At 72.7% G+C, this 95,998-nt stretch carries 72 protein-coding genes and 1 pseudogene (1 of these 73 cut by a window edge); 34 read left to right on the forward strand and 39 right to left on the reverse strand.

The window, feature by feature from the left end:
• The 7 genes in view from LN042_RS12360 to LN042_RS12390 are tightly spaced (at most 31 nt apart) and all read left to right on the forward strand, a layout consistent with a single transcriptional unit that may run on beyond the window.
• On the forward strand, window positions 1-1,669 hold the 3' portion of the coding sequence (locus tag LN042_RS12360) for a molybdopterin oxidoreductase family protein (RefSeq protein ID WP_230051199.1). The gene continues 437 nt to the left of window position 1, outside the view; only the last 1,669 of its 2,106 coding nucleotides appear in the window; its start codon lies beyond the left edge, outside the window; its stop codon occupies window positions 1,667-1,669.
• A complete protein-coding gene (locus LN042_RS12365) occupies window positions 1,666-2,877 on the forward strand; it encodes an NAD(P)/FAD-dependent oxidoreductase (RefSeq protein ID WP_230051200.1) in 1,212 nt (403 codons plus the stop codon). Before LN042_RS12360 ends, LN042_RS12365 begins: the two co-directional genes overlap by 4 nt.
• Window positions 2,874-5,471 (forward strand): nitrite reductase large subunit NirB, encoded by a 2,598-nt coding sequence (gene nirB, locus LN042_RS12370; RefSeq protein WP_230051201.1) that lies wholly within the window; start codon window positions 2,874-2,876, stop codon window positions 5,469-5,471. The genes LN042_RS12365 and nirB overlap by 4 nt, the downstream gene beginning before the upstream one ends.
• Complete coding sequence (nirD, locus tag LN042_RS12375; protein ID WP_230051202.1) at window positions 5,468-5,854, forward strand: nitrite reductase small subunit NirD; 387 nt, start codon at window positions 5,468-5,470, stop codon at window positions 5,852-5,854. Before nirB ends, nirD begins: the two co-directional genes overlap by 4 nt.
• Window positions 5,851-7,209, forward strand: coding sequence for a nitrate/nitrite transporter (locus LN042_RS12380; RefSeq protein WP_230051203.1), 1,359 nt, complete (start codon window positions 5,851-5,853; stop codon window positions 7,207-7,209). Before nirD ends, LN042_RS12380 begins: the two co-directional genes overlap by 4 nt.
• 31 nt (window positions 7,210-7,240) lie before the next feature.
• Window positions 7,241-9,571 carry a molybdopterin cofactor-binding domain-containing protein gene (locus LN042_RS12385; protein WP_230051204.1) on the forward strand — a complete coding sequence of 777 codons (2,331 nt, stop codon included), beginning with the start codon at window positions 7,241-7,243 and terminating at the stop codon, window positions 9,569-9,571.
• Between the two features lie 12 nt (window positions 9,572-9,583).
• A complete protein-coding gene (locus tag LN042_RS12390) occupies window positions 9,584-10,060 on the forward strand; it encodes a (2Fe-2S)-binding protein (protein WP_230051205.1) in 477 nt (158 codons plus the stop codon).
• Window positions 10,061-10,103: 43 nt separating this feature from the next.
• Here LN042_RS12390 and LN042_RS12395 read toward each other — a convergent pair whose 3' ends face one another.
• On the reverse strand, window positions 10,104-10,265 hold the full coding sequence (locus LN042_RS12395) for a hypothetical protein (protein WP_230051206.1): 162 nt from the start codon (window positions 10,263-10,265) through the stop codon (window positions 10,104-10,106).
• 377 nt (window positions 10,266-10,642) lie between these two features.
• Between LN042_RS12395 and LN042_RS12400 the strand changes: the two genes are divergently transcribed.
• Both LN042_RS12400 and LN042_RS12405 read left to right on the forward strand, forming a co-directional pair.
• The gene (locus tag LN042_RS12400) at window positions 10,643-11,287 is read left to right on the forward strand and encodes a cyclase (RefSeq protein ID WP_230051207.1); all 645 of its coding nucleotides are present in this window, start codon (window positions 10,643-10,645) and stop codon (window positions 11,285-11,287) included.
• Window positions 11,288-11,653: 366 nt separating this feature from the next.
• Window positions 11,654-12,040, forward strand: coding sequence for a nuclear transport factor 2 family protein (locus tag LN042_RS12405; protein ID WP_230051267.1), 387 nt, complete (start codon window positions 11,654-11,656; stop codon window positions 12,038-12,040).
• 125 nt (window positions 12,041-12,165) lie between these two features.
• Here the strand turns inward: LN042_RS12405 and LN042_RS12410 are convergent, their stop codons facing one another.
• Window positions 12,166-13,515 carry an SDR family NAD(P)-dependent oxidoreductase gene (locus LN042_RS12410; protein WP_230051208.1) on the reverse strand — a complete coding sequence of 450 codons (1,350 nt, stop codon included), beginning with the start codon at window positions 13,513-13,515 and terminating at the stop codon, window positions 12,166-12,168.
• A 334-nt stretch (window positions 13,516-13,849) separates the two neighbouring features.
• A complete protein-coding gene (locus LN042_RS12415) occupies window positions 13,850-14,797 on the reverse strand; it encodes a LysR family transcriptional regulator (RefSeq protein ID WP_230051209.1) in 948 nt (315 codons plus the stop codon).
• Between the two features lie 70 nt (window positions 14,798-14,867).
• On the opposite strand from LN042_RS12415, the gene LN042_RS12420 reads away from it, so the two are divergent.
• From LN042_RS12420 to LN042_RS12440, 4 genes are all read left to right on the forward strand, one after another.
• Complete coding sequence (locus tag LN042_RS12420) at window positions 14,868-15,602, forward strand: SDR family oxidoreductase (protein ID WP_230051210.1); 735 nt, start codon at window positions 14,868-14,870, stop codon at window positions 15,600-15,602.
• Between the two features lie 229 nt (window positions 15,603-15,831).
• The gene (locus LN042_RS12425; protein WP_230051211.1) at window positions 15,832-16,569 is read left to right on the forward strand and encodes an alpha/beta fold hydrolase; all 738 of its coding nucleotides are present in this window, start codon (window positions 15,832-15,834) and stop codon (window positions 16,567-16,569) included.
• 938 nt (window positions 16,570-17,507) lie between these two features.
• The gene (locus LN042_RS12435; protein WP_230051212.1) at window positions 17,508-18,149 is read left to right on the forward strand and encodes a hypothetical protein; all 642 of its coding nucleotides are present in this window, start codon (window positions 17,508-17,510) and stop codon (window positions 18,147-18,149) included.
• 146 nt (window positions 18,150-18,295) lie between these two features.
• The gene (locus LN042_RS12440; RefSeq protein ID WP_308191798.1) at window positions 18,296-19,177 is read left to right on the forward strand and encodes an SAM-dependent methyltransferase; all 882 of its coding nucleotides are present in this window, start codon (window positions 18,296-18,298) and stop codon (window positions 19,175-19,177) included.
• Between the two features lie 534 nt (window positions 19,178-19,711).
• On the opposite strand, the gene LN042_RS12445 is transcribed toward LN042_RS12440, so the two are convergent.
• A complete protein-coding gene (locus LN042_RS12445; protein ID WP_230051213.1) occupies window positions 19,712-20,566 on the reverse strand; it encodes a neprosin family prolyl endopeptidase in 855 nt (284 codons plus the stop codon).
• A 165-nt stretch (window positions 20,567-20,731) separates the two neighbouring features.
• Here LN042_RS12445 and LN042_RS12450 point away from each other — a divergent pair, with 165 nt between their 5' ends.
• A complete protein-coding gene (locus tag LN042_RS12450) occupies window positions 20,732-22,075 on the forward strand; it encodes a tetratricopeptide repeat protein (RefSeq protein WP_230051214.1) in 1,344 nt (447 codons plus the stop codon).
• Window positions 22,076-22,077: 2 nt separating this feature from the next.
• Here LN042_RS12450 and LN042_RS12455 read toward each other — a convergent pair whose 3' ends face one another.
• Complete coding sequence (locus tag LN042_RS12455; RefSeq protein WP_230051215.1) at window positions 22,078-22,707, reverse strand: condensation domain-containing protein; 630 nt, start codon at window positions 22,705-22,707, stop codon at window positions 22,078-22,080.
• A 14-nt stretch (window positions 22,708-22,721) separates the two neighbouring features.
• On the opposite strand from LN042_RS12455, the gene LN042_RS12460 reads away from it, so the two are divergent.
• Window positions 22,722-23,198: a cupin domain-containing protein gene (locus tag LN042_RS12460; RefSeq protein WP_230051216.1), complete on the forward strand. Its 477-nt coding sequence runs from the start codon at window positions 22,722-22,724 to the stop codon at window positions 23,196-23,198.
• A gap of 123 nt (window positions 23,199-23,321) precedes the next feature.
• Here the strand turns inward: LN042_RS12460 and LN042_RS12465 are convergent, their stop codons facing one another.
• The 8 genes from LN042_RS12465 to LN042_RS12500 all read right to left on the reverse strand — a co-directional run bounded on the left by LN042_RS12465 (window position 23,322) and on the right by LN042_RS12500 (window position 41,923).
• Window positions 23,322-24,383 carry a class I SAM-dependent methyltransferase gene (locus LN042_RS12465; RefSeq protein ID WP_230051217.1) on the reverse strand — a complete coding sequence of 354 codons (1,062 nt, stop codon included), beginning with the start codon at window positions 24,381-24,383 and terminating at the stop codon, window positions 23,322-23,324.
• The gene (locus tag LN042_RS12470) at window positions 24,380-25,561 is read right to left on the reverse strand and encodes a glycosyltransferase (RefSeq protein WP_230051218.1); all 1,182 of its coding nucleotides are present in this window, start codon (window positions 25,559-25,561) and stop codon (window positions 24,380-24,382) included. The genes LN042_RS12465 and LN042_RS12470 overlap by 4 nt, the downstream gene beginning before the upstream one ends.
• Entirely contained in the window at window positions 25,558-26,391 is an 834-nt protein-coding gene (locus LN042_RS12475; protein ID WP_230051219.1) for an alpha/beta fold hydrolase, read from the reverse strand. Before LN042_RS12475 ends, LN042_RS12470 begins: the two co-directional genes overlap by 4 nt.
• A gap of 3 nt (window positions 26,392-26,394) precedes the next feature.
• Window positions 26,395-26,706: an acyl carrier protein gene (locus LN042_RS12480; RefSeq protein ID WP_230051269.1), complete on the reverse strand. Its 312-nt coding sequence runs from the start codon at window positions 26,704-26,706 to the stop codon at window positions 26,395-26,397.
• A gap of 17 nt (window positions 26,707-26,723) precedes the next feature.
• Window positions 26,724-31,349: a type I polyketide synthase gene (locus tag LN042_RS12485; RefSeq protein ID WP_230051270.1), complete on the reverse strand. Its 4,626-nt coding sequence runs from the start codon at window positions 31,347-31,349 to the stop codon at window positions 26,724-26,726.
• Window positions 31,350-31,398: 49 nt separating this feature from the next.
• Window positions 31,399-38,415, reverse strand: a complete 7,017-nt coding sequence (locus LN042_RS12490; protein ID WP_230051220.1) for a type I polyketide synthase — start codon at window positions 38,413-38,415, stop codon at window positions 31,399-31,401.
• Between the two features lie 567 nt (window positions 38,416-38,982).
• Entirely contained in the window at window positions 38,983-40,953 is a 1,971-nt protein-coding gene (locus LN042_RS12495; RefSeq protein ID WP_308191800.1) for a glycoside hydrolase family 5 protein, read from the reverse strand.
• Window positions 40,954-41,173: 220 nt separating this feature from the next.
• Entirely contained in the window at window positions 41,174-41,923 is a 750-nt protein-coding gene (locus LN042_RS12500; protein ID WP_230051221.1) for a serine hydrolase, read from the reverse strand.
• Window positions 41,924-42,198: 275 nt separating this feature from the next.
• On the opposite strand from LN042_RS12500, the gene LN042_RS12505 reads away from it, so the two are divergent.
• Entirely contained in the window at window positions 42,199-42,990 is a 792-nt protein-coding gene (locus LN042_RS12505; RefSeq protein WP_230051222.1) for a hypothetical protein, read from the forward strand.
• Window positions 42,991-42,995: 5 nt separating this feature from the next.
• On the opposite strand, the gene LN042_RS12510 is transcribed toward LN042_RS12505, so the two are convergent.
• The 3 genes from LN042_RS12510 to LN042_RS12520 all read right to left on the reverse strand — a co-directional run bounded on the left by LN042_RS12510 (window position 42,996) and on the right by LN042_RS12520 (window position 45,399).
• Window positions 42,996-44,183, reverse strand: a complete 1,188-nt coding sequence (locus LN042_RS12510; protein ID WP_230051223.1) for a GDSL-type esterase/lipase family protein — start codon at window positions 44,181-44,183, stop codon at window positions 42,996-42,998.
• Window positions 44,184-44,227: 44 nt separating this feature from the next.
• On the reverse strand, window positions 44,228-44,797 hold the full coding sequence (locus LN042_RS12515) for a TetR/AcrR family transcriptional regulator (RefSeq protein WP_230051224.1): 570 nt from the start codon (window positions 44,795-44,797) through the stop codon (window positions 44,228-44,230).
• Between the two features lie 176 nt (window positions 44,798-44,973).
• Window positions 44,974-45,399: an Hsp20/alpha crystallin family protein gene (locus tag LN042_RS12520; RefSeq protein ID WP_230051225.1), complete on the reverse strand. Its 426-nt coding sequence runs from the start codon at window positions 45,397-45,399 to the stop codon at window positions 44,974-44,976.
• Between the two features lie 261 nt (window positions 45,400-45,660).
• Here LN042_RS12520 and LN042_RS12525 point away from each other — a divergent pair, with 261 nt between their 5' ends.
• The gene (locus tag LN042_RS12525; protein ID WP_230051226.1) at window positions 45,661-46,533 is read left to right on the forward strand and encodes a SigB/SigF/SigG family RNA polymerase sigma factor; all 873 of its coding nucleotides are present in this window, start codon (window positions 45,661-45,663) and stop codon (window positions 46,531-46,533) included.
• Window positions 46,534-46,734: 201 nt separating this feature from the next.
• On the opposite strand, the gene LN042_RS12530 is transcribed toward LN042_RS12525, so the two are convergent.
• A complete protein-coding gene (locus LN042_RS12530) occupies window positions 46,735-47,253 on the reverse strand; it encodes a DUF6328 family protein (protein WP_230051227.1) in 519 nt (172 codons plus the stop codon).
• Between the two features lie 65 nt (window positions 47,254-47,318).
• Here LN042_RS12530 and LN042_RS12535 point away from each other — a divergent pair, with 65 nt between their 5' ends.
• From LN042_RS12535 to LN042_RS12550, 4 genes are all read left to right on the forward strand, one after another.
• Complete coding sequence (locus LN042_RS12535; protein ID WP_230051228.1) at window positions 47,319-47,726, forward strand: STAS domain-containing protein; 408 nt, start codon at window positions 47,319-47,321, stop codon at window positions 47,724-47,726.
• A gap of 68 nt (window positions 47,727-47,794) precedes the next feature.
• The gene (locus LN042_RS12540; RefSeq protein ID WP_230051229.1) at window positions 47,795-50,977 is read left to right on the forward strand and encodes a HAMP domain-containing protein; all 3,183 of its coding nucleotides are present in this window, start codon (window positions 47,795-47,797) and stop codon (window positions 50,975-50,977) included.
• A 16-nt stretch (window positions 50,978-50,993) separates the two neighbouring features.
• On the forward strand, window positions 50,994-51,365 hold the full coding sequence (locus tag LN042_RS12545; protein ID WP_230051230.1) for an STAS domain-containing protein: 372 nt from the start codon (window positions 50,994-50,996) through the stop codon (window positions 51,363-51,365).
• A gap of 15 nt (window positions 51,366-51,380) precedes the next feature.
• On the forward strand, window positions 51,381-51,785 hold the full coding sequence (locus LN042_RS12550) for an ATP-binding protein (protein ID WP_230051231.1): 405 nt from the start codon (window positions 51,381-51,383) through the stop codon (window positions 51,783-51,785).
• 8 nt (window positions 51,786-51,793) lie between these two features.
• Here LN042_RS12550 and LN042_RS12555 read toward each other — a convergent pair whose 3' ends face one another.
• The 5 genes from LN042_RS12555 to LN042_RS12575 all read right to left on the reverse strand — a co-directional run bounded on the left by LN042_RS12555 (window position 51,794) and on the right by LN042_RS12575 (window position 57,343).
• Window positions 51,794-54,079: a PP2C family protein-serine/threonine phosphatase gene (locus LN042_RS12555; protein WP_230051232.1), complete on the reverse strand. Its 2,286-nt coding sequence runs from the start codon at window positions 54,077-54,079 to the stop codon at window positions 51,794-51,796.
• Window positions 54,080-54,301: 222 nt separating this feature from the next.
• On the reverse strand, window positions 54,302-54,787 hold the full coding sequence (locus LN042_RS12560) for a hypothetical protein (RefSeq protein ID WP_230051233.1): 486 nt from the start codon (window positions 54,785-54,787) through the stop codon (window positions 54,302-54,304).
• A gap of 253 nt (window positions 54,788-55,040) precedes the next feature.
• Entirely contained in the window at window positions 55,041-55,364 is a 324-nt protein-coding gene (locus tag LN042_RS12565) for a plasmid stabilization protein (RefSeq protein ID WP_230051234.1), read from the reverse strand.
• A gap of 113 nt (window positions 55,365-55,477) precedes the next feature.
• Window positions 55,478-56,317, reverse strand: a complete 840-nt coding sequence (locus tag LN042_RS12570) for an alpha/beta fold hydrolase (protein ID WP_230051235.1) — start codon at window positions 56,315-56,317, stop codon at window positions 55,478-55,480.
• A gap of 36 nt (window positions 56,318-56,353) precedes the next feature.
• On the reverse strand, window positions 56,354-57,343 hold the full coding sequence (locus LN042_RS12575; protein WP_230051236.1) for an NAD-dependent epimerase/dehydratase family protein: 990 nt from the start codon (window positions 57,341-57,343) through the stop codon (window positions 56,354-56,356).
• 181 nt (window positions 57,344-57,524) lie between these two features.
• On the opposite strand from LN042_RS12575, the gene LN042_RS12580 reads away from it, so the two are divergent.
• The 3 genes from LN042_RS12580 to LN042_RS12590 are packed head-to-tail and all read left to right on the forward strand — an operon-like array spanning window position 57,525 to window position 59,312.
• On the forward strand, window positions 57,525-57,782 hold the full coding sequence (locus LN042_RS12580) for a hypothetical protein (protein WP_230051237.1): 258 nt from the start codon (window positions 57,525-57,527) through the stop codon (window positions 57,780-57,782).
• Window positions 57,769-58,281 (forward strand): Clp protease N-terminal domain-containing protein, encoded by a 513-nt coding sequence (locus LN042_RS12585; protein ID WP_230051238.1) that lies wholly within the window; start codon window positions 57,769-57,771, stop codon window positions 58,279-58,281. The genes LN042_RS12580 and LN042_RS12585 overlap by 14 nt, the downstream gene beginning before the upstream one ends.
• Window positions 58,278-59,312: a serine hydrolase domain-containing protein gene (locus tag LN042_RS12590; protein WP_230051239.1), complete on the forward strand. Its 1,035-nt coding sequence runs from the start codon at window positions 58,278-58,280 to the stop codon at window positions 59,310-59,312. The genes LN042_RS12585 and LN042_RS12590 overlap by 4 nt, the downstream gene beginning before the upstream one ends.
• A gap of 30 nt (window positions 59,313-59,342) precedes the next feature.
• Here LN042_RS12590 and LN042_RS37695 read toward each other — a convergent pair whose 3' ends face one another.
• Window positions 59,343-60,326: a glycosyltransferase gene (locus tag LN042_RS37695; RefSeq protein ID WP_230051240.1), complete on the reverse strand. Its 984-nt coding sequence runs from the start codon at window positions 60,324-60,326 to the stop codon at window positions 59,343-59,345.
• Window positions 60,327-60,976: 650 nt separating this feature from the next.
• Between LN042_RS37695 and LN042_RS12600 the strand changes: the two genes are divergently transcribed.
• Entirely contained in the window at window positions 60,977-63,400 is a 2,424-nt protein-coding gene (locus LN042_RS12600; protein ID WP_230051241.1) for a SpoIIE family protein phosphatase, read from the forward strand.
• 18 nt (window positions 63,401-63,418) lie between these two features.
• Here the strand turns inward: LN042_RS12600 and LN042_RS12605 are convergent, their stop codons facing one another.
• A complete protein-coding gene (locus LN042_RS12605) occupies window positions 63,419-64,630 on the reverse strand; it encodes an ROK family transcriptional regulator (RefSeq protein ID WP_230051242.1) in 1,212 nt (403 codons plus the stop codon).
• A gap of 43 nt (window positions 64,631-64,673) precedes the next feature.
• Between LN042_RS12605 and LN042_RS12610 the strand changes: the two genes are divergently transcribed.
• Window positions 64,674-65,759, forward strand: coding sequence for a Gfo/Idh/MocA family oxidoreductase (locus tag LN042_RS12610; RefSeq protein ID WP_230051243.1), 1,086 nt, complete (start codon window positions 64,674-64,676; stop codon window positions 65,757-65,759).
• A 124-nt stretch (window positions 65,760-65,883) separates the two neighbouring features.
• Here the strand turns inward: LN042_RS12610 and LN042_RS12615 are convergent, their stop codons facing one another.
• Genes LN042_RS12615 through LN042_RS12625 form a run of 3 tightly spaced genes read right to left on the reverse strand, consistent with a single transcriptional unit; the run spans window position 65,884 to window position 68,760 of the window.
• Complete coding sequence (locus LN042_RS12615) at window positions 65,884-66,873, reverse strand: ABC transporter substrate-binding protein (RefSeq protein WP_230051244.1); 990 nt, start codon at window positions 66,871-66,873, stop codon at window positions 65,884-65,886.
• A gap of 55 nt (window positions 66,874-66,928) precedes the next feature.
• Window positions 66,929-67,957, reverse strand: a complete 1,029-nt coding sequence (locus LN042_RS12620) for an ABC transporter permease (RefSeq protein WP_230051245.1) — start codon at window positions 67,955-67,957, stop codon at window positions 66,929-66,931.
• Window positions 67,954-68,760 (reverse strand): ATP-binding cassette domain-containing protein, encoded by an 807-nt coding sequence (locus LN042_RS12625; RefSeq protein ID WP_230051246.1) that lies wholly within the window; start codon window positions 68,758-68,760, stop codon window positions 67,954-67,956. Before LN042_RS12625 ends, LN042_RS12620 begins: the two co-directional genes overlap by 4 nt.
• A 530-nt stretch (window positions 68,761-69,290) precedes the next feature.
• On the opposite strand from LN042_RS12625, the pseudogene LN042_RS12630 reads away from it, so the two are divergent.
• The 4 genes and pseudogenes from LN042_RS12630 to LN042_RS12640 form a co-directional block, all read left to right on the forward strand.
• Window positions 69,291-69,710: pseudogene (locus LN042_RS12630) on the forward strand (alpha/beta hydrolase fold domain-containing protein); the annotation flags it as partial.
• A 322-nt stretch (window positions 69,711-70,032) separates the two neighbouring features.
• Window positions 70,033-70,200 (forward strand): DUF8730 family Cys-rich protein, encoded by a 168-nt coding sequence (locus LN042_RS38285; protein ID WP_504871025.1) that lies wholly within the window; start codon window positions 70,033-70,035, stop codon window positions 70,198-70,200.
• Window positions 70,201-70,575: 375 nt separating this feature from the next.
• The gene (locus tag LN042_RS12635; RefSeq protein ID WP_230051247.1) at window positions 70,576-70,965 is read left to right on the forward strand and encodes a hypothetical protein; all 390 of its coding nucleotides are present in this window, start codon (window positions 70,576-70,578) and stop codon (window positions 70,963-70,965) included.
• A 202-nt stretch (window positions 70,966-71,167) separates the two neighbouring features.
• A complete protein-coding gene (locus tag LN042_RS12640; protein ID WP_230051248.1) occupies window positions 71,168-71,926 on the forward strand; it encodes a tRNA-dependent cyclodipeptide synthase in 759 nt (252 codons plus the stop codon).
• A 17-nt stretch (window positions 71,927-71,943) separates the two neighbouring features.
• On the opposite strand, the gene LN042_RS12645 is transcribed toward LN042_RS12640, so the two are convergent.
• The 7 genes from LN042_RS12645 to LN042_RS12675 all read right to left on the reverse strand — a co-directional run bounded on the left by LN042_RS12645 (window position 71,944) and on the right by LN042_RS12675 (window position 81,669).
• Complete coding sequence (locus tag LN042_RS12645; RefSeq protein ID WP_230051249.1) at window positions 71,944-73,215, reverse strand: MFS transporter; 1,272 nt, start codon at window positions 73,213-73,215, stop codon at window positions 71,944-71,946.
• 105 nt (window positions 73,216-73,320) lie between these two features.
• Window positions 73,321-73,878: a cysteine hydrolase family protein gene (locus LN042_RS12650; RefSeq protein WP_230051250.1), complete on the reverse strand. Its 558-nt coding sequence runs from the start codon at window positions 73,876-73,878 to the stop codon at window positions 73,321-73,323.
• A 64-nt stretch (window positions 73,879-73,942) separates the two neighbouring features.
• Window positions 73,943-74,809: an NAD-dependent protein deacetylase gene (locus LN042_RS12655; RefSeq protein WP_230051251.1), complete on the reverse strand. Its 867-nt coding sequence runs from the start codon at window positions 74,807-74,809 to the stop codon at window positions 73,943-73,945.
• Between the two features lie 218 nt (window positions 74,810-75,027).
• Window positions 75,028-75,306 carry a hypothetical protein gene (locus LN042_RS12660; RefSeq protein ID WP_230051252.1) on the reverse strand — a complete coding sequence of 93 codons (279 nt, stop codon included), beginning with the start codon at window positions 75,304-75,306 and terminating at the stop codon, window positions 75,028-75,030.
• 87 nt (window positions 75,307-75,393) lie between these two features.
• Window positions 75,394-77,058 (reverse strand): RICIN domain-containing protein, encoded by a 1,665-nt coding sequence (locus LN042_RS12665; protein WP_230051253.1) that lies wholly within the window; start codon window positions 77,056-77,058, stop codon window positions 75,394-75,396.
• Between the two features lie 176 nt (window positions 77,059-77,234).
• Window positions 77,235-77,702 (reverse strand): luciferase domain-containing protein, encoded by a 468-nt coding sequence (locus LN042_RS12670; RefSeq protein WP_230051254.1) that lies wholly within the window; start codon window positions 77,700-77,702, stop codon window positions 77,235-77,237.
• A gap of 121 nt (window positions 77,703-77,823) precedes the next feature.
• Window positions 77,824-81,669, reverse strand: a complete 3,846-nt coding sequence (locus LN042_RS12675) for an amino acid adenylation domain-containing protein (protein ID WP_372495722.1) — start codon at window positions 81,667-81,669, stop codon at window positions 77,824-77,826.
• 1,023 nt (window positions 81,670-82,692) lie between these two features.
• Between LN042_RS12675 and LN042_RS12680 the strand changes: the two genes are divergently transcribed.
• Window positions 82,693-84,198, forward strand: a complete 1,506-nt coding sequence (locus LN042_RS12680) for a UDP-N-acetylmuramoyl-L-alanyl-D-glutamate--2,6-diaminopimelate ligase (RefSeq protein ID WP_230051255.1) — start codon at window positions 82,693-82,695, stop codon at window positions 84,196-84,198.
• 132 nt (window positions 84,199-84,330) lie between these two features.
• Here the strand turns inward: LN042_RS12680 and LN042_RS12685 are convergent, their stop codons facing one another.
• From LN042_RS12685 to LN042_RS12695, 3 genes are all read right to left on the reverse strand, one after another.
• Window positions 84,331-85,797, reverse strand: coding sequence for a multicopper oxidase family protein (locus tag LN042_RS12685; protein WP_230051256.1), 1,467 nt, complete (start codon window positions 85,795-85,797; stop codon window positions 84,331-84,333).
• Between the two features lie 334 nt (window positions 85,798-86,131).
• Window positions 86,132-87,103 (reverse strand): serine hydrolase, encoded by a 972-nt coding sequence (locus LN042_RS12690; RefSeq protein WP_230051257.1) that lies wholly within the window; start codon window positions 87,101-87,103, stop codon window positions 86,132-86,134.
• A gap of 466 nt (window positions 87,104-87,569) precedes the next feature.
• Window positions 87,570-89,003, reverse strand: a complete 1,434-nt coding sequence (locus LN042_RS12695; RefSeq protein ID WP_230051258.1) for a N,N-dimethylformamidase beta subunit family domain-containing protein — start codon at window positions 89,001-89,003, stop codon at window positions 87,570-87,572.
• A 121-nt stretch (window positions 89,004-89,124) separates the two neighbouring features.
• Here LN042_RS12695 and LN042_RS12700 point away from each other — a divergent pair, with 121 nt between their 5' ends.
• Entirely contained in the window at window positions 89,125-89,583 is a 459-nt protein-coding gene (locus LN042_RS12700) for an SUKH-3 domain-containing protein (RefSeq protein WP_230051259.1), read from the forward strand.
• A gap of 9 nt (window positions 89,584-89,592) precedes the next feature.
• On the opposite strand, the gene LN042_RS12705 is transcribed toward LN042_RS12700, so the two are convergent.
• Complete coding sequence (locus LN042_RS12705) at window positions 89,593-93,057, reverse strand: DNA polymerase III subunit alpha (RefSeq protein ID WP_230051260.1); 3,465 nt, start codon at window positions 93,055-93,057, stop codon at window positions 89,593-89,595.
• Between the two features lie 176 nt (window positions 93,058-93,233).
• Here LN042_RS12705 and LN042_RS12710 point away from each other — a divergent pair, with 176 nt between their 5' ends.
• Window positions 93,234-93,668 carry an SRPBCC family protein gene (locus LN042_RS12710; RefSeq protein ID WP_230051261.1) on the forward strand — a complete coding sequence of 145 codons (435 nt, stop codon included), beginning with the start codon at window positions 93,234-93,236 and terminating at the stop codon, window positions 93,666-93,668.
• Entirely contained in the window at window positions 93,665-94,444 is a 780-nt protein-coding gene (locus tag LN042_RS12715; protein ID WP_308191801.1) for a hypothetical protein, read from the forward strand. The genes LN042_RS12710 and LN042_RS12715 overlap by 4 nt, the downstream gene beginning before the upstream one ends.
• A gap of 236 nt (window positions 94,445-94,680) precedes the next feature.
• Here LN042_RS12715 and LN042_RS12720 read toward each other — a convergent pair whose 3' ends face one another.
• Window positions 94,681-95,655 (reverse strand): CAP domain-containing protein, encoded by a 975-nt coding sequence (locus LN042_RS12720; protein WP_230051262.1) that lies wholly within the window; start codon window positions 95,653-95,655, stop codon window positions 94,681-94,683.
• Window positions 95,656-95,998: the final 343 nt, after the last annotated feature.

Below are 95,998 nucleotides of genomic sequence, written 5' to 3' on the forward strand. Positions count from 1 at the left end.
GGCCGCCGCCGCCGGACGGCTCGCCTTCGGCCTGGACCGGGGTCTGCCGTTCCCGCTCGCCGACATCCCGCACACCGACTGCCTGATCCTGGTCGGCGCCAACCCGGCCGAGACCATGCCGCCGGCGCTCCGCTACTTCCGCGAACTGCGCGAGAACGGCGGTACGTTGATCGTGGTGGACCCGCGCCGCACCCGGACCGCCGAGCAGGCCGATCTGCACCTGCAGCCGCTGCCCGGCACCGATCTGGCGCTGGCACTGGGCCTGCTGCACCTCCTGATCGCCGACGGGACGGTCGACACCGACTTCGTGGCGGAGCGCACCGCCGGCTTCGAACAGGCCCGGGCGGCCGCCATGGCGCACTGGCCCGAGCGGGTGGAGGCGCTCACCGGGGTTCCGATGCACCAACTACGAGAGGCGGCAAGGCAGTTCGGCCAGGCCCGGACGGGCATGGTGCTCACCGCCCGCGGCCCGGAGCAGCAGAGCAAGGGCACCGACACGGTGGGCGCCTGGATCAACCTGTGCCTGGCGGCGGGCAAGGCGGGACGGCCCTACTCCGGCTACGGCTGCCTCACCGGCCAGGGCAACGGCCAAGGCGGCCGCGAGCACGGCCAGAAGGCCGACCAACTGCCCGGCTACCGCTCCATCGAGGACCCCGTCGCCCGCGCCCACGTCGCCGCGGTGTGGGGCGTCGACCCGGACACCCTGCCGCGCAGCGGCCGATCCGCCTACGAGCTGCTGGACAGCCTCGGCCGGCCCGGCCCGGACGGCGTGCGCGCGCTCCTGGTGATGGGCTCCAACCCGGTGGTCTCGGCCCCGCGCGCGGCCCACATCACCGGGCGGCTGCGGAAGTTGGAGCTGCTGGTGGTCTGTGACGCGGTGCTCTCCGAGACCGCCCAGCTCGCGGACGTGGTGCTGCCCAGCACCCAGTGGGCGGAGGAGACCGGCACCATGACCAACCTGGAGGGCCGGGTGATCCTGCGCCAACAGGCCGTGGCGCCGCCGCCCGGAGTCCGCAGCGACCTGCGGATCCTGCGGGAGCTGGCCGAACGGCTGGACGCCCCGGCCGACTTCGACGACGACCCGGAAACCGTCTTCGCCGAGCTGCGCCGCGCCTCGGCCGGCGGACAGGCGGACTACGCCGGCCTCGACTACCGGCGGCTGCGCGCCGAGGACGGCGTCTTCTGGCCCTGCCCCACCGCCGACCACCCGGGCACCGCGCGGCTCTTCCTCGACCGCTTCGCCACCCCGGACGGCCGCGCCCGCTTCGCCCCCGTCACCCACCGCCCGGCGGCCGAGCAACCCGACCCGGAGTACCCGCTGTACCTGACCACGGGGCGGGTGCTCGCCCAGTACCAGAGCGGCGCCCAGACCCGCCGGGTCGCCGAGCTCACCGCCGCCGCGCCGGGCCCCTTCGTCGAGCTGCACCCGCGGCTCGCGGCCCGCCTCGCAGTCACCGACGGCGAACCGCTGGCGGTCGTCTCACGGCGCGGCCGCGCCCTCGCCCCGGCCAGGATCACCGACACGATCCGCCCGGACACCGTCTTCATGCCCTTCCACTGGTCAGGGCCGGGCCGGGCCAACACGCTGACCAACCCGGCACTGGACCCGACGTCGAAGATGCCCGAGTTCAAGGTCTGCGCCGTTCGTGTGGAGAAGGTCCTGACATGACACGAGACCGACGGATCGCCGTGATCGGCGCGGGCATGGCGGCCGCGAGGTTCGCCGAGCGCTACCACGCGCTCGGCGGCACCGCCCGGGTCACCCTCTATGGCGCGGAGCCGCGCGCCCCCTACAACCGGGTGCTGCTCGCCGACGTGCTCACCGGCCGCTACGACGCCGAGACCATCGCCCTGCCGTTCGGCCGCGCCGACCTGCGGCCGGGCGCCGAGGTGGTCGGCCTCGACCCCGCCGCCCGCCGGCTCACCCTCGCCGACGGCAGCACGGAGACGTGGGACCAGCTGGTGCTGGCCACCGGCGCCAACCCGGTGCTGCCCCCGATCCGCGGCCTGCGCCGCCCCGACGGAACCGGCCTGCGCGACGGCGTGCACGCACTGCGCACCCTCGCCGACTGCGCCCGGCTCAGCGAGGACGCCACCTCGGCCGAGCGCGCCGTCGTCATCGGCGGCGGAGTGCTCGGCGTCAGCACCGCCCGAGCCCTGGCCGCACTCGGCGTCGCCGTCGAAATCGTGCACCAGGGACCGCACCTGATCGAGCGCCAGCTGGACGAGGACGCCGCGCTGGCCCTGCGGGGCGCCCTGCGCACCCTCGGCGTCGAGACCTACCCCGGCAACCGGGTCAGGGCCGTCACCGCCGCCGGCGAAGTCGAACTGGCCAACGGCCACCGGCTCGACACCGACCTGATCGTGCTCGCCTGCGGAGTGCGCCCGCGCACCGCCCTCGCCCACGCGGCGGGCCTGGCGGTCGGCACCGGGATCGTCGTCGACGACACCCTCGCCACCGGTGCCCCGCACGTCCACGCGATCGGCGACTGCGCCCAGCACCGCGGCACCGTCCACGGACTGGCCGGACCCGCCTGGGAACAGGCCGACGTCCTCGCCGCCCGCCTCTGCGGGGCCGATCCCGAGGCCCGCTACACCGGCTCCCGGCCGCTGGCCCGGCTCACCGCCGGTCCGATCGAGTACGCGGCCTTCGGCGACGTCCAGCCCGACGAGCACCCCGAGTTGGACGTGCTGCGCCTGACCGACGCCACCCGCGGCAGCTACAAGAAGCTGGTGCTGCGCGGCGACCGCCTGGTCGGCGCGATCCTGCTCGGCGACCTGGCCACCGTCGGCGACCTCGCCCGGGCCCTGGAACGCGACGACCCCCTCCCGGACCATCCCCTGCACCTGCTCACCACCCTTGGAGCCGCCCGATGACGACTGAACACCGCCTGCGCGAGCTGGTCCTGGTCGGCCACGGCATGGTCGGCCAGCGCTTCCTGGAGGCCTTCACCGAGCAGCCGGGCGCGGCCGGCTGGCGGATCACCGTGCTCGCCGAGGAGCCCCGCGCCGCCTACGACCGGGTCCACCTCACCTCCTGGTTCTCCGGCACCAGCGCCGAGGAGCTGTCACTGACCCCGGTCGGCTTCCTCGCCGAGCACGGCATCGACCTGCGCCTGTCCGACCCGGCCGTGGCGATCGACCGCGCTGCCCGCACCGTAGCCTGCGCCTCCGGCACGGTGCTGCACTACGACGCGCTGGTGCTGGCCACCGGCTCCTACCCGTTCGTGCCCCCGGTCCCCGGCCACGACGCGACCGGCTGCCACGTCTACCGCACCATCGAGGACGTGGAGCGGATCCGCGCCGGAGCCGAGACCGACGGCACCAGGATCGGCGTGGTGGTCGGCGGCGGCCTGCTCGGCCTGGAAGCGGCCGGCGCCCTCACCGCGCTCGGCCTGGAGACCCACGTCGTGGAGTTCGCACCACGGCTGATGGCCATCCAGGTCGACGAGGGCGGCGGCCGGCTGCTGCGCCGCAAGATCGAGGACCTCGGCGTCAACGTCCACACCGGCGCGGGCACCCAGGCGATCCTCACCGACGAGCACGGCCGGGTCCGCGCGATGCGCCTGAGCGACGGCCGCGAACTCCCCGCTGACCTGGTGGTCTTCTCCGCCGGCGTGCGGCCCCGCGACCAACTCGCCCAGGAGAGCGGCCTGCCGGTCGGCGAGCGCGGCGGCATCGTGGTCGACGAGCGCTGCCGCACCCGCGACCCGCACGTCCACGCCATCGGCGAATGCGCCCTGGCCGTGGACGGCAAGGTCTACGGCCTGGTCGCCCCCGGTTACGCGATGGCCGAGACCGCCGCCCGCTCCATCGCCGGCGAACTGCTCGCCGAGCACCGCTTCACCGGCGCCGACACCTCCACCAAACTCAAGCTGCTCGGTGTCGAAGTCGCCAGCTTCGGCGACGCCCACGGCACCACCGAAGGCGCCGTCGACGTCCTCTACAGCGACAGCCGCTCCGGCGTCTACAAGAAGCTGGTCATCGGCGGCGACGGGCAGCTGCTCGGCGGTGTGCTGGTCGGTGACACCGAGTCCTACGGCCTGCTGCGGCCCCTCGCCATCGGCGGCAAGCCGCTCACCACCGCGCCCGAACAGCTGGTGCTGCCGGCCGGACCGGCCCCGGCGAGCGGGCCGGTCGCGCTGCCGGACGAGGCGATCGTCTGCTCCTGCCACAACGTCAGCAAGGGCGAGATCCGCGCCGCCGTCGCCGACCAGGGCTGCGCCACCGTGCCCGAGGTGAAGAAGTGCACCAAGGCCGGTACCGGATGCGGAAGTTGCGTCAAACTGCTGGGCAGCATCGTCGCCGAGGAGCTGGCGGCCGGCGGCGTCACCGTCGACAAGGGCCTGTGCGAGCACTTCGGGCAGACCCGCAGCGAGCTCTACGAGGTCGTCCAGGTGGCCGGCATCACCAGCTTCTCCGAGCTGCTGGACCGCTACGGACGCGGCGGCGAAGGCTGCGAGCTGTGCAAACCCGCCGTCGCCTCGATCCTCGCCGGTCTCACCGGGGGCCACATCCTGGACGGCGAGCAGGGTGCGTTGCAGGACACCAACGACCACTTCCTGGCCAACCTGCAGCGCAACGGCTCCTACTCGGTGGTGCCCAGGATCCCCGGCGGCGAGATCACCCCGCAGGGACTGATCACCATCGGCGAGATCGCCCGCGACCACGGCCTCTACACGAAGATCACCGGCGGCCAGCGGATCGACCTGTTCGGCGCCACCGTCGACCAACTGCCGCACATCTGGCGGCGCCTGGTGGACGCCGGCTTCGAGTCCGGCCACGCCTACGGCAAGTCACTGCGCACCGTGAAGTCCTGCGTGGGCCAGACCTGGTGCCGCTACGGCGTGCAGGACTCGGTCGGCCTCGCCATCGAACTGGAGCTGCGCTACCGGGGATTGCGTTCCCCGCACAAGATCAAGGCCGCCGTCTCCGGCTGCGCCCGCGAGTGCGCCGAGGCACAGGGCAAGGACTTCGGCGTCATCGCCACCTCGGCCGGCTGGAACCTCTACGTCGGCGGGAACGGCGGCATGACGCCCCGGCACGCCGACCTGCTGGCCGCCGACCTGGACAAGGAGACCCTGCTGCGCACCATCGACCGGTTCCTGATGTTCTACATCCGCACCGCCGAGCGGCTGGAGCGCACCTCCGTCTGGCTGGACCGGATCGAGGGCGGCCTGGAGCACCTCCGGCAGGTGGTGCTGGAGGACTCGCTCGGCATCTGCGCCGAGCTCGACGCCCTGATGGCCCGTCACATCGCCCGCTACCAGGACGAGTGGGCCGCCGTGCTGGCCGACCCGGACCGGCTGCGCCGCTTCACCTCGTTCGTCAACGCCCCCGGCGCGCCCGACCCGACGGTGACCTTCGTCCCGGAGCGCGACCAGATCCGCCCCGCCCGCCCCGACGAGGACGGGCGCATCCTCGCCCCGGCGCTGGTCGCCGGCCCCCACCTGGAGGTGCGCAGCGCATGACCGACACGACGACCTTGACCGAGACCGGTGCGGTCGAGATCCTGGACGGCCGCGGATGGACCCGGATCTGCGACTACGCGCAACTCACCCCCGGCCGCGGCGTCGCCGCCCTGAGCGCCGAGGGCCGGCAGGTCGCGGTCTTCCGGGACCGTTCGGGCGCGGTGTACGCAGTGGACAACCGCGACCCGTTCAGCGGTGCCTACGTGCTCTCGCGCGGCATCCTCGGCAGCCGCGCCGGCGTGCCGACCATCTCCTCCCCGATGTACCAGCAGGTCTTCGACCTGCGGGACGGCCGCTGCCTGGACGAGGAGACCGCGCCCGACGGACGGCCCGCGGTGCTGCGGGTCTGGCCCGTGCGGATCGCCCCGGTGACCCCGCGATGAGCACGGCGACCAAGAGCGCCGGCCGCAGCCCGTCGATCACCGAATGGCGGCCGGAGGACGACGACTTCTGGTCCGAGGTCGGGGCCCGGGTGGCCCGGCGCAACCTGGTCTTCTCGGTGCTGTCCGAGCACATCGGCTTCTCGGTGTGGAGCCTCTGGTCGGTGCTGGTGCTCTTCCTGGGACCGGCCTACCACATCGATCCGGCCGGCAAGTTCACCCTGACCGCCCTGCCCACCGCGCTCGGCGCGCTGCTGCGGCTGCCCTACGGCTACGCCGTGGCCCGGTTCGGCGGCCGCAACTGGACCGTTGCGAGCGCCCTGCTGCTGGTGGTACCGACCGCGCTGGCCGGCCTGGTGCTGCGGCCCGGCGTCTCCTACGGCACCTTGCTCGCGGTCGCCTGCGTGGCGGGCGCCGGCGGCGGCAACTTCGCCTCCTCGATGGCCAACATCAACGCCTTCTACCCGCAGCGGCTCAAGGGCTGGGCCCTCGGCATCAACGCCGGCGGCGGCAACCTCGGTGTTCCCGTCGTGCAACTGGTCGGCCTGGTCGTGCTCGCCACGGCCGGCGCCGCCCACCCAGGGCTGGTCCCGCTGGTCTACCTCCCGCTGATCGTGCTGGCGGCGCTCGGCGCGGCCCTCAGGATGGACAACAATCCCGCGCTGACGAACGACCGGCGCGCGCTGCCCGAGGTGCTGCGGGAGCCGCACAGCTGGGTGCTGTCGCTGCTCTACCTCGGCACCTTCGGCAGCTTCATCGGATTCAGCTTCGCCTTCGGGCAGGTGCTCCAGGTGCAGTTCCACCACACCTTCGACACCCCGGTGAAGGCCGCCTACCTGACCTTCCTCGGCCCGCTGCTGGGATCGCTCTGCCGGCCGGTCGGCGGACGGCTGGCCGACCGCCGCGGGGGCGCCAGGACCGCCCTGGCCGCCTTCCTGCTGATGGCCGCCGGCACGGGCGTGGTGCTCGCCGCCTCCCGGGCCGACTCGCTGCCGCTCTTCCTGACCGGCTTCACCGCCCTGTTCGTGCTCAGCGGCATCGGCAACGGCGCCACCTACAAGATGATCCCGGCCGTCTTCCAGGCCCGGGCCCGCGCGGCGGTCGGGGCCGGTGCCGACCCGACCGCCGCCGAGCACGACTCCCGCCGCCGCGCCACCGCGCTGATCGGACTCGCCGGCGCGATCGGTGCCTGTGGCGGGGTGCTGGTCAACATCGCCTTCCGCCAGTCCTTCCTGACGGGCGGAAGCGGCGACGCCGCCTATCTGGCCTTCCTGGCCGCCTACGCCCTCTGCTCGGTGCTGACCTGGGCGGTCTACCTGCGGCCGGGCGCCGGAAAGATCCGAGCCGGTACCATCTGACGGCCCGTTCGGTTCGTCGAGAGGTCAGTGGATGGTTACCCAGAGCCCGCAGCAGCCTTTCCGGCCCGAGGGGGAGGGGTTCGGGCGGCGGCGGTTCCTCGGCTTCGTCCTGGCGGCCTCCACGCTGACCGTGGCCGCCCAACTGGGCGAGGGCGCGGCGGCGCCGAAGGCCGCCGCCGCAGTGCCGGGCCTGCCGGAGCCGGCCGAACTCTACGACCTGAACGACATGTTGACCGACGCCACGCTGCTGACGGCCAACCTGATCACCATCACCATGAACCCGGACGGCACCGCGTCCTTCGCCCTGCCGCGCGCCGAGGTGGGGCAGGGGGTGACCACCTCCACCGCCATGCTGATCGCCGAGGAGCTGGACCTGCCGCTGGACAAGGTGCGGGTCACCCTGGCCGACGCCCGACCGGAGTTGGTCTTCAACCAGCTCACCGGCGGCTCCAACACCACGATCTCCACCTACACACCGGTCCGGGTCGCCGCCGCGACGGCCAAGCAGCGGCTCCTGGAGGCGGCCGCCGCGGAGTTGGGCGCGCCGCTCTCCGCGCTCTCCGCCCTCCAGGGCGTGATCACCGCTCCCGACGGCCGCTCCCTCGGCTACGCCGAACTCGCCGTCAAGGCGGCCAGCCTGACCAACCTGCGGGTAGCGGTGACCCTGAAGGCCGCATCCGCGTTCCAGGTCATCGGCACCCCGCAGAACCGGATCGACGCGCTGGACGCGGTGACCGGCCGCAAGCAGTTCGCCATGGACGTCAAGGTGGCGGGCGCGATGCCGGCGATGATCTGCCGCCCGCCGACGATCAACGGCACGGTGGTCTCCGTGCAGAACCTGGCGGCGGTGCAGGCGATGCCGGGAATCACCGACGTCGCCGTGGTCTCCACCGGCGTGGCCGTGCGCGGGCGCACCTTCGGGCAGTGCATCGACGCCGTAAGGGCGCTGCAGGTCACCTGGGGGCCGGGCAGCGAGGACCACGCCACCGACGCCACCGTGCTGGCCGAACTCCGCGCGGCCGAGAACCCGCTGGTCACCCCGCCGCTGCCGCTGCTCACCGAGGCGATCGACGCCCGCTTCACCTTCCACTTCGCCAGCAACAGCCCGCTGGAGACCAACTGCGCCGTCGCCGACGTCCGTTCGGACAGCGCCGAGATCTGGGCCTCGGTCAAGGCGCCCATCACGGCGCAGGAGGAGATCGCCGCCAAGCTGGGACTGCCGGTGACCGCCGTGACCGTCCACTGCGTGCAGGGCGGCGGCTCCTTCGGCCGGAAGCTGTTCCACGACGCCGCGTTGGAGGCCGCCGAGGTCTCCCAGAAGATGGGCAAGCCGGTGCGGCTGATGTGGCACCGGACCGACGACTTCCGCCACGGCCGGGTCCACCCGATGTCCACCTCCCGGGTGCGGGCCACCTACTCGCTCGGCCAGGTGCTCACCATGGACCAGCGGCACACCTCCGTGGCCACCGAGTTCGGGCACGGCCTGGGTGAGATCATCACCTCGCTGGCCGCCAAGCTGCCGGTCGGCGGGCTCGCCTTCTCCGAGACCATCTTCACCCTCACCCAGCAGACACCGTACAACTTCGGGGTCACCAGCCAGCTGCTGACCGAGGTCGACAACGGGTTCCACACCGGCAGCATGCGCAACATCTACTCGCCCAACGTGCGCTGCGCGCAGGAGCTGGTCGTCGACCGGCTGGCGGCCGCGATGGGCCGGGACCCGTACGAGTTCCGCCGCGAGTTCCTGAAGGACCGGCGGGCCGTCGCGGTCCTCGACAAGGTCGCCCAAGTCGGCAACTGGGGACGCGCGATGGCGCCGGGCACGGCGCAGGGCATCGCGATCCACCCCGAGTACCACGGGTTCGTCGCCGTGCTCGCCGAGATCGACTGCACTGCGGCCACCGTCAACCGGCAGATCCCCGACGCCGTCACCGGCCCGCGGGTCACCAAGGTGGTGTGCGCGGTCGACGTCGGCCTGGCCGTCAACCCCAAGGGCCTGGAGGCCCAGATGATGGGCGGCATCATGGACGGCATCGCGATCACCCTCACCTCCAGCCTGCACCTGCACAACGGAGTTTTCCAGGAAGGCAGTTGGGACAACTACTTCTACACCCGGCAGTGGAACACCCCGACCGAGCTGGACATCATCGTGATGCCGCCGACCACCGGAACCCCTGGTGGCGCCGGGGAGTTGGCGGTCGCCGGTGCGATGGCGGCAGTGGCCTGCGCCTACGGTCGGGCGACCGGGACCATGCCGACCACCTTCCCGATCAACCATGACGCGCCGCTCGCCTTCACGCCGCTGCCGACCGTCCCGCCGATCCCGCAGTCGCCCACCGACGGCCTGAGCCGCGCGTACTAGGAGTCCATCCCCTTGCCTCAGCACACCTTCATCCTCAACGGGCAGCAGGTCACCGTGGACGTCGAGGACGACGTCCGGCTGCTCTGGGTCCTGCGCGACGTCCTCGGCGTGACCGGCCCCAAGTACGGCTGCGGGCTGGGCGTCTGCCAGGCCTGCACCAGCCACATCAACGGCAAGGCGTTCAACCCGTGCTCGGTGCCGGTGGGTGACCTCCAGCCCACCGACCGGGTCACCACCATCGAGGGCCTGCCCGCCACGGTCGGCAGGGACCTGCACCCGATGCAGGAAGCCTGGCTGCAGTTCGACGTCCCGCAGTGCGGCTACTGCCAGCCCGGACAGATCATGGCCGCCGTCGCCAAGGTGCTCCAAGCCCGGGCCGCCGGCAGGCAGCTCGGTGACACCGACTACGACGAGATCCGCAACATCTGCCGCTGCGGCACCTACTACCGGATCCGGGAGGCGATCGCGGCAGCCGAGAACCAGTTCTGAACGGCGTGGGGCGCCCCGGGCCGCCGGAGCGCCCATCGGCCGTTCAGACCACGGCACTTCGGTAGCGGTCGAGTGACACGAACTGGCGTCCTCCATCGGTCAGTTCGCCGAACCGCAGGTCCCGGCGGGTGGCCACGGCGGCGGCCTCCTCGCAGACGTCGGTCACCGTGTCATCGACCGTGCCCTCATCGCTCCACGGTTCCATTGGTCGGGCAAATGGTCGCTGCCCGCCTTCTGTACAGCCACCGGTGGATGTGGTGACATGTTTGCATCAGGAGCGTCCGCTGGAGAAGCGGGGACTTGGCTGCACCCGCGTCGGCCAACCCGGCTCCCCGTGCACCGAAACCCGCACCGGCAGAAGCATCCTGACGGCCACTCAGCACCTTCCCCCACCCCGCCCGGGACCGCGGCACTCCCCTCGGTCCCGGCCAGGTGCGAGCCCGACCGCGCCGGGTCCACCGGCCGACCAACGGATGAGCCGCCCCACCGGCGCATCCGTTCCGGGGTGAAGCATCGTCTCGCCGCCCGGACAGCCGGGCGGCCCTGCCACCCCGGCCGTCGCCGGGGTTCCGGAGGTACCAGATGAGAGCACTGCCCGCCGCACTGCGCGCCCCGCTCCTGTTCGCCGCCGCCGTCGCCCTCGCCGGCCTGGCGGCGGCCCCGGCCACCGCGCAGACCAGCGCGCTGCCCTTCCAGTGCCAGGCGACCCCGCCGGTAGGCTCGGCGCAGACGTTCACCCTGAGCGCCAGTGCCGACGCCACCGCACCCGCCACCGTGACGACCGGCCAGACTTTCAGCGTCACCATCGCCCCCGGCGCCCTCACCGTGCCGACCTCGGTGAGCGGCAACACCATCAACTCGATCAGTGGAATCACCCTGTCGATGCCGGTGCCGGCCAACGCCTCGCTCAGCGGCGTGAGCCTGTCCGGCGGCTCGGGCCTGGGCTCCGGAGCGCCGACCACCAGTGTCAGCGGCGGCACCATCAGCCTCAAGGTGCCCGGGCCCATCGCCGGCGGCAGCACCTTCACCCTGCCCACCATCACCCTCCGCCTGACGGCGGGCGCGGCCGGCGGCACGGTCAGCACCCAACTCGCCGGCAGCAACTACACCAGCCCCGGCCTTACCTTCACCGCGACCGTGCCGGTGCTCTTCTTCACCGTGTCGGTCCCCACCAGTTGCTACCCGTCACCCAGCCCGGTGCTCAGCACCACGAGCATCACCTCCTGAGCCGCGTCCGTCGGACGCACCGCGTCCCCTGCGCGGCGTCCGACGGCGGCAACCGCGCCCCCGCGCCAGGCCACCGGCACGGGGGCGCCCGGCCCGCCGGCGCGGGAGGCCCGGCCCGCCGTCTTCGACGTGGTCGGCCGGCACCGCGAGGCCGGCGACGTGCTGGTCCACGACGCCCGCTTCCCCGCCGCCCTGCGCCCGGGCGACCTGCTGGCGATCCCCGGCCGCGGGGAGACGGAAGGTGGGCGTGGGAATTGTGAGCCGGGGGACGCGAGACGGAAGTCGGGAGACTGCGAGCCGGAGCTGAGTATCGTGGTTGCGCGCAGCCCGCTGGCTTTGGCAACTCACCGGTCGAGAGGGGACACCGTGTCCAACTCCGCACAGATCGACGTCGTCCGCCGCTTCTACGGCGCGAAGGGCGACTTGGACGTCATCAGGTCGGTGGTGGCCGAGGACGCGCGCTGGGACATCGCCGAGGGCTTCCCCAACGGCGGCGTTCACCAGGGACTCGGTCGCATCATCAGCGAATTCTTCCCGTTCCTCGCCGACTTCGAGGAGTTCCGCTGCGTGGGCGACGCGTTCTTCGAGGACGGCGACCACGTCATCGTCCTCGGCCGCTACCTCGGGACCACCACCGGTGGCAACGCGGTGAGTTCGCGCTTCGCGCACGTGTTCACCGTGCGAGCGGGAAAGATCACCGAGCTGCGGCAGACCTCCGACACGCTCCCCATCGCCCGCGCGCTCGCAGGGTGAGCTCGACGAGTGCTCGACGGTTGAGCTCCTGTGCTCGGCGGGCGGGTCGGTGAGCCCGCGCGCTCGGCGTGTGGGTCCGTGAGCCCGCGCGCTCGGCCGGTGCGGCCGGGCGCGCGGGAGCAGTGTCACCAGGCGGCCTCCTGGTAGTCCTTCAGGAACACCCCCGCCAGCGGAGCGCCGGCCTCGCCGCGGACGATGGGGTGGTAGATCCGGGCGGCGCCGTCGACCACGTCCAGCGGGGTGCGGAAGCCGCGGGCGGCGATCCGGGCCTTCTTGGGCGCCGGGTTCTCGTCGGTGATCCAGCCGGTGTCCACCGCGCACATGTGGACGCCTCGGGTGGCGAGTTCGGCCGCGCTGGTGCGGGTGAGCATGTTGAGCGCGGCCTTGGCCATGTTGGTGTGCGGATGGCCGGGGGTCTTGTGGGTGACGGCGAACCGTCCCTCGACGGCGGTGACGTTGACGACGTAGCGGTTGCGGTGCGGAGAGGCCAGCAGCAACGGCAGCAGCCGGTCGCAGAGCAGCGCCGGGGCCACCGCGTTGACCAGCTGCACCTCCAGCAGCTCGGCCGGGTCCAGCTCACCGAGCCGGGCCGACCAGGAGTTGGCGGTCCGGGTGTCCGGGAGCAGGCCGGCCTCATCGGTGCGCGGGGCCGGCGAGGTGGCCACGGAGCCGCTCGGCAGCGCGGCGAGCGGAGCGAAACCCGGTGCGTACCAGATCTCGCGCCCGGGCCCGGCCGGCAGCTCCGGCGACTCGCCCGCCGCCAGCACCGCATATGCCTCGGGCGGCCGCCGGATGGTCTGCGCGGCATTGTTGACCAGGATGTCCAGCGGTCGGCCCTGCTCCCGCAGCCGCTCGCAGAGCGCGAGCACCTGGCGTGGGTCACGCAGGTCGACACCGACCACGGTGAGGCGCTCCAGCCACTGCTCGCTGCCCGGCGCTGCCCGGAACCGGCGCAGGGTGTCCTGCGGGAACCGGCTGGTGACGGTCAGTTCGGCGCCGTCGCGCAGCATCATCAGTGCCAGCTGGAAACCGATCTTCACCCGTCCGCCGGTGAGCAGCACCCGGCGGCCGCGCAGATCCGTGCTGATCGCCCGGTTGGCGCCGTTCTGCTCGGCGCAGCCCGGGCAGAGCATGTGGTAGAAGCCGTCCACCTGACGGTAGTCGACCTTGCAGACATAACAGCGACGCGGCCGCCGCAACTCACCGGGGCTGGCTGCGGCGGCGGGCGTGGCCAGCGGCGCGTCCTCGTGGCGGCCGGTTGCTCCGGTGGCGGTGGCGGCCAGCAGTGCGGCGTCGGCTGCTTCCTTCGCCGCGCGGGCGCCCTGGCGCCGCTCGCGGCGGCTCTCCCGGGCGAAGGTTCCGATCATCCGGCCGGCGTGCCGGCGGACCGGGTGGCCGAGGGGGAGTTGGCGCAATCGCCCGAGCGTGCGGGTGAACGCGGCCAACTCCTCCTCGGTGATGTCTATGTCGGACATGGTGCTTCTCCGCTTGCCACCTGATGGGCCTGCCCGGGCGGACCGGACAGCTGTGGCGCGATGGTAGGCGCTCGGTGAGCTGCGACGAAACCGGTTTCCGCCTCGCCCCGGTCCGGGAGTCCGGGCGCGGCGGTGCGACGGCATGCTCGGGATCCAGCCAAGATGAGCCCAGCATCCGCCATGGGATGATCTTGGTGGGATGGCGGTCGGGCCAGTGCTGACGCGGCATGCGCAGGACGGTGGCGGGTGAGGGGATGCTGGTCTTTCTTCGCGCTGGTGGTTGTCTGCAATCGGTCTTGCGGTGATCGTCACGCCGAGGGGTGAGTGCCCCCGGTCAGTAGGCCGGTGCGGTCATGTGGTGGGGGTGGTGGGCGGCGACGTCGTGGGCGGCTTGGACGAAGGCGGCGACGGCTGCGGATCGCGAGGCCTCCGACCAGGCGACCATGACCGCGCTGGGGCTGAGGCCGGTGACCGGCCGGTATGCGATGTCCGGTCGCTGGTGCCGCTTGGTGGTCGAGAGTGACAGGAACGCCACTGCCTGGCCCAGCGCGACCACCTCCAGGAGTTGCTCGACGCTGGCCACGAGCGGCCCTTCAGGAGTGTCGGCCGGCGCCGAGCCGGTGTGGTCATCGCCCGCTTCCGCTCCGTCGCATCCTGTGTAGTAGGCGGTGTTGGCGGGGTCGGCCCCTTTCCAGCGCGGGATCGGTTCGCCCTTGAGGTCGGCCAGCCGCAGTCGCCGGCGTCCGGCCAGGGGATGCCCGGCGGGGAGAACGGCCAGTCGCGGCTCGACCACGAGCGTCTGGGAATCCAGCCCTTGACCGTCGAACGGGCTGCGCAGCAGCGCTACATCGGCACGGCCGTCCCGCAGCATGGCGATCGGCTCTCCGCTGCCGGCGACGACGACTTCGGGCGGCGGCAGATGCGAACCCGTTCCCCGGTAGGCGGCGAGGACCTCCCGCAGCAGCCCGGCATCGCCTTCCGGCTTGACCGCCACGACGAGCTTGGGTGTCGGCTGACCGGCCCGGCGTGCTCGCCGGGCCGCCGCGTGCACCGCGTCGACCGCGATCCGGGCCTGGTCGAGCAGCACCTGACCGGCGGTGGTCAGCCTCACCTGCCGGGTGGTGCGCTCCAGCAGGCGTACGCCGACCCGGGACTCCATCTGAGCGATCGCCTTCGACAGCGGGGGCTGCGCCATCCCCAGGCGTTGCGCGGCCCGGCTGAAGTTCAGTTCCTCGGCGACCGCGATGAAGTACCTCAGCTCCCGCACCTCTAGCTCACTCATATCCGTGGACTATAGATCCAGAGTCTTCCGGTCTTTCCCTTCCGCCCGCGGGCGAGGGGAGGCTGGGGTCATGACGACTTCACAGAAGACTGCTCTGATCACCGGTGCGAACAAGGGCATCGGCAAGGAAACGGCGCGCAGGCTCGCAGCCCTGGGCATCACCGTGCTGATCGGCGCCCGCAACGCCGAACGTGGCGAGGCGACGGCCGAGGAGCTTCGCGCCGACGGCGCCGACGTACGGTTCGTACCGCTGGACGTCACCGACGAGACCTCTGTCCAGGCCGCCGCCAAGCACATTGACGCCACGTTCGGCCGCCTCGACATCCTCGTCAACAACGCCGGGATCGCCGCCGGACCGCAAGCACCAAGTGAAGCCTCCGCCGCCACCGTTCGGCAGGTCTACGAGACCAACGTGTTCGGCGTCATCGCGGTGACCCACGCCATGCTCCCCCTGCTCCGCCGCTCCGCCGCCGCGCGCATCGTCAACATGTCCAGCGAACTCGGCTCCCTCGCCCACATGGCCGACCCGGGCAGCCCGTGGTCCGCCTACACCTCGATCCTCCTCCCTTACTGCAGCTCGAAGAGCGCGCTGAACGCGATCACCGTGCTCTACGCCAACGAACTGCGTGCCGAAGGGATCCTGGTCAACGCGGTGAGTCCCGGCTACTGCGCGACCGACCTCAACCGCCACACCGGGATACGCACGGCGGAGGAGGGCGCGGCCGTCGCGGTCGACCTGGCGACCGCGGGCGAGGACGGCCCGACGGGCGCCTTCCTGGCCGAGGACGGGCCGATTCCCTGGTGAGACCATGCCGCCCGAAGCCTGCCGGGGTGCTTTTCACCGGCCTCTTGCGCGGCGCCCTCCCCACGGGCAGCGCCCTGATGAGCCGTCAGGCGGCTGGGCGCGGGGCTTACCCGGCGCGACAGGAAGACTCGCTGGCGACCATCGCTTCACGCGGCGGCTGCGCCGTCTCCTCAGCCACCCCAGTCACACCATTAGCGATCTACGGCTACCGTACTAAGGAGTCCAACCCATGAACGACACCGTCCAGCCGACCGAGTCGAGCGCGCCCGTGGTCGTCCTGGTGCACGGAGCCTTTGCCGACGCCTCCGGGTTCACGGGCGTGATCCGCGAGCTGACGGCCGTCGGGCACCGCGTCGTTGCGCCGCCGAACCCCTTGCGGGGTCTGGCCGGTGACGCGGCCGTGGTCCGCGCGGTCGTCGGTGGCATCGACGGCCCCGTCCTGCTGGTGGGGCACTCCTACGGCGGTGCCGTGATCACGCAGGCCTCCGCCGGCCTCGACAACGTGGCGGGTCTGGTCTACCTCGCCGCGTTCGGCCTCGACGAGGGCGAGAGCTGCGCCGGCCTCGGTGCCCCCTTCCCGCCCTCGATGCTGGCCGAGACCGTACGGCCGACCTCCTACGAGGCGTACGGCGCCGCGGGCGGCCCGGACCTGTACATCGACGCGGACGGCTTCCACGAGTCGTTCTGCGCCGACCTTCCCGCCGAGCTGGCCCTGGCCATGAGCCTCGCCCAACGGCCGATCGCGGCGGCGGCGTTCGCTGAGGAGGCCACCGGGGCCGGTTGGAAGACCATCCCGTCCTGGTACCAGATCGCCCGGCACGACAACGCCCTCTCCCCTCAGGCACAGCGCTTCATGGCCGAGCGGATGGGCGCGACCACTGAGGAGGTCGACGGCTCCCATGTGGCCTTCATAGCCCAGCCGCGCCGCACGGCGGACCTCATCAAGGCGGCGCTGAGCAAGCTCTGAACCGACCTGGCAGGGCAGAAAGGCCCTGGCGCAGGAGCCCCCTACGCGCCGGGCCTTCCGCGCCCAGCTACGCGATACGCCGGGCCGCTGGGAGTCGCCGTCCCCCCAGCGCCGGTTTTCGTTCCGATGTTCCCCCGAGGCCCACGCCAGCGCGGCTGCACCAGCCGGACGAGCCGCTCACCGCCGAGGACATCGAGCTGGCGAGCCGCTGGTCGCCCAGCGCGCCCATCTCACCGCCGCCGACCGCGAGGAGGTGCGACCGTGATCCCGGGGCCGCGTCGGGTCAAGGGCGGCGCGGGCCGGGGATCACCGGGAGCCGCCTTCGCTCTGGGCGGGGATCGCGGTGCGGCCGGCCTTGCGCAGCTCCCGCAGGTCGGGGATGTGGTTGTAGCGGGTGCCGGGGCTGACGCCGAGGAGCTTGGCGATCGAGGTGATCGACTGCTCGGGGTTGGGCAGCAGGGTGCGGGCGGCCTGGATGACCTCGGGAGTGGCGACGACGGGTCGGCCGCCGACGTTGCCGCGGGCGCGGGCGGCGGGCAGGCCCTCGCGGGTGCCGGAGACGATCAGCTCGCGGATGAACTCCGCCAGGGCGGCGGAAGACGTGGAAGATGAGCCGGCCGCCGGGGGTCGTGGTGTCCAGGCGCTCGTGCAGTGAGGTGAAGCCGATGCCGCGGCTCCTCAGTTCGCCGACCATACAGGGGAACGGGTCGGCGCGTGCGGCTCGCCTGGGTGTCGGCCCGCCTGTCGTCTGATAGGCACTGTTCCAGGTGGCGCCCTCTTGCTCCCAGAGCCGGCGGCCGAATGGCGTCTCCGCGTTCGAACCCCGCGCCGTGACGGCGCCTGACACGACAGTCGAGGGAGAGACCATGGGTTGGACACTCACGCGCCGGGCGACAGCGTCAGCGGCTCTCGCCGGAGCGATCGCCATCGTCTGCACGGTGCTGCCGGCGGCCCATGCCGGAACGCGGACGGGCGGTGAGCAGGCGTCCGCGACCGTGGCGGCGCAACGGTCCGGTTCGCCGACGCCGCGTCCCCCGTACCTCCCTCGGGACTTCCGCGGGAAAGGGAAGTGGGTTGTCCGGGACCTGGGCGTCACGGTCCCGTTCACGTGGGAGGGGAGGAACGGCGACAGCCAGATGATCGCCGGCGGCCCGCAGTACCCGATCTGGTTCACCAACCTGATCTACCACGGCACGCTCTACACGCTGACCTACAAGTGGCCCGGTCTGACCGAACATCCCTGCTCGCGGATCCCGGGCTTCGACCTCGACCAGTTGAACCAGGCATTCCAGGGCGCACGGTTCGTCGGGCGGGAGATCCTCCAGCGGAGCCCGAACCGGTACGTGAACCACTGGAGGGTCGGCGTCGTCCAGCCGAAGCTTCCTCCGGGGAATTTCCCTCGCTTCCCCCTCGGACTGGGCGACATCTACGTAGACCAGGACGATCGGAGTACGTTCTGGCAGGTGCTGCAATTCGGCGTCCAGAACCTCTACGACCCCGAGCTGGACGAGTGGCTCGTGATGGACACGTTCGAGCACGAGCCCGGTGCGGTCACGCTTCCCGAACGCTGCTCGTCGTGATCAAGCCGGCCGTGTCCCCGGCTCGCGTCACGAGCATGAGGGGGGACCCTGCACGGTCGCGGAGGATTCCTGGGCGGTGAACGCCATGGCGTGCCATGATGCGTGCTGCGTGCTGCGTACTGCGTGCTGTGAGGCGGGTGGCGCGCGTGATCGATGCGATGGCGGACCAGGGGTGGATGATGGCAGGCAGCGAGGACTGGATGCGTACCGGTGCGCCGGACGGGCGGCCGATACCGGCGCTGCGCTCGGACGTGGCGCACTCCGCACGCATCTACGACTTCTTCCTGGGCGGGAAGGACAACTTCCCGGCAGACCGGGAGGCCGCGGCGGAGATCGCCGAAGTGTGGCCGAGCCTGCCCGTCTCCATGCGTGCCAACCGGCAGTTCATGCGGCGTGTGGTCCACCACCTGGCCGCTGAGCACGACGTCCGCCAGTTCCTGGACCTCGGAACGGGCCTGCCCACCGAGCCGAACCTCCATCAGGTCGCACAGGCCGTGCACCCGGACGCCCGCGTGGTGTACGTGGACAACGACCCGCTGGTCCTCGTGCATGCCCGGGCGCTGCTCACCAGCACACCCGAGGGCCGTACCAGCTACGTCGACGCGGACCTGCACGACGCCCGGGCCATCGTCGCCTCGTCGCAGGTGCGTCAGATCCTCGACCTGGAACAGCCGGTGGCGGTCAGTCTCTTCGCCATCCTGCAGTTCGTCACCGACGAGGACGCCGCCCGGGCCATCATCCGGGAGCTGATGGCCCCCCTCGCCTCCGGGAGCCTCCTGGCGCTGTCCACCGTCACGGCGGACAGCAACCCGAAGGAGGTCACCGAGGGGCTGGCCGTCTATGCCGCGCGCGGGATCCCGGAGCGGGCCCGCAACCGGGCGGAGGTGGCGGCGCTCCTCACCTCCGCCGGGCTGGAAGTCCTCGACCCCGGGGTGCAGTTGGTGCACCGCTGGCACCCGGACGGGGAGTCCGCCGCGCTGCCCGACGAGCACGTACAGATGCACGGGGCTGTCGCGCGCAAACCGTAGCCGAGCCAGTCCGAATGCTCGCGGGCATCAGGGCGGTGGGCCGCCAGCTCCTCTGCCGCCCGTTCGACCTCCTCGAACCCGGCGGAGACGGCGTTCTCGTTCAGCAGTCCCAGGCCCAGGCCGAGCCGGATCTCACCACGGACCTCCTCCGGTAGCCGGCAGTCGTCGAGCAGTCGGCACAACAGCCGGGCGTGGGTGCGGAAGTCAAGGCTGAAGGTGGCGAGCCCGGCCAGCGCCAGGGCCGCCCTGGACCGCGCCTCGCCCTCCAACTCCGACCGGTCGAGCACTTGGTGCAGCAGGCGCGCGGCCGTGCCGCCGTCGCGGACCGCGATCGCCTGGTACGCGGCCTCCTGCGCCCGCAGCAGCCGGCCGGCCAGGTCGCCGGAGGCGAGGGTGTGGTGCGCGATCTGCACCAGCGGGACCGGAGCGCGGCCCTGGAGCACCTCGATCGCGCGCCGGTGCAGCCGGAGCCGGGGGCCGGGGACATGCTGGTAGGCGACCTGCTGGGCGAGCGCGGGGCTGGGCGAAGGCCGGTCAGCAGGGTCCGGCGCCGGGGCCGCCGAGGTGGAACGAGGTGGGGGTGACGCGGCCGGCGTCGTAGAGGGCGGGGCTGGTGGCGGTGACCGAGAGGTCGGAGCGGTCGGTGGCGCCGAGCAGGTGGTAGTCGGATATCCAGCCGGAGCCGCCGCTGGTGCCGAAGCGGCCGTCGCCCATCTGCTCGCAGGTGCTGTCGGCGGCGTGGGCCACCTCGCCGAAGGCGGTGACCACCTGGGCCCGCGTGTAGGTGCCGTTCCAGAGGGAGCCGGGGAAGTAGCCGACGGCTTGCTCGTCGTAGAACACCCACCAGTCGCCCGCCAGGTTCTGGATCGAGAACCTGGCGGCCGCGCCGGGCCGAAGCGCCATGCCGGCCTTGGCGGTGTGCGAGACCTGGACGAAGCCGCAGGCGTTGTAGCAGCTCTCCGCACCGCCCACCCAGTGGTAGACGAAGAGGTGCGGCAACAGATCGCCGTTGAGCCCGAGGTCGACGGTCCAGCCGATCTCCACGGTGGACTTCTGGTCGGCGGACTGCAGGGCCAGTTCCTGCAGCGAGTGCGAGTCGGTGTCGCCGGGCTTGATCGCCGGTGCTGCCTGCAGCATGCGGACCGTGGCGCCGGCGGTGTCGGTGGTCTGACGTCCGGACACGTAGTCGTAGCAGGCGCCGAACCAGCAGACCGGGCCGCTGCCGTTGACCAGCGGCGGTTGCCCGAGCGGGGCGGGTGCGGGCGCGGCGGTCCGTGCCGTGCCGGCGGAGCCGACGGCCGCGGCGGGGGCCGTGGCTGCGGTGGCGAGCACGCTGAGGGCGGCGGCGAGCGCGGTGGCGCCGCTGATCAGGGCCTGGCGGATGCGCATGGGGGTTCCGTTCCGGTGCATGAGTGGGGCACGGCTGGGGGAGCGGCGAATTAAGCACCGCTGTAATTCTGATTAAGTGCCAGAGTTACAACGGCGGTTAAGCTAGTGCCGCCGGCGCGGTCCGGCAATAGGTCCCGCGGAACAACCTCTACGGATGTGACACCAGTGAACGAGCCGACCGATCCGCCGGCCATCGGTCGCCGGGTGCTCCGGCTGCGCACCGAGCGCGGCCTGACCCAGCGCGCCCTGGCCGCGCCGGACTACACCGCCGCGTACATCTCCACGCTGGAGGCCGGCAAGGTGCGCCCCTCCGAAGCAGCGCTGCGTTACCTGGCCGACCGGCTCGAGGTGAGCTACGAGTTGCTGGCTACCGGCCGGCCCCCGCAACTGGCCGGCGAGCTGCGGCTGCGGCTGGCCGAGGCTCGCCAGCTGCTCTGTGCCGGCGAGCCGGCCCGGGCCGCGGAGGACTACCGGGAGCTCGCCGCCGAGGCCGAGCGGCACGGCCTGGCCGAGCAGCAGGCGGCCGCGCTGCTCGGGCTCGGTGACTGCGCCCTGGACCTCGGGGAGTTGGACCGGGCCATCGAATCCTTCCAGCGCTGCGAGGAACTGCTGCGGCAGGCGCCGCTGCCGCAACGGGTGCCGGCCCTGCGCGGCCGGGCGGTCGCCCACCTGCTGGCCGGCGACCTGCGCTACTGCTGCTACCTGCTGGAGAGCACGATCGACCAGCTCAACACCGGTGGCTTGGCCGACCCGCACGCCCTGCTGCTGCTCTACTCCGCGGTGATCGCCCCCTACATGGACCTCGGCGCGCACCGCCGCGCCGCCCAGGCCGCCGAACTCGCGCTGGCCCTGGCCCCCCGGGTCGACGACCCGGCCCTGGTGGCCCGGTTGCACCGCGGGGTGGCCCGCACCCTGCTGGCCGAGGGCCGGGTGTCCGAGGCGGAAGCCTCGCTGGCCAAGGCCGAGGAGCTCTACCGGCAGTTGCGGATCGGCACCGAACTCGCCCACTGCCACTGGATGCGCGGCTACCTGCGGGCCCAGGACGGCGACCTGCCGGCCGCCGAGCGCGAACTGGGGCTCGCCCGCGAGCTGCTGGCGCGCGGTCAGGCCACCCTCTACACCCAGCAGATCGACGTCGAACTGGCCGACGTGCTGCGCCGCGCGGGCCGACCGGATGAGGCCGCGGCGCTGCTCACCGATCTGCTCGACGCGCTGCACCCGGGCCGCGGTGCGGTGCACGCCGGTGCGGCGCACCGGCTGCTCGGTCGGATCGCGGAGCAGCGCGACGACCCGGCCGGGGCCGAAGCCCACTACCGGGCCGCCCTCGACCTGCTGGCCGATGCCGGCGCCGCGGCCGACCTGGCCGACCTGTGCCGGTTGCTCGGCGACCTGCTGCGCCGCACCGGGCGGTTGGAGGAGGCGCTGGACACCTACCGCAGCGGGCTGGGGCACCAGGCCGCGCCGGGCACCACCACCCTCGGCCCGGCCCCGGCCGCACCGCCGTTCTGAGGTCACGGGGCCGGCAAAGGCCGGTGGGCCCGGATGGTGATCCGGGCCCACCGGGGGCGTGCCGAGCTCGGCCGGCGCGGGACCGGGCCACGTCGCCGCGGTACCCGCTCGCCGATCCGCTCGGCGGTCTCGGCGTCGAACAGGTCCAGCGCATAGGTGAGGCTGCCCCACATGCCGACCGGCGTCTCACCGAAGATGAAGTTCAGATCGAACTTGGCCGGTGCCTGCCCGCCGGCCAGCGGCGCGGCGGTCAACCCCGGCAGCTCCAGCACCGGCTGTGCGTTGTTCTGCAGCGAGAGCATCACCTGGAAGAGCGGGTGCCGGGCCATCGAACGGGCCGGCGCCAAGTCCTCGACCAGGCGCTCGAACGGAACGTCCTGGTGGGCGAACGCCCCGAGGCCCGCCTGGCGCACCCGCCCGAGCAACTGGCGGAAGGTCGGGTTGCCGGACAGGTCGGTGCGCAGCACCAGGGTGTTGACGAAGAAGCCGACCAGGTCCTCCAGGGCCTCGTCCATCCGGCCGGCGACGGCGGTGCCGATCGGGGTGCCGAAGCCGGCGCCCAGGCGGGAGAGCAGTACGGCCACCGCGGCCTGCAGCACCATGAACACCGTGCCGTTCTCCGCCCGCGCCAACCCACCACACCGCGGTGCAGTTCGGCGGGCACGGTGAACTCGACGGTGCCGCCGCGGTGGCTGGCGACCGCGGGGCGCGGGCGCACGGCGGGCAGCGCCAGCTCCTCCGGCAGATCGACCAAAGTGGACCGCCGGTAGGCGAGTTGTTCGAAGAGCACGCTCTGCGGGTCGCTCTCCTCGCCGAGCAGCTCGCGCTGCCAGAGCGCGTAGTCGGCGTACTGGCCCGGCAGTTCCTCCCAGCCGAGAGCCGACTTGGCCAGCCGGGCGGCGTAGGCGGTGGACACGTCCCGGCTGGGAGCGTCACCCACCTGACGCCGCCCGGTGACTTCCACCTGGTGCGCAACGCCACCAGTGGCAAGGTCGTCTCACTGCACGTCTACGGCACCGACGTGAGCGCGCGCGGCACCAGCATCCGGCGCGCCTACGACCTGCCGATCCAGCCCCCGCCGACCGCCGACGAAGGACCGGTGCTCCCACCCGCGCCGTCCTGACCCGGCGGGCCGCTACTCCGGCAGGCGCCGGAGCCGAGCCTTCCACTCCCACCCGGACGGGAACCCACCCGGACGGGAGCCGGCCTCCACTCCCACCCGGACGGGAACCCACCCGGCCGACCGCTACTGCTCCTTCCGGGCAAGCAGCCGGTACGCGTTGGCGAAGCCGAACCGCCCCGCGCCGCGCGCCAGCAGCCGGTCCAGCACCGCGGCGCCCAGCAGGGCCGGCGCGCCCGCCAGGAAGACCGCGGTGCGCAGCAGGCGGCGTGCGCGGCCGGGCGGGTTGCCGGTCAGCCAGGGGGCGTTCTCGCGCGGGGCCAGTGCGTCCAGCGCCAGCCAGCCGGCGGCCAGCAGGTCGATCGGATCGTGCGGCTCGCGGTGCTGCTCCAGCACCACCGTGAAGCCCAACTCCCCGAGCCTGGCCCGCAGATTGGCCAGCGGCGCCAGGTGCAGATGCTGCGGTTGCAGCCAGGGCAGCCACCAGCGGCCGAGCAGCCTGGCGTAGCGGCTGCGCGGGTCGGGCACCTCGATCAGCAGCAGGCCGCCTGGGCGCAGCGCCTGCCGGGCGGCCGCCAGTTCGCGGGCCGGGTCGGTGCTGTGCTCCAGGTAGTGGAACATGCTCAGCACGTCGTAGCGCCCGGCCAGCCCCGCTGCCAGCTCGGGGAACGAGCCGCGGTAGCCGTGGGCCAACCTGCCCTCGCGCTCGGCCACTTCGACTCCCTCGCTGAGGTCGAGGCCGTCGAATTCGGTGCCGTTGAACAACTCCCGTGCGGTGGCGCAGAAGTGGCCGTGGCCGGTGCCGACGTCCAACCAGCGCCCCGGCTCGGCGATGAACGGCAGTACGCTGCGGGCCCGGCCCCGGTAGACCGACGTCCGGGTGCCGAACAGGCCGGCCAGCCGCTGCTCGCCGAGGCCGTCGTAGAAGTCGCGGTAGTAGAACGCCAGGCCGGTGTCGTTGAGCCGGGGGTTCTGGAAGACGTGCTCGCACTCCTGGCACTGCTCCAGCACGAACCTGCCCGGCTTGTGCTGGAGCAAGTCGGTGGTGCGCAGCCGCACCCGCAGCCGGGTGGCGCCGCACCACGGGCAGTCGGTGCGCCGCGGGTGGAAGAACCGGTCGGTGCCGTCGGCCAGTTCGGCCTGGTAGCGGGGGCGCAGGGCGGCGATCAGGGGTTCGGTGCTGGTCATGGGGCCTCCTGCCGGGCTGGGATGAGGAGCCGTTCGAGCTCGGTGGCGGCCGCCGCCGAGCCGCCGGCCGCCCGGAACGAGTCGCCGATCCGGCGGGCCGCCGTGCGGTAGGCGGGCTCGCCGAGCACCGTGTCCAGGGCCTGGCCGAGCCGCGCGGCGTCGGTGCGGCCGAACCGCACCCGCAGGCCGGCGCCGGCGGCGGTCACCTGGGCGGCCACCACCGGCTGGTCGTCCCGGATCGGCGCCACCACCAGCGGCACCCCGTGCCAGAGCGCCTCGCAGACCGTGTTGTGGCCGGCGTGGCAGACCACCAGCGCGGTGCGGGCCAGCAGCTCCAACTGCGGCACGGCGCGCGCCACCAGCACGTCACCGTCCGGCGCAGGATCGCCGAGCACCCCGCCCGGATCGACCAGCACGCCCTGCACGCGGTCCGCCCGGTCCCGCAGCGCCTGCCGAGCGGCCGCCAGGAACGCGGCGCCCGCGTCGGTGTTGGCCGTGCCCAGCGAGACCAGCACGGTGGCCCGGGCCGGATCCAGCCACGGCCAGGGGAACGGCGCGCCGGCGGCCCGCGCCGTGATCGACGGCCCGACGAACCGGACCGGCCCCGCGACCGGATCGCCGGCCAGCTCCCGGGTGGTGAAGGCGAGCACCTGGTGCGGCGAGAACCGCGGGTCGCCGGTGGCTCCCGGGTCGCCGAGGCGGTCGCGCAGTTCGGTCAGCCGGTCGCGGATCCAGGCCGCCACCAGCGGCATGCCGTCCAGCGCACCGGTGAACTCGGCGGAGGTGGTGGCCGAGGTGACCCACGGCAAGCCGAGCCGTTCGGCGACCAGCGCGCCCGCGAGCGCCTGCTGATCGACCACCAGCAGGTCGGGGGCGAACCGCTGGACGGCGGTCTCGATCCCGGGCGCCATCGCCTCGGCCAGCGGAACCAGGAAGCCCTCCCAGAGGAACTTCAGCGCCCCCGGGCCCCGCAGCTCCGGCGGCCGCACCGCCGCCTGCCCCTGCGGGCCGGCGGCGCAGCGGAAGACCTCGGCCGTCGGGCCGGCCAGCGGCCCGATCACCTCCGGCAGCCCGGCCCAGGCGATCCGGTGCCCGCGCGCTGCCAGCTCGGCCGCCACCCCGACAGCCGGATTCACGTGCCCGACCAGCGGCGGGACGACGAACAGGAACCTGCTCACCGTGCGCTCCGCTGCAGATCGCAGGCGGCGGCACCGCGCAGCACCACACCCTGCTCGCGCAGCCAGTCGAAGGTGAGCTCCAGCACCGCGTCCGGGGCCTCCACCAGCACCGAGTGCTCCTGGCCGGAGACGAAGGCGCTGCGGCAGCGCGGCAGCAGCCCGTCCAGCCAGGCCGCCTGCTCGACCAGGTCCGACTCCGTCCCGTAGACGGCGAGCACGGGGCAGGCGATCGCGGCCAGCCGCTCCTCACCGGGCAGCAGGCTCGCCGGGATGTCCCGGGCCAGCGAGGTGACCGCCAGCAGCCGGCCGGCCGAGCGGGCCAGCCGGGCCGTGTGGGCGCCGCGCTCGGCGGCCACCCAGGCCAGCGTGCTGGTCCTCACCAACTCGGTCTCGGCGCGCCGCAGAATGCCGTCCAGCTTGGCCGCCCAGGCCGGGGAGGCGGGCTCCGACTCGATCGCCAGGATGCTCGCCACCCGGTCGGGGCGCTGCTCGGCGAGGCCGAACGCCACCGTGCCGCCGAACGAGTTGCCCACCAGGTGGACCGGTCCGGCGGGGAACGAGTGGTCCAGCAGGGCGGCCAGGTCCGCGACGAAGCGCTCCAACCGGTAACCGGTGTGCGGGCGTCCGCTGCGGCCGTGGCCGCGCTGGTCGTACATGAACACCTCGGCTCCCGCGGCGGCGAGCGCGGGCGCCATGGTGAAGTAGAAGCTGGCCAGGCTGTCGGTGAGCAGCCCGTGCACCAGCACCAGGGTGGCGGCCGGCGGTCGGCCGTCCGCCGGGCTGAGCCGCTGCACGTGGAACGGCAGCCCGTCGATCTCCAACACGGCCACCGGTCAGCTCCGTTCGGCGGCTTCGGGCCGCAGTCGCGCGACCACGTACTCGACCAGCCGGCCCACCGTCAGGCCGATGATCTCGTCGAGCTCCATGCCCGCCAGGAACTCGGCGAAGTTGATCCGCTCGCCCCAGCGCTCCTGGAGCTGCGCGGCCAGCGTCACCAGGTCGATGCTCTCCAGTTCGAGGTCGTCGGTGAACCGGGAGTCCATGGTGACCTCGGACTCGTCCAGGCCGTACTCGTCGAGGACCGCGGCCAGCATCCTGGTGATCTCGGCCAACACCTCCTGCTCGCCGGGAGGTTGCCGGTCCATGGTCTGCGCAGTGCCGGTCACGTGCGGGGAGTCCTTTCGTCGAGGGGGGCGGCGGTCCCGGTCCAGGCCACCACGTAGTGGCGCGGCGGCAGGCCGGGCGGATTGTGCAGTTCGGCGCAGTGCACGGTGTAGCGGCGTGGGCCGTCCGGGCCGGGGGCCGCGACCAGCAGGGCGGCGGGTTCCGCGGCGATGACGGCGAAGTCGCGCGGGCGGCCCCGCAGTCCGGTGCCCTCGGCCTTGGCGACGGCCTCCTTGGCAGCCCAGAACCGGGTGAACCAGAGCTCCGCGGAATCCTCCGAGTCGAGTTGGCGTTCGGTCAGCAGTCGCGATTCGGATTCGCCCAACGCCACCTTCGACAACTCCGGTGTGCGCTCGGTGACTTCCTCCAGGTCAATGCCGACCGGGCCGGCCCCGGCCGGGCGGACCAGGGCCACGGCCGCCTCGCCCCGGTGCGCCAGCGAGACCGCCAGCGGTGGGAGCGCCCGCCCGTGCACACCGACCACCTGCGGCTGCCCCGCCGGGGAGTTGACGACTGCGATCTCGGCCGGGAACACCGGGCCCTCGCCCTGCGCCCAGAGCAGCCGGCGGACGGCGTCCTTGACCGCGATCCGGCCCAGCAGCCAGGCCCGCCGGCCACGCGGCGGCTGCTGCTCGTAGCGGGCGCGTTCGGCGGCGCCCAGGTGGTTGCGCATGATCAGGTCGCGCGAGGCCAGATCGGGCCAGCGTTCGTGCACCAGCACCCAGCCGCCCGGGCGCGGGCTGGAGAGGGTGTTGCGGTCGACGAACCGCTCCACCGGCCGGGTGTCGGGGTGGCTGTCGAAGCGGCGGTCCTGCCAGCCGCTCACCTCGGCCCAGACCCGGTCGCCGATCCGCAGCTGGACGTCCGCCTCCAGCACCGTGTCGGTGAGTGCGGTGATCCGGATGTGGCAGTGCAGCCGGGTGCCGGGTGGCGGTGGCGGGCCGAAGAAGGCGAGCTGCCGCATGCCGACCGGGAAGACCACGGTTCGATCGGTGCGCGTCGCCATGATCCAGTAGCCCAGCAACTGGCCGACGTTGTCCAGCAGCGCGCCGGGAGCGGCCGGCGCGGTGATCACGCCGCGCACCTGCCGCTCGCCGAGCGCGGTGAGCTCGGTCAGGCCCTGGAAGGCGGGGCCGTGGAACATCCACCGTTCCTGGTAGAGCCCGGCGGCGGTCAACTCGGGAGTCCGCTCGGTGGCGTCAGCCACCGGCCACGGTGCGGGCAGCTTACCACGGCGCTCCGCCAGCTCGACGGTGCCGCGCGCGAACCCGCCGAAATCGGCGGCCAGTTGCGCCGGGCCGATCGGGCGCAGCGTGATCGGCACCTCGAGCGGGGACGCGGCCGGGACCCACTGCTCGAACCGCAGATCCAGCAGCCGGGCCGCAAACCGGCCCGGCTGCACGCGCTCGGCGGCGTCCATCAGGTGCTGCACGATGGTGGTGGCGGGGACCACGGGCCAGCGGTCGACCAGGTCGGGCCAGCCCGGGCGCTGCCGGAAGAAGCAGTGGTCGAGCAGGTAGGGCATGGCCGTGGTGGAGACCACCAGCGTGGTGACCACGGGCGTCGCAGTCGGCGCGGGTGTCCGCCCCGCGCGGATCGTTTTGGCCGCCGTGCTTTCGCTGGCCGCGGGTGCGGCAGGCGGCGCGGGTGTCCGCCCCGCGCGGATCGTTTTGGCCGCCGTGCTTTCGCTGGCCGCGGGCGCGGCGGGTGACGCGGGTGTCCGCCCCGCGCGGAGCAGTTCGGCCGTCGTGCGTTCGGTGGCCACGGGCATGGCAGGCGGCGCGGGTGCCTGCCCCGCGCGGATCAGTTCGGCCGCCGTGCGTTCGGTTTCCCTCAGCAGCGCGTCGAGTTCGGCGGCGATCGGGAAGCCGGCCAGCGGGGACTCCGGCTGACGCGGCGCCAACTCGGCGCGCAGCCGGCCGAGAGCGGGCGGATCGAGTGACACCAGGGCGCCGCCCAGGTCCAGCCGCACCGCCGGATGGGCCCGCCCGGACGGCTCCGCCGTCGGCCGCCGGTCCAGCGCCGTCGTGTCCGGCTCGGCGCCGTCGACCCAGAGCGCCGCCGCAAGTCGGCGCAGCTGCGCCAGTCCGTCGCGCTGCGCGGAGTTGGCGGCGACCACCAGGTGCTCGCGGTCCCCGAGGGTGTCGTCCACCAGCGAGCCCAGCTGCCCGGGGCCCATCTGGACGAACGCCCGGAACCCGGCCCCGTACATGGCCTCGACCAGCGGGCGGAACCGCACCGGCTCCAGCAGGTGGCGCAGGAAGAGCGCGCGCACGTCGGCCTCGGTGTCCGGGAACGGCGCGGCGGTGGTGCCCGACCAGACCGGCACGCTCGGCCGGTGCAGCTCGAACCGCTCGGCCGCCGCCCGGATCGGCGCCAAGTACGGTGCCAGCATGGGGGTGTGGAAGCCGGACCGGAACGGCAGCAGCTGACCGAGCACCCCCTTGGCGCGGAACCAGTGGACCAGCTCGGTGACCGGCTGCTCGGGTCCGCAGACGATCGACTGCTGCGGCGCGTTGTCGTGCGACAGCACCACCTCGGCCATGCCCTCGACGGTGGCCAACACCTGCCGCACCCGCTCGGCGGACGCGCCGAGCGCGGCGAAGGCCAGCCCCGGCACCTGCAGCGAGTCCGGGTCGAAGGCCGCGAGGAAGGCGTCCACTGCGGCCCCGGCGTACAGCCCGCCGGCGATCATCGCGGTCCACTCGCCCACGCTGTGACCGGCCACCGCGTCCGGTCGCACGCCGATCCGGCGCAGCACCGTGTCCAGCAGCCGCCCCACCGCGACCACGCCGACGCCGTGCCGACCGACGTCCGCCACCGCGGCGCCCCGGGCCCCGCCGACCGGCCGGGCCAGGCCGAAGTGGTCGGCGACCTCGTCCACCCGAGGGGTGAACTCACCTTCCAGGCCGGGGAAGAGGAAGGCCAGTCGGCCGCCGGTCGCACCACCGAGCAGCGGACGCGGGGCGAACCACACGTCGCCCCGCCCACGCCAGGCCCGGCCGCGGGCGACGGCCCGGCGAGCCAGCGCCAAGCGCTTGGCGGTCGGGTCGGCGACCGCCAGCCTGCAGCGCGGCGCGGCGCCGTCCTGCGGAACCCCTGCGGCCAGTACCGCCGCATCGTCACCCGTCAGCAATCGGGCCAACTGCTCGGGGGTCTCGGCGGCCAACCGCAGCACCCGCTCCGGCTCGCCCACGGTCACGGCGTGCCGGCGCACGTGCGCGTTCGGCGTCTGCTCAACCACCATGTGCGCGTTCGGCGCCTGCTCAAGCACCACGTGCGCGTTGATCCCGCCGAACCCGAAGGCGTTGACCGCCGCCCGGCGCGGCACCCCCGGCGGCGTCTCCCAGGGGCTCGCCGCGCCGATGGTGCGGAACCGGGTGCCGGCGAGCGCCGGGTGCGGTTCGTCGCAGTGCAGCGTGGGCAGCAGCACGCCGTGGTGCACGGCCAGCGCAGCCTTGACCAGGCCCGCCACGCCGGCGGCCGGCATGGTGTGCCCGATCATCGACTTCACCGAGCCCAGCACGGCCCGCTCGGCACCCCCCACGGCTGGTCCGAACACCTCCGCCAGGGTGGCGAGTTCGGCCGCGTCACCAGCCGGGGTGGCGGTGCCGTGGGCCTCCAGCAGCCCGACTGAGCCGGGCGCCCTCGGGTCCAGCCCGGCCGCCCGCCAGGCCGCCCGCACCGCGCGGGCCTGGCCGCCCGGATCGGGGTTGGCCAGACCGGCCGTGCGACCGTCGCCGGCCACGCCGGTGCCCCGGATCACGGCGTACACCCGGTCCCCGTCCCGCTCGGCGTCGGCCAGCCGCTTGAGTACCACCACACCCGTGCCCTCACCGATCAGGATCCCGTCCGCGTCCCGGTGGAACGGGCGGATCCGCTCGCTCGGTGACAGCGCCCGCAGCTGGGCGAAGACGCTCCACAACGTCACGTCGTGGCAGTGGTGCACCCCGCCGGCCAGCACCACGTCGCAGCGCCCGGTGGCCAGTTCGCCCACCGCCTGGTCGACGGCGACCAGTGAGGAGGCGCAGGCGGCGTCGACGGTGTAGGCCGGGCCGCGCAGGTCCAGCCGGTTGGCCACCCGGGAGGCGGCCAAGTTGGGCACCAGCCCGATCGCCGACTCCGGGCGGTCCGGACCGAGCCGGTCGACGAACGCCTGGTGCACCCGCCCTAGTTGATCAGCCGTCAGATCGGGCAGCAATTCGCCCAACGTGCGGACCAACTGGCGTGCGCTGCGCACCCGTTGATCGAGCCGGACCAGGCCGGGGGTCAGGTAGCCGCCACGACCGAGCACCACACCGACCCGGTCGCGATCGGGCAACCGGTCCGGGCCGCCGGCATCCATGAGGGCCGCCGCGGCCACTTGGAGCGCGATCAGCTGGTCCGGCTCGGTGCCGGGCAGCGAACTCGGCATCAGCCCGAACCTGGTCGGTTGCACCTCGGCCAAGCCGTCCACGAAGCCGCCGCGCCGGCAGTACAGGCGATCGGGCGCGGAGGTGCCCATGGGGTCGTAGTACTCCGGATCCCAGCGTCCGGCCGGGACTTCGGTGATCGCGTCCACCCCGCCGACCAGGTTGTGCCAGTAGGCGGGCAGATCCGGCGCACCCGGGAACAGCACCGCCATGCCGACCACGGCCACGGCGGGTCGGTGGTCCGTAGCAGAAGTCACCGAGTCACCAACCCGATGCCGTGTAGACCACGGACCGCACCGACTCCTCGCCCCAGGCCAGCTCCCGCAGCAGCGCCAGGGTGCCCGCCACCGGGTCGATCAGCCGCACCCCGCGCCGCTGGTAGTCGCGCGCCAGCTCCGGCGAGACCATTCCGCCGTGCGCACCGGCAGGTGCCCACGGCCCCCAGTGCACGGTGAGCGCCCGCCGTCCGGTGCGCGCCGCCCAGCGGACGCCCAGCTCCTCCAGCGCGTCGTTGGCGGCCGCGTAGTCGGCCTGGCCGCGATTGCCGAGCGCGGCTGCGATGCTGCCGAACAGCACGGTGAACCGCGGCCCGGCACCCGGGAGTTCGGACAGCGCGTCGAGCAGGGTCCGGGCCCCCTCGGCCTTGGTGGCGAACACTCGCCGGAAGGACTGCGGATCCTTCTCGGCCAGTACCTTGTCCTCGATCACGCCCGCCGCGTAGACCACGCCGTCGAGTCGGCCGTGCGCCGCGTAGACCTCCTTGATCGCCTGGCGCAACGCGGCCGGATCGGCGGCGTCCACGGCCTGGTAGCGGGCCTGCGCGCCGAGCGAAGCCAACTCGCCCAGGGTCGCGGTGACCTCGCGGCCGGCCAGCAGCCGGGCGGCGGTCCGCTCCACCTCGGGCAGCGGCACACCTTGGCGAGCCAGTGCGGCCCGCAGCGCCGTGCGGTCCGGCGCGGCCGCCGTCGCCGGGTCCTCAGGGCCCTCCGGCAGCGCGGTGCGGCCGAGCAGCTCCAGTCGGCAGCGCGCCGCCGCGGCGAGGGTGGCCGCGAACCGCGCGGTGATCCCGCGGGCGCCACCGACGAGCAGTACCACGGCCTCGCCGTCCAGGCCCAGTGCGGCGGCCTCCGACACGCCGTCACCGGCCGGCCCGGCGCCGGTGCTGCCCAGCAGGCCGAGCGGTGCCGGGACCAGGGTGAGGGCCTGGCGGCCGGCCGGGGTGTGCAGCACGACCGGCTCGTGGTCGGGGGCGAGCAGCTCGCCGACCAGGGCCTGGGCCATCGCCCCGGGCTCCGCTGCCGGGTCGAGCTCGACGAGGCCGGCGGTGAGCTCGGGGTACTCGCGGGCCAGCGTGCGGAACAGGCCGCGCAAGCCGTCCGCCCGAGCGTGATCGCGCACCCCGGCGGCGCGGGCGGCGAGCAGTCGGCGCGGAGCACGGGCCAACGCGGCCTGCAGGACGGGCACCGAACCGGGCAGCACGGGGGCGCCGTGCTCGCTGAGCGGGTCCAGGAGCACCACCCCGTCGACCGCGCCGTCCGCGGCCGACAACAGGTGATCGCCGTCCAGCAGCAGCGGCTGCGCACCGGCGGCGACCAGGCGGGCCGCGAGCGCCTGCGCCACGCCGTCCGGTCCGGTGCCCAGCAGTGCGATCCGCCGCCCTGCCAGCGGAGCGGTCGCGAGATCCGGATCGGCGAGCGGCACCGGTTGGAACAGCAGGCGGACGGGCTCGTGGCCGGCGACGGCGGGCACGGGCGACTCCTCCGCCGTGGCGACGGGTGTGGTGGGTCGGGCGGTGCGGGTGGTGAGCCAGCTGGTGATGGCGGCTGCGGTGCGGGCGCGGGAGAGTTCTTCGAGCTCGTCGTCGGTGAGGGTGCTGAGTTCGGTGTCGTTGGTGAGGCGTTTGGCGAGTTGGCCGATGATCTCGGTGCGTTTGATGGAGTCGATGCTGAGGTCGGCTTCGAGGTCGAGGTCGGGTTCGATCATGTCGGCCGGGTAGCCGGTGCGTTCGCTGATCACCTCGACCACGGCGGCGAGCAGGTCCACGGCCCCCGAGACCGGAGGCAGGCCGGCGGCCACCCCCGGGCCGGCGGCGGCTGCCGGGGCAGTGGCCACCCCCGGGGCAGCGGCCACTGCCGGGGCGGCGGCCGGCGGGACGACGACCGGAGCCGGCAGCGCAACGGGCGCCACCGCGGGCACCGGCCGTGCCCCGCCGAAGTAGGCCAGCAGCACGTCCCGCTGCGCTTGGATCAACTCCCGGCTGCTGCGCAGGAAATCCGCGATCAGCTCATCGCCGGCGGACGGTCTCTCGCTCGCCTGCTGCGGTGCCATCAGGGCCTCCGGTACGGGTCGGGCCGGTGCCAGCGCACCGGGGAGGAAGTCGCCGTCGGCGGTGCGGACCAGCTGCCCGTCGACCGTCCAGCCGGGGCGGCGTGCGGACGTCACGCGCCCGGGGTCCACCACACCGCGGCCGCGCAGCAAGCGGCCGGTGCGCACGGGAACGCCGGCGACGGCCAGTTCGGCCAGCGCGTCCAGGAACCCGGGCAGGCCCTTGCGCCGCGCCTCGAGGGAGATCGCGCGGTGCGGCCGGTCACCCAGCACCGCCGTCACCAGCCGGGTCAGCACCGAGCCGGGTCCGGCCTCCACGAAGGTGCGGGCACCGGCCGCGTACATCGCCTCCACCTGGTCGGCGAACCGCACCTCGGCACCGATCTGCGCTGCCAACTCCGCCCGGACTCCTGCCGGATCCGCTGGGTACGGGCTCGCGGCACGGTTCCCGTAGACCGGGAACTCCGGCGCCCGCACCACCCGTTCGGCCAGCGAGCCGGCGAACCGCTCACCCGCGCCGGCCACCAGCGGGCTGTGGAACGCGCAGGCCACCGGCAACCGCTTCACCGAGCACCCGGCCCCGCGCAGCAGCTCCATCGCCGTGTCCAGCTCGGCCGTCGGCCCGGAGATCACCGTCTGGCTGGGCGAGTTGCGGTTGGCGGTCACCACCCGGCCCGCCAGCCCGCCCGCCGTGAGGACGCGTTGGACCTGCTCGGCCCCGGCCGTGACCGCCGCCATCGCGCCGGGGTCGGCTCCGGCGCCCACCGCGTCCAGGATGGCCCGCGCCCGCTCCGCGCTGAGCGCGGGCAGGTCCTGCGCGGCCAGCGCCCCGGCGGCGCAGAGCGCGACCAACTCCCCGTAGCTGTGCCCGCCGGCCAGGTCGGGCCGGACCCCGGCGAGCGCGAGCAACTCGTGCGCCGCGAGGCCCGTCATGCCCAGCACCGGTTGCGCCACCCGGGTGTCGGTGAGCGCGGCGCGCTGCCGCTCCCGGGCCTCGGCGGTGAACGCCGCCGGCGGGTAGAGCACCTCCGCGTACTCCTCGCCGTGTCCCAGGTAGCGCTGCAGGCCGGGGAAGGCGGCGAACAATTCGGCGAACATCCCTGGCCGTTGACTGCCCTGACCGGGAAAGAGGAAGGCCACCTGCCCGGCGGTGCTCCGGCCGTGAGCGTCCTGCCCGGCGGTGTCCCGGCCGTGAGCCACCTGCCCCGAGGTGTCCCGGCCGTGAGCCACCTGCCCCGAGGTGGCCCGTGCCTGGACGTCCGGCGCCGAGGTGTCTCGTGCCGCCCACCCCGGAGCGTCCCGTTCGGCCGCCTCCTCACCGGCCACGTGCAGCCGCGCCGCCGGGTCGCCCTCACCGGCCACATGCAGCCCCGCCGCCGGGTCGCTCTCACCGGCCGCCGCCCGCCGCAGCAGCCCGCACAACTCCTCGACCCCGCCGGCCACCACCGCCACCCGCACCGGTCCGTGCCCCGACTCAGCCAGCCGGGCGGCGGCCAGCGCCAAGTCACGCAGACGCGGCGGCGCGCCCGGCGCCTCGGCCAGCCGCAGCACCTCGGTCACCGCGCGGAGGGCACGCGCCTGGTCGGCCCCCCGGAAAAGGAAGAGCTCGGCCGGCCACTCCTGCAGGCCATGGGTCGGCGTCGGGCCCTGGTGGCCCCGCAGCACCGCGTGGAAGTTGGTGCCGCCGAAGCCGAACGCGCTGACCCCGGCCACCCGCCGGTCCGCCGGCCCAGCCCATGGCCGCGCCTCGGTGTGGAACCCGAACGGGCTCCGGTCCGCCTGCCACGCCGGGTTCGGCCGGCTCAGGTGCAGGGTGGGCGGCTTGACGCCGGTGTGCAGCGCCAGCGCGGCCTTGATCAGGCCGGCCACGCCGGCCGCGCACTTGGTGTGCCCGATCTGCGACTTCACCGAACCCAGCGCACAACTGCCCGGCGCTGCTCCCGCCTCGGTGAACACCTCGGTCAGGGTGGCCAGTTCGGTACGGTCGCCGACCACCGTCCCGGTCCCGTGCGCCTCCACCAGCCCGACCTCGGCCGGCCCGATCCCGGCCTGGCGGTAGGCGCGCTCCAGCGCGGCGCGCTGACCCTCGGGGCGCGGTGCGGTCAGGCCCAGTGAACGGCCGTCGCTCGCACTGCCGATGCCCTGGATCACCGCGTACACCCGGTCGCCGTCCCGCTGCGCGTCGGCCAGGCGCTTGAGCACCAGGCAGCCCACCCCCTCACCGAGGGCGATGCCGTCGGCGGAGGCGTCGAACGGCCGGGACCGCCCGGTCGGTGAGAGGGCGTGCACCGAGGCGAAGAGCAGGTAGTCGTTGATGCCGTTGTGCAGGTCGGCGCCGCCGCACAGCGCCAGGTCGGCGGTTCCGGCGACCAGTTCCTTGCAGGCCACGTCCAGTGCGGCGAGCGAGGAGGCGCAGGCCGCGTCCACGGTGAAGTTGCCGCCGCCGAGGTCGAGCCGGTTGGCGATCCGGCCGGAGATCACATTGGCCAGCATGCCGGGGAAGGAGTCCTCGGTGAGCTCGGGCAACTGCTCCGCGATCGCGGGCGGCACGGCACCGCCCAGGTACCCGGGAAGCACCGCGCCCAGCACACCCGCGTTCGACAGGTCGCTGCCCGCCTCGGCCCCGAACAGCACGCTGGTGCGGGCCCGGTCGAACGGCCGCCCACCGGCGCCGTCGCCGCCGTCGTACCCGGCGTCCGCCAGCGCCCGCCGGGCCGCCTCCAGTGCGAGCAACTGCACCGGCTCGATGCTGCCCAGCGCGGCCGGCGGGATGCCGTAGGCGAGCGGGTCGAACGGGATGCGCGGCAGGAATCCGCCCCATTTGGACGGGGTGGTGCCGGGCCCGCCGTCCGCCGAGTGGTAGAGCGCAGGGTCCCACCGCTCGGTCGGCACTTCGGTGATCGCGTCCACCCCTGCCAGGATGTTGGCCCAGAACGCGGGCAGGTCCGGCGCCTGCGGGAACATGCCCGCCATGCCGATCACAGCGATCTCCAGCGGCTCCGGGGCCGGCTCCTCGCCCTTGGCTTCGGCCATCGCCAACCGCCGCGCCCGGTCGGACAGGTGAGCGGCCGCACCGTTGCTGACGGCGGTGTGCAGCTCGGCCAGCGTGGTGGTCTCCGACCGCAGCACGGCCACCTGCCCGGCCATGAACATCCCTTGCGCCAGCTGCCCGGGCTCATCCACCGGCGCCAGTTCACCGTCGACCCGGTCCAGGCCCTTGCTGGCGATCCGCAGCCGGCCGACGTTCAGCCGCTCCAACTGCTCCCAAGCCTCGCGGTCCGGCACGCCCTGCTCACGCAACCGAGCGCTCCGGCGGGCGAACTCCTCGGTGAACGGGCTCGGCACGCACCGGGTGGCATGCCCGGGAGCGGTCTGCAGCAGCTCGGTGCCCCGGGCCTCGCAGACCTGGCGCTGGAACACCGGCCGCACCGCCCCGTACGCCACCGCCTCCTCGGTGAACAGGTACGCGGTGCCCATCAGCAGCCCGGCCGCCACTCCGTGTTCGGCCAGCGGCGCGGCGAGCGCCGCCACCATGGCCGCCGAGCGCTCGTCATGCACCCCGCCCGCGAAGAGCACCTCGATCGACTGCGGTTCCCTCGCCGCTGCCAGGAAGTCGGCCAGTACGGCCAGTTGCGCCTCCCAGAGCGGGAAGCCGTACCGCGGCCCGACATGACCGCCGCACTCCGACCCCTCGAAGACGAACCGGCGCGCGCCGTCCTCCAGGAACTGGCGCAGCAACCCGGGGGAGGGGACGTGCAGGAAGGTTCGTATCCCGGCCTGCTCCAACACCCGGGCCTGCGACGGGCGGCCACCCGCGATCACCGCATGGCTGGGCCGTGCGGCCAGCACCTCGGCCAGCTGGGCGCTGCGCACCTCCTCCGGCGCGAAACCCAGCACACCGACACCCCACGGGAGACCGCCGATCTCGGCGGCGGTCCGGGCGAGCAGATCACGGGTCTGCTCCGGGCCGGCCAACGCCAGCGCCACGAACGGCAGCGCCCCGGCCTTGGCCACCGCGGCCGCGAACCCGGGTTCGTCACTCACCCTGGTCATCGGCCCCTGGGCCACCGGCAGCCGCGTGCCGAGCGCCCGGCTGAGCGGCGACTGTGACCCCAACAGCGCATCGGAAGCGCCGGGTTCGGCGAGCGCACGCAGCACTCCGGTGACCGCCTCCCGCACCCCGCGCACCGCCCGCTCCACCGTGCCGTACCGCTCGGCGAACCGCGCGGCCAGGAAGCCGTCCTGGCCGACCATCCACTCCATCGCGCCACGGCGCAGCATCCGGACCCCGTCGACCAGGACGGTCTCCGAACCGTCCATGCCGCGAAGGGCGGCCGCCGCCTCATCGGGCGCAGCCGACTCGGCCAGCAGCGCGAGTTGGCTGTCCAGCACCACGCCCGCCGCGCCACCGGCCACGGCCGCCGCAGCGGTGTAGGTGCCGATGCCACCGCAGGCCCACACCGGTAGCCCGAGCAACGGCGCGGCCAGCAGCTCCTGGAGCAGCACGAAGGTGCTCAACTCGCCGACTCTGCCACCGCTTTCGCAACCGCGCGCGATCAGCCCGGCGGCGCCCGCGCGAGCGGCCGCCAGTGCCTGTGCCAGGTCGGTCACCTCCACCAGCAGCCGGTGGTCGGTGGCGAGTTCGGCGAGCTCCCAGTCGGGCAGCCCGACGGGCAGCACCAGGACCTCAGGCTGGTCGCCGCGGTTGCCGTCGCGCAACTCCGCGGGGGTGAGCCGGCATTGCGACCCGATCCGGATCCCGAACCGCCCGGGAGCGCGTTCCCGCAGGGCGGCGAGCTCCTCCCTGGCCCGGCGGTCGCCCCGGCCGAGGTCGAGCACACCGAGGCCGCCTGCGCGGCACACGGCCTCGGCCAGCCCGGCGTCGGGTTCATGGAACGGGGTGATCCCGACGACGACGTCGGGCAGCGTCAACGCGGGCCTCGTCGGCCTCATCAAGCTCTCTCCGATGCTGAGTCACGGCGCAGTTGGGGGCAGGTGCGACTCCCGGATACGGGCACGGCAAGAAACCCTCACAGATCGCGCGGAGGGTGCTCGCGGAATCCGATCCCCGGTTCGAATCCGACGCTACCCACTGGTAGCGCCAGCCAGGTTAAGCCAGGGTTGCACGGACATGTCAATGGCACGTGCGGAGACACCTGCTGCTCACATGTGGACTGACGTCCAGTCAGAACCCTTGGGCCGCCTGGGCAGATGAACGGCGGAGGATCGGAGCTTCGCAAGTCCTCGCAGGTTCTTGCACATTGTCCCGAGACGGGCTGCCGGGATCCGGGCCAGGCCAGGGCGGATCCGCAGGCCCGCGCCGTCCGGCACCGGCGCACCGGTCGAACGCCGACACGCAGCCCCGCCAGTGCACCGGTCGAACGCCGACGCGCCGACGCGCCGACGCGCCGACATGCCGACGTGCCGACGTGCCGGCGCGCCCGGCGAGCGTTCGGCCGCCCCGGCACTGTGGCAGAGCCGGCGAGGTGCGGGGGCGGCCTGAGCAAACGTCAGCTCAACTCAGCTCAGCGGACGACAGAGCAGCGCGTCCGGCACGCCGTACTGGAGCCACTTCCAGGTGTAGGCGACGCCGGCGACGTACTCGTTGTCGGCGCACTGGCCCTTGTAGTAGCCGGGCGCCCAGTCGCTGGCGTTCGAGCCGCCACTGGTGGGGCGGTTGTCGCCGTGGTCGAACCAGACGTCGTGCCCGGCGGTCGGCAGGGTGCGGGCGGACGGCGCGCAGAGCAGGGCGGCCATGGAGTTGCTGTTGACGCTGTAGCCGACAGCGTAGGTGTTGTCGGGGCACTGCAGCTTGTTGTAGCCGACCGCCCAGTCGCCTTCGGTGACGTAGCGCTCGTCGGTGACGGCGGTGAACGGCCCGCCCGTGGCGGCGGGTTCGCCGGCGTCGGTGCACAGGCCGCGGCTGTCGCTGCGGCCCAGGCCCACCAGGCGTTCGGTGTCCGGGCAGTCGCCCTTGCGGTTGCCGTAACTCCAGTCGCTCTGCGCCAGCATGGTGGCCGAGGCGTCCTGGTCGGCGTTGTCGAGGTCGAGCATGTTCCAGTGGTTCACCCGTGGCACCTGGCCGCTGTACGAGGGCGCGTTGATCAGCTTGTTCCAGTCGGGCGCCCGCCAGTCCCCGGGATCATTGAGGCTGAGCTGGTTGCCGCGGGTGTCGTAGTCGAGCAGCGCCCAGTTGTCCTGCGGGTTGCCGTTGGCGTCGGTCCAGCCGACCAGCGGCCACACGGCGAAGTCGGTGTCGTTCTTCACCAGGATGTCGGTGAAGTTGTCGAACCAGGCCTGCTCCTTGGTGTCCGTGGAGCCGCGACCGGCGGCACCGAACTCGCTCACCCACACGGGGGCGGTGAAGTGCTGGCCGGACTGGGTGACGAACAGGGCTTCCTGGTTGACCACCTGGGCGAGCTGGTCGGGAGTGAAGTCCTCGTAGCGCGGGTCGCTGGTGGCGCCCAATCCGCTGGTGGCACCGGTGTTGGCCGGGCCGGTGTAGGCGTAGAAGTGCGCGGAGTACACCAGCTTGCCGGAGTTGATCAGGGTGTTGGAGAGGTTGGCGACCGGGGTGAGCATCGGCCGCCCGTGCGGGGTGATGGCCGTCGGGATGCCCTGCCAGTTGATGCCCTCCATGATGATCAGCATGTCGGGGTCGGCCTGGAGGATCTTGTTGCCGGCCTCCTCGAAGGCGGCGTACTCGTCGTGGCTGTCACCCATGCCCCAGTTGGGGTCGTCCCAGGTGTCGCGGCGCACCTCGTTGCGCAGGTCGGCGCCGACCACGCGCTTGTTGTTCTTGTAGCGGTTCACCATGAACAGCCAGTCGTCCTCCCACTGCTGGGTGGTCTGGCCGCTGTTCCAGCGCTCGTTGCCGTCCAGGCCGCAGCAGAACCGGTAGCTGGTGGTGTGGTTGTTGAGGATCACCGCGAACCCGTCGCCGGTCAGCGCGGCCACCACGGCGTCATAGACCTGGAGCGGGGTCATGCCCTTCAGCTGCGGGTTCGCCGCCACGGCCGAGTCCGGCACGGTGCCGGTGTCGTGGATCAGCGCGTTGGCGAACGGCAGCCGGACGGCGTTGAGACCGAGGCTGTGGAAGCCCGCCAGGATCTCGCCGATCGGGGCGCGGTCCAGGCCGAGCGGGATGTTGTGGGACACCTGGCCGGCCTGGTTGTTCGCCGGGTCGTTGACGTCCCCGCTGCCTTCCCAAGTGCCCTGCGCGCCGGACCAGTTGCCGGCCTGCAGCTTGAACCGGTCGCCGTTCGCGTCGACGATGTACCGGCCGCGGGTGCTGAGCGGGCCGGTCCAGGACGCGGAGAGCTGGGCGCCGGTCAGCACCGGGGCGGCCGGCGCGCCGGCGACGGTGGTGGCGGAGGCGGGTGCGGCTGTGATGCCGGCGGGTACGCCGAGCAGGGCCACGGCCGTGGCGACCGCCAAGACCATGTGGCGGCGGAGGGCTCGGGGCGCGCGCGCCGGGCTGGTGAAAGTCACGGTGTCTCTCCAAGGGGCCGGAGTGGGAGGCAAGGTGATCGGGGGGAAGGCGCAGCGGGCCCCGGGAAGGGGGCAGGCCCGCGGTGCTCCGGCGACATGGTGGCTCAGCGGCGCGCCGAAAACCATAGCCGGCGGGGAAGTCGGGGCTGGCAACCCGGCCATGGCCCCCACGACGGGCAGCCCACTCCGGGCGCACCCGGTTGCCCAAGTCGACCCGTCGTCAGGGTGCGGCGGCGATGGCGTGCCGCCGCTGCCACACCCCGGCGGAGATGCGGGCCAGCAGGCGGGCGGCGGGATCGTGCACGTCCTCGCCGTTGGCCAGCGGGCCGGTGTAGCAGACGGCGAGCGCATAGGGCGGCGCGTCCGTCGGGCGGACCACCGCGGCGCTGTGCCGTGCCCCGGGGAGCCAGCCGTTCTTCCCGGCCAGGCGGGTGCCGGGCGGCAGACCTGCCGCCAGATCCACCCGGTGCGCGTTGTGCTCCAACATCGCCAGCACCTCGGGCTCCAGCGACTCCAGGAGGAGTACCAGATCGAGCGCGCTCACCCGGTTGTGCATCCCCGCCTGCCGGGCGGCGTGGTCCTCGATGCCCCGTGGTGTTCGGCCCACCGCCCCCGCTCGGTGCCACACCTGCGCGACCGCCGGCGCCCCGACCTGGCCCAGGCACAGGTTGGTCGCCAGGTTGGAGGAGTGGGTGACCATCCGTTCGGCCAGCCAGCGCAGCGGCACCCGCTCGCCCAGGTGCTGCCACGGCAGCGGATCGCTGTCCCAGTCCCTGGTGTTGGCGTACTCGCCACCGGCTGCCGACCGGAAGCTGTTGATCACGGGTACCGGCTGTTCCCAGTCGAGCCCGCCGCGGTACAGGGCCGCCAGCACGGCCATCTTCATGGTGCTGGCAGCTTCGTGCGGCACCCGCTCGTTGCGCAGCACCACCGGATCGCGCCGCCAGGGCGCCACCACCACCGATAGCACGGCCTCATCGTAGCCGTCGGGCGGGTCGGAAGACTCGGCCCGCGTCCGGTCCGAGCGGGTGATGAGCGACGGGGGACGCGGTGACATGCTCGCCCGCGGCGCATGCACCGGCTGAGCCGGCTGGGCGGCGGCCGCCACTGGTGCCGCCGCCGTGCTGCCCGTCGTCGCGAAAGCATGAACCCGCGACAGACGTATGCGAATTAACCAAACTCTCACAATTCCTCCCTCTTGCGCAGATCTGTGCCTGACGGCACGATGTCGCGGAGGTGATCGCCATGCCGCGTCGAAGATCGCGAAGACCGTTCCGACTCGCCAGCCTGCTGGCTGCTGCGGCGTTGGCCCTCTCCGTCGCGGGAGCGGCCGGAGTGGCGCTGACGCTGCTGCGGAGACCGACCCGGTCGGTGCTCCAACTCGCCGCTCCGCCACTGGCGCTTCCGGCCTTGCGGGTGACGCCCACCGCCACGCCGTCGGTGCCGGCGCCGCCACGCGACGGCGCGCTCCAGGACGCGGAGGACGCGCTCAGGGGCGACCCCGTCTACCTGCCGCAGGACAGCGACCCCGCCGATACGTCCGCCATGGAGTCCGTGGTCCAGGGCGCCGGCGGCGGACTCTACGTGGCCCAGCTACCCGCGACCTCGGCGCGGTTCGCCGGGGGCGGCCAGCAGCTGGTCGACCGGCTCTGCCATGACCTCGCCTTGACCGGATACGATCCCGACCCCAGCTGCGTCGTCCTCGCCGACCGGCAACTCTGGCTGTCTTCAGCCGTGTTGAGCAGGACTGAACTGGACGCGCTCCGGCGCCGGGCGACCGCCGGCGCCGCGACCGACCCCGACTCGGCACTCGGTGTCCTGGCCGCTTCGCTCGGCGCCGACCTCGGCAGCCTGCGTGCCTCCGAGGCCGACGCCGACGCCGACGCGCCGGCGACCCCCGAACCGCGCGCCCCCGGCAGTGGACTGCCGTACCCGCGGCTCGCCGAGCAGGGCGTGCTCAGCGCAACCCTGCTGCTCCTGCTCTGGCGGGTGGTCGCCGTGCGGAGCGGGCGGGTGCACGACGGGCGGCACTGCTGAGCCGTTCAGCCCGCCGAGCGCTGCCCGAAGGGGCCGGCGGCCCCGAAGACGAGCGCGGCGAACCGCTCGGCGATGTGGCGGTGGGTGGCGGCATCGGGGTGCAGGCCGTCGGGGAGCGGCAGTCGGGCGGCGTCGGCCTCGCCGTAGAGCTCGCGGCCGTCCAGGTGGTGCAGATTGGCGTCCTCGGCGGCGCGCTGCTCCACGATGCGGGCCAGTTCGGCGCGGATGACGCGCAGCGTGAGCTTCCCGGCCGCGGTCTCGGCGGGGTCGCCCGTCGCGCGGAAGCGCACCTCGCCGGCGCCGAGGGCCGTGAAGTCGAACCCGGTGGGGCCGGGAACCTCCTCGTGCATCGGGCACAGGATGGGGGAGACGACCAGGAGCGGCGTGGTCGGATGGCCCTCCCGGATGGTGTCGAGGAACCCGTGGACGGCCGGTGCGAACGCGCGCAGGCGCATCAGGTCGGCGTTGACCACGTTGATGCCCAGCTTGACGCTGATCAGGTCGGCCCGGGTGTCGCGCAGCGTACGGGCGGTGAACGGGTCGAGCAGGGCGCTGCCGCCCAGGCCCAGGTTGACCAGCTCCACCCGGCCGGCCGCCGCGGCCAGCGCCGGCCAGGTGGTGCTGGGGCTGGCGGCATCGGAGCCGTGGCTGATCGAACTGCCGTGGTGCAGCCACACGGTGCGGTCGCGGTCGGACAGCGGCGCGACCGGGCGGTCGGTGCGCAGGGCGGCGAGCTCGGTGGTCTCGTCGTGCGGCAGCCAGATCTCCACCTCCTTCTCGCCCTCCGGCAGGTCGGCGAAGCGAAGGGTGCCGACCGGGCCGGGCCGTGAGGCGGTGGTGCCGGTGCTCAAGTCGATGGTCAGGGTGTTGCCGTCGGTCAGGCTCGCCTGGTCGGCCAGGCGGCCGTCGATGCGCAGGTCGTAGACGCCGTCCGGTCGCGGCGGGGCACCCGGGTAGATCCGCTTGGTGGGCAGGGCGTCCAGCTCGATGACGGTGGCGTGGGTGCGGAAGGCCAGCCGCACGCCGGAGGGTTGGGACTCCGCCATGGCCAACTGCGGGTCCGGGCACTGCTCGCGAGCCCGGGCGGGCAGTCGGTGCGGGAGCACGCCGTGCTCGGTGTGCTCCAAGTCGAGGGCGCCACGGAGGAGTTCGGTGGTGATGGGGGTGGTGATCAGGTGGTTCGGGGTCTTCATCGGCCGATGCCTGTTCGGGGTCGGGGTGAGGTGTGGCAACTCGTTCAGGGAGTGGGCCAGTTGCGCAGCAGGGCGTCGAGGGCGTCCAGGATCCGCGTCCAGGTCTGCTCGGTGTCGGGGGCGCTGTGACTGAAGCCGCCGCCGAGTTCGAGGCTGACGTAGCCGTGGAAGGTGCTGCCCAGCAGTCGCACGGCGTGCGTCTGGTCCGGTTCGGAGAGGTGGTAGCCGCGCAGCACCGCGCGCGTCAGCTGTGCGTGTCGTACGCCCGCGCTGGCCGCCGCGGTCTGCGGGTTCAGCCGGAGCTGGGCGGCGGCGTAGCGACCGGGGTGCTCCCTGGCGTAGTCGCGGTAGACGTTGGCGAGGGCGGTCAGGGCGTCCTTGCCGGAGCGGCCGGCCAGTGCGGTGGCCGCCCGGTCGGCGAGTTCCTCGAGGGCGAGCAGGGCGATCCCGGTCTTGAGTTCCTGGGAGTTCCGCAGGTGCGAGTAGAGGCTCGCGACCTTGACGTCGAACCGGCGGGCCAGCGCCGAGACCGTCACCTGCTCGAAGCCGACCTCGTCGGCCAGTTCCGCGCCCGCCCGGATCAGACGATCCGCGCTCAATCCGGCCCGTGCCATAACCACTCTCCTATCTGCCGAAAGTGATTATGAGCCTGCCTAAACGGTTTAGGCAAGTGTGCGTCGGTCGACGGCCCACGCGCAAGCGGTCGGGACATCGATCCAGGCCCGGGCGGGCCGAGGCCGCGTCGCGTGCGCGACACGGCCTCATTCGCGGTTGCTCCGCAGGCTTCCGGCTACTGCTTGCCACTGATCTCGATCCGGCGGGCCGTCGGGCGGGTGATGTCCATCGGCACCGTCACGGTCAGGATGCCGTCGGCGTACGTGGCCCTGACGTCCTCCTCCCGGGCCTGGCTCGGGAGTGGGATCGAACGGGTGAACGAGCCGTAGCGGAACTCGGAGCGCTGCTTCTCCCGGTGCTCCTCCGATCGTTCGGCCTTGATGGTCAGGACACCGTCCACCACAGTGATCTCGGCATCCCTGGCCGGATCGATGCCGGGAAGCTCGGCCTGGATGACATGACTGCCCTCCTCGTCGAACTCCTCGACGCGGATGTACTGCTCGGCCGACTCCCGCCCGAACGGGAACCCCTCCAGCCACTCGGAGAAGTCCGGCCACTGGGAGAACGGGTGTCGTGCTCGTTTGCTCATCTCGCCCGCCATGCGAACTGCCTCCCTTCGCGCATGTCCGGGACCGCGCCTACCCGGTTCGGGCGCACCGACACGCCGCTCGCCACCCGTGTCGCGGCCCGCCACACGGGTCAGGGTGGTTGGCATCGGCAGGTCTGGGTAGGAGAGGAAGTGATCGCGGATCGACCGCGATCACGCGTCACCCGAATTTCGGATGGAGACTCCTCGCGCCCCCGCTGGGTTGTGGCGCCGAAACGGCCGGCCCCGGGGCGTACGCTCTGCGGTGTCTGGGAGATGAGTACCATGCCGGCTTCGGCGAGTGCCGACGCCGAGACCACTGTCACGAGGCCCGCGACCACTCCGGTACCACCGCGTCCCAGCCAGGCCCGGCTGCGCGCGATGGGCAAGGACGAGGCTCGCGAGCTGAGTGATGCGCTCTTCGCCCGGCTGACCGGGTTGGAACGCGAGTCTGCGGCCTACAGTTACGTTCGCGGCACCATCATCGAGTTGAACATGCCGCTGGTGCGGTTCGTGGCCGGCCGGTTCCGGCACCGCTCCGAGGAGATGCAGGACCTGGTGCAGATCGGCACGGTCGGACTGATCAAGGCCGTGGACGGCTACGACCCCGGCCGCGGCGTGGAGTTCGTGACGTACGCGATCCCGACGATCTCCGGCGAGATCAAGCGCTACTTCCGGGACACCTCGTGGCCGGTCCGGGTGCCGCGCAGCGTGCAGGAGCTGTACCTGACGGTGGTGCGCGGCTCGGACCGCCTGGAGCAGCAGCTGGGCCGGGTGCCCCGCCCGGAGGAGATCGCCGACGACCTGGACCTCGCCGAGGAGCAGGTGGCCGAGGGGCAGGCGGCCGGACGGGTGTGCCGCACGGACTCGCTGGACGCGCTGCACGACGAACAGGACCCGGCAGGCAGTTCCCTGCTCGACCGGATGGGCGAACGGGACGCCGAACTCGACCTGGTCGAGTTCCGGGAGGCCGTGCGGCCGCTGCTGGCGGCGCTCCCGTACCGCGAGCGGTTCATCCTGGTGCTGCGCTTCTGGGACGACCTGACGCAGAGTCAGATAGCCGCGCGGGTGGGGATCTCGCAGATGCACGTCTCCCGGCTGCTGACGGCCACCCTGAAGGAGCTGCGGGAGCGCCTCGATTCCGACTGACGCCCCCCACGGCGCCTGAGAAATGCCGACGTCGGCTGAAGAATGCCGGCGCCGGCACCTGACGCCGACCGACCGGCCCAGCCCAGGCGCCGACGCCTCGGCCCAGCGCAAGCGCCGACGCCCCGGCCTCAGCGCAAGCGCCGACGCCTCGGCTCAGCCAGAGCGCCAACGCCCCGGCAGCGCAAGCGCCGACGCCCCGGCTCAGCGCCGGCGCCGACGCAGCAGGTGGGCCGGCATCACCAGCCAGCAGATCGCGAACCACCCCATCACCACGGCGCTGATCACCCAAGCCACGGCACCGCCGCCGGTGGCGACCAGCAGCAGGAGCAGCAGGGCGGTGGCGATGGCCAGCGCCAGCAGTATCACCCCCAGCGCGACCAAGCGGTGGGCGGCCTGCACCAGTTCAAGCTTCAAGCGGTGCCCGGCCAGGATCCGGTGGAAGGCGACCGGGGCGATCAGCGTGCCGGTCGCCAGCGCACCCAGCACCACCGTGGCGATGTAGAGCCCGTTCTCCAGGCGGTTCAACTGGGTGAAACGCGGGGTGAACGCCACGCTCAGCAGGAAGCCGAAGAGGATCTGGGCGCCGGTCTGCGCCACCCGGACCTCCTGAAGCGTCTCCGCCCAGCGACGGTCCGCGCGCTCGAACGGGGTCTCGTGGCGCCCCTTCTCGGCGGGCTGCTTGCTCTGGGTGGGCCGCTCGGCCCGCCTCGGCGTTCTCACAGCGGGGCGTTTGTCCCAAGGACCGCCGGGCAAACGCCCCGCCGGAAGCACCGGAGGTGCGCCTGATGGACGGGCTGAACGAGCAGACAGAGCCGGCGATGACCGTCTCGGTGCGGCCCTGGGCCCGCGGCACCGTGGTGGCGCCCGAAGGCGAGCTGGACCTGGACACGGCGGAACTGCTGCGCGACGCCCTGGAACGGCAGCTGCGCGGTCGGTGGCCGCACATCCTGGTGGACTGCGCCGGGCTGCGGTTCTGCGACTCCACCGGTCTGAGGGTGATCCTGCGGGCCCGCACGGCCGCCCAGGCCGCCGGGGGCGGACTCGACCTGGTGGCGCCGCGCCCGGCCCTGCTGCGACTGCTGGCGCTGACCGGGACGGAGGAGGTCTTCCCGGTGTACGCCAGCGTGGCCGAGGCCGAGGCCGAGGGCGCCATCGAACCTCCGGGCCCATCCGACCGGCGGAACAGGAGATGACGGAACGTGCACGGCGGGGTGCTGTGCGGGAGTGAGGGGAAGTGCCGAGCGGCAGCGAGGTGCGGCCGATGACCCGAGCGTCAGTGACAACCGGACCAGGGGGCGAGGAGGCGCTGCGCCGGCTGCTGGCCGGTCTGACGGCCGTGCGCGACGGCGACCTGTCGGTCCGACTGCCGGAGAGCGCCCAGGGGCTGCTGGGCGAGATCGACCAGGTCTTCAACGGCATGGTGGAGCAGCTGGCGCTGCTCGCGGCGGAGGTGACCCGGGTCTCCCGCGAGGTCGGCACCGAGGGCCGGCTCGGCGGCCAGGCCGAGCTGCCCGGTGTGCGCGGGGCCTGGGCGGAGCTGGCCCGCGGGGTGAACGCGATGGCCGGCCGCCTCACCGACCAGGTGCGGAACATCGCCCAGGTCACCACCGCCGTCGCGGAGGGCGATCTGTCGCAGAAGATCACGGTGGACGCGCGCGGCGAGATCCTGGAGCTCAAGGAGACCATCAACACGATGGTCGACACCCTGTCGGCGTTCGCCGACGAGGTGACCCGGGTGGCCCGGGAGGTCGGCAGTGACGGGATCCTGGGTGGTCAGGCGACGGTGCGCGGTGTCTCGGGCACTTGGAAGGACCTCACGGACAACGTCAATGTGATGGCGTCCAATCTGACCGGTCAGGTGCGGTCGATCGCCCAGGTGGCCACCGCGGTGGCCAAGGGCGACCTCTCCCAGAAGATCACCGTCGAGGCGAAGGGCGAGGTCGCGGCGCTCGCCGAGGTGATCAACACCATGGTCGACACCCTGTCGGCGTTCGCCGACGAGGTGACCCGGGTGGCGCGCGAAGTCGGCACCGAGGGCAACCTGGGTGGTCAGGCGACGGTGCGCGGTGTCTCGGGCACCTGGAAGGACCTCACCGACAACGTCAACTTCATGGCGCACAACCTGACCAGCCAGGTCCGCAACATCGCCCAGGTGACCACCGCCGTCGCGCACGGCGACCTGACCCGCAAGATCGACGTGGACGCGCGCGGTGAGATCCTGGAGCTCAAGACCACCATCAACACGATGGTCGACACCTTGTCGGCGTTCGCCGGAGAGGTGACCCGGGTGGCCCGGGAGGTCGGCAGCCAGGGCCGACTCGGCGGCCAGGCCGAGGTCGAGGGCGTCTGGGGCACCTGGAAGCGGCTCACCGAGAACGTCAACGAGCTCGCCGGCAACCTCACCCGGCAGGTCCGCGCGATCGCCGAAGTGACCAGCGCGGTCGCCGAAGGCGATCTGACCCGCTCGATCACCGTGGAGGCCCCCGGGGAGGTCGGCGAGCTCAAGGACAACATCAACGCCATGGTCGAGTCGCTGCGCCGCACCACCCGGGACAACCTCGAACAGGACTGGCTCAAGACCAACCTGGCCCGGCTCTCCGACCTGGGCCACGGGCAGCGCGACCTCGGTCAGGTCGCCGACCTGCTGCTGGCCGAGCTGGCGCCACTGGTCGATGCCCAGTACGGGGTGTTCTACCTGGCCGGGGAGAGCGCCGACGGCCCCGAGCTGTCGGCCGTCGCCGGCTACGGCATCGAACCGGGCGACCTGGCCCGCAGCTTCCGGCTCGGCGAATCGCTGGTCGGCCAAGTCGGCCGCGACCGGCGCACGATGCTGGTCCGCTCGGTGCCGCCCGGGTACGCCACGGTGCGCTCCGGCACCGGCGCGGCCGAGGTCAGCGAGCTGATCCTGCTGCCCGTCCTGATGGAGGACCAGCTGCTCGCGGTGCTCGAACTCGCCTCCTTCCAGCCGTTCAGCGCCCTCCACCGGGACCTGCTCGACCGGTTCACCGCCGCCGTCGGCGCCAACATCAGCTCGCTGCTGGCCAACGCCCGCACCGACGAGCTGCTCCAGGAGGCCCAGCGCCTGACCGACGAAATGCGCGCGCAGTCCCAGGAGTTGCGCTCCAGGCAGCAGGAGCTCCAGGCATCAAATGCCGAACTGGCCGACAAGGCTGAGCAGTTGGCCCAGCGCAACCGCGACATCGAAGCCAAGAACCTGGAGATCGAGCAGGCCCGGCAGGAACTGGAGGACCGGGCCCAGCAGTTGTCACGCACCTCGATGTACAAGTCCGAATTCCTCGCCAACATGAGCCATGAGCTGCGCACCCCGCTCAACAGTCTGCTGATCCTGGCCCAGTTGCTGGCGCAGAACGCCGACGAGAACCTGACCCCCAAGCAGGTCGAGTACGCCGGTGTGATCCACTCCGCCGGCTCGGACCTGCTCCAGCTGATCAACGACATCCTGGACCTCTCCAAGGTCGAGGCGGGCAAGCTGGAGATCTCCCCGGCGAGTTTCCCGCTGCACCAGCTGCTGGAGTACGTGGAGTTGACGTTCCGCCCGCAGACCGAGCAGAAGGGCCTGCGGTTCACCGTCCGCACCGCACCCGACGCGCCGAGGACCCTGGTCACCGACGAGGCCCGGCTGCGCCAGGTGCTGCGCAACCTGCTCTCCAACGCGGTGAAGTTCACCGAGACCGGCCGGGTGGAGCTGACCGTCGAGCGGGCGAAGGCCCAAGAGCTGCCGCCGGTCCTCGCCGGGGCGTCCGACGCGCTGGCCTTCCGGATCGAGGACACCGGCATCGGCATCGCCGAGGAGAACCTGGACACCATCTTCGACGCCTTCCGGCAGGCCGACTCGGCCACCGACCGACGCTACGGCGGCACCGGACTCGGGCTGTCGATCAGCCGGGAACTCGCCGGGCTCCTCGGCGGCGCGATCAGCGTGGTGAGCCGACCCGGCCAGGGCAGCCGCTTCACGCTCTACCTGCCCGCCGGAGCCGAACCCGAGGCCCGGCCGACGGCGGCCCCCCGACCCGCGACCCATCGATCGGTGCACGGTGACGACTCGCTCGCCGAGCGGGTCGTGCTGGTCGTCGACGACGACGTGCGCAACGTCTTCGCCCTCGCCGGCGCCCTGGAACAGGCCGGCATGCAGGTCCTGCAGGCCGACAACGGCAACTCCGGCATCGACCTGCTGCGCCGGCGCGAGGACGTCGACCTGGTCCTGATGGACCTGATGATGCCTGAACTCGACGGCTACGGCGCGATCGCCGCCATCCGCGAGCTGCCCGACTACCGGCAGCTGCCCATCATCGCGCTGACCGCCAAGGCGATGCCCGGCGACCGTGCCAAGAGCCTCGCGGCCGGCGCCGACGACCACATCACCAAGCCGGTGGACACCGACGAGCTGCTCGACCGCATCCGCTACTGGCTTGGCCGCCACTGACCGGACGGGAGACGCCATGCAGCCACGAGGCAACACCGGTCCGCAGCCCCTGCTGACGCCGACCCGGTGGCAGCGGGACGGCACCGGAGTGCCCTCCTGCGCCGGGGACTTCGACCAGGACGGCGCCGACGGGCCGCATCGGGCACTCGCCGACACCCCGGCCGACGGTCCGCGCCTCGTCCCGGTCGACCTGGCCGGGATCGACCCCGGCGGCTCCGCCGGTGTGCACGTGCTGCTCCGGACCCGGCAGGGCGCCGAAGCCGCCGGGGCCGGCCCGGAACCGTCCGCACCCGGCGACCGGGCTGCCCGGCTGTTCGAGCTGACCGGCGCGGCCACCGCCTTCACCACCCACCCCGCCCAGCACGACGCCCTCGGGCCCGGCGGCTGACCGGAAGCCGTGGCCATGTCCGACACCCGCCGCCTCCCGCTGGCCCAGCCGATCGCCGGCACGGTCGGCCGCTGCCGCGAGTTCGCCGTGGCGGTGCTGACCGACTGGTGCTGGCTGCCGGCCGCGGACGAGCGGGGCCGACTGGCCGCCCAGGACGTGCTGCTGGTGGTCTCCGAACTGGTCACCAACGCCTGCCTGCACGCCGGCGGACCGGTCGAACTGGTCATGCGGCGCCGACCCGGCCAGATCACGGTCGAGGTCACCGACCGCAGCCCGGACCCGCCGGTGCTCCGGCCCCCCGATGACCGGGCCCAGCCCGGCGGCCACGGCCTGCGGGTGGTCACGATCGTCAGCCTGGACTGGGGGACGCGGCCGTCCGGCGGCGGCAAGACCGTCTGGGCGCGGGTAGGCGCGGGCTGAGGGCGCGCTCAGAGGATCCGGATCACCACCAGACTGGTGTCGTCCTCGGTGTCCCCGGTGCTGCGGGCCAGCAGCCGATCGGCCTGCTCGGCGACGTCCGCGGGATCCAGGGCCTGCACGGCGTCGCGCAATTCGGTGAGACTGCCCCCCAGGTCGGTGTCCCGGCGCTCGATCAGACCGTCGGTGTAGAGGAACAGGGTGTCCTGCGCACGCAGCGGGGTGACGGTCTCGTGGTAGGTGCTCTCCGGGAGCGCACCCAGCAGGATGTTGTGGGTCGGCTCCAGCATCACCGCCGTGCCGCCCCGCAGCAGCACCGGCGGCAGGTGGCCGGCACTCGCCCAGACCAGGCTCCGCCGAGCGGGATCGTAGACGGCGCAGACACCGGTCGCGGTCGGCTGGCCGGACGTGTTCAGGGCGACCTCGTTGAGCCAGCCCAGCAGGCGGGCCGGCGGTTCCCCGGTCAGCGCCAGTCCGCGCAGTGCGTTGCGCAGCGCCACCATGCCCGTCGCCGCCTCGATGCCGTGCCCGGCCACGTCACCGACCGCCATCATCACCGGGCCGCCGGGCAGCGGCAGCACGTCGTACCAGTCGCCACCCACCCGGTACTCCTGACCTGCCGGGCGGTACCGGGCGGCGACCTGCAGACCCGGTAGCTTGCGCAGGTCGGGCACCTCGGGCACGATCGCCTGCTGCAACTGCAGGGCCAACCGGTGGCGCACCGCCGACTGCTCGCGCACGGTGGTGAGTTGGTCGAAGGTCGCCTCCAAGGCCACCTCGGTGCGGTGCTGGGCGGAGACGTCCTGGAAGATCCCGGCGATGCCGGTCAGCGCGCCATCGGTCAGCACGGGCTCGGCGATGATCCGCACCTGGCGCAGGCCGCCCTCCGGTCGTCGCACCCGTACCACCAGCGTCACGTTCTCCTGGCGGTTCATCAGCCTGCGCACCGCACCGGCGAGTGCCCGGGCGTCCTCCGGTTCGAAGAGCGGGCCCAGGTCGGCCAGCGGGCGCGGCGGCGCGTCCAGTGCGAGTCCCAGCAGTTCGAAGGTGTGCTCGGTCCAACGGCTGGTGCCGGCCGCCACGTCGTCCTCGAAGGCACCCAGTCCGGCCAGCCCGCCGACCACCCGCAGCGCCGAGGAGCTGTGGTCCAGGCCGCCCGGGTGCCACAGCACCGCGGTCCGCTCCTGTTCCACCGGCAGCACCCGGACGTTGGTCAGGGTGCCCGGCTCCCCGGGCCGCCGCCCAGCCGGCAACTGCGCCTCGATCTGCACGGCCTGGGTCTCCTGGGCCCGCGCGATGAGCTCGCGGAGCAGCGGTGCCGCGTACGGCAGCAGCTGACCCAGCGGGCGGGGGACCGATCCGAGCAGCCCGGTGCCGGCTCGCCGGGCGGCCTGGTTGGCGTGCTCTACCAGCGGCTCACCGTCCCCCGAGGGGCTGTGCACCAGCAGCGCCGGGTTGGCCAGCACGTCCAGCAAGGAGGTCAGCACCGGGAGCGACAGCGGCCCGCAGGAGCGGTAGTCCGGGCGGCGCTGCGCCGCGCTCAGCACCCGTCGGGCCACCTGGCTCAGCATGAGCACCTCGTGCCGCAGGTCTTCGGCCAACTCGGTCGGCTGCGGCCAGCAGACCAGCATCACGCCGAGCGGTCCCTGGTCCCCGCGCAACGGCAGCACGGCCCGCGCGGCCGCCTCCGACGGCCCGGGCAGTCGGTCCGGGGCCGTCGGGCCCCGCGGCAGCCACAGCGGCCGCCCCTCGGCATGCACCCGGCGCAGCGGACCCGGCCAGAGCGGCGGGATCCACCGCCAGTGCGTGCGCTCCAGCGCGCCGAGCCCGGCGCCACCCACCAGCTCCAGGCAGTCGCCGGCGCTCCGCCGCCAGAGCAGCACGCCGCAGGCCCCCAGCGGGCCCAGGGCTTCGCTCAGCAGGGTCTCGGCCACCTCGTCCAGACTCTCCCGGGCGCCGGCCAGTTCGCCCGTGCGCCGCACCCGGCGCGAAGCGCCGACCGGCTCGGCGGCGGTGGCGACGGCCGGTGACGGGCCGACCGCCTGGTTGAGCAGGTCGGCTGCGAAGTCCTCGGGGCGCTGGCCGGTGTCCTCGGCGAGCGACACCAGCCGCTCGGCGGCGTCGGCCGGTTCCAGCGCGTAGCGATCGACCAGCACGCCGGCAGCCAGACTCAGCAGGTGCTGCCGGGCCAGCTCCTCGCGCAACCTCGCCACCTCGTCCGCCAGTTGGGCGACGCTGTGCGCCGCGTCGGCGACCGGTGGCTGTGCGCGCCGAGTGGCGGGCCGTTCACCGTCCATGGCGCTCTCCGATACCGGGCTCGACCGGCATCGCCGGACCTCGCGTCCAGCGTGGTGCACCGGCCGAATTGGTCACCTCCAGCCTCGTCGCTACCAGGCCTGGTCGCAACGCTCGCAGCCGGAAGCACTCGCGGCCGGATTGCCCGGCACGAAGCGGTGGGCCGGCGCCACAACGTGGCCGGCCCACCGCACTGCGTGGTCAGTGGTGCCCTCACCGCATGATCAGTGGTGCACCGGTCGGTGCCAGCTGTTCCACCGCCACCATGTGCTGGTGCCCTTCGCGGTTCCGGCCCGGTCGGTTCCGGCCTGGCCCGGGGTCGGGTTGTCCTCTGCGGGATCGTTCAACCCCCTTGTGGCGACGGGCTCCTGTCGGGGCGCCGGTTCGGTGCGACTGGGCGTGGGTTCGGTGCGACTGGGCGCCGGTTCGGTGCGAGTGGTTCCCGCCTCCCTGACGACCAGCCGGGCCGCCTGTACCTCGGTGCGCCGGCGGCGGGCCCGGACCAGCCCGACGCCGAGCAGGACGGCGCTGATGACCAGGATCAGCGCGAGCGCCATGCCCGACAGGAACATGGCCAGCGGGCTCATGGTGGCGATGTCATGGCCGACGACCGTCACGGTCGCGGACGGGCCGGTGTTCAGATTGCCGGCGATCACCAGGCCGGTGAAGGCGCCGGTGGCGGCCAGTAGCAGCAGTCCTAGCAACAACATCAGAGAATCTCCGTCCGGTCGGATGTCCGTCGCATCACCGGTTCCGGACCGGTCGGCGGCGGTTTCGGCGGCTCGGGCACCGGCGCTGGCGGTGCCGGCGGCACCGGATCCGGCTCGACCGGCTTCGGTGGCGGTGGCGGTGGCGGTGGCGGCGGCGGGTCCGGCGCGGGAACGGGCCCGGGTTCGGGCACCGGCACCGGCGGCACCGGGTCGGTCGGCGCCGAGGCGGTGGCGACGACGGTCCTGGGCACGGCTACCGCCCCAGGGCGTCGGCGAGTTGCTTCTTGTTCATCTTCGAGCGGCCCTTGACGCCGCGGTGCTTGGCCTCGTTGTAGAGCTGGTCGAACGTGGGGCCCTCGGCGCCGCTGTGCGACCGCTGGCCACCGCGCCGGCCGGACGACATGTCCTTGACCGAGGTCCGGCTCGCGGACTCGGACTCGCCGTGCCGCGCCCGTTCCTTGTTGACGGTGCGGGCGGCGATCTCCTTGGCCCGTTTCTCGCTCTCGCCGCGATCGAGCGCGCTCTCCTTGATGTGCTCGTACTGCCGTTCCCGTTTGGCATTCGATCCGCGGGGCATGACGCGCCTCCTCTCACGCGGGCGTCCGTCTCGTTCCTGCGCCGCGTCTACCCGGCCCGCGCGGCGCCAACCGCCCCGATGCCCGGCCCCGATGCCCGGCCCCGGGGCGCCCCTCAGGACAGGAACGCCGTCACCGTGGCCGTGAAGGCCCCGGCGTCGTCCAGCCACGGATAGTGCCCCGCACCCGGCTGGACGACCGTGACGCCGTTCGCACACAGCTCGGCCACTCGGGCCACCACGCCGGGCGGGGTGGCCAGGTCGAGTTCCCCGGCAAGCACCAGGACGGGCGCCGGCAGCGCGGCGAGGCCCGCCCGGGTGGCCTCCGGATCCAGGTCGCCCTCGCAGCCGAAGACCTGCGCCGCCCGCTCGTTCCACTGCGACGCCTGGGCGGCCCGGTGCGCCTGCGTCTGCGCGTCCCACCGGCCGTAGGTGAGCGGTGCGAGGGCCTGCCAGTCGTCCTCGGTGGCGGTTCCGGTCGCGACCGCGTCGAAGGCCGCCGACGCCGCCTCGAACCACGGTTCGCCCGCGCGCAGCGGCAGCAGCTCCCGTCGGTCCGCGACGGTGACGACCACTCCGGCAGCGTCGGTGCCCGGGGTGATCAGCAGCAGCCGCCCGATCCGCTGCGGGTGGCGCTCGGCGTAGCGCATCGCGAGGTTGGCGGCGGCGGAGTGGGCGAGCAGGTCGAGGGTGTCCAGACCCAAGTGGACGCGCAGCCCCTCCACGTCCGCGACCAGCCGGTCGCACCGGTAGGAGGCCGGATCGTCGGGCGTCGCCGAACGGCCGGTGCCCCGCAGGTCCAGCAGGACCAGCCGGCGGAACGCCGAGAGACCGCCGAGGTCGCCCAGGTAGGCGGCGTCCCGGAACGGCCCGCCGGCCAGGCACACCAGCGGCGCGCCCCTGCCGACGGTGCGGTAGGCGAGTTCGGTGCCGTCGGGCGCTTTGAAAAAAGGCATTGGTTTCCCTTGTGACAGAAGCAGTCTGACGGGCTGTCAGTCCTCTGCCAGGGCGGCGGCCTCGGCCTGCGGACTGATCCCCAGCACCGGGCGGTCCGGACGCTGCGGCGCGACACCGCCCAGCCCGCGCAGCCACGTCCAGGTGTCGGCCACGGTCTCGACGACCGGTCGGCAACGCAGCCCGGCCCGGTGCGCCTTGGCCGTCTCCAGGCTGTTGAGGAAGTCGTGCAGCTCGCCGGGCGGTGTCCAGATCGGCAGCTGGGACCACGGCTCGATGCCGGCGGCCAGGATCCGCTCGGGAGCCGTCCAGCGCAGCTCGGCGTCCGAGCCGGTGGCGGCCACGCAGGCGTCGAGCAACTCGCCCATGGTCGTGTGGCCCGGCCGGCTCACCGTGTTGTACGGACCGGACAGGCCGTCCGCCGCGGCGTCCAGCGCCCAGCTCGCGAGGTCGCGGGCGTCGATGTACTGCAACGTCAGCTCGCGCGGGCCGGGTGCCAGCACCGGTCCGCCACGGGCGATCCGGCCGAGCCACCAGGTCAGCCGGCCGATGTCCTCGCCCGGCCCGAGGATCAGCCCGGCGCGCAGCAGCAGCGAACGATCCGCGCCGAACGCGCCGGTGGCGGCCAGCTCCCCGCCGCGCTTGGCGTACGGGTAGGCCACGTCGCCGTCGTCCGGCGACCCCGGCTCCAGCGCGCCGTCCTCGGCGGCGGCGTGGTCGATCGGATCGGCGTAGACCGAGGCGCTGGAGACGTAGACGTACCGCCCGGCCCGGTCGGCCAGCAGGCGGGCCGAGTCGCGCACCACCGAGGGCGCGGCCGACCAGGTGTCCACCACCACGTCCCACTCGCCGTCACCGAGCGCGGCCAGCCCGTCGGGTGCGGTCCGGTCACCGCGGAGCACGGTCGCCCCGGTCGGGGGGCGGTTGGTGCCGCGGTGCAGCATCGTCACGCGCCAGCCGCGCGCCAGGGCGTCGTCGACAACGGCACGGCCGACGAAACCAGAACCACCAAGCATCAGAAGTCGCATGCCCGTCACTGTCCAGCGGCGCCGCGATCAAGTCCAGTCGACTCCGCCGTGAGCGGAACCGCCGAGGCCGATATCGCTGACGGAGGAATCCGCCGACCGCCCGTCACGCGCACCGGGCCGGCTCGTGGCATGTTGAGCAACTCGGGTTGACTAACGCAATTAGTCAACTAGAGTTGCTTACATGCCCGGCCCTGAGAACTCCGCTGAGAACCCCGCCCTCCAAGAGCCCGCCGACGCCCTGGCGGCCGTCGCCGCGTTGCGGCGTCTCGCCGACCAACTGGAGGACGCCGCAGTCGAGCAGGCCATGCGGGCGGGTTGGAGCTGGCCGCAGGTCGCCGAAGCACTCGGAGTGACGCGGCAGGCCGTCCACAAGAAGCACGCCAAGCGGCTGATCGCCGCCGGGGTCACATTGAGGAGGCGCGGCGATGACCGCGATTGACACCTATCTGCACGCGATCGTCGTGCGGGCGGTGCGGGAGGCCCGCGAGGACGCCTCGGCCACGGTCGAGGCCCAGCACCTGCTGCTGGGGATCGCCGACGAACCGGAGGCGACCGTCCGGGAGGTGCTGACGTCCGCCGGGCTCGACCACCGGGCGCTCCGGGAGGCCCTAGGCCGCGAGTTCGAGCACAGCCTGCAGACCGTCGGGGTGTCGGCGGCCGCACACCGCCTGCCGCGGCCCAGCCCCGCCTGCGAGCAGCCCAAGTTGGGCGCCAGCGCCAAACTCGCGATGGAACGCGGCTTCGCATCGGTCAGCCGCAAGCGGGACCTGCGGCCCGCCCACCTGCTGCTCGGGGTCCTGCAGGCACAGCTGGGCACCGTGCCACGAGCGCTGGCGCTGGCCGGAGTCGACCAGGCCGCGCTGCTGGCGCAGCTGCGGCAAGAGCTCGAAACCACCCGCGACGGAGGAGTCGCGCGAGCACGAGGAGCCGCCGGATGAGGAACGGCACGACCGGGACGATCCAGCGGATGCTCGACCGAGCCGTCTCGACAGGGGGCCTGCCCGGCATCCTGGTGGAGATCCACGACGCCGACCGGCAGTGGTTCGCGACGGCAGGCGTGGCCGACACCACGACCGGCCGCCGGCGCACACCGCGGGACCGGTTCAGGATCGGCAGCATCACCAAGACCTTCGTGGCCACCGTGCTGCTGCAGCTGGCGGCCGAAGGCCGAGTCGACCCGGACGACACCGTGGAGCGTTGGCTGCCCGGCACGGCACCCGCGGTGACCGTGCGGATGCTGCTCAACCACACCAGCGGGATCTTCAACTACACCGACGACCTCGTGGCACTGAACAGCCATGAGACCCATACGCCCGAATCCCTGGTGCAGATCGCGAGCGCACACCCGCCGGCCTTCGCACCGGGCGCCGACTGGGCGTACTCCAACACCAACTACGTGCTCGTCGGAAAGCTGGTGGAGCGGATCGGCGGCCGAGCGCTCGCCGACGAGATCGCCGAGCGGATCACCCGCCCACTCGGCCTCACCGGCACCTGCTTGCCCCGCGGCAGCGACCCCGCCATCCGGGGACCGCACTCCCGGCACTACACCAAGCTGTTCCAGACCGGCCCCGCCGCGCCCGTGCACGACGCGACCGAGCTCGACCCGTCGGTGTTCTGGGCGGCCGGCGGCATGATCTCCACCGCCGCCGACCTCAACCGGTTCTTCGCCGCACTGCTGGGAGGCCGCCTGCTGCCGGCGGAACAGCTACGCGCCATGGCCGGCACGCGGCCGACCCACGGGTGGCTTCCGCACACCTCCTACGGCCTCGGGCTCTCCCGCCTGACACTGTCCAGCGGCACCACGCTCTGGGGCATGGGCGGTGCGCTCCTCGGATCGTGGTCCTACAGCTACGGCAGCCGTGACGGCACGCGCCGGCTCACCGTCAACGCCAACGGCGACTGGACGGACGGCGGTTGGGACGACCCGATCGGCATCTTCACGGAACTGCTGGAGATCTGGGCCGGCTGACCGGCCATCAGCCGCCCTCGGAACCGGCCTTCAGGCTCTCGCGAGCGCGTCGAGGGTCTCGGCGACGGTGGGCTGCGCACGCATCTCGGCCGCGACCCGCCGGGCCGCCGCCCGGTAGGACGGGTCGGTGAGCACCGCTTCGATGGCCGACCGCAGACGGGGCACGTCAGCGGGGCCGGGCAGGCCCATGGTGTCCGCCGCGCCCCCGGTCGGTGCCACCGCGACACCCGCACCGGCCTGCTCGACCAGGCGGGCGTTGGTGGGCTGGTCGGCGAAGAGCGGCACGACCACCAGCGGGACCCCGGCCGCGAGGGCCCCGAAGGTGGTGCCCGCACCGCCGTGGCAGACCACCGCCGACGCGTTGGCGAAGACCTCCGGAGCCGAAACCCACTCCTCGACCCGGACGTTGTCCGGTACCGGCCCGAGCCGGGACAGATCGGTGGCCCGACCGCCCGAGAGCAGCACCCGCGCCGGCAGCCCGGCCACCGCTCGGAGCGCCACCCGGCAGGCCGCGGGCCCGGCCGGCAACCCTCCCGAGACCGTACCGAAGGTGACGTACACCAATGGGCCGCCGGCTCCGTGCAACCAGTCGGGCATCGACACCGAGCCGGCAGGAGCGGCGGCCTCGCGGAAGCGAACCGTGGTGCTGTACGGGGAGGGGTCGAGCGAGGCCGGAAAGCGCGACAGGTACGGCGTCGCGAGCAGCCGGTCCACCAACGTGCCGTCGTACGGCACGAGCGCGGGGGCGGCCAGGTCCAGTGAGTAGGCCTCGATCTGCGCGGGGGAGGTGCCGACCTGGGCGTGGGGGATGCCGAGCCGCTCGGCGACCACCGCCGAGGCGTACTCGCACGGATCGTGCAGGATCAGGTCCGGCCGCCAGTCCCGGCAGGCCTCCTCCAGCGCCGGCAGCAGCGCGGCGGTGCACAGCCTCCCGAAGTACTCCCGGTTGACCAGCACCGCCGCCTCGGTCCGTGATGCCTCCGGCAGGCGGTCGGTTATCGCGGCCGTCGCCACCGGGTCCGGGTTCGCCGCCCAGTCGGAACGGCAGCCCGCGCTCGGTCAGGGTCTGCTCCAAGCCGGGTGGCACGACGACGAGCACCTCGTCCCCGCGTGCCGTACAAGCGTCGATGAACGGCAGCAGCGGAGTGAAGTGGCCCAGGCCGGCGGGCGAGGCGAAGAGTACGCGCATTCGTCCGAGCCTATGCAACGGCGACACCCGGTGGCGGGGAATTCCGACCACCGGCTGGGCGGTGCAACGTCGTTGTGCGGTCCGCGTCCGATCGTTCACCGAAAGCATCCTGACCCGTCGCCATTGACCTGCCCTCATCAGGTCTGGTTTGCTCGTGCCTGCCGGCGGCGGACTCAGCAGGCACTCGGCCGGCCCTGCCCCCCACCAGGGCCGAGCCCTGCCGCCGGCCACTTCAGCATCCCCCGCCCCCGGGACGCGAGCGCCCGCACCCGTGTGGTCCTTCCCTCCCTGCTCGTGTGAGCGGGGCGGCACCGCCTGACCGAGGCCCGAGCACCTGACGGGGCGGCCCGGGGCCCGCGGACGGGCGGGTCGGGCACCGAGCGGCTTATCCTGGCCAAGGGACCGAGATCTCCGGCGGTGGTACCGGCTCGCCGGACCGGGGCGTCGTCCGCTGCCCTGAGCGCTGAGGTGGGATATGGCTGCCAGCGGTTCCTCCCGGCAAGACCCGGACCCGCAGGGCGATGCCTACGCGGTCGTCGACCCGGCCGGCCGGTTGCTGCACTGGAGCCCCGGCGCCGAACGGCTGCTCGGCCACCCGGCTGCCGCGGTCCTCGGCACCGCGGCCAGGGACCTGCTCGGCGCCCACGCCGACCCCACCCGGCTCGACTCCGACCGGCCCGGCTACCTGGGCACCGCCGCGCTGCGCCACCGCGACGGCAGCACGGTCGAGGCCGCGCTCTGGGCCACCCCACTGAGCGACGGCTGGCTGCTCCAGGCCGCCCCCGGCGACGCGGTGCGCCGCGCCCAGCTCGACCGCGCCCTGCTCGACGGACTGTTCACCGAATCACCCGTCGCCATCGGTGTCTTCGACACCGACCGGCGCTTCCTGGCCCTGAACAAGGCCGGTCGACGGGCCGGCGGCTTCACCGACGTCGAGGGCCGGACGCTCCGCGAGGTCGCACCGCCCGGTCTGCTGGACCTGGACGCCTTCGAGGAGCGGCAGCGAGCCGTCCTCGACAGCGGTGAGCCGCTCGTGCGGGTCCAGGTGGAGGGCGCCGCGCCGGCGCCGAGCCGCCGCCCCCTGGTCTGGTCCGAGACGGTCCTCCCACTGCGCGGCGGCAGCGGCGACCTGATCGGTCTGGCCCACGTCCTGGTCGACATCTCCCGCCAGGAGCAGGCCCGGGAACGGCTGCGGCTGGTGAACGAGGCCGGCCTGCGCATCGGCGGCGGCCTGCTCGACGTCCAGCACACCGCCCAGCGCCTGGCCGACTTCGTGGTGCCGGCACTGTGCGACTACGCCCATGTCGACCTGTTCCACCACGCCTTCGGCACCGGCGAACCGGATGCCGACGCCGTCGCCGCCGGACGGCCGCTGCTGCGGGCGGCCACCGCCACCGCCGCCGACTGGTGGCCGGCCCACACCGTGCCGGAGGTGGGGGAGGTGGACCCGTTCGCCTCCGCCCCCGGCGGGCCCGCGATGCGAGCCCTCCTGAGCCGGCGGCCGCTGCGGCTGACCGGCGAGGGGCTGTACTCGGCCGCCGTCGACAGCGGCAGCGTGCGGACCGCGGCCGTGGCGCGCGACCACGTGCACTCCTGGCTGGCCGTGCCGATGTACGTGCGGGACATGCCGTTCGGCGTCGCGGTCTTCGTCCGCTTCAAGGAGCCGCGCAGCCAGGCACGCCGGTTCGACCTGGACGAGGTGGTCACCGCCGAGGAGATCGTCCACCGGGCCGGCATCGCCGTCGACCACGCCCGGAGCTACGTGCGGGAGCGGGGCCGCGCCCTCGAGCTGCAGCGCCGACTGCTGCCCAGCCGGCTACCCGACCTGCTCACCGTCGACGTGGCCTACCGGCACCTGCCGGCCCGCGGTTCCAGCGCGCTCGGCGGTGCCTGGTACGACTTCATCCGGCTCTCCGGCGCCCGGACGGCCCTGGTGGTCGGGGACGCGGCAGGGGACGGTCTGCACGCCGCCGTCTACATGGCCCGCTTCCGGACGGCGACCCGGCTCCTCGCCGACATGGACCTGCCTCCGGAGGAGGTCCTCGCGCGCCTGGACGGGCATGCGAAGCGGGTCATGGTGGACTTCGCCGTCCCCGGCGGCGGCCCCACCGGGACCACCTGCCTGCTCGCCGTCTTCGACCCGATCAAGCACGAGCTCTCGCTCGCCAGCGCGGGCCATCCGCCCCCAGTGGTCCTCAGCGCCGACCAGGGGGCGCGGGTCGTCGACATGCCGATCGGCTCCCCGTTCGGGATGCGCAGCGCGCCGTACGAGAGCGCCACCGTGCCCTGGCGGGAGGGGGACGTGCTGGCCATGAGCACCAGGGGGTTCGCCGACGCGGACGCCGGCGACGGCGACGGCCGCCCGGAGGCGCTGCGCGCCGCGGTGGCCTCGCTCGCCGACCCGCGCCCGGCGCAGGCCGATCTGTCCGCGCTGTGCGACGGCATGATCGACCGGCTCGGCACCAGCGGCATGCGCTGTGACGCCGCGCTGATGGTGGTGCGGCTGCGCCGCCTCGAACCGGAGCGTTACGCCAGCTGGAACCTGGAGAGCGACCCCGAGGAGGTCGGCCGGGCCCGCAGCCTGGTCACCGAGCAACTGCACGCCTGGGGCCTGGCGGACCTCGACTTCAGCACCGAGCTGATGGTCAGCGAGTTGGTCACCAACGCACTGCGGTATGGCAAGCCGCCGATCCGGCTGCGGCTGATCCGCGACCAGGACCTCATCTGCGAGGTCGCCGACCACAGCAGCACCTCACCGCACGTGCGGCACGCGGCCGAGACCGACGAGGGCGGCCGAGGGCTCTACATGGTCGCGCAGCTCGCCGACCTCTGGGGGACTCGCTACCACGACCGCGGCAAGACCATCTGGGCGCGGCAACCGCTGCCCCAGGCAGGGTAGCCGGGGACGGCCCGTCAGCTATCCGAATAGGCGCGCCAGGACCAGACCGGCGGCCCCGAGCGCGACGGCGTCGGGGCCCGCCGGCGCGACCGACACGGCGACCGGCTGCCAGTCCGGGTCCGGCAGCCGGGCGGCCAGCACCCGGCGGACCTCGGCGAGGTAGACCTCCGGCGCGGCCAGCACAGCACGACCGCCCAGCACCACCTCGTCCAGGTCGAGCAACCGCACCAGGTTGGCCACCGCCTCCCCGAGGATCCGCGCCGCCGCCACCGGAGTGGGGGCGGCGGCCCAGAGGGCCTCCACACAGCCGGTGGCGCCGCAACGGCAACGGGGCCCGCCCGGATCCAGCGTCTGGTGGCCGAACTCCCCGGCGTTGGTGCGGGCACCGCGCTGCACGGCGCCGCCGAGCACCAGGCCCGCACCGAGGCCCTGGTCGAGGTGGACGAAGGCGCGGTTCGGCGACCCCAGGGCGCTCAGCACCGCCGCCGTGCTGTCCTTCTCCACCACTGTGGGCAGCTCGAGCCGCCGGGCGACGGCCTCACGCAGCCGCAGCCCCTGCCACGCCGGCGCGCCGGTCACCTGGTGCAGTACGCCGGCATGCTGGTCGAGCGGTCCGGGGGAGGCCACGCCGATGCCGAGCACCCGTTCCCCCGGCAGGTCGGCGAGCAGCAGCCGGACTTGGTCGACCAGCAGGTCCAGCACCCGGTCCGGTCCCCAGCCGGCCAGGTCGATCGGCATCCGGCGACCGGCCGCCATCCGGCCGGTCAGATCGGCGCGCAGCACGGTCAGCGTGTCGCGGCCGAGCTGCGCGCCGACGGCCCAGCGGACGTCGGGCACCAGGCTCAGCAGAGTGCGGGGCTTGCCGCCGGTCGAGGCGCCGCGGCCGGCCTCGGCGATCAAACCGTCCTCGGTGAGCCGCTGCACGATCTTGCTGATCGCCTGAGCGGTCAGCCCGGACGCCCGGGCCAGCTCCACCCGGCTCACCCCACCGGCTCCGGCGGCGCGGACCAGGCTCAGCACGGTGGCGGCGTTGTGGTCGCGGAGCGCGGTCAGGTTCGCCCCGGTGGGAGCGGCGGCCCGGGCCGAGGCGGGACGAGCGGTTCGGTTGCTCCGGTCGGTCGCGGTCCGGTCGGCCGGGTCGGTCCGATCGGCCGGGTCGGTCCGATCGGCCCGGTCGTCGGGGGAGCCGGGGGAGTCGGGGGAGTCGGGGATGGACGCAGCGGTTGGCACTCCTCGATTATGACTTTATCCACGCTGTTGCTTAACTGGGTCCATGGCGAACACCTCCCCGGACAGCAGCGCCTCCACGGCCACGTCGGCCCCGTTGCGGGTCGGCCTGATCGGCTACGGCCTCGCGGGCTCCGTCTTCCACGCGCCCCTGATCAGCACCACGCCCGGCCTTCGGCTGGCCGCGATCGTCACCGCCGATCCCGAGCGGCGGGCCCAGGCCGCCGCCCGCCACCCGCAGGCCCGCCTGCTCGGTGCCGCCGACGAACTGTGGCCGCTCGGACTCGACTTGGTGGTGGTCGCCACGCCCAACCGGACCCACATCCCGCTGGCCACCGCCGCGTTGCACGCGGGCCTGCCCGTCGTGGTCGACAAGCCGCTGGCCGCCACCGCCGCCGAGGGCGCCGCCCTTGCCGCGCTGGCCGAGTCCCGGGGCCTGCTGCTGAGCGTCTTCCAGAACCGGCGCTGGGACGGCGACTTCCGCACGGTCAGCGAACTGGTGCGGGCCGGGCAGCTGGGCCGGGTGCACCGCTTCGAGTCGCGGTTCGAACGGTGGCGCCCCCAGCTCAAGGGCGGCTGGCGCGAGTTGGGTGATCCGACCGAAGTGGGCGGAGTGCTCTACGACTTGGGCAGCCACCTGGTGGACCAGGCGCTCACCCTGTTCGGTCCGGCCGCCCAGGTGTACGCCGAGGTCGACTTGCGCCGGGTGGGCGCGCAGGCCGACGACGACGCGTTCATCGCCCTCACCCACACCGGCGGTACCCGCTCGCACCTCTGGATGAGCGCCGCCGCCGCGCACCTCGGACCGCGCTTCCGGGTGCTCGGCAGCCAGGCCTCCTACACCAGTTGGGGGCTGGACGGCCAGGAGGACGCCCTGCGGGCCGGCCGGACCCCGCTGGACGAGGGCTGGGGCCGGACACCGGCCGAGCGCTACGGCCGCCTGGGCACGGTCGACGACTCGATCAGCCGGCCCACCCTGCCCGGTGCCTACCAGGAGTACTACCAGGGCATCGCCCTGGCCCTGCGCGGCCAGGGCGCCGCACCGGTCGAGCCGCGCGAGGCCGTCGCCGCGCTCGCCGTCCTGGAGGCGGCGCGCCGCTCGGCGGCCGAGGGACGGACGGTGACGCTGTAGCCACGACCGCGACCACGACCACTATCACGACCGACCACGATCACCACCACGACCGACCACGACCACGAGCGGAGCCCGCCCGCCGACGGTGTGCGGGCTCCGGCTCGCGTCACGGCCGGTCAGCTCAACACCCGGCCTTGTAGAAGTACTTGCTGACGTCCGGATCGTTCATGGTGTCCTTGGTGATGGCGACCATGGTGGTGCCGATCTCCTTCTGCACCGGTTGACCGCCGAACGCGGCGGCGAGCTGATCGACCGCCTGGGTGCCGATGGACGCCGGGTCCTGCGCCACCAGCACCTGCAGCGTGCCGGCCTTGAGGGCGGACACTTCGTCGGGCTCGGCGTCGAACGCCGCGACCTTCACCGCCCCCTGCCTGCCGGCCTGCTGCAGCCCGGTGGCGATGCCCTGGCCGGTGTTGGTGTTCCCGGCGAACACACCGCCGAGATCCGGGTGCGCGGCCAGGGTGGACTGGATCTGCGAAGCCGCGGTGGCGGGCAGGTCGTTGTCGTAGAGGGTCGGCAGCATGGTGATGCCGGGGTACTTGGCAGCCATCTCCTCGGTGAAGCCCTTGATCCGGGCATCGGTGGTGGAGATGCCGGGCTTGACGCTGATCACGATCACCGAACCCTTCTGGCCCATCTGTTGGGCCAGCGCGTCGGCGGCCACCTGTCCGCCCTTCTCGTTGTCGGAGGAGATCCGGGTGATGCCGACCGACGGGTCGGTGACCGAGGTGTCCACCAGGGCCACCTTGGTCCCGGCGGACTGGATCTGCTTCAGCGAGGGGGTGAGCGCGCTGGTGTCGACCGGCGAGATCATCAGGCCGTCCGGCCGGGACGCGGCGACCGAGTCGATCAGCGGGCGCTGCACCGAGACGTCCCACTGCGCTGAGCCGTCGGCGGTGAAGTCGAAGCCCTTGGCCTTGGCCTCGGCCTGCGCGGCGCAGGTCATGGTGATGTAGAACGGGTCGCTCTTGACACCGGTGATCAGCGTGATCTTCTTGTGGCCGAAGGCAGTTGACGAACCGCCGCTGGAGGAGCACGCGGCGGTGCCGGCCAGGACCAGGGCGGCCAGACCGGCTGACAGAACCACGCGCTTGCTGTGAGTGCTCGACATCCTGGTGCTCCTTACGACGTGCGGCTGAGTGATCAGCTCGACGTGCGGCCGGTGGTCAGCTGCGCTCCCGGGCGCGGCGGCGCAGCTGGTCGACGTAGACGGCGGCGACCAGCACCACGCCGACCGCCACGTCCTGCCAGTACTGCTGGACCCCGATGACGATCAGCCCGGTGTTGAGCACCGCCGGGATGAAGACACCGATCACCGTGCCCAGCACCGAACCGCGGCCCCCGAACAGGCTGGTGCCGCCGAGCACCACCGCTGTGATGACCTTGAGGTTGTCGGTGGAGTGACCGGCGATCGAGGTGGTCCCGTAGGATGCCAGCCACATCACCGCCCCCAGACCGGCGAGCAGGCCCATCAGCGCGTACACCTTGACCAAGTGCCCGCCGACCCCGATGCCCGCGCGCCGCACGGCAGCCGGGTTGGAGCCGATCGCCAGGGTGTGGGTGCCGAACCGGGTGGTGCCCAGCACCAGGCCGAAGGCCACGGTGACCACGGCCGCCAGGACCACCAGCCACGGAATGCCCAGCACCTTGCCGTAACCGAGGGAGTTCTGCAGGTCCGCGGCCGCGGCGCCGGCCGGATCCTGGCCCCCGGTGGCGAGTTCCGCCAGGCCCAGCGCCGCGCCCAGGCCGCCCAGGGTGACGATGAGCGGCGGAACCTTCCCGGTGGCGACGATCGCCCCCTGCAGCGCTCCCCAGCCGGTGCCGACAGCCAGCGCGATCAGCACGCAGACCGCCACGGTGGCCCAACCCGCCGTCGCACCACCGTGGTGGATGTTGTACTCGGCGGCTGCCACCGCGGCCAGCACCAGCACCGATCCGATCGACAGATCGATGCCCGCGGTGATGACGACGTAGGTCATGCCGACGCCGAGCACCAGGTAGATGGCCGCGTTGACGGCGATCTGGGTCAGGTCGAAGACGGTGAAGAACTTGTCGGGCGCGGCGATGGAGAAGAACACCACCAACGCGACCAGGATCACGAAGGTCCACAGCTCGTTGACACCGGCTGCCCGGCGCAGCCACTGCGGCACCGAATCCGACGTCACGTCGGCAAGCGGACCGGTACCGGCGGTCATCGCGGCTCCTCCGGACTCCAGGCGCTTGCGGGGGCGTCGGCCGGTTGGTCCAGCGAACCGGTCATGGCGCCCACCAACTCCTCGATGGTGGTGTCCGCCGCGGTGAGGGAGGCGACCCGGCGGCCGAGCCGCAGCACCTCGATCCGGTCCGAAACCGACAGCACCTCGGGCATGTTGTGGCTGATCAGCACCACGCAGATGCCGCGGTCGGCGACCCGCCGCACGGTTTCCAGCACCCGGGCGCGCTGCACCACGCCGAGCGCGGCCGTCGGCTCGTCCATGAAGATGACCCGGTTGGCGAACGCCACCGCCCTCGCCACCGCCACCGACTGCCGCTGGCCACCCGACAGACTGGCCACCGGGGCCGTCAAGTCCTTCAGCACCACGCCGAGTTCGGCGAACGCACCGACCGCCTCGCGGCGCATCGCGGCTCTGTCCAGCACGCCGAGACGACCGAGCAGGCCGCTGCGCAGCAGCTCCCGGCCGAGATAGAGATTGGCCGCCGCATCCAGGTCGGGGGCCAACGACAAGTCCTGGTAAACGGTTTCGACGCCCTGCCGCCGCGCATCCTGCGGCCCGCTGAACCGGACCGGCGCACCGGCGAGCAGAACTTCGCCGCCGTCCGGGGCGAGCACCCCCGACAGCACGTTCACCAGTGTGGACTTGCCCGCGCCGTTGTCGCCGATCAACGCGACGACCTCGCCCGGGTGGGCGGTGAAGTCGGCGCCCTGGAGCGCCCGCACATGGCCGAACCGCTTGACCACGCCGCGCGCCTCCAGCAGCGGTTCCCCCGGAGAAACCATGGTGCGCCTTCCCAGTGGCGGCAGTTACCAGATTGCCGATTGTGAAAGCGTGCTGACTCCCTGTCAAGGCATCGCGTACGGGACAGGCCGGTTCGGTCCCAGGAGGTGTCAACTCCCGTTCTGCGTCTCGGGGTCACCCGTCCCGTCCGGATCTGCGGCCAGGGACTCCCGGAAGGTGACGTAGCTCTGCTCGTGGGCTCTGCTCGTGGGCGATGCCGAGGGTGAACTGGCGACGGCGGGCCGGGTGTCGGGCGCGCTCGGGTCGAGGCGGTGGAACCGCTCCTGGTAGTCGTCACGCCATCGCCGGTGCCGCGCCGCCTGGTTCGCGGCTGGCCCACCGACCTGCCCGGTCGCACCCCGGCCGGGGAAGGTCGGTTCGAGCAGAGCGGGACTGCGGTTTCCGGCTCCGGGGCGGTGGGATCGGCGAGCCGGGCCGGCAGGGCCGGCCGCCCGGCCTCGGCCAGACGAACACCGGCGCTCGCTGCCGGCGGGCAAGCCACCGACGGACGATCCCCGCGTCGCTGTCAGCCATGCCCTGCTCCCGGATCCGGCGGGCGACCTCGCCGTCCGGATCCACCGCCCGCTCGACGCGCCTCCTGGTCCGCGCCCCGGCGTGCTGCACTTCCGGCGGCGCTTTCCTCTCGGGCGACCTCGACACCGGCGACGGCAACTGCCGCGACCTGTGCCTGGCCGCCGGGGCGATGGTGGTCTCCGTCGACGACCGGCCGGCTCCCGAGTGCCCCTACCCTGCCGCCTTGGACGGCTGCTACGCCGCGCTCTGCTGGACCGCGCGCCACGCCGACCAACTCGGCGTCGACCTCACCCGGCCGGCTCCCGTGGCCGGCCGCCCGGCCGGCGGCGTGCTCGCCGCCGCCGGGGCCCTCGCCGCCGCCCGGGGCCGCGGCGGGCCGGACCTGGCGTTCCCGGTCCGACCGGTGCCACATGCGCCGGGTCTGACCTGTTCACAGGAGTCCCGGCCCGACCGGTCGCCGCGCCGGTACGGGCGGCCTGTGGAACCGTGGGACGGGGGAGTAGCGCACCCGTCCCGAGAGGAGCGGCCATGTCATCCAAGCGACGTCGCAAGAAGAAGGCCCGCAGCAGGCGCGGGGCCAACCACGGCCGTCGGCCCCAGGGCGGCTGAGCACCGGCGTCCCCGGCCGTGGGCAGGCCCGGCGCACCGGCCCTGCCCACGGCCAAACCTCGGGAAAGATACCCGCCGGGGTATCATTGCCCCTCGGGCCCGATGGTCGGGCCGCCAGAACGGGGCGAACCATGTGCCGACGAGTCCTCTGCCGCACCTGCGGCCGACCCGGCTACGCAGGGTGCGGCATGCACGTCGAACAGGTGCTCGCCGGCGTCCCCAAGGCCGACCGCTGCTCCTGCGCCAAGGACTCCCGCCCCGCGGGCGGCTGGCTCGGCCGGCTCTTCGGCCGGGGCTGACCGGCCCGGCGCCACCGCAGTGCGCCGCTACCGGCTCACCCGATCGCCACCACGCGAGGCCACCCGGGCCCGCAGCGAGTACTGCGCCCACCATGCCCTGGCCATGGGGGCGCGCACGCCTGGCCAGGGCATGGTGGGCGCAGAAGTCTCCGTTCGCGTTCCCGGTGCGCATCGGCACTCGCCTTGCGCGAACGAGGTCCCGTCCCCGACGAGGTCGAGTCATCATCGCGGCGAGCGTGCTGCTCACCGCCCGTACCGGCCAAGGAACTCGGGATCTCCGGGCAGCCGGGCGCCGATGGGGCGCCAGTGCGGAATCCCCGACCGGGTCGCGTTGCCGCCTTCCGATGCCACCGCCTGCTAACGTTTCGTGCTGCTATGAGTGCTCTGGGTAGGCGACTCGGGGTGGCCGTCGTACTGGCCGCGCTGCTGGTGCTGCTCGGCGTCCGGATCGACGACTGCTGCGACACCTGGGTGCCGGCCGCCTCGGCCGACGCCCTGATGCTGACCCGCCAGGCGCCGGCAACGGTTGCCCACTGCGACCCGGTTGCCGCCGCGTCGATCGACTGCTGCAGCAGTGCCGGTGACCACCGCGCCGATCTCGCTGCCGGCCGCACCAGTGCGGCGGCCCCGGCACTCACCCATGCGACGGGCGCCCAAGTGCCCGCCGGCGCCCGGGGATCGCTCAGTCCGCCCGCACAGCCCCTCTCACCCGACGGCACCGGCGGGCGCGCCACCCTCATCGGCATCTGCGTGAGTCGGACCTGACGGCTCCTCGGTTCTTTCAGCGGCGCCGGTCGCGATCGGTCTGACCCCTCCCGGCCCGGTGTTCGCTCCGTCACCCCCCTGCTGCGGCCTCCTGGTTGCGCCGTGCCCGAGTGCGGCCCGCGACCAGGCACGGCGATGCCGCAGCCACGCACCGCAGCCACCTCCACCGTGCCCAGCACGGCATCACCGCCCGGAGTCTCCCTTGAGCCTGCCCACCGCCGTTCCACCTGCCACCGTTCCCTCAGCCGCCCGGCCCGCGTTCCGCGCGGTCCCGCTGACCGAACGCTGCCACCGCGTGTACGCCCGGCGGATCCACGCCTGCATCGGCATCAGCCCGTTCAACGGCTACTTCCATGCCCAGCGGATCGCCGAACTGGCCCACTGGGCGATCGCCGAGTTCGAGCAGGTGCACTTCTTCGTCCCGGACTCGCTGGCCGTTCACACCCTCCAGGCCATCGGCTACCCGCCCGACCGCGCCGCATTCAAGGCGCGCCGGCAGGGCCAGTACGTCCTCAACAAGATCGCAACCGCCCTCGCAGCGCTGGGCGTCCCCGATCCGGCCGAGCGCCTGCTCACCTCGGCGGCGCTGCCGGCCAACCCCCGCTACGCCGCCCTGCACCAGCTGGCGCGGCAACTCATCGCCACCGACCCCGAGTTCCGCGCGGCCTGCCTGGACGCCGGCGCATGGGTCCTGGACCGCCGGCTGCCGCCCGGTACGGCCGCCACACAGGCCCAACTCCTCACCGCCAGCGACTACCTCATCGGCGAGCTGCCCCTGTTCCTGGACACCCCGGGCATCACGGGCGCAGCCCAGTCCGTCTTCTGCTACCACCAGGCGCCCCGCTTCCTGCGCCTCCTCTTCACCCACCGCCTCGCCTGCGCCCCCCAACCCACCCAGGGCTTCCTCCAGGTGCTGCCGGTGGACGCCGCCGGCCCGAACAGTGCCGCCCAGCCGAGCTGACGGCCACTCGGCCCGTGCTAATCTCCGGCCGCTCCGGCGCGTGCCGGGCGGCCGGTGGCGGCCCGGGCCCCCGTCGTCCAGCCGCCGGCCGGACTCCCGATGGACCGACGCCGCTCCACCCGGCGGACCGTGGCCGGCGCCGCGAGCCCGGTTGCCACGAGCAGTGCCCCGACCGCGTACCACCCCGGCCGGCCCCAGTCGATGCACAGCCCGATGAGCAGGCCGGGCCCGACGGCGTCCGCCAGGCCGGCGCCCAGGCCGAAGACGCCGAGGTACTGGCCAGTGGCATGCTCGGGCGCCAACGCGTAGGACAGCTCGAAACCGGCGGCGGAATGCCAGAGCTCGCCGACCGTGTGGACCGTCACTGCCGTCAGCAGGACCGCGGTGGCCGGCCAGGCCGAAGCCCCGGCGGACAGCGGAACCAGCGCGCACGAGCCGAGGAACGCCACGCCCGCACGGCGGTACGCGGCGGCGCCGGCGCTTGGCGTGTCGACGGAACGGCCGGCTCGCACCTGGCAGGCGACCACGAGCACGGTGTTGACGAGCATGGTCACCGAGACCAGTCCGCGCGGGGCGCTGGTGTCCTGGACGAGCCATAGCGGCACGGCGATCGTGAGGATCTTGAACTGCACGGCCATGATGCCGTCGAGGGCGGTGAGCAGCAGGTAGGGCGCGTCGCGGAGCGCGACCCAACGCGGACCGGCGGGAGCGGGCAGCGGACCGACGGACGGCAGCAGCGGCAGCACGGCGGCCGCGGCGGCGATCGAGGCTGCCCCACCCAGGACCAGGAGTCGGTAGGCGGCGAGGGTGCCGACCTGGACGGCCCAACCCGCCAGCAGCGCACCCATGGAGACCCCGACATTGGTGATCGAGCGCAGGTACGCCCGGAACTCCTGCGGCCGCTCACCTCCGTAGCGCCTGATCAGCGGGCCGCGCGCGGCCAACCCGGCCGCCTGCGCGGCGGTGGCCACCGACACGGCCGCCAGGAACGGCCAGAAGCCGTGCACCAGCGTGAAGGCTGCCGTCGCCGATGCCCGCACCACCAGCGTCATGGCATACACGCCCCGGGCGCCGCGCACATCCGCGACCCGGCCGACGGCGACACCCACGACGAGCGAGACGGCTCCGGCAATGCCGAGCCCGAGCCCCACCTGGGCTGCCGGCAGCCGGACGGCCTGCGTGAAGTACAGCACGCCGGCGGTCAGTTGGACGCCGCTGCCGATGGTGTACGCGAGGTTGGAGGCGGCGATGACGCGCTGGGGCCCGGTGCGGGGCAGTAAGTGAGGCATGCACCAAGCTTGTTGCGAATAGCTTGCAATAGCAACCCTACTGCAAGCCTTTCGGGATCTCGGCGGTGCCGGCCTACCTGATGAGCTGAACCGCTGGCGAGCGCCTCACTTCGCCACGGCGGCGCTCCACTCGGCCACGGTGGTCACCTCCGCCATTCGGGGGAACACCTTCGCGGTGAGCACCCGGTGCACCTCGGGGTCGGGGTCCAGGCAGCCGTCGGCCGGCACGGTCAGCTGGAAGTCCAGGTCGGCCGCCTGCTGCAGGGTCGCGTACACCACGCCGCTGGTGGCGATGCCGGTGAGCACCAGGTGATCGATCCCGCCGGACCGGAGCACCACTTCGAGGTCGCTGCCCGTGAAGGCGCTCGCCCGCTTCTTGTTGACCACGACGTCGCCCGGCCGTGCCCCGAGCGCCGGGTGCAGCCGAGTGGTCGGATGGCCCTCGGTGAACATGCCGGACGGTATCGCCGAGAGCGCCTTGTTCCGGCGGTTAAGCTCCTGGTACCCGGGCCGGAACGCGACCATGACGAAGATCGGCGGGATCCCGGCCGTCCGGGCCGCGTCGATCGCCTCGCGCAGCCGCGGCACATAGCCCGGGTCCTTGACGAAGAAGTCCACGATGCCCTGCTGGACATCCATCACGAGCAGCGCTGAACGCGACATCCAGGCCTCCCTTGGGTCTGCCGTCCGGGTCCGCCGTCCGACCACGTCCAGGACCGGTGGTCCATCAGTTCCCGGCCAGCACGGCCAAGGTCGCCCCGAGCGGCAGTGAGAGTTTCACGGCAGCCAGGTCGTCACCGCGGGTGGCTCCCTGGTTCACGATCGCGACGGGCTTGCCGTCCCGCGCCGCCCGCCGGACGAACCGCAGGCCGGACATGACCGTCAGCGAGGAGCCGAGCACCAGCAGCGACCGCGCCGAATCCACGAGTCGGTAGCACAGTTCGACCCGGGGCTTGGGCACGTTCTCGCCGAAGAAGACCACATCGGGTTTGAGCACCCCGCCGCACTTGCGGCAGGACGCGACCCGGAAGTCCGACACCAGCCCCGGTGGGAGCTCGGCGTCGCCGTCCGGGTTGACGGCGGCGCCCGCGGCCCGGAATCCGGCGTTCAGCGCGTCCAACCGCCGGTCCAACTCCGCGCGAGTACTGGTGTGCCGGCAGTCGAGGCAGACCACCCGGTCCAGCCCGCCGTGCAACTCGACGGCATCGCGGGTGCCGGCCGCGTGGTGCAAGCCGTCCACGTTCTGCGTGATCACCGCCGCCACCCGCCCGGACCGCCGCAACTCCTCGACGGCCCGGTGCCCGGCGTTGGGGGCGGCGCGGGCGATCGCCTGCCACCCCGCATGACTGCGCGCCCAGTACCGGCGCCGCGCTTCGGCGCTCCCCGTGAACTCCTGGTACGTCATCGGAGTGCCGCGACGCCGACTGCCCGTGACACCCCGGTAGTCGGGGATCCCCGACTCGGTGGACAGCCCCGCACCGCTCAGCACCACCACTCCCCGCTCGGCGAGCAGGCGGGCGAGGGCCGCGACCCCGTCGTCCTCCGGCGGGGCCGCATCGCGCGCGCGGTCGTCGACCGTTCCTGGCACACCCATACTCGCCAGGGTACGGCCCGGGCCGGGTGGCCGTACTGCCACCGATCCGCGTCCCGCCGCGCCGCCGAGCCGAATCGAGCCCCCGACGGAACCGCACCACCCTCCATCGCCGCGCGGTACGCCGCCGCGCGTCACCGCCGCGCCGCGCCGCACGCCGCCGCGCCGCACGCCGCCGCGCCGCCCAGCACCGTTGGGCCCTGCGGCTCGGTCGCGCCGCGCTACTCGCCGCCGTCGTCGACCAGCCCGAACGCCTCGGGGAACGCCGTCAGGTAACGCTGCCGCTCGCCGGGGTCGGCCTCGGCAGCGATCTTGGAGACCACACCGGCCAGCCGCTCGCGCTGGTCTGGCGTCAGGTGGTCGAGGACGAACGCGATCCAGTCCAGCGTCTTGGCTGCTGCCCGGGGCTCGCCGTCCGCGTCGATGGAGCACTCCAGCAGCCAGGCGAGTTCGATGACGATCTCCGTCAGCGGCTTCACCAGCGGGTCGGTAGCAGTCACGGCAGAGAAATCTAGCCGACGCCGGTCCTCCCCACTACCGGCTGGTAGGAAGGACCGGCGTGCTGTCGGGGATCGGGTGTCGCCGGATCAGCCGTGCAGGTAGACGATGCCGGTCTCGTTCAACCGCCACAACTGGTCGGCAGCGCCGGTGTCGGGCTGCAACTGGACCTCGGGGTTGCCGGCGCCGTCGGTCGCGCTGCCGATGGTGGCGACCAGGCCGGGGTTCTGTGCCGAAGCCACCGCGTACCAGCCGTTGCCCTTGGGTTCGAAGAGCCAGCGCTGGTTGCCGCCGCCGTTGCAGGACCACTGCTCCAACTCGACGCCGGCGGCGGCCGTGCCGCCGCGGGCGTCCAGGCACATGTTCCGGTTGCCGGAGAAGTCGGCCTCGTAGGCGCCGCCGGAGCGGGCCTCGGTGACGAACGCCTGGTTGAGGCCGCCGTCGGCCGGATAGCCGATCAGTGGCCGGCCGTTGGTGGAGTCCCCGTCCGTGCCGCCCCCGGAGAAGTCCATCACGTTGCCGTTGGCGGCGCTGGTCAGCTGGAACTGGCCGCCGTCGTCCACGCTGTCGGACCAGGCCGCACCTGGCGTGAGCGGCCGGATCGAGGTCCCGTCCTGCTGGTTGAGCGTGCAGTACGCCTCCGGCTGTGCCGGCTGGTCGTAGAACCGGGTCAGGCAGGCCGCCTCGCCCTGGTAGCCGGCGACCCGCAGGTGGTAGGACTGCCGGATCTCGTCCATGCAGATCAGCCCGCCGAGCAGGACCTTCATGTCGCAGCCGTTGCGGGTCAGTTCACTGACGTCGATCACATCGCCGTTGGTGTACTCGTAGGGCGAGGTGGTCCACTCCGCGCAGACCTCGTGGCCGTAGGAGACCCGCCGCTGGTCCAGGTAGCGCACTCCCGGCACCCGCTCCGCCGCCGAACGCAGTGCGTCGGAGAAGAGCGGCACCACCAGGTTGTGCCCCCAGGCGAGGTCCTCGGTGTAGGCCGGGCAGCCGTTGGCGATCTTGCCGAGGTAGTTGTCGGCCGCCGACCTGATGTCCCCGGTGATCGGCGTGAAGTACGACTGGTAGACCAACTGGTAGTCGCCGTCGGCGTATCCGGCCGCGTGCATGGTGTCGCGCACGTCGTCCAGCGCCGCCACCACCTTGGACTGCACGGCCGCGGCGCGACGCTCGATCTCCGCGGTGCCGATGGTGTCGCGGCAGCCCTGCGGCTGGTTGACCGGGAAGTACTGGTTGAGGCAGGACTCCATGATGCCGGTGAAGTCGAAGTCGTCGTTGGCGCCGATGGTGACCACCACCATCTTCACGTCGTTCGACTGCGCGATCTTCGCCAACTGGGCGTCCTGCTTGGGCTCCCCGTAGTCACCGCTGCCGCCCCCGGTGACGGCCGCGTACGACGGAATGGAGACCAGGTCGCCGGTCTGCGCGCCCGAACAGGCGATGTCGAAGGCGGTAGCCCCGGCGATGGCGGTGTCGAAGATCTCCGCCTTGGGGTTTCGGTGGCAGTAGTCGTTCGGACCGTCGGTGCCCGGGAAGTAGCCGTCGTTGGTGTCCGTGCCGGCTCCCTCCCCGGAGATGGCGCTGTCACCGAGCGAGACGATCGCCGCCGGGCCGCTGTGCGTCGTGCCGGCGGCGGGAGCGGGCCGGACGGTGCCGGCCTGCGCTGCCGGAGCGGCGGCCAGGCCGGCGGTCGCCAGCGCCACCACCCCGGCCAGCGCGAGGAAGGGTTCGTACCTGCTCCGGTTGGTCATCGAGCCTCCAAAAGCTCCTGGACCGAAGAAACCGTGCGGGCCACGCCAAAAAAACGTGATGCTTGCTCACATTCGGTGGCTCAATCCCATGGTTCCCGACCGGCAGGTCACCGACAAGGAGCGTGCACGGGCTTTCCGTTGCCGCACCCCGCGCACGCTCCAGCACCCGTGGCGCCTCAGTCCTCGGCCGGGTCCGCCTGGCGCAGCGTGCCGGTGGCGTAGGCGTAGGACAGCTGTACGAGCTGCCAGATGAGCTCCAACTCGGCGCGATCGCGCGGGCCGTAGATCAGGATGGAGTTCTGTTCGGGATGACGGACCCCCCAAGTGGCCTTCTCCACGTCGTCCTTGAACGTCTCGGGCAAGGTGATGTGCAGGCTGCCATCGTGGTGCGGGTGGATGTGGGCCCATTCCCGGCCGCGTTGGAAGGCCTCGTCCGGTCCGCTGCCGATGCCCTCCGGGATGAACAGGGAGCGAGCGTGCGGGACCGAGGTCAGGGTGGGCGCCATGAAGACGAACGGCAGGGCGCGCATCCGCTGCCACAGCTCCTCCTGCAGCATCACCGGGGCGATCTGCGAGCGCTGGCTGTGCGGCGCCGGGCCGAAGACCTCCGGAACCGGTCCAGGACGGGTGGGCAGGTCGAGCATGGGGGGAGTCCTTTGCGTCGTTTGCCTTGACAAGCAGACTGACGATACGTCAATCACGCGTGGTGCGAGCATGGTTCTGGGGCGACCGGTGCGGCCGCCCCAGAACCATAGCGCGGGGATCCTACTGGTCGAGGCGGTTGCGGATGGCGGTCACGAGTTCGGCGATACCGGCCTCGCGGAGCACGCTGTAGTGGTCACCGTTCAGCGTGACGATGGTCGGCGGGGTCGCCGAGTAGCCGGAACTGCCCTCGATGAACGAGTAGTCGTCACCGGAGGCCTTGAAGATGGTCACCGGCGCATCGAGCTGACGTTCCGCCAACTCGCGGAAGCTGTACTCGAACTCGTAGGTCTCCTGGACGATCCGGGTGATCCGGCGGATCATCGGCTCGCCCAGTGCGGGCAGCAGACCGTGGATGAACGCCACGAAGCTGTCCTCGTCGTGCGCGACCTCCAGGCAGCGCTGCAGGTCCGGGCCGCTGATCGAGCCGCCGAACACGGAGTACAGGATCGTGACGTAGGCCGGGTTGCGATAGGAGGACTCGCGACCCCACTTCGCTCCCTCGGCCTGACGGACCTTCGGGTTACCGGGGCAGATCAGCAGCAGGTTGTCGATCCGCTCACCGAGCTGCTCCAGCTGCCAGGCCGCCTCGAACGCCACCCGGGCACCGAAGGAGTAGCCCCACAGCATGTACGGGCCCTCCGGCTGGACCCGCCGGATCTCCGCGATGTCGGCGGCCGCCATCTCGCGGATCGTCGAGTACGGGACCTCACCGGCGTTGATGCCGTGCGCCTGCACGCCGTAGAACGGCCGGCCGAGGTCGACCTCACGACCGAGGGTGCGGAGGTTCATCGGGTAGCCGCCCAGGCCCGGCCAGGCGAAGACCGGAGCCTCGGTGCCCCCGTTGTGCAGCAGCACCAGGCGGGAGGTCGGCACGTCGGCGTCGTGGCTTTCGATCCGGGCGGCGAGGTCGGCCAACTTCGGTGCCTCGAACACCACCTGGAGCGGCAGCTTGATGCCGAGCTCGCGGTTGATCCGGTTGATCAGCGACACCGCGATCAGCGAGTTGCCGCCGGAGGCGAAGAACTCGTCCTCCACCGACACGCTCTCGTACTTCAGCGCCTTGCCCCAGGCCTCTGCCAGCCAGCGCTCGGTCGGAGTGGACGGGGCGACGTAGTCGGTGCCGGTGTTCGCCGATCGCACCTGCTCGGACGCGGCCAGCGCCTTGCCGTCGACCTTGCCGTTGGCGGTCAGCGGCAGCGCGTCGAGGATCAGCACCCGGTTGGGCAGCATGTAGTCCGGCAGCAGGTTCGCGAGCTCGTCCCGGATCATCTCCGCCGGACCCCGCATGTGCACCGAGTCCTCGTACATGCCCTCGCTGCGGATCTGCTCCTCGCTGACCTTGCCGCCGAGGAAGAAGTACGACGGCCCGGTGGCGATTCCGCGCGAGACCAGGATGTCGTCGATCCGCCGCGCGGCCGGCAGCGGGTGGCCCGTCTTCGAGCTGTAGCCGGAGGACATGAAGCCGAAGCCGAGGCCGTTGCGCTGCAACTGGTGCAGCTTCTTGCCGAGCAGGATGTACTCCAGCCACTCCTGGTCGGCACGGCTGACCGCGCTGATGCCGAAGCTGGAGCGGTCGTAGACGCCCTGGTTGATGGCGATCACGTGCTTGGGCTGGATCACGTCGGGTGAGATGGGCTCCAACTCACCGTCCTTGTAGCGGTACTGGCCCGCCGAAAGCCCGTCGACCCGGCCCGGGTGGGCCTGCAGGTAGAGCTCGGTCGAGTCCAGCCGGGGCAGCCCGTCGTTGGCGTAGATCTCGAAGGTGCCGAGGTAGTAGTCCTCCTCGTGCACATGCAGGCTGCTCTTGACCGCCGGGTGGAACGAGGACGGCCGGATGTTGAGCCCGTACTCGGGCAGGACCTCCTCGAAGACGCCCAGCATGTGGCCGGTCTCGAACTCCAGGACCTCCTGGATGTTGTTCTTGTAGACCGGCTCGATCGCCCGCTTCTTGCCGAGGAAGTGGGCTTCGAGGTAGACACCGGCACCGGCCGTGGCCGGACCGACCCGCACCAGGGTGTGGTCCAGCGGGTGGTAGTAGTACACGCCCGCCTCGAGGCCCGCGATGCCGCCGGTCTCCAGGTACAGCTGGGTGGCGTACAGCGCCCCCGGCGAGGCGTAGGAGTACTTCGGCAGCAGCCGCTCGTCGCTCTGGAAGCTGCCGAACCAGCGCAGGATCTCGCCGAGTTGCTCGTTGGTCAGCTCGTCCAGGCCGCGGGAGAAGGTGGGCACCGGCTTGGGGGCGAGGAGCTGCAGCAACTCGTCGCGGGTGACCCGGCCGCCGTCGTAGAAGCGGTAGGTCTTGCGGGCGAAGGTCTCGCGCCGCTGCCGCTCGGTCTCCTGCTTGCCGGCCAGCTCGACCACCGGCAGGTCGGCGAGCTCCGCGTCGTCGCGCACGCCCGCGTTGGACAGTTGCGCCTTCACCTGGAGCTTGCTGGCCTTGGACTGGTGGTGGCTGTTGCCGGAGTTCCCCTGGTCCATCAGAGCCGCTTCCTTGGGATTCAGCTCGATGCAGGCCACCAGGTTCTGGAAGCCGGTGCGCGGGTCATCGGTGACGATGGCCGCGGCCCGCTTCACCCAGGTGTGCTCCTCGATCGCCAGCGAGATCTCGTCCAGCTCCACGCGGTAGCCGCGCAGCTTGATCTGGTTGTCCACCCGGCCGAAGAACTGGATGGTGCCGTCCGGGTTCCACTGGGCGAGGTCGCCGGTGCGGTACAGCCGCTCGGTCGGCACGAACGGCGAGGGCACGAAGCGTTCCTTGGTCTGCTCCTCGTTGTGCAGGTACCCGCGCGCCAGCTGGACGCCGCCGATGTACAGCTCGCCGGTCTCCTCGATGCCCACCGGAGCCCGGTTCTCGTCGAGGATGTAGCACTGGGTGTTGTCGACCGGGACACCGATCGAGATGGTGCCGGGGCCCTGCTCGATCGTGTCCGGGTCGACCAGGTAGGCGGTCGCGTTGATGGTGCACTCGGTCGGCCCGTACAGGTTGACCAGCGAAACCCACGGCAACTCGTCCGCGAGGGAGCGGGCCAGGGCGCGGGAGAGCGCCTCGCCACCGGAGAACACCCGGCGCAGCGTGGCGCAGAGGTGGAACTCCTCGGTGTCCAGCAGCGCCTGGAGCAGGGTGGGCACGCACTGCAGCGTGGTGACCTCGTGCTTGACGATCGTGGAGATCAGCGCCTCGGGATCGCGGAAGATGCCGGGCGCGCCCATCACGACCCGGCCGCCCATCGCGGGGGCCAGGATCTCCCACTGCGCGGCGTCGAAGCTCATCGGCGTCTTCTGCAGGATCGTGGTGCCCAGGCCCAGGTGACCGCAGTCCTGCAGCCAGCGCATCTGCGACATGATGCTGCGGTGCTCGATCATCACGCCCTTGGGCCGGCCGGTGCTGCCCGAGGTGTAGATGACGTAGGCCAGTGTCTCCGGCCGCACCGGCTCCTGGTCGACCTCGGCGCAACCGCCGTCGGCGCAGGTGTGCGAGTCGGCCAGGGTGACCACGCGGATGCCCTGCGGGGCGAGCTCCGTCAGCTTACCGACCAGGTGGTCCTGGGTGACGACCACCCGGGTGCGGCTGTCCTCCAGCATGTAGCGCAGCCGGTCGTCCGGGTACTCCGGGGAGAGCGGCAGATAGGCGGCGCCCGCGAGCAGGATGCCCCAGGCACCGACCATCAGGTCCAGGGACGGCTCGACATAGAGACCCACGCAGTCGTCCGCGCCGACACCCTGCCGGTGAAGGTGGCACGCCAGCCGGTTGCCGGCCTGCTTGAGCTCCTGGAAGGTCAGGCCCTGGTCGTCGAAGCTGACGGCGACGGCGTCGGGCTGTATCTCCGCCTGCTCCATGAGCAGGTCGGGCAGGCTTCTGCCCAGCTTGGTGTCCTGTATCCGCGCGCTGAACTGAGCGGTGTTCAAGGTGTCTCCTCCCCTAACTGAGACATGATCACGAAAAAGTGACGACGGTACGGTTGGCTGCTGCCAAGGCGTTCCGCCTCCTCGGCAGAGCCGGGCGGGACCGCACCGGCGGGTGGTTCCTGGGCGGACCACTGGACGAACGAGCTCCTGCCGGGAGCTGACGGGCTGCCAGGGCGGTCAGCGCCCCCGCGCGCGGCCGGCTGCCGCGTCCTGCGGGGCGTGCGGACCGCGCGTCCTGAGGTGCGGCAATGAGTCGTCCGAACCGGAGGAATTCGGCGCACTGCCGAGGCGAGTACTTCGGCAGGTACTGAGGCAAGTCCTACGGGCTGGCTCGATGACACCGAATATGCATCCCTGACTAATTGTCAACCATTCAGAAACTCAAACGGCAGTTCCTGGCGCCGTCCCGTCACGGATTTTTCCCGGCATGCGGCACGGTCGCCCGACCGGGCGCGCCGAACAACCCCCTGGAGTCCTCACCAGCCGTACGTACCAGGTCATTTGGCGCACGTCTGCAGAGTGATCGCACTGCTGACATCATCCCCCGTCCCGGATTTCCGCGGGCCGCACCGGAGTGAAGCGCATTCTCTCCACCCCCGCGACGGTGCCGGCACCAGCCCCGTGGGCGGCGGCTCCGCCCATCCGTTCGATACACCTCGTTTGACTGACCATCTTTTAGACTGTCAATGGCCGTGTCAATCAGTTCGGATCGGTCGCACCACAGAGGGGTAAGTCGGCTCGGGGTGCGTCAAGTTCCGGTCGGCGTTCCGGGACGAACCCGGCTCCCGAGGCCGTCCCGCCCGGGCCCGTCGCCGGTCCGCCCCCCTCGCCCCGGCGCACTGCTCCCGGGACGCCCCTCGCTCGGCCGACGGGCTCGGGAGCGGGGCGCGCGAGCGCCTGCCACCGCCTCCGCCCGCCCACGGCGAGTCCCGGGCCCCGTGACCTGAAAGGCTGTCACCGCGGGAGGCGCGCAGAAGAGCCACGCCCCCGCCACGCCAGTGTCCGAACCGACCGGAGAACCACGTGCAACTGATCGACATGCTCGCCGGCCTGCCCCACACGGTCCTGGGCGGGGATCCCGGAACCGACATCTGCGAGGGCATCACGACCGATTCGCGCCAGGTGCGCCCGGGCCAACTGTTCATCGCCCTGTCCGGTCGCAGGGTCGACGGCCACCGCTTCCTGGGCCAGGCCGTCGCGAAGGGAGCGACCGCCGTGCTGGTCGAGGGCGCGGAGGCCGCCCTGCCGCCCGGCGTCTGCGTCGTGCGCGTCCCCGACACCTGGGAGGCCGCCGCGGCCGTTGCCGCCCGCTACTTCGGCGACCCGGGCCGCGAACTCGACGTCGTCGCGATCACCGGAACCAACGGCAAGACCTCCGTCGCGTTCACCACCGAGGCCCTGCTCCGGCGTGCCACGGGGACCTCCATCGGGGTGATCGGCACCGGCGGGCACCGGATCGGTGACGAGCCGGTGGGCATCGCCACCACCACCCCCACCACCCCGCAGGCCGTCGACCTCCAGCACCTGCTGCGGGAGATGCGCGGGCGAGGCGCCGGCACGGTCGTCATGGAGGCCTCGTCCATGGCCCTGGCCCAGCACCGGGTGGCCCACACGCACATCGACGTCGGCGTGTTCACCAACCTCACCCCCGACCACCTCGACGACCACGGAACCATGGCGCGCTACAAGGACGCCAAACTGCGGCTCTTCCGCGGCATGGCCCGCCGCGCGGTGGTCAACACGGACGACCCCGTGGGGCGTGAGATCGCGGCCATGATGGCCGGCGCCGTCACCACGTACGGGCTCGACGACCCGGGTGCGGACCTCCGCGCCACCGACGTGGCCGTCAACGCCGCGGGAACCACCTTCACCCTCCACCACGCGGGCCGCGCCCACCGCGTGACGCTCCCCGTGCCCGGCCGCTTCGTCGTCGCCAACGCGCTGGCGGCGGTGGCGACCGGCGTCGCGCTCGGGTACGACAGCGCCACCCTCGCCCGCGCTCTGGACGGCCTGCCCACCGCGCCCGGACGCTTCCAGACGCTGCGCCTGCGCGACGGCGCCACCACCGTCGTCGACTACGCACACTCTCCCGACGCCCTGGAGAACGTCCTGTCCACGATCCGGGGCTTCACGAGCGGCCGGGTGATCACGGTCTTCGGCTGCGGGGGCGACCGCGACCCGAGCAAGCGCGCGCCGATGGGGGAGATCGCCGGACGCCACTCGGACCTGTGCGTCCTCACCTCGGACAACCCGCGAAGCGAGGACCCCGAGCGGATCCTCGACCAGATCGCCCCTGGTGTCGCCGCCACCGGGACACCGTTCGAGCGGATCACCGATCGCAGGGACGCCATCGCGCACGCCCTCGCCGCGGCCGGGCCCGGGGACGTCGTCCTCATCGCCGGCAAGGGTTCGGAGGGCTACCAGATCATCGGGGACCGGAGCATCCCCTTCGACGACCTCGCGACCGTGCGCGACCTGCAGGAGCCGGCCGACTCCGACCAGAACCTCCCGGGCCCTGCGGCCGACTGACTGCCCCTTCGGTCCGACCGCCCTTCGTCCGCCGGGCGACGGGCCCGCCACCCGAGCGGAAACGGTCTGCGCCCTTGCGCGCCCCCCGCGCGGCACGGCATCCGGCGGGCGCCCTGCACCGCTGCACGTCGCTCAGCTGCCGTGGTGCGGCGATGCCGGACCGTCGGGGACGATGTTGAGGACGGCCATCATCCCCTTGTCCTCGTGGTTGAGGATGTGGCAGTGCAGCACGGTCTTGCCGGTGAAGTCGTCGAAGCGGATGCGCAGCACGGCGGTGCCCCCCGCCGGGACGTTGACGGTCTCGTACCAGCGGTGGCCGGGCGGGGTGGGAGCGCCGTTGACGCTCATCAGCTGGAAGTGGTTGGTGTGAACGTGGAAGGAGTGGTTCTCCCCGGTGTGGTTGACCACGCGCCACTCCTCGACGGTGTTCAGCTTCGACGTGACGTCGACCCGGTCGGGGTCGAACTTCTTGCCGTTGATGTAGAACTCGGTGCCGGCCGCATTCTCCGTGTAGACGAGGTCGTGCCGGGCCGCGATCGGGGCATCGCCGAGGTCGTCACCCGGTGCGAAGCCGACGGGCAGTGCCGCCGGTCTCATCGGGCTGCCCTCGGAGACCACGGTGGCCAGGTCCACCTGCGGGAACCGGTTTCCGGCCGGCCCGGTGTCGTAGGCGAGCGTCTGCAGCTGGCTGGTGCCGGGCGGCCCGCCCTGCACCAGCACGTCGAATCGGGCACCGGCCGGAATGACCAGGGAGTCGGCGGAGTAGACGCGGCTGACCGGATAACCGTCCTGCGCGATCACGTGGAACGTCCGGCCCGGCAGGTGGAGCTTGTAGTAGATGTTGGCGCCGATGTTGGCCAGTCGCCACAGCTGGGTCTCACCCGGCCGGATGCTGATGACCGGGTGCTGCTGGCCGTTGACGGTGCGGTTGGTCGGTGCGCCGATGCTCAGGTTGTCCGTCCTGACGGAGTCGCCCTCGACCTGGTCGTCCTTGAGGGCGACGACGTGCTCGGTGATGTGCCGCAGTGAGCGGGGCAGGTACCGCTGCAAACCGTCGACGATGATGATGCCCGACTCGCCCCCCGCCACCTGGGCGGCCGAGCGCAGGTGCTCATGGGAGTGGTACCAGTAGGTGCCCGGCGTGATGTCGCTCGGGAAGCGGTAGCCGTAGTGGTAGGTCTCACCGGGTTTGATGGCGATGAAGATGTCGTCGGACGGGCTCTCGGGCGACACGTGCAGCCCGTGGACGTGGAGGTTGGTGTCCTCGGACCCGCCGTTCGTCATGGCCAGCTCCACCCGGTCACCGGGGCAGATCCTCAGGGTGGGCGGCATGTAGCGGCCGTTGTACGTCAGCGCGTACAGCTCCCGGTCGCCCACCACGACCTTCCGTCTGGCAACGACGATCCGGGCCCTGAGCACGCCGTCATGGCTCACCAGTTCCGGCGGGTCCTGGAGGGGTTGTCCGGAACCGGCCGCTGCTGACTGCGCGGACGGACGGGCCGGATCTGCGGCCCAGGAGAGCGGCGTGCCGCCGACGGTGAACGCCAGGGCGAGCGCCAGCCCGGCGGCGAGCCAGGCGGAGGGGGAACGAGGCCGCATGAGGTACGTCTCCATCAGGGAGGCCGCAGAGCGGGGACGAGGACAGCGGGGCACGGCCGCTGTCGCGTCTCCGGTGGCGGGCCGCGAGCGGGAGGGCGATGCGGTCCGGCCTGGGCACGATCAGGCGGTGCCTCCATCCGATCCCGGTCGTCCGCGTGCCGCCCGCCGGAATCGGCCAACCGGCTGACCCGCCCGCCTGCTCCGCGTGTGGTGCCGACCCGCCTCCTACTCTTCGTTCTGTCGAGTCGGCGGCCGGCGCGGGCGACCCGGTGGACCGCCGCCACGTCCTCGCCCACGGCCCCGCCGCCACGGTCCCCGGCGCGTGGTCTCTCGATCAGTGGGGGACGGCCTCGAACGGAGCGGAGCCGTCGGAGGTCTCGGTTGCTGCGGTGCCGTCGCCGTGGTGGGGGGTGGTGGCGGGAAGGCCGGTGGTGCCGTTGAGGTCCCGGTGCACCACGGAGGCGATGGCCTGGATCGTGTCGATCCCGTATTCCTCGGTGGCGTTGTCCTGGCTGAGGACCGCCATCCGGTAGTTCTTGTCCGTGCCGGTGAAGATGCCCAGGCTGTGGACCCGCCAGCCGTGGGTGGCCCGGGGCAGCCAGCCGTTCTTCACGTGCACCACGACCGTGGCGGGGGCGCCGAAGGGGGTGCCCCAGCGCTGATCGGCCTCCACCTGGCTCATCAGCCCCAGCGCGTACGCCTTCGCGGCGGGGGAGAGCACGTTCGGGTTGTCGGTGAAGACGTCCAGCATCTTCAACTCGTCGGCTGCGGTGATCTGGGTCAGGCCCCAGTAGCCGTCGGCGCCCAGCCGGGTGTCCTTCATCCCCGCCAGTTTCAGGAACGCCTCAAGGCGGGGCATGCCCAGGCTGTTCCACAGGTTGGTGGCCGCCGTGTTGTCGGACGCAGTGATCATCTCCTGGAGGTTCTGGTCCTCCCAGTCGGTCAGGTACCGGTAGTTCTCGTCTTCGGCACGGCGCAGCACGGCGCCCATGATGGTCGCCTTGACGACGCTCGCCGAGTCGAAGTGCACGGTGGCTTGGTCGGTGCAGGACACGCCGGTCCTGACGTCCGATATCGCGAAGGCCACCGTGTCCTGGCGGCCCGCCAGGGCGTTCGAGATGTCCTGGGACATGCGGGCTGCGAGCTGGGGGCTGCGTGCGGAAGTGCAGTACGTCGCAGCGCGTTGCGCGGGCAGGGGAGCCGCCTGCGCGATGGTGGGCGTCGCGGCCGCCACCAGCGCCGCTGTGGCACCCGTGGCCAGCCGGACGAGCGGGCGGCGTGCGCGAGGGTGGGGGATTGCCGTCATCGTAGGGAACTCCTGATCCTTGAGTGGACGTTTCCGGTCCATCCGCAGGGGACTGGCCGGACTGCCGGTGACCAGCCTGCGCTGGACGTTGGGCGTCGTGGTGCGAGCCCGCCGCGCGGTGACAGCGCTGACGGATGTGATGGGGCCGGCGCGGTACGAGCGAAGCGGACGTGACGGCATCAGCCGGACCCACGAGTGGAGAACAAAGGCCTCGGTAGCGGTTGGTGCCTTTCCCGGTTAGCGGGAAGGATTCAACTCAGACCGCAGCTGAACCAGTTGACGGAACGTCTGGTCGCCGTCGCGATGGCCGCAACGGCAGAAGGTGGTCCGGTCACCACCATGCATCGGTTCACGTTGGCCCCCCAGGTCTGCTGCGGCCTCCACCGTAGCGGTCGCCAACTCGCTCCACACCAGCGCCCCATGGACCTGCTGCGCGCAACCCGTGCGGAACCGGGCCGAGATGAGGTCATTTCACCTGGTGCTCAAGGGCTTTCAGGAGATTTCCGGTCGCGGCTCGTACGATCCGCCGTACCTCGGTCGGGACTCCCGGGCAGTCATCGGCCCGCAGTGCGCAGACCCAGTTCTCCGTGCCGGAGTCGAAGACCGTTGCTCCGCTCGCGGCCGTGTACACCGTCGCGTTGGCCGTCCGAGCCGGGCCGGAGGCGCATGGCACGTTCGCGTGCCCGATGACGGTGACCGGCGGTGCGTCTCCTGCGGTGTCGAGGCGGTCCGATTCCGGTCCGACCAGTCCGGCGAGTGGCTGTCCGTCGCGGACGCCGGTTCCGGTCCACAGCCAGTTCGCCGAATCGTCGACGACCAGCGGTGTGTTGGTGTGCGCGTCGCACGAGTAGGCCTGACCGGTGAGGGAGCTCTCGGGTGCCGCGTCGGGAGGGCTCGGCCAGTCCCCGGTGACCTTCGCGTTGTCCTTGCCGAACAGTGGATCCTCTTGCGGGACCTTGTAGTTGACTTCGATGCGGTCCGGTGGGCCGCCGCCCGGTCCCGGTTCGAACCGGATCTTGCGGTAGACCGCGTTCGCGCCCAGGAAGGCGACGTTGGTTCCGCGGTCTCGCGCGCCCGTCACGGTCGCTCGCATCGCCGGCGACCAGTATTCGTCGTGTCCCTCACTCACCACCGCCGCCGCGTGGTCCAGGCTGTGCGGGTCCTGGTCGAGGTCCACGCTGGTGAGGTACGCCAGCGGCACCGCGCTGCGCTCCGCGAACAGCACCAGGGGCTCCTCCAGTTGGAAGAAGTCGCCCGCGCCGTCCTCGTCCTGGTAGGGCCGGTCGAAACCGACTGCCCGGGCCCGGCTCGCGAAACTCCCGTCCTCCCCGAAGTACAGGTTCTTGCCGCCCCAGGTGTTGTACGCCTGATATGACGTCACCGCCTGTACCAGCACCACGCGCCCCGCCACCGACGGTGACTCCACGGTCAGCGGTACCCAGCGCATCGCGCCGGAGGCGGCCTCCAACCGCAGCAGGTACGCGCCGGGCGGCCAGCCGTCGGTCGGCACGGTGAGGCTCGGCTGCCAGTGGGCCTCGACCGTGCCGCGCGCGTCGGTGGTCGGTGCCGGCTGCCGCTCACCGGCGACCGCGGGTGACTCCCACACCACCGCGGCCGGCGTCCCGTGCGGGTACGCCCCGAACCGGTAGGCCCGCACCCGGAACGTGGCCGCGGTGGTGGACACCATCAGCTTCACCGGCGTTCCCGGGCGCACCCCCACCCGGTCGGTGTACCCCTGGATCTCCTCGGGCGCCCCGGACCGGGTGATCGCCCAGTTCGGATCCCCCGGGATCGCCGGCGCCCCGGTCGGCCCCGCACCGTTCGGGTGCCCGCCGCCACCGCAGCCGGCCAGGAGCAGCAGACCGGCCCCGAACACCCTCACCCAGCCGCGCGCCACCATCCCCCGACGGTAACGCCCCGACCGCCCACCCGCGCGCAGCACCGCCGCCACCCGTCGAGCGCTCCTGGTCGGTCAGCCACGCACCCCTGGGATGATGGATCGGTCAGGAGGTTCCATTGGTATGAGCTCTTTCCCAGCAGAGGTGGACCGAGTTCTCCGCTCGGCGGGCTGGCGACCCGGGCGGGCGGTGGACTGCCGTGGTTGGCGCGAGGCGTTCGAGCGCCGCGGTCTGCCGATGCATGACGCCGCCGATTCCTTCCTCAGGGAGTTCGGCGGTCTGACCGTGCACCTCAGCGGCCCTGGTGTCTCCGTGGCACGCACAGCCTTCGAACTGGAACCGACCCTCTGCGAAGGCGAGGAGGACCGCTTCTCGGAGTGGGGCGAGTCCATCGGACGTGCGTTGTACCCCCTCGGGGAACTGGACCACGGCCGGTTCTTCCTGGGGATCGACGAGTTCAGCGAGATCTACCTGGTGGAGACCTGGGTCGCCGGTTTCGGTCGGATGCCCGACGCACTCGAGAACCTGATCCTCGGTGTGCGGCCTGTTGTCATTGACGACGGTGCAGAGCCCTGGGCCTGACGGCGGTGGTCATCCGGCGGAACCCGGACTGGTGTGGGTGAGGCGGCGTGGTGAAGGGGCGCGTTCGCCGGGGGTTTGGAGGTCGGCCCAGGGGTGGCGGCGCGCGCCGGTGGGCATCGTCTCGGGCCGCACCGTGGCGCCGGCGGGGTGGGGCAGCGGCTGCGCGAGGCGGGCGGTGACCGCGTCGAGGCCCTGGTCACGGCGCAGTTCGGCGAGTTCGGCGAGGTCCCAGCAGGCGGTGCCGGTGATGGAGGTGCGCGGGCCGCGCCGGGTGACGGTTCCGCGTACTAGGAGTAGCCCCGAATGGAATATCGTCCGGGCGCAGGCGGGGTGGGAATCCTCGAAGAAGGCGAGGTCGACGAGCCCGTCGACGCCGTCGAGGGTGACGAAGATGATCCGCGTGCCGGAGGCGATCGGCGGGGTCTGGGTGGAGGCGCGCACTCCGGCGACCAGGACGGTGGTGCCGGGGGCGAGGCCGCCCAGGCGGTGCGCGTCCACGGTGCCGAGCTCGTGCAGGAGCTTCAGGTGGTGCTCCATCAGGTGGCTGGTGACGTCCATGCCGAGGATCCGCAACTCGGCGCTCACCTTCTCGGCCTCGGTCATCTCCGGCAGGCCGCTCGGCACGGCGCCACCGGCCCCGGCCGCGCTGTCGGCGGCGGAGTCGAGGGGGAGTTGACCGGTGAGGGCGCGGCGGTTGCGCTGTTCGCGGTGGAGTCGGGCGGCCTGGAGGAGCAGGTCGTGGCGGTTCAGCGGTCCGGCCACGGTGTCGAGTGCGCCGATGCTGATGAGGCGTTCGGCCAGCGGCCGGGAGGGGTGGGCTCGCTCCCACAGGTCCGAGAGGGAGGTGTAGGGCTGGCCGGCGACGAGCCGCGCGGTCTCCTCCGCGGTGATGCCGTGGACGGCGGACAGCGCCATCCGCACGCCCCACACGCCATGGTGCTCCTCGACGCGGTAGTGCGCGTCGGAGCGGTTGACGTCGACCGGAAGGATGGGGACTTGGTGGCGCCGGGCGTCGGCCACGATCACCCGGGGCGGCCACATGCCCGGATCGTGCTCGAGCAGTCCCGCGTACTGGGCGGCGGGATGGTGGGCCTTGAGGTAGGCGGACTGCAGGGCCGGTACCGCGAACGCCGTCGCGTGCGCCCGGCAGAACCCGTACGCACCGAAGGAGTTGACGATGCCCCAGACCGCTTCGCGGGTGCGCCGGTCGTAGCCGCGTCGGCCGGCCTCGCGGTGGAACCAGGCCTTGATCTTCTCCAGGCGGACCGGGTCGCCGAGCGAGCGCCGGGCTTCCTCGGCGAGCGCGAGGTCGCAGCCGGTCATCACGGCGAGGATGCCGATGATCTGCTCGTGCCAGATCGTCACGCCGTAGGTGTCGGCGAGTACGGGTTCCAGGTCCGGGTGCGGGTAGGCGGGGGCGTGGCCGTGGCGGGCGGCGATGTACTGGGCGGGCATGCCTCCGGCCACCGGCCCGGGGCGGAACAGGCTGATGTCGGCGATGACGTCCTTGAGGTCGCGGGGCCGCAGTCGGGAGATGAGGTCCTGCTGTCCCGGGGATTCGAGCTGGTACATGCCGATCGTGTCGGCGGCCTGGATCATGAGGAACGCGAACGGGTCGTCGGGTGGCACCTGGTGCGGGTCGTCCAGGTCGATGACGGCGCCGGTGGTGCGGGCGACCTCGCGCACGGCGTGGGACATCGCGCTCTGCATCCTGACTCCCAGGATGTCCAGTTTGATCAACCCGAACCCGTCGCCGACCTCCCCGTCCCGGTCGAGTTCCACGCCGTACTTGTCGGCCTGGACCATGGGAAAGTCCCCGGTCGGGGTCGGCTGCACGGGCAGGCGGTCCAGCAACGCGCCATCGGTGATGATCACCCCGCACGGGTGCTGGGCGACTCCGGCCACCAGGCCGTCGAGGGCTTCGGCGAGTTCCCACAGCGCGCCGTACCGGTGGGCGCGGGCGGCCAGCGGGCGCAGTTCCGGCAACTCCCGCAGGCCCTGGCGGATCCCCGCGGCCGGGATGTGCGGGAAGGACTTGGCGATCTCGTCCGTCTCGTCCGGGTCGATGCCGAGGGCGAGGCCCACCGTTCGCAGGGCCTGGCGGGCGCGGTAGGTCTCGGGCATTCCGGTGATCGCCACCCGCGAGGTGCCGAACCGCTCGATCACCCGCCGGTAGACGTCGAGGCGGCGGTGCGCCTCCACATCGAGGTCGATGTCGGGCATGTCGGTGCGGCGCTCCGTCAGGAACCGCTCGAACAACAGGCCGTGCTCCAGTGGGTTCGCGGCCGCGATGCCCAGCACGTGGTTGACCATCGAGCCGGCCCCGGAGCCGCGGGCGGCGACCCGCAGCCCCATCGCCCGGATGTCGCGCACCACCTGGTCCACGACCAGGAAGTAGGTGTCGTACCCGGTCCGGGAGATGACGGCGAGCTCCTGGTCCAGGCGGGCCCGGGCTCCGGGGTCGTGGTCCAGGCCGCGGCGCACCAGCCCGGCCTCGCACCGCTCGCGCAGCGCCCGAGCGGCCCCGCCCGGGCCGCTCGCGGCGCCGACCAGGTGCGGCTCGGGCAGGTGCGGTCGGCCGAGACCCAGGTCGCGGTGCGGCTGGAGCGTGCAGGCATCGGCGGCCGCGACGGTGTCGGCCAGCAGCCGCACCGCCCTGTCCCGCCCGTGCCCGGCGGCGGCGATCCGCTCGGCGGCCTGCCGCATCAGCGCGCCGTCCTTGAGCCAGCGCTCCCCGCGGTCCAGCACGCGCCGGTCGATCGGGCGCAGCAGCCGGGCCGCGTCCAGCACGTCCGCCACCCGGTGCTGATCGGCATCCGCGTAACGCACCGCACCCGTCAACACCACCGGCACCCGCACCCGGTCGCCCAGGGCGAGCGTGCGCGCGGCCAACCGCAGCGACCCGGGCCCCTCACCCGGCAGGCAGTGCCCCACCGCCTCCAGCCGCACCGCCGGCCCGAACACCTCCAGCCACGGCACCAGCAGTTGCTCGGCCACATCAGCCCGGCCCCGGCCCAGCGCCCGCACCGGCTCGCTCACCGGGCCCAGCAGCACCAGCAGGCCGTCGCCCCCGTGCTCACACAACTGCTCCCACGTCAGCACCGGCCGGCCCGGGACGGTGTGCGCGGCGGACACCAGTTGGCACAGCCGCGCCCAGCCGGCCGCGCTCCTGGCGAGCAGGGTGATGCGCAGGGGGTGCTCGGTGCCGTGGGCGCCGCCGTGCGCCGTGGTTCGCAGGGGCGGCCCGGCGGGCTCGGGGGCGACCGGTTCGACCGCCAGGTCCACGCCCAGGATCGGCCGCACCCCGGCCCGGCGGCACGCGCGCAGGAAGCGCGAGGTGCCCATGACGGTGTCCCGGTCGGTCAGTGCGAGAGTGGCGATGCCGCGCTCGGCTGCCCGGCGGGCCAGCTGGGCCGGCCGGCTGGCGCCGTAGCGCTCGCTGAAGGCGGAGGCCACGTGCAGCTGCGCGAACACCGTCTGCCACCTCCCGGGCGCTTGCCCCCCTTGCGCCACTCCTGTCGACCCTCACCTCAACCTTCACGGTAGATCCTTCGAACCGATGAGCGTGATCGATCGGGATGCACCGAGTTCCTTGCGGGGCGGACCGCCCACCGCAGGCCTGCGAGTGCCGGACGGCATAGGCTGACCGGGTGGCCCTGGTCCGGATCGAGCGCTCGTCGCGATTGCCCGTCGGCGAGGCGTGGCGTCGCCTCACCGACTGGGGACGGCACGCGCAGCGGGTGCCGTTCACGGGGATCACCGTGACCACACCGCCGCCGACGGGAGTGGGCACGCTCTTCGTGGCGCGTACGGGCCTGGGCCGGGTGTACTTCGACGACCCGATGGAGGTCGTCCACTGGCAGCCCCCGGCGGCGGACCGTGCGGGGCACTGCCGACTGGAGAAGCAGGGATCCGCCGTCGCGGGCTGGGCGGAGATCGAGGCGCGCCCGCAGGGAGCCGGATCGTCCGTCGTGTGGTGCGAGGAGATCTGGCTGCGGAAGTTGCCCCGTGCGGTGGATCCGCTGACGTTCCTCGGCGCCCGGCTGCTCTTCGGCCGGGTCGTCACCGGCCTGTTGAACGGATGAGCCCGCCGTCGCCGAGCCGCCGCAGCCACGGCTGGACCGAGCAGCGGCACGGGCGCACCGTCACCCCGGCGGCAGCGCGCGACGACCGGATGGGACGCGGCGTGAGGCAGACACCGAGCGTGCGGCCGGGGTGGCGCACCTTCGGAGTGCTCCGTCCCCGAGCCGTCCGCCGGTACGTGCGACTGCGCTTCGAGGGCTCGATCGCCGGTTTCGGGACCTCCTGCGGCACTCGCGTGGTGCTCGGTCACTGGGTGCGGTCGCCGTTCGGGCCGTTCAGCGACGTGATGCTGGAACGGCCGGACGGGAAACGCCTGCTCCTGGCTCCCACCCGGGAGGTCGCCGACTTCATCGCCGGCACCTACCGGTTCGAGGAGGTGCGGGTGGCACCGGTCGTGGTCGACGTCGTGGGCCACGACTGGACCATCGGCGCTCCGGAGTTGGACGTGCGCTTCACCGTCGGCCGGCGGGGTCCGCTCGGGCTGCTGCTGCGCGCCGTGCCCAGCCGGCTCGCGACTCGCCCGCTCTGGTGCGCCCTGACGGACGTTCCCGCCCGTCTGCTGCCGGGCGTGCGAGCGTGCGGGCGTACCGGCGGGGGCCGGCGGGAGTGGTACGGCGCGCAGGACCTCCGTCCGATCACCGCGGCCACGGCCGTCTTCGAGGGGCGGGACCTGGGGCTGCTCCGGCCGGTGGACCCTGCGGTGCGCTTCGGGTTCGGTTCCACGCCCCGCAGCCCCGCCATCGTGCGGATCGTCACCACGGTGCAGATGAACGTCTGACGCTGGATGGCTCGGCTCACGGAGCGGTCCCACGGGTTCGTCCCGGGAGGTCGGCCCTCGGAGACGTCCCACGGGGTCGTCCCACGGGTCGTCCTCGGACAGGACCACGGGGCGCGGCACCCGGGGTGGCCCGCACCGGCCACCCCGCCGCCTGCACCGCCTGTCGGCTGTCAGCACCCGTGCCCTCGCCCGGCCCGAACCGGCGGCGGTTCCGCCGACCCGCGTGCAGCGTCGACTCAGTCCGAGAAGTCCTGGGTCATCCACACCGTGCCCGATGAGTCGCGCAGCAGCTCTATCCCGATGTGGTGGAAGGCCGGGTTGAGGATGTTGCGGCGGTGGCCGTCGTTGGGCGGTTGTTCGGCGAGCATGTCGTTGGTGAGGCCGACCGCCATGGCGGCCATCGCGTCGGTCGTGTCGTCCGTCGGCCCGCCGTCGCCGATGTTCTCGCCCGCCGTGCCCCACTGCACCCCGCCGGCGTGCTCGCGGTCGCCGAAGGCGGCCTCGCCCGGGCACTGGTGCTGCAGGCCGCAGCCGGCGGCCATGGTGCGGTTGTGCGCGTTCGCGCTGGTCTGCAAGCCGGCGAGGATCTGCAGCGGAGCGACGCCCTGGGCGGCGCGCGCCTGGTTGATCAGTACGAGCACCTGGTTCGCCGCCGCGTCCAGGTCGGTGCCCGAGCCGGAGTCGATGGTGGCCGACGGAGCCGCCTGCGTCGGCGAGGGAACCGCGGGCGGGCTGCTCGGGGACGCCACGGCCGTGCCGGACCGCTGTACCGGGATGGTGCCGGCGGACACGCCGGGCAGCCGGGTCGGTCCGGTGGACTGCGGGGCGGGCGCGGTCAACCGCGCGGCCGACTGGCTCGGCGTCCCCGGTGCGGTGCCGGCAGGTGTGGTGCCGGCAGTTGCGGCGCCGGTGGGCGCGGCGCTGGTCGGCGGTGCGCTGGTCGGCGTATCGCTCGTCGGCAGCGGCGGCTCCGGCGCGGCCGCCGCCCTGCCGTCCTGCGAGCTGGGGGAGAACAACGCCTTGCCTCCGAGCACCGCGGTGGTCGCGGTCGCCGCCACCGCGACCACCGCGAGCAGGGGCTTGGCGGCGGACCGGGACCTGGCCCGGTGCCGGCCGTTGTCGGCCCGCCGGTGCGACCCGCCGCCCGCCCGCCGCGTGGCCGGGCTCGGCACCGATCGGTCCGTCAGCTCCTCGGTCGCGTACTGCGTCATCTGCTCTCCTCCACTCGGCTGTCCTTCGAGACAGGAGACGCCCGTGCGAGCGGTGGATAACGAAAAATCGCGCGAATGTTCAGGGAAGCTGCCGGCGGTGACGGTGCAGCCGAGAGGGCCGGTCCGTCCCCGGCGGTCCGCTCGGGGACGGGAGCGCGCCGGCTTCGCTGAAGAGCCCGGCAAACGGGAGACGCCCGGGGAGGCCGTTCCGAACCGTGGAGGTGGCGCCGACGCGGCGACAGGAGACGGGAGCGATGGGCGCAGCAGCGCCCGAGCGCGCGGCGCGCCGGCGCACCAGCCGCGAAGTGGCCGTGAGCGGTTTATGGCCCGGGGGTGTCTTCCC

The sequence above is a fragment of the Kitasatospora humi genome (genome assembly GCF_020907985.1).
In the GTDB taxonomy this organism is placed as follows: Bacteria; Actinomycetota; Actinomycetes; order Streptomycetales; family Streptomycetaceae; genus Kitasatospora; species Kitasatospora humi.

Bases quoted from the DNA above. Each gene is read 5' to 3' on its own strand.
- LN042_RS12655 (WP_230051251.1), bottom strand. From the start codon at position 74,809: ATGGGTGTGCCAGGAACGGTCGACGACCGCGCGCGCGATGCGGCCCCG.
- LN042_RS12365 (WP_230051200.1), top strand. From the start codon at position 1,666: ATGACACGAGACCGACGGATCGCCGTGATCGGCGCGGGCATGGCGGCC.
- LN042_RS12575 (WP_230051236.1), bottom strand. From the start codon at position 57,343: ATGCGACTTCTGATGCTTGGTGGTTCTGGTTTCGTCGGCCGTGCCGTT.
- LN042_RS12505 (WP_230051222.1), top strand. From the start codon at position 42,199: ATGCCGCGTCGAAGATCGCGAAGACCGTTCCGACTCGCCAGCCTGCTG.
- LN042_RS12540 (WP_230051229.1), top strand. From the start codon at position 47,795: ATGACCCGAGCGTCAGTGACAACCGGACCAGGGGGCGAGGAGGCGCTG.
- LN042_RS12720 (WP_230051262.1), bottom strand. From the start codon at position 95,655: ATGACGCAGTACGCGACCGAGGAGCTGACGGACCGATCGGTGCCGAGC.
- LN042_RS12580 (WP_230051237.1), top strand. From the start codon at position 57,525: ATGCCCGGCCCTGAGAACTCCGCTGAGAACCCCGCCCTCCAAGAGCCC.
- nirB (WP_230051201.1), top strand. From the start codon at position 2,874: ATGACGACTGAACACCGCCTGCGCGAGCTGGTCCTGGTCGGCCACGGC.
- LN042_RS12715 (WP_308191801.1), top strand. From the start codon at position 93,665: ATGAGCCCGCCGTCGCCGAGCCGCCGCAGCCACGGCTGGACCGAGCAG.
- LN042_RS12485 (WP_230051270.1), bottom strand. From the start codon at position 31,349: ATGGCGGTGCTGTTCCCGGGTGCGCCGGATCTGCCCGCCTACTGGCAC.
- LN042_RS38285 (WP_504871025.1), top strand. From the start codon at position 70,033: ATGTGCCGACGAGTCCTCTGCCGCACCTGCGGCCGACCCGGCTACGCA.
- LN042_RS12400 (WP_230051207.1), top strand. From the start codon at position 10,643: ATGAGAGCACTGCCCGCCGCACTGCGCGCCCCGCTCCTGTTCGCCGCC.
- LN042_RS12535 (WP_230051228.1), top strand. From the start codon at position 47,319: ATGGACGGGCTGAACGAGCAGACAGAGCCGGCGATGACCGTCTCGGTG.
- LN042_RS12415 (WP_230051209.1), bottom strand. From the start codon at position 14,797: ATGAGTGAGCTAGAGGTGCGGGAGCTGAGGTACTTCATCGCGGTCGCC.
- LN042_RS12560 (WP_230051233.1), bottom strand. From the start codon at position 54,787: ATGTTGTTGCTAGGACTGCTGCTACTGGCCGCCACCGGCGCCTTCACC.
- LN042_RS12635 (WP_230051247.1), top strand. From the start codon at position 70,576: ATGAGTGCTCTGGGTAGGCGACTCGGGGTGGCCGTCGTACTGGCCGCG.
- LN042_RS12445 (WP_230051213.1), bottom strand. From the start codon at position 20,566: ATGCGCATCCGCCAGGCCCTGATCAGCGGCGCCACCGCGCTCGCCGCC.
- LN042_RS12610 (WP_230051243.1), top strand. From the start codon at position 64,674: ATGGCGAACACCTCCCCGGACAGCAGCGCCTCCACGGCCACGTCGGCC.
- LN042_RS12665 (WP_230051253.1), bottom strand. From the start codon at position 77,058: ATGACCAACCGGAGCAGGTACGAACCCTTCCTCGCGCTGGCCGGGGTG.
- LN042_RS12585 (WP_230051238.1), top strand. From the start codon at position 57,769: ATGACCGCGATTGACACCTATCTGCACGCGATCGTCGTGCGGGCGGTG.
- LN042_RS12425 (WP_230051211.1), top strand. From the start codon at position 15,832: ATGAACGACACCGTCCAGCCGACCGAGTCGAGCGCGCCCGTGGTCGTC.
- LN042_RS12570 (WP_230051235.1), bottom strand. From the start codon at position 56,317: ATGCCTTTTTTCAAAGCGCCCGACGGCACCGAACTCGCCTACCGCACC.
- LN042_RS12620 (WP_230051245.1), bottom strand. From the start codon at position 67,957: ATGACCGCCGGTACCGGTCCGCTTGCCGACGTGACGTCGGATTCGGTG.
- LN042_RS12410 (WP_230051208.1), bottom strand. From the start codon at position 13,515: ATGTCCGACATAGACATCACCGAGGAGGAGTTGGCCGCGTTCACCCGC.
- LN042_RS12690 (WP_230051257.1), bottom strand. From the start codon at position 87,103: ATGACGGCAATCCCCCACCCTCGCGCACGCCGCCCGCTCGTCCGGCTG.
- LN042_RS12385 (WP_230051204.1), top strand. From the start codon at position 7,241: ATGGTTACCCAGAGCCCGCAGCAGCCTTTCCGGCCCGAGGGGGAGGGG.
- LN042_RS12395 (WP_230051206.1), bottom strand. From the start codon at position 10,265: ATGGAACCGTGGAGCGATGAGGGCACGGTCGATGACACGGTGACCGAC.
- LN042_RS12510 (WP_230051223.1), bottom strand. From the start codon at position 44,183: ATGAAGACCCCGAACCACCTGATCACCACCCCCATCACCACCGAACTC.
- LN042_RS12490 (WP_230051220.1), bottom strand. From the start codon at position 38,415: ATGAGGCCGACGAGGCCCGCGTTGACGCTGCCCGACGTCGTCGTCGGG.
- LN042_RS12520 (WP_230051225.1), bottom strand. From the start codon at position 45,399: ATGGCGGGCGAGATGAGCAAACGAGCACGACACCCGTTCTCCCAGTGG.
- LN042_RS12695 (WP_230051258.1), bottom strand. From the start codon at position 89,003: ATGGTGGCGCGCGGCTGGGTGAGGGTGTTCGGGGCCGGTCTGCTGCTC.
- LN042_RS12380 (WP_230051203.1), top strand. From the start codon at position 5,851: ATGAGCACGGCGACCAAGAGCGCCGGCCGCAGCCCGTCGATCACCGAA.
- LN042_RS12515 (WP_230051224.1), bottom strand. From the start codon at position 44,797: ATGGCACGGGCCGGATTGAGCGCGGATCGTCTGATCCGGGCGGGCGCG.
- LN042_RS12525 (WP_230051226.1), top strand. From the start codon at position 45,661: ATGAGTACCATGCCGGCTTCGGCGAGTGCCGACGCCGAGACCACTGTC.
- LN042_RS12700 (WP_230051259.1), top strand. From the start codon at position 89,125: ATGAGCTCTTTCCCAGCAGAGGTGGACCGAGTTCTCCGCTCGGCGGGC.
- LN042_RS12650 (WP_230051250.1), bottom strand. From the start codon at position 73,878: ATGTCGCGTTCAGCGCTGCTCGTGATGGATGTCCAGCAGGGCATCGTG.
- LN042_RS12615 (WP_230051244.1), bottom strand. From the start codon at position 66,873: ATGTCGAGCACTCACAGCAAGCGCGTGGTTCTGTCAGCCGGTCTGGCC.
- LN042_RS12670 (WP_230051254.1), bottom strand. From the start codon at position 77,702: ATGCTCGACCTGCCCACCCGTCCTGGACCGGTTCCGGAGGTCTTCGGC.
- nirD (WP_230051202.1), top strand. From the start codon at position 5,468: ATGACCGACACGACGACCTTGACCGAGACCGGTGCGGTCGAGATCCTG.
- LN042_RS12480 (WP_230051269.1), bottom strand. From the start codon at position 26,706: ATGGACCGGCAACCTCCCGGCGAGCAGGAGGTGTTGGCCGAGATCACC.
- LN042_RS12600 (WP_230051241.1), top strand. From the start codon at position 60,977: ATGGCTGCCAGCGGTTCCTCCCGGCAAGACCCGGACCCGCAGGGCGAT.
- LN042_RS12545 (WP_230051230.1), top strand. From the start codon at position 50,994: ATGCAGCCACGAGGCAACACCGGTCCGCAGCCCCTGCTGACGCCGACC.
- LN042_RS12625 (WP_230051246.1), bottom strand. From the start codon at position 68,760: ATGGTTTCTCCGGGGGAACCGCTGCTGGAGGCGCGCGGCGTGGTCAAG.
- LN042_RS12420 (WP_230051210.1), top strand. From the start codon at position 14,868: ATGACGACTTCACAGAAGACTGCTCTGATCACCGGTGCGAACAAGGGC.
- LN042_RS12685 (WP_230051256.1), bottom strand. From the start codon at position 85,797: ATGCGGCCTCGTTCCCCCTCCGCCTGGCTCGCCGCCGGGCTGGCGCTC.
- LN042_RS12565 (WP_230051234.1), bottom strand. From the start codon at position 55,364: ATGCCCCGCGGATCGAATGCCAAACGGGAACGGCAGTACGAGCACATC.
- LN042_RS12465 (WP_230051217.1), bottom strand. From the start codon at position 24,383: ATGACCAGCACCGAACCCCTGATCGCCGCCCTGCGCCCCCGCTACCAG.
- LN042_RS12645 (WP_230051249.1), bottom strand. From the start codon at position 73,215: ATGCCTCACTTACTGCCCCGCACCGGGCCCCAGCGCGTCATCGCCGCC.
- LN042_RS12555 (WP_230051232.1), bottom strand. From the start codon at position 54,079: ATGGACGGTGAACGGCCCGCCACTCGGCGCGCACAGCCACCGGTCGCC.
- LN042_RS12590 (WP_230051239.1), top strand. From the start codon at position 58,278: ATGAGGAACGGCACGACCGGGACGATCCAGCGGATGCTCGACCGAGCC.
- LN042_RS12550 (WP_230051231.1), top strand. From the start codon at position 51,381: ATGTCCGACACCCGCCGCCTCCCGCTGGCCCAGCCGATCGCCGGCACG.